Raw genomic sequence first — 115,343 nt, 5'->3', positions numbered from 1 at the left:
ATTGTCAGACAATATGGCATTCCGCAATCGCCCGCCACCGCCAGGCCCGCGAAACCTTCATGGCAAAGCGCGCGCCGGCCGGTCGTGCCGGCGCCGATCATCAGGAAAGACAGGGACGAAACGACATGACCAGCACCGCTGCCCGCGAAAACATCGGCTTCATCGGTCTAGGCCTGATGGGGCACGGCATCGCCAAGAACATCGTCGACAAGGGCTATCCCCTCACCTTCCTTGGCCGCAAGAACCGCAAGCCGGCGGAGGACCTGCTCGGCCGCGGCGCCAAGGAGGTATCAACGTCTCGCGAGGTGGCGGCTGCATCGGACATCGTCTTCATCTGTGTCACCGGCTCGCGCGAGGTGGAGGCGATCATCCGCRRCCCCGCYGGGCTGAAGGAAGGCTTGAGACAAGGCTCCGTGGTCGTCGATTGCTCAACATCCGATCCGACGTCGACGGTGGCGCTCGCCGCCGAACTCAATGCGCTCGGCGTCGACTATGTCGACGCACCGCTCAGCCGCACGCCGAAAGAGGCCTGGGAAGGCACGCTCGATGCCATGGTCGGCGCGCCCGACAGGGTTTTCGCCAGGCTGCAGCCCGTGATCGAGACCTGGGCCGGCCGCATCGTCCATATCGGCGACACCGGCGACGGCCATCGCATGAAGCTGCTCAACAACTTCATTTCGCTGGGCTATGCGGCGATCTATTCGGAGGCGCTGGCGTTGGCTGAGAAGGTCGGCATTTCGCCRCCGCGTTTCGACAGCGTGATCCRCAACGGCCGCATGGATTGCGGCTTCTACCAGACCTTCATGCGCTGGACGCTGGAGGGAGACCGCGACGCACACAAATTCTCAATCGCCAATGCCTTCAAGGATTTGACCTATCTGGAATCGATGGCGGGTGCCGCGGGCATTGCGAACCCATTGGGCAACGCCACCAAGAATTCCTTTGCCACCGCTTTCGCCGCCGGCCCCGCCGACCAGTATGTACCGATGCTGGCGACCCATATCGGCAAGCTCAACGGCGTCGACCTGATGCCGTCGAAGGATGGAAAAAAGCAGAAGATTTGAGGACTGCTTTGCTATCTAAGTTGGCGCTGCCCCTCACCCTTACCCTCTCCCCGTGAAGAACGGGGAGAGGGGGTCGCCAGCGTTGCGGCCAGCCCTCTTCTCCTCGTCACTATACGGGGAGAAGGTGCCGGCAGGCGTATGAGGGGCGGCGCCGGCCTTGACTTACAGATCACCTGATTATCGCCGCGACCGTTCGATCACCTCGTCGGTGTTGGCGAGCAGCTTGTGCACGGCGTTTCTCGCGGCGGCCGGACGCTGCAGGCGGATGTTCCGCTCGATCGCCTCGTGCAGCGACTGGGCCCGCCGCTGGTCGCTATGCTCGCGCGTGACGAAGACGAAGAGATGGTCGAGCGCAGACTCGATCAGCACGCCGAGCGGCACCAGCAATTCGTTGCCGGAGGCGCGCAGGATAGCCAGATGAAACCGCGTATCGGCGCGCGTGCGCTCCTGGATGTGGGTCGCCTCGCCCATCTCGCGGCAGGCCCGGCTGATCTCGACCATCTGCTCGTCGGAGCGCCGCGTCGCTGCGAAGGCGGCCGCCTCGGGTTCTATGATGTGGCGGAACTCCTGCACCGTCCTCAGGAACACCTCGCGGTCGGGCGAGGTCGCGTACCAGGCCAGCACATCGCGGTCGAGCAGGTTCCAGCGCTCCTTTGGCTCGACCCAGCTACCGATCTTCGGACGCGACGAAAGAAGGCTTTTGGCCATCAGCATCTTGATGGCTTCGCGCACCGCCGAGCGGCTGACGTTGAAGGTTTCCGACCATCTGGCTTCGTTGGGCAGGATCGTTCCCGGCGGATAGTCGCCGCGCACGATCCTCAGCCCGATCTCGCCGGCGAGCGAAGCATGCACGCTGAGGCCGGCAATCCGCGTCGCCTCGGGCCGGCGTAAGGTGGCGGCCGGCGGGGATGCGCCGGCGGCGCGCTTCCTCGATCTATCGTCTGGCATCCGCGTTCCGGTGCCTCCCGTCGCGGGTAAGAAACGCCCGCAAGACTCTGCCGGACAAGGAAAATTCGGGCGCACAAAACCCTGGCCTGCCGCCTCTGGCAAAGCCGCATCCATTGCCCGGCGAAAGGGGTGAAGGGGCGCTCTTGAGGAGCGCCCCGGTATCGAACCTACTTCTGGATGCAGGTGTCGACCGTATCCTTGGTGCATTCGTCGAGACCGGTGAAGACCGGATCGTCGACCTTCTTGCCGCCGATCAGGTCGAGCATCACCGAAGGCGCCTTGTAGCCCATTTCGAACGGCCGCTGGCCGACCAGCGCGGTCACCAGCCCGTCCTTGGCGATCGCCACCTCGTCGCCGATCGTGTCGGCGGCGCCGATGACGAATTCGTTCTTGGCGATCTTTTCTGCCATCGGCTTGAACAGGTCGCGATAGGGCTGGGGAGCGCCGAACAGCGGCCAGCCGCCCATGATGCCGAAGGCGTCGAGCTTCGGGTTGGCGGCGAGGATGTCGGTCATCGCCTGCACGCCCTTGGCGCCRTCGTCATTGGTGAACACCGGGCAACCCGAGACTTCGGTCCAGCCGCCCTCGCCCTTCAGCGCCGACAGGCCCTCCTTGCCTGACAGCGCATCGCGCATGCCCTGCGCGCGGCGCAGGATGTTGTCGGCGGCCGCATTGCCTTCGATGGTGCAGATCGTGCCGCCGTTCGGCTTGGCTTTCTTGATGTATTCGCCGATGCGCTTGCCCATCAGGTAGTTGTCGGTTCCGAGATAGGTTTTGCGGAGCGCTGCATCTTCCTTGGTGAGGTCAGCGTCGACGGTCATGATGGGGATCGACGGATTGGCGCTCTTGATCGTCTGCGCGATCAGCGGCGCATTGGACGGCGAGATCGCCATCGCCGCCGTATCCGGCTTGCTCAGCATATCCTGCACGATCTGGGCTTCGCCGGCCTCGTCCGAGGTCGATGCAGGGCCGGTGTAGAAGCATTGATATTCGGAGCTGRCATTCTCCTTGTTCCATTTCTCGCAGCCCTGGTGGATGGCTTCGAAGAACGGATTGTCGAGACCCTTCACGACGATGACGAGCTGTTTCTTGGCCAAAGCCGGCCCGGCGCCCAACGCCATGGCCGCGACGGCGGCGAGCAAAAGTGACTTCCTCATATCATCTCCTCCCTTGAAAACAGACGGACACGGCGTGTCCGCCACACCGATCGATCCGGATGCAGGAGACACGGGATCGCCTCGAACGCTCGTGTCTTAACCGGGTCGATAAGTATTTGCCGATCCGTTCCAGCTCAAATGAACGCTGGCATTGCCGGATCCTGTCCAGATCCCTGCCAACCGCCTCCATCGGACGGCGGTTTTGCGAGGGCAAATTCTTCCTCCGACCCTAGCTAATATCGGCTCGCCGCCAACGTCAATTCCTATTTGTCCTACAAAACGGATTTTTCGACGAGCTCCGAAATTAATCGTCCGACATTTGATTGACGCCCGTGCGGGCTTTTGCCTAAATGCGTCGATCGCACCCGCTCGGGAGGAGTTGGACGTGCGAGTTCCATGCCGCGCCTGCATCGATGGCGGCGCCCGTGGAGCGAAAACGGGAGGCTTAAGGCTGGTGTCGGTTCTCGAACTCGCCAACATCTCGAAGCATTTCGGCGCCATCCAGGCGGTGAACGATGTCTCGTTCACGCTGCAGGCCGGTGAGGTCGTCGGCCTGATGGGTGACAACGGCGCCGGCAAGTCGACGCTGGTCAAGATGATCGCCGGCAACTTCCGCCCGAGCCATGGCACCATGCGCATGGACGACAAGGATCTGATCCTGCACAAGCCTGCCGAGGCCCGCCAGCACGRCATCGAGATCGTCCATCAGGACCTGGCGCTCTGCAACAATCTGACGGCCGCCGCCAATGTCTATCTCGGCCGCGAACTGCGCCGCGRCATCGGCCCGTTCCGCATTCTCGACTATGCGGCGATGTACAAGCGCGCCGGCCAGCTCTTTGCCGAACTGAAATCCGAGACGCGTCCGCGCGACCTCGTCAAGCAGATGTCGGGCGGCCAGCGCCAGGCGGTGGCGATCGCCCGCACCATGCTCTCGCAGGCCAAGATCGTGCTGATGGACGAGCCGACGGCTGCAATCTCGGTCCGGCAGGTCGCCGAGGTGCTGAACCTGATCCGCCACCTGCGCGACCAGGGCATCGCGGTGGTGCTGATCAGCCACCGCATGCCCGACGTCTTCGACGTCGCCGACCGCGTCATCGTCATGCGGCGCGGCAGGAAAGTCGCCGACAAGAAAATCGCCTCGAGCTCGCCCGAGGAGGTCACCGGACTGATCACCGGGGCCATCGAACAGGTAGCATGACAGCGCCCGTGCGCGTCACCTTCGGCAGGAAAGGTCGGTAATGGCAGCCACGCTTGACCAGACGATCGCGCAGAAGCAGCACACCTTCCTGTCGCGCATGCTGTCCAGCCAGACCTTCTGGGTGGTGATCGCGGTCATCCTCGCCTGTCTGTTCCTGTCCTTCGCCACCGATTCCTTCGCCACGTCGAAGAACATCTTCAACATTACGCGCAACGTCACCTTCGTTGCCATCGTCGCGCTCGGCATGACCTTCGTCATCATCACCGGCGGCATCGACCTGTCGGTCGGCTCGGTGCTGTGCCTGTGCTCGATGGTGCTCGCCGTTACCATGCATGCCGGCTACGGCATCGGCACCRGCATTGCCGTCTCGATTGCCACCGCACTCATTATCGGTGCGTTCAACGGCGTGCTCATCGCCTATCTCGACTTCCCGCCTTTCGTGGTGACGCTGGGCATGCTTTCGGTCGCGCGCAGCCTTGCAATGGTCGCCTCCAACAACACCGTCGTCTTCCAGTTCGGCCCGGACCACGACAAGCTTTTGGCGCTGGGCGGCGGCGCCTGGGTGTTCGGCATCGCCAATCCGGTGCTCTACATGATCCTGCTTGCGTTGATCACCGGCTTCACCCTGCGCTGGACCAAATTCGGCCGGCACATCTTCGCCATTGGCGGCAATGAGCATGCAGCGACGCTGACCGGCGTTCCGGTGCGCCAGATCAAGGTCGCGGTCTACATGATCTCCGCGCTCTCGGCGGGTCTCGCCGGCATCATCCAGACCGGATGGCTCGGCGCCGTCACCACCAATATCGGCACCGGCATGGAGCTTCAGGTGATCGCCGCCACCGTCATCGGCGGCGCCAACCTCGCCGGCGGCGTCGGCACCGCCTTCGGCGCCATCGTCGGTGCAGCGCTGATCGAGGTGATCCGCAACAGCCTCGGGCTGCTTGGAATCAACGCCTTCTGGCAAGGCACCTTCATCGGCGGCGCCATCCTGCTGGCGGTGCTGTTCGACCGCATCCGCAACTTCCGGCGCAGCGAATGAGAGCGGATGCCGCCGGCGCTATGCTGAGCACAAGGACGGATCGGCTACAATGACCGACCGAAAATTTGAACCAGATGCCGTTTGGTGCCGATGCTGACCGGCCCCGCCAGTCGCAGTGGCTCGAATCCCTGTCGCTGCCAAAAGCGAAGAGCGTGCTCATTCTCCGTCAGCACGCCGAGTTCCACGCGTTCGACCTCCTGGGATTTCAGCCAGGTGAAAAAGTCGTCGCAAAATGCTCGCGCCAGCCCTCGCCCGCGAAGGGCTTTGTTGATCAAGAGCAACGCGATCCACCAGCAGCCTTCGCGCGGATAGTTGCGGTCGCAGGCCAGCAATCCGACAACTTCGCCATCGACTCCCTTGAGCCCGAATACGAACTTGTCGGCCGCCGTTCGGTTCGGTGGGAAGGTCTCGAATTCCTCTTTTACGGTGGCGGCATCGGGCGGCTGGCCGCGTTCCAGCACGACATAGTCCGAGCAGGCCTGGTACAGCGGCACCAGGCGAGGAGCATCAATTCCGACCAGCCCTTCGATCTCATACCCGGAGAGCGAGATTGGAAATGTGGTGGCCTTGTCCATGAGGATTGTGGCCCCGGGGAGCCTTCACTTCTTACTTCACCTCGAGCTGCGGATCGAGCGGGATCTGCATGGCCGCGACCAGATGGTTCGTCTGGACGCCAATTCGCCGTGCCGGGCATCGGCATCCCCTTGGCGCTTCGGCGACCATCACCGCCTTGAGCTGTTCCCACACCCACTTCAGCGGTGCACCAAACACTGCTCGTTTAGACTTTTTCGTCCACCTTCTTCATGAACTGGGCGAGCTCGTTCGCATCCATATGCACGACATGCCTGTCTTCCGGATAGGCGCCGCTGTTGACGTCGGCGATGTATTCCGAGAACGCCGCTACCCGCTCCGCCTGCAGTCGGTCGTACTCGGCGGCGAAGTTGCGGTAGACTTTCGAATGGYGAGGCATGTGCCCGCGATTGGTGCCGAGAATATCTTCGGCAAACAGGTATTGGGCGTCGCAGCCCGTGCCAGCTCCCATCGACAGCATGATCAGCGAGGTGCGCTCGGAGATCGCCTTGGCCACCTCGACCGGCACCACCTCGATCTCGGCGCCGATCGCGCCGGCCGCCTCCAGCTGTTTCACCGCCTCGAACACCTGCATCGCCGTATCGGCAGTCTTGCCGACCGCCTTGAAGCCGCCGGTCCAGGTCGCGCGGGAAGGAATGAGACCGACATGGCCGATCACCGGAATCGCATCGTCGGCCATGCGCTTGATCGTGGYATAGCCGGCGCTGCAATAGACGGCGTCGGCGCTTGCCTTGTAGAGGCGGAACGCCCAGCGCACGAAATCGTCCGCGGTGCCGATCTCAAAGAAATTTTCGCCRGGCATAGTGAAGAGGCTGGGCGCGGCATCGCGGTATTGCGGATTGAGCACCAGTTCCGGCGGCACCGAGACGATGTCAATGCCGGCGCGCTCGGCGGCCTCGGCCTCCTCCAGTGTCAGCACGCGCAGCATCGTCAGCTGGCGCTTGCCCTTCATGGCACGCAGGTCGGCAACGGTCGGTCTCTTTCGGCTCATCGGTGTATTCCTGTTTTGGCTGTCTGGCGGCTCTCAGCCGATATCGATCATCACCTTGCCGGCCTCGACTTTGACCGGATAGGTCTTGAGGTTGATGCAAACCGGCGCGCCCTTGGCCTGGCCGGTCTTGTAGTTGAAGCGGCCATTGTGCTTGGGGCACTCGATGATGTCGTCCATCACCAGCCCGTCGGCGAGATGCGCCTTTTCGTGCGTGCAGAATCCGTCGGTGGCGAAGAATTCGTCGTCCGGCGAGCGGTAGATCGCAAAGGTGCGACCGCCATGGTCGAAGCGGATCACATCCTCCTCGTCCACGTCGTCCACCGCGCATGCTTCAACCCACTCCGCCATCATCTCTTCTCCTGAGTGGCTCACCCCGCCTATTCGGCGGCCGCCACCGTCATGTCGACCTCGTGGAATTCGCCGCGATAAGGTTTGGCCGTCGGCGGCAATTCCCGCTTGAGGTAATAATCCTCATATTTCAGTTGCCTGAGCARCACCGGCCAGACCTCGCGATAGGCGTGCCATATCGAGGGGTTCGGATCCGGCAAATCGTCCTTGATCAGCTCATGCAGCTTCGGCAGCGCGTGGTAGGGCACCATCGGGAACATGTGGTGCTCCACATGGTAGTTCATGTTCCAGTAGATGAACCGGCTGATCGGGTTCATGTAGACGGTGCGCGTGTTGAGCCGGTGGTCGGTGACGTTGTCGGCCAGCCCGATATGCTGCAGCAGGCCGGTCATCACCATGTGCCAGGTGCCGTAGAGGCGCGGCACGCCGATCAGCACCAGCGGTATCCATGATCTAAGCGCGATCGCGACAGCGATCGTCGCGGCATACACGACCATGTGCCAGCGCGCCGCGATCACTGCCTTATGCTGCTCCATCTCCGGGATGTAGCTCTTCTCGTCGTCCGACAGCTTGCCGAAGGCCTGGCGCACCAGCGTCGGCAGCGAATAGCGGAAATCGAGAATACCGGTAAAGGCGAGCGCCGCCTTGATGAGGTCCGGCGGCCGCATCACGGCGATTTCGGCATCGCGGCCGACGATGATGGTGTCGGTGTGGTGGCGGGCATGGCTCCAGCGCCACTGCACCGGATTGCGCATCAGCATGAAGGACGCGATGTGGTAGACGATGTCGTTCATCCAGCGCGTGCGGAAGGCCGTGCCGTGGCCGCATTCGTGCCAGCGCGAGTCGCTCGACGAGCCGTAGAGCACGCCATAGACGAACAGGAACGGCACGACCCACCACGTGCCCCAGAACCAGACGATGCCCGCGGCCGAGCCAAGGATGGCGGCGATCCAGATGACGGTGTCGCGGATCGCCGACCCGTCGGAGCGCTGCATCAATTCCTTCATCACCTTGCGCGGCACATCGGTGTGATACCACTCGGCTGACGCCAGCCCGGTCTCAATCGCAAGCCGGGTGCTTTCACCGACAAGGCTGTAGTCGCGCTTCTTCGCCATCGTCGTCACATCGACCTCCAATCTTCGCGCATCGCTGGCGATCCGGTCCGCCGGCCGGAGGGCTCGCTTTGGATCTCGTTCATGCCCTGCCCGCCAGTCTTGGAAAATTGCCGGAAGGCTGAGGATAATCCTGCTCGGGCTGGCGGGCGATGGCCGCGATTCTGGCTTCGGCATCGGCAATCGCCGCGCTGCCATCGAGGACGCGAAACCGCGCGTCGTAGGCGCGGGATTCGCCATGTTCCAGCCAGATCATCTCGCCGCGCTCGCGCGCGGCAAGGTTGCCGAGCACATGATGGGTCGAGGGCTCGATGCCAAGCGCATACTGGCCGGCCTGGAAATTCTGCCATTGATAGCAGCAGGGCAGCTGGTCCTTGCGGGTGACGACCTCGAAGCCGAGCCCGAGACGGTCGTTGACGACGGCGACCGGCGCCTCGCCATCGCCATCGGCACCGAGCTCGTGCTGCCAGACCTGCTCGCTGAATCCGAGCTGTGGCGCCGGCACGCTGCGATAGCCGACCTTCTGCGCCTCGTAGCGCTCGCCGGCATGCGCGGCCCAGACCACGTCGCGGATCGGCGCCAGGTAGCGCGAGCCCTCGTCGAGCAGTGGATGGCCGACGTTGACGTGATAGAAAAACATATGCGGCGTGCGGTGGAAGCCGTGATTGACAACGCGGTCCGAAAGCCGGATCTCGCTGCCGCCCACATCGGCCTCGATCCGGCGGATGAGATGCAAGTCCTCGCCGAACACGCTTGCCTGCTGGACGACGCCTTCCGCCCACAGCACGCAGCGGTCGCCGTCCCAGTACTCGCCATAGCCGGTCAGCCGCGCCGGAATGGTGCCGATGCGCCCATGCAGCGAATGCACCACTCTCTTGCGGCTCGGATAGTTGTAGTTCTCGGCCGGCACCTCGTTGCGGCCGAGTATATGGTCGAGGCCGCAAGTGACGAGCAGGCCGGAGAAGGACCGCCCCCAGGCAAAGCCGTCCTCGCCTTCGTAGTCGTGCAGACCGGGGTGACGGAAGCCGCTCGGCGAATGCCAGCCGATCGCCTGGCCCTTGTACTCGCAATCGGCGATGTCGAGCGCGCGGTCGACAAGCGCGGTGAAGCGCAGGCCCGAGCCGGTGCGGAACTCGAGCATGCGGATGCCGCGCTCCACCCCGTCGCCGAGCGTCATCAGTCGCACCCCGGCGAACTGCGACAGCATGCCGGATCGCTCGGCAACCTGCCGGCGCGAAAGCGTCTGGCCGTAGAGCTTCACCATGCCGTCACTGYGCCCTTTTCATCAGCGCCGACATGTCGGCCCCGGTTATCAAGCTTTCCACGGTGAGGAGGTCGGTGTCGGCAACGGTCTGTTCGGCGACGATCTCGCCGCGGCGCATGACGACGATGCGGTCGGCGACCTCAAACACATGGTGGATGTTGTGGGTGATGAGCAGCACCGAGTGCCCTGCCTCTCGCATTTCCTTGACGAAGCGCAGCACGCCATGCGTCTCCTCGACGCCGAGATTGTTGGTCGGCTCGTCGAGGATGATCACCTTGGCGGCGAACTGCATGGCGCGCGAGATCGCGATCGACTGCCGCTCGCCGCCGGAAAGCGTCGAGACCAGCGCATCGGCGTCGAGCTTTTTCGAGATACCGACGCGCTTCAGCAGCGCCGAGGCGGCATCGCGCAGCTTGGCGAGGTCGAGCGGCGCGAACACGCCCAGCAATTTGAGACTGACCGGCTCGCGGCCGAGGAACAGATTGCGCGCGATGCTGAGATCCGGCGCCAGCGAGGTGTCCTGATGGATGGTCTCGATGCCGAGATCCATCGCCTCGCGCGTCGAGCGGATCGAGACCCTCTCGCCGCGCACATAGATGTCGCCGCGGTCGACCGGGAAGACGCCGGAGATCGCCTTGATCAGCGTCGACTTGCCGGCGCCGTTGTCGCCGAGCAGCGCCACCACTTCGCCTTCCTTGAGCGTCAGCGAGGCGCTCTTCAGCGCGCGCACGCTGCCGAAGGATTTTTGCAGATTCTGCAACCGGAGCACTTCCTGCATCTTCAGCCCCTTGCGGCGTTTTTCTGCAGCAGAGCGTGCAGGATGAGCATGGCGAGGATAATGACCCCGACGAAGATGTTGTAGGCGAGACCCGGCACGCCGACGAGCACAATGCCGTTGCGGATCGTGCGCAGCATCAGCGCGCCGACGATGGTGCCGAGGATCGTGCCGCGGCCACCAGTCAGCGCGGTGCCGCCCACCACCACCATGGCGATCACTTCGAGTTCATAGCCGGTCCCCGCCACGGGCGACGCGGCCGAGATGCGGAAGGCGCTGATCATGCCGGCGAGCCCCGCCAGCACCGAGGTTAGGATGAACAACCAGATCTTGACGGCATCCGCCGGCACGCCCCTCGCCACCGCCGCGTTGCGGTTCGAGCCGATGGCGCTGATCCAGTTGCCGAGCTTGGCGTAGCGCAGCACGTAGACGGCGAGCAGCGACAGGGCGATGAACCACCAGAGCGAGGTGTAGAAGCGCAAGGCGCCGATGTTGAAGCTGCCGGCGAGCAGGGTGACGAAGAAGCCCGGCTCGTTCCAGGACTTCAGCGGAAAGCCTTGCGTGATGTAGAGCGCAGCGCCGCGCACGATGAGCAGCATCGACAGCGTCACCAGGAAGGACGAGATGCCGATCTTGGTGACGATCACGCCGTTGATCGCGCCGATCGCGATGCACAGCAGTAGCCCGGCAAGCAACGCCACACCGATGTCGGCCCCGGCGTTCTGCACAAGGAGCATGACCACCACCGGCGCCAACGCGAACACCGCGCCCACCGACAGGTCGAACTCGCCGGCGGTCAAGAGCAGCGTCATGCCGAGCGCGATGATGCCGAGCTCGGGCAGGAACGCCATCATGTTGGAGATATTGACGGGCGACAGGAAATTGCCGTCGGCGACGGCAAAGGCGACCAGAAGGACGACGAGGATCACGAAGGAGGAGAACTGCGGCGAGCGCATCAGGCTCGCTCTGCGCTTCGCGCTTCGCGCGCCGTCTTCCGACGTGATTGCCCCGACTTGCTGAACCATGACTTGCTGGACCATGCTTGCTGCGACGCGCCCGTCGCTTGCGCGGCGGACGCCGATTTCCTTACTTCTTGTCGTAGAGCTTCAGGATCGGCTCGACGCTGGAGGCGTCGTAGAGGCCGAAAGTGTGGATGTCGTAGCCGATCGGCTCGCCAGAAGCCGCAAGACCGAGCAGAGCAACCGGCATGAAGCCTTGCGCCGATGGATACTGCCAGGCGGCGGCATTGACGAAGCCGTCCTTGACCGCTTGTGCCGTCTCTTTCGAATTGCCCCAGCCGACGACCGGGATCTTGCCGGCCGGGATGCCGGCGCCATCGAAGACGCGCTTGACGCTGGCCGCCACGGAATCGCCCAGCGCGATGATCGCCGGCGGATTGTTGGCGACCATATAGTCGGTCATCTTGGCGATGATGCCGGCCGGATCGGTGCCGCAGTCGACCACGTCATATTTGATGCCGAGCGGATCGAAGACGCCGGCGATGCCCTCGGTCTCGAGTTGCTGGTAGCTGGCGCCGGGCACCTCGACCGGCAGGAACACCTTGTCGCCCTGCTTCACCATCTTGTGGTCGACGAGGTACTTCGCCCAGATGGCACCGGCTTCCCTGAGGTCGGCGCCGACATAGGCCTGGCGTCCGGTCGCCGGGTCGTCCGTGTTAAAGAATACGATCGGGATGCCGGCCGCCTTTGCCGCCTTGACCTCCTCGGTCCAGAGACCCGGCTGTGCCGAGGTCGTGGCGATGCCATCGGGCTTGGCGGCGAGCGCCGAATTGAAAGCTTCCTTCTGCGCCGCCATGTCGCCGCCGCTGAAGGAGATCTTGCAGGTCACCTTGAGCTGGTCGCAGGCCCTGGTGGCGCCGGCGTTCCAGTCGATCCAGAACGCGTCGGACGGGCCGCCATGCGACAGGAGGTAGAACGTCTTCTGCCCGTCCGCGGCCTGCGCGGCTGAGCCGAGGGCTACGCCGGCAAGCACAGTAGCCGCGGCTGCCAGCTTCAATCCGAATTTCAACATCTCGTTTCCTCCACTTTGTCTCGTGCAAGTTGCAAGCGCCGCCCGAAAGACGGCGCCTGCACACGTCTCAGAGGCCGTTCTCGCGGAACTTTCCGTCAAGGAACTTCTTGGCGCGCGGCACATCGTCTTCCGAAAGATGCTCGATGATGACCGGGATGTTCGGGTGCTTCTCGGCGAGACGCTTGAGGTAGAGGTCGTAATTCAGCGAGCCGAGGCCGGGGGCCGGCAGCTCGATCTCGCCCACCCCGCGGAAGGTATGGCTTTCCATCGCGTCGGCGTCGCCGATATCGRCATGCTTCTCCGACTTGTCGTCGCCCGAGCGCTTCACGTCCTTGGCATGCGCTATTCTGATCTTGTCGGTAAGCGTGTCGAAGACCTGGTTGAGGATCTGGTCCATCCGGTCGATGTTGTGCGTCTCGAAATAGTTGGTCGGATCCATCAGCAGGCCGAGCCCTGGATGGTCGACCTGAGCGAACATCTTCACYGTCTCCTCGACCGAGCCGACGACGTTGTTGACATAGGTTTCGAGCAGGAAGACCGCGCCGTGGTCGTAGGCCGTCTGGGCGAGGTCGGCGATCACCTTGCGGCATTCCTCGAAGCCTTCCTCGGTCTTGTTCTTGGGGTGGTGCACCCAGTCGGACTCGGTGTTGAAGGTGCCGGTCTCCGAGATCACGTAAGGGCTGCCGAAATGGCGGGCGTTGCGGATGATCTCCTTGAGATAGCTGACGCGCTTCTCGCGCTCCGCCTTGTCGGGGTGGATGATGTTCGTGTAGCCCGACACGCAGCAGACCGGCAGGTTATGGTCGCGGAACACATCCCGCACCCGCTTCGCCTTATCCTTGGTGATCTGGCCGGCCGAAAGATCGATGTCCTTGAAATGCAGGTCGAGCTGCACCGTGTTGAAACCGAGGCCGCGGATCTTCTTCGCGGTCTCTCCGAGGCCGTACGGAAAATAGCCCGTGAAAATACCTGCCTGCATCATGGTGTGAATTCCTCCTTGTAAGCGATTCAGTTGATTCAGTTTGTCGGGATTTCGGAGAGCTTGACCGTCCGGCCCGACGCGATGGAGCGGTAGCCCGCCTCTACCAGTGCCATGGTCTTGACATTGTCGGCGACGGAGAGCGCCGGCTGCGTGCCGGTCTTCACCGCGTGCTGCAGCTGCTCCATCACGCCGATGAAGGCATGCGGGAACCACATGGTGCTCCAGCTCGGGCTCACCCATTCGCCGCCCGTCGCCTCGGTGGAAGCATAGGTCAGTGTCGAGGCAGCACCGGTCGGCCAGCCGATCGTGCCCTTGGCGACGCCCTTGGTGCCGTCGACGCGCCAGTTGATGTGCTGGTCGTCCTTGTAGCCGTCCTGGCGCGGACCGGACCACACATCCTCCAGCGATACCGCGAGCACGCCGGACGGGAAGCGCAGCGTCGACACCGTGATGCCGTCGGAATGGTCAAAGCGCGTGCGCGGGTCCTTACGCGTCAGCGTCGTGATCTCGTCCGGATCGCCGAACAGGAAGCGCAGCACGTCGAGGTGATGCACGCTCATATTGGCGAGCGTCAGCCGGTCGTAATCCTCGAGGAAGGTCTGCCAGTGCGGGATCGCGTGCATGTCGATCTGCGCGAAGACGATGTCGCCGAGCTCGCCATTGTCGATGATTTGCTTCAAGACGCGCATCGACTGGTCGTAGCGCATGTTTTGGTTGACCGAGAGGATCTTGCCGGCCTTTGCCGCCTCGTCGCGCAGCTTGACCGCTTCCTCGACCGTCAGCGCCAGCGGCTTCTGCGCCAGGATCGCTTTGATATGCTTCTGCTTCAGCGCGTGGCGGATCAGCGCCGGCTGCTGGTCGGGCGGGAAGGCAAGGTCGATGATCTCGACGTTCAGGTCCTCGATCAGCCGTTCCGGCGTGTCGTGTACTGTCGGGAGGCCCCAGCGGGTGGCGACCTTCTCGGCATTCGCCTTGGTGCGCGAAGCGATCGCCACAACTGGAAAGCCGGCCTCGTGATACGCTGCCAGATGGCACTCGGCCATGATCATGCCGGCGCCGACGCAGCCGATCCGGTATTCCTTGGTGCGGACTTTAACGTCCGGCTCGAAGCCTTTGCTTGCCATCTCTTCCTCCCGAAATTCTGTCCTTGCGGCCGCAGTCACAACGCGCCTCCGTCCTGGCCGAAATAATGCACTTTGGCCGGCTCGCAGGATATCGCCACCATTGCGTCGGGCCTGATGTCAGGTTGGCCGCGCAGCAGTGCCCTGAGCCGCGCCTGCCCGGCAGCGAGCGTCACCACGGTGTAGCCGCCGAGCGGCTCGACCTCGAACACCCGCGCCGGGCGGCCCGCGCCCCCTTCCGCCGTCTCGTTGTCAGCCCAGGGTTGGACCTTGATGTCCTCCGGCCGAAGCCCGATCTCGATCGCCTCGGCCGGCGCCGTGGCGTCGGCGATGCGGATTGCGCCCTCGGCCGCCCTGACCCCGCTCGCGTCGCGAACCGACGGCAGGATGTTCATCATCGGCGAACCCAGCATGCGCGCCACATAGGAGCTTGCCGGACGGTCGTAGATCTCGGCCGGCGCGCCGATCTGCCTGATCCGGCCGTTCTCCAGGATGGCCATGCGGTCGGCGACCGACATGGCCTCTTCCTGATCGTGCGTGACGTAGATCAGCGTCTTGCCGAGCTCGCGCTGAATGCGCTTCAGCTCGACGCGCGTCTCCTCGCGCAGCCGCGCATCGAGCGCCGAGATCGGATCGTCCATCAGATAGGCGGCAGGGTCTCGTACCAGGGCGCGTGCGATCGCCACGCGCTGCCGCTCGCCGCCGGAAAGCTGCGCCGGCGGCTTGTGCAGGATGTGGCCGATGTGAAGTTTTTGCGAGACGTCGGCCAGCCGCTTCTCGATCTCGGCCTCCGCCACCTTGCGCTCGACCAGTGGGAAGCAGACATTGTCGCGTGCGCTCATATGCGGGAACAGCGCCAGGTTCTGGAACACCATGGCGACGTTGCGCTCCGCCGGCGACACGCTGTTGACCGGCTTGCCGCCGATCAGGATCTCGCCGTCGTCCGGCTGCTCCAATCCAAGCACCATGCGCAGGATCGTCGACTTGCCCGACAGCGGCGGGCCGAAGAAGCAGAAGAACTCGTTGTCGTTGACGGTGAACGAGGCATCGTCGACGGCAAGCGTCCCGCCATAGCGCTTCGTGACATTGCGGAAAACGATATCGGCCATAGCTAGCGCGCTCCGCAGGTTGCGATCAGCCTGCCGGCCCTGGCGCTGCCCCTCATCCCCCTGCCGGCACCTTCTCCCCGTAGAGTGACGGGGAGAAGGGAGATGGCCGCGACGGTGGCGACCCCCTCTCCGCGTTCTCTACGGGGAGAGGAGGGTGAGGGGCGGCGCAGACCTGGGGATACTTGCGTGAGCATCTCAACCCCCGACCTTGATGGCGCGACCTGTGCCCGCGTCGAAGACACRCACCGACGATGCCGGCGGCGCGACGACGGCCGTCTGCCCGATCGAGAGCCCGACATCGTTCTCGAACACCGCTTTCACCGCAACCCCGCCCTCGCCTAAATGGACGATGGTGCGCGCGCCGATCCGCTCGACGAAGCTCACCGGCATCGAGAGCCCGCGCGCGGCAAGCATCAACTGTTCCGGCCGGAAGCCGTAGAGCACCTCGCCGCGCGCCGCCCGCACCGCCGGAGCGAGCTCCGCCGGCAAGGGCGGCGTGACGCCGAGCGGCCCGAGATCGACGACCAGCCCGCGATCACTTTCGGCGGGCCTACCCTTGAGCAGGTTCATGCCCGGCGCGCCGATGAAGCGGGCGACGAAGACATTTGCCGGATTATTGTAGACCTCGAGCGGCGTGCCGACCTGCTGCAGCACGCCGTGATCCATCACCGCGATGCGGTCGGCCATGGTCATCGCCTCGAGCTGGTCATGCGTGACATAGACCATGGTCTGCCTGAACTGGCGCTGCAGCTGCTTGAGCTCGGTGCGCATCACCGCGCGGAAGGCGGCATCGACATTGGACAGCGGTTCGTCGAGCAGGAAGATCGCCGGCTCCATGATTGCGGAGCGGCCGATCGCCACGCGCTGCAGGATGTTGACCGATAGCCGGTCCGCCTTGCGGTCGAGCAGCGGCGAAAGCTGCAGCATCTCGGCAATGGCGTCGACGCGACGGTCGATCTCGGCCTTGGCGGCGCCGCGCATCCTCGGCCCATAGGCGAGGTTCTGCCGCACCGTCATATGGGTGAAGATGGCGTAGTTCTGGAAGACGAAACCGACGCCGCGCCGTCCCATCGACACGCCGGCCATGTCGCGCTCGCCGAACAGGATCTTTCCGCTGGTCGGCTCCTCCATGCCGGCGATCATGTTCATCGTCGTCGACTTGCCGCAGCCCGAAGGCCCGAGCAGCGCCATGAACTCGCCGTCGGCGATCTCGAGATCCATCGTCTTCAGCGCGGTGAAATCRCCGAATTTCTTGACCAGGTTCTGGAGGTGGATGGCGCTCATGCCGGCACCTCCCGGGTCTTCGCCATGCGCTTCATGGCGTAGACCGCAACGATCGAGAGCACGATCAGGATGGCGAGAGCGATGGCCGCGACATAGCCCCAGATCAGGTCCTGCGTGGTGACCTTGTAGATGTAGACGGAGATCGTCTCGGTGGCGACGCCGGGACCGCCGCCGGTCATGATGTAGAGCGTGTCGAAGATCTTGAAGTTCTCGATCACCCGGATCGCCAGCGCGATGACGATGATCGTCTTCATCTTCGGCAGCACGATGGTGGTGAAGCGCTGCCACGCATTGGCGCCGAGCAGCGTCGCCGCCTTCATCTGGTCCTCCGGCACGCCGACCAGGCCGGCGAGCAGGATGAGGAACATCAGCGGCGTCCACTGCCAGATGTCGGCGATCATGACGGCGATCAGCGCCAGGTTCGGGTCGGAAAGCCAGGCGATGGTGACGGGCGTGCCGACGACCCTCGACAGGATGTCGTTCACCGGCCCGCCCGACTGGAACAGCATGAAAAACATGTAGCCGGCGACCGCAGGCACGACCATCATCGGYATCAACAGGATCGAATAGAAGATGCGCTTGCCGGGGAAATCGTCCGCGAACAGTGTTGCCAGCGCCAGACCGAGCAGGAACTCCGCCGGCACGCACACGAGCATGACGATCGCAGTGCGCTGCAGGGCGCTCCAGAACCGGGTGTCGGCGGCAAGGTCCGTGTAGTTGGCGAAACTGTTCCACATCTCCCAGGCGTTCCACCAGCCGACGCCCGAAAGCGGCGACCAGTCGGTGATGCTGATGTAGAGCTGCATCAGGAGCGGGRAGGCCGAGATGAACAGCACCAGGATCTGCGCCGGCAGGGTCAGCCGGAARCCGAGCCGCGAAGCCTCGTCCCGCAGGGCCTGCTTGGCGCGCGCGGTGCCCATTTCGTCCTCCGAAATCGTCGCAGTCATCGCGCTCATTGCTTGAGCGCTCCGAAGGTCAGCCCGCGCACCAGATGGCGCTGGATGGCGATGCCCATGATCACCGGCGGCACCGCCGCGATCAGGCCGAGCGCGGCCTTGGCGCCGTAGAGCTGCCCGGTCATCGAGGACGAAAGAGAGGCCATATAGACCGGGATCGTCACCCATTCGCGCGTCGTAAGCAGCAGCGCGATCAGATAGTCCGACCAGTTGAGGATGAAGACGAAGAGCGCAGCGCTCGCCAGCGGCGCGCGCATCATCGGGAGCGTGATGCGGGTGAAGACGCGCAGCCGCGAGCAGCCTTCGACAAGCGCGGCCTCCTCGATCTCGCGCGGCATGTCGTCGAAGAAGGTCTTCATCAGCCAGAAGGCGAAGGGCAGTGTGACGATGCCGTAGATCAGCGCCAGGCCCCACCACGTGTCGTTGAAGTTCAGGAATGCCCACATGATCATCACCGGGATCATGACCGCCATCGGCGGAAAGAGCCTCAGCTGGATCAGCGCCAGCGGCAGGTTCTGACCGGAGCCGAAGCGCGACAGGCCGTAGGCCGCGGCGGTGCCGGCCGACATGGCGATCGCGGTCCCGAACACCGCCGACAGCAGCGACGACAGGATCGGCTTCACCGCCGTGTGGTCGAGAGCGACGATCAGGTCGTTGGTGGAGTGGCCGAACACGAAYTGGAAATTGGCAAGCGTCGGATGCTTCGGCCACCAGGTCAGATCGGCGCCGGTCGCCGACCATTCGCCGATCGGTTTGAAAGCCATCGACACCATCCACAGAATCGGCACCAGCGTCACCGCCATCGCTGCGAAGATCGYGGCGTAGCGGAATATCTCGAATGGAATGGAGCGCTTCATCTGGCTGCTTTGCTGGTGGCGTTGCTTGCGAGGGGGAGGAGCGACTGAGCCCCTCCCCTTTTTCTGATCCAGGGAGAAGGATCAGCTGATCGGATCGAGAACCGTGGGCCAGGCCTCCTTGTTGGTCTTGATGGCTTCGAGGAGCTTGTCCTCGCCGATGCGCCGCGCAATCTTCTTCCACTCCCGTTCGGTGTCGGCCATCGCCTGCTCGGGTGTCTTGGCCTTGGTCAGCGAGGCCACGAGGTTCTCGTCGAGCGCGTTGTGGAAGGCGGTGGCGCCCGGATAGTTGATGGTCGGCACGGTGCGCGCCACCGTCTCGCGCACCACATCCATGTGGTAGGCGTGGTAGGTCTGGCGGACCAGCGGATCGGAGAAATCCGAGAGCCGGAACGGATCGAGATAGCCGCCGGGATTGGCGCTCATCCAGGCATAGATGCGGGCCGAACCGAGCCACTGCAGCAGCAGATAGGCGGCCTCCGGATTCTTCGACTGCGACGAGACCATGCCGGTCAGCGAGAACCACAACACCGAACGGCTGATCAGCTTGCCGTCGATCTCGCGGCCGGGCGGCAGCATCGAGCCGATCTTGCCGGTGACGGCGGAATCCTTGTTGCCGGCATTGTCGAGGAATTTCGGCAGATTGGAGAAGGCGCAGGTCATCGCCGCGCCGCCCTTCGCGAAGTTGCCATACTGCTCCGGCCAGCCCCACGAGATCGCGTCCGGCGAATGATGCGCAAGCGATTCGACGTATTCCTTCGTCGCCGCGACGCCCTGCTCCGAATTGATCAGCGGCTTGCCGCTGTCGTCGAACAGGAACTGGTTGGGCGAGGCCATGGAGACGTAGCGCTGGTACCAGTTGGTGTAGCCCCAGCCCTGGTTGCGCAGGTCGGTCGAGCCGAACAGTCCCTTGTCCGGCCGATGGAAGAAGGCCGCGACCTCGCTGTGCTGCTTCCAGGTCTTCGGCGGCGCGAGATCATAGCCGTATTTGTCCTTGAAGGCCTTCTTCTCGGCCTCATCGCCGAACAGGTCGCTGCGGTAGACCCAGGTCTGGAAGTCGCCGTCGAGCGACACGCCATAGGTCGAGCCGCGATACTGGTTGAGCAGYGACACGCCCTTGGCGCCGTTGACATAGCCCTGCTTCGGATCGTCCCACTCCGGCTTGTGCTGCGCGACGAAGTCGTCGAGCTTGGCTATGCCGCCGGTTTCGGCGAGGTCGCCGAGCCGGTTCCATTCGGTCGAATAGATGTCGTAGGCCCCAACCTTGGTGGAGATATCCTGCATCGTCTTGGTGAATTCCTGGCCGTTCGGAAGGCCGACGATTTCGATCGGGATGCCGGTTTCCTTTTCCCAGAGCTCCTTGATCGACGGCGCGCCGGCCGGGAAAGGCTTCGTCAACTGGCCGATCGAGCCGTCCGACAGGCCAAGAACGATCTTGGCCGGCGCCTTGCCGGCCGCCTTCAGCGCCTTGGCCGCCTCGACGGCGCGCCCTTCCGGCGTGTCGGGGCCATACTGGTAGCGTTCGGCGCCGTCGAAGCCGGTCGGCCCGCCGATCATGCCGGGCGCCAGGGCGTCTGCGGCGAAGGCGCGGCCGGGACGAATGAACTGCGGTGCAATACCGGTCGCGGCGACAAACACCGCCGCCTTTCCTCCGGACGCCAGCAGGCGGCGCCGCGACATGCGGATCAAATCAGACATTGAGACTCCTCCCTCAAGGGCCTGTTCCTCCATGGCCCTTATGAGGGATATTGACGGAACCACATCGAGCCTGTCAACATCATAAATACTCAAATTGCATCATAAGATCGCAAATGAGGGAGAGAATGCAGTCTGTCGAGCTTGTCACGTCACACCCATTGCTYGGATTTGAGGGACTTTTGCGCCGATCCGGCCGACTTTGCCGGACCTTCGCTGCCTTGTGTAACGCGTCGGCTTGCGTGCGGGCCAAAGCCGGTTACATCATTTCACATCAGAATCGCGGCGGCGGCTGAGCGGTTTCTCGGAACGGATTGGCAGCTGCGTGATTTTGATGCTTGCGATGAGGTGCTCGACGTGCGGTCAACCCTGACAGACATAGCCCGGGAAGCCGGCGTTTCTCCTGCCACGGTCGACCGTGTGCTCAATAACCGCCCGGGGGTGCGGGCACGCACGCGCGAGATCGTCATAGAGATGGCGCAGCGCCTGGGCTACATCGCCGAAACGCCGAACGGAACCCATCAGCGCTCCGTGCCGGGGCAGACGATCAGGCTCGATTTCGCGCTGCCGGCCGGCACCAACTCCTTCATCAAGCTGCTGCACCGCCACATCGAGGCGCAAGCGCAGACGCGGCCCGACCTCGATGTGCGGGTTACAACCATCGAGGGCTTCAATCCCGACCGCCTCGCCCGCCTGCTGCAGGACCTGCACGGCCAGACGCAGGGCGTCGGCGTCATCGCGCTCGACCATCCGACGGTGCGCGAGGCGATCCGCTCGCTGTCGGCCAGCGACATCAAGGTCGTCACCATCGCCTCCGACATCCTGCATGTGCCGCGGGTCGCCTATATCGGCATCGACAACCGTGCCGCCGGCCGCCTTGCCGGCTATCTGCTCAACCGCTTCATGGGCGCCGGCCGTCCAGGCAAGGTCGCGCTGTTTGCCGGCTCCCTCGCCTACCGCGGCCATGAGGAGCGCGAGATGGGGTTCCGCCACATCCTTGCGGAGGAGTCTCCCAACCTCGAAATCGTCGAGATGCGCGAAATGCTGGACGACCGCGAGAAGGCCTATTCGGAGGCGTCCGCCCTGCTCGAGCGCCATCCCGACCTCGCCGCCATCTACAATGTCGGTGCCGGCAACACCGGCATTGCCCGCGCGCTGAAGGAGCGCGGGCGCGCGAAAGAGATCCTCTTCCTCGGCCATGAGGTGACGGACGGCACCAAGGAACTGCTGCTCGACGGCACGCTCGATGCCGTGATCGACCAGAACCCCCGCGTCGAGGCGCGCGAGGCGCTCAACATCCTTTCCCACTCCGTCAGGGGACAGCCTTATGAACTGCACCAGCCGCGACTGCAGGTGATCTTTCGCGAGAGCATTCCGGAGATTTGAGCGATCTCGAGAGCAACAGCTCAGGCGGCGATCAGCACCGTGCTCTCTGGTGACCAGCTGAGCACCACCGGCTGACCTTCGGCGAGGCGTTCGGCACCGGAGTTCTGGACGATCACCTTCAGCGTCTGACCGTCGCGATCGACGAAGTATGTGCTGTTGTTGCCGGCGAAAATGCGCTTTGAGACCTGCCCCTTGAGCATGTTGGCGTTGCTGCTGCCGGCAGCCGCTGCGCCGGTCGAAATCCGGATGCGTTCCGGCCGGACCGCGCAGCTCGCCTTGGCGCCGGCCAACACCGACGCGCCTGTCGAAGCCTCGATCGTTGTGCCGTCCGGCAGCCTGATCCCGGAGCCGGTCRCATCGCCACGAAAAATGTTGGCATCGCCGAGAAAGGTCGCGGCGAACTCGCTTTGCGGCCTGTCGTAGATCTCCTCCGGCGGCCCTTCCTGCACCAGCCTGCCGTCGCGCAATATGCCGATGCGATCGCTCATCGTCAGCGCCTCTTCCTGGTCATGCGTGACGAAGATGGTGGTGATGCCGATCTCGCGCTGGATGCGCTTCAATTCGATCTGCATGTCGACGCGCAGCGCCTTGTCGAGCGCGCCGAGCGGCTCGTCGAGCAGAAGCACGCGCGGCTTGGTGACGATGGCGCGCGCCAGCGCCACGCGCTGACGCTGGCCGCCCGAGAGCTGATGCGGCCGGCGAGTGCCAAGCTTGCCGAGTTGCACGAGGTCGAGCGCGCGCTGCACTTCCGTAGCGATCGTCGCCTTGGGTTCGCCGCRCACCGACAGCCCGAAGGCGACGTTGTCGGCAACGCTCATATTGGGAAACAGCGCATAGTTCTGGAACACCATGCCGATGCGCCGCTTTTCGACCGGAACGCGCTCGACGCTTTCGCCACCGATGGCGATGCGGCCCGAGTCCGGAAAATCGAAGCCGGCGATCTGCCTGAGCAGCGTGGTCTTGCCGCTGCCTGACGGTCCGAGCAGCGCGTAGAAGCCGCCGTCCGGAAAGTCGATCGACACGTTGTCCAGCGCCTTGTGCGCGCCGAAGCTGCGGGAGATGTTCGCTATCTGGACGCCTGCCATTATTTCTCTCCGCCGAATTTGAAGAAGCGCGCTGTAAGCAACATCAGCGCCATCGATACCACGATGATGATCGTCGAGACTGCGTTGATCTCGGGTGTGAAACCCTTGCGGATCGCGGCGTAGATCTCGACCGGCAGCGTCGTCTGGCCGGGCGTCGACAAGAAGTACGACACCACGAACTGGTCGAACGAAACAGCGAAGGCGAACAGCCCGCCTGCAATGACGCCAGGCATGATCCACGGCAAGGTGATGCGCACGGTCACCTGCCACTGGTTGGCGCCAAGCGAGCGCGCCGCCTCCTCCAGCTCCGGCGCAAAAGTCTGCAGTCGCGCGGACACGACCACGATCACATAAGGCAGCGCAAGTGCGACATGGCCGAGCAGGATGGCGAGGAGCCCACGTCCGATGCCGATGCCAAAGAAGAAGATCAGCATCGCCGTGCCGGTGATCAGCCATGGAATGGCGATCGGCGGGAAGAGCAGCGCCTGCAGGAATTTCTTGCCGCGGAACTCGTAGCGGTAGAGTGCCAGCGACGCCATTGAGCCCAGCATCGTTGAGATGATCGTCGTGATGATCGCGATCTCGATACTGTTCCAGGTCGCCGCGATCAGCTGGTCGTTCTGCCAAAGCGAGGCATACCAGCCCGTCGTCCACTCGAACGGCAACTGGTAGAAGGGCGAGGCGTTGAAGGACATCAGCGCCATGATGATGATCGGCAGATAGAGGAAGCCAAGCAGCAGGACGACGTAGAAGCGCCCGAGCCATTCCAGGATGCGCGTCGTCGCCATCAGCTTGCCCTCCGTAGGACCGGTGCTGCGAGTGCCAGTATGACCAGCACGACGGCGAGCAGGATGAAGGACAGCGCCGCACCCAACGGCCAGTTGAAGACGGCGACGAACTGGTCCTCGATCACGGTGCCGTAGAAGGTGCCGGTGCGGCCGCCGAGGATGCGCGGCTCCATGAACGAGCCGACTACCGGCACGAAGATCAGCGCCGCGCCTGCGATCAGGCCCGGCATCGACAGCGGGACGATCACCCGCTTGAGYATCTGAAGCCGCGAGGCGCCGAGCGAGCGCCCGGCCTCGATCAGCGAGTCGTCGATGGCCTGCAGCGTCAGATAACAGGTCAGCACCATATAGGGCACATAGGAATGCACCAGGCCGATGATGACGGCCGGATAGGAATACATCAGGTCGATGTTGATCTTGAACGGCAGCACCGCGTTGAGCGCCGTGTCGAGGATACCGCCCTCGCGCAGCACCATCGCCCAGGAAAAGATGCGGACCAGCCCGTTCGACCAGAAGGGCAGGATGACGAGCAGGAAGATCGCTTCGCGGCTGCGGCCTTTGAGGACCTTGGCGAGCACATAGGCCGCCGGGTAGCCGATGACGACGCACCACAACGTGACCTCGAGCCCGAGCCGCAATGAGGCAAACAGGAGTGTCGAGTAGATACGTTGCGAAAAGAAAGCCGTGTAGTTGCCGAGCGTGAACGCCCATTCCCTCCCCGCCAGCGGCAGGTCGGTCATGAAGGAGAAGAACACCATGGCCGACAGCGGCAGGAAGATCGCCACCGTCAGCCATAGATAGGCAGGAAGGAGGAGCGGCAGGGCAGGCTTAATCCCGCGGCGCGAAGCAGTCGCGAGCTGGCCAGCCATCATGCCTCTCCTCCCCGAACGACGCCGATTACTTCACGTTGACCTTCAATTCCTGCCACAGCGCCAGATACTTCTCGCGCTGCTCGTCGGTGATCGGCGCCTGGAACTGGATGCGCTTGGCGACGTCCGGGCTGCCCATGACCTTGCGGTTGAAGGCATCCTCCGGCAGCGCCTCGACCGCCTTGGTGTTGGCCGAGACCGGCGCACCGACCTTGGTGACCCATTCGACGTAGAACTTCGGATCGATCATATAGTTGATGAAGGCTTCGGCGCCGGCGACGTTCTTCGAGCCCGCCGGGATCGAGAAGGCGTCGAGCCAGGCGACGGCGCCCTCCTGCGGGATGACCAGCGAGACCGGCAACTTGAAATGCGTCTTGGCGCGGTCGGCCGAGCCGCTCCAATAGGTGCCGATGTCGATCTGGTTGGAGGCGACCATCTGGTTCCAGTCGTTCTCCGAGCTCCAGAAAGTCTTGATCTGCGGCATCAGCGAGGTGAGCTTCGCCTTGACCGCATCCATATCCTTGATGTCGTTGATGTTCTGGCCGGTGGCGATCGCTCCGAACTGAACCGCCTCGACGGCGTCGTCGCGAATGACGACGCGACCCTTATGCGCTGGATCCCACATCTCGGCGATGCTCGTCGGCGGCTTGTCGAAGGACTTTTCGTTAATGGCCAAAGCGGTCAGGCCCCAGACCCACGGCACGCCGTAGACCTTGCCGTCATGGTTGAGCATCGGCGAGCCGGCTTTGTCTTTGGCAATGTCGGCATAGTTGGAGAGCTTCGAGACATCGATCGGCTGGATCAACTTGCCTGCCATCGCCTGATCGTTGAAGGCGGCGTTGATCATGACGACATCGTATAGGCCCGGGTTGGTCCTGAGCTTGGTCAGCATCTCCTGCTCGGAGTTGAAGAAGTCGTTGACGACCTTGAAGCCCGTCGCCTTCTCGAAGTTGGCAACCGCCCACGGCTCGTCGGCGCCGTAGCCCTTCCAGTTGAGCACATGCACTTCTTCGGCGGCCTGGGCGGAGAGCGTGAATGCTGAAACGAAGACGGCGGTCGCCGTCAGAAAAGCGGTCAGTCTGGGCATGCGCATGTTTCTTTCCTCTCATTGTTCGCCCGGTTTGCGGGCTTGTTAAGTTGTGGCCTCTTGCTTCCGGCCATGCGCGGTCGTCGCTTGATCGCGATGGGCAAGGAATTCCTGGATTTCGTTGTCGGTCGGCGCCGACGAGCCGCCGTGGCGCGTGACGGAAAGCGCCGCCGCCGCGTTGGCATAGCGGGCCGCTTCCCAGGGCGACAGCCGGCGCGACAGCGCGCTGACGAAGGCGCCGATATGCGTGTCGCCGGCGCCATTGGTGTCGACGGCGGTGACCGCAAAACCGGGGATCGCCCGCGTGCCGCCGTCGGCCAACCGCACCAGGCAGCCATGCGCGCCGGCGCGGATGATCACTCCTTCAGCCTTGGGGCAGTGCTGGGAAAGCAACCGGACGGCGACGGTCTGGGCATCGCCGGCGCCGGCGATTTTGGCGGCTTCATCGGTGTTGCAGCTCAGCCATGTCGTGCGCGCCAGCACCCGGTCCAGGATCGGGCGCGGAATCTCCGCGATCACTGGCGTCGGATCGAATACGAAAGGAATTTCCGGCGGCAGCGCCGCGATCCAATCGGCAAGCGTATCGCGGCTACCGGGATAGCTCAGCGTGTAGCCCGAGGTGAAAACCCAATCCCCCGGCGAGACCTTGACGGGCGTCATCATGTCGGGCGTGAGCACGCTCTCCGCGCCCGGCCAGGACACGAAAGTCCGCTCGGCGTCGCCGCTGATCAAGGCGACGCAATTACCGCTGTCCATCGAGGGCGACGGCGGCATCAGCGTCTCGATGCCCTGCGACGCGAAAGCGGCGCGCAGGAAATCGCCATCGGGACCTGTTCCCAACCGGCCACCGAACACTACCTTCATGCCGGTGCGGTTCGCCGCGACCATCATGTTGAAGCCGCCGCCGGCGACACGCGCGTAGTTCGACGCGGTCTTTTCGTTACCGGGCGCCGGCAAGGCATCGATGCGGTAGACATAATCGACGACCGCGCTGCCGACCTGGACGAGCCGTCCGCTCATGCCGCAGCCTCCTTGCCGGAACCGCGCGAGGCCCGCGCCGCGACGAGATCCTCGGCCAGCGCGCTGACCTCAGCGAGATCGATGCCTTTCAGCCGTGCGATGCGATCCTGCGGCAGGCGAGACAGCCCGGCACAGGCGCCCGCCATGCCGGCAGCAATGGCGCCGATCGTGTCGGTGTCGCCACCGAGGTTGGCGCTGACGACGGCCGCCCGCCAGGCATCGCCTTGCGCAACCTCCAGCACCGCGAACGCCGCCGGAACCGATTCCTGGCTGGCAACGCCTGTGCCGATCAGGTCCACGATCAGCCCGATCGCTTCTTTCTCCATCTTGCCGCGCACCAGCTTCTGCGCCCAGGCGATCCGCGCGCCGATATCGCCGCCGGTCACCCAATGCCCGAGCGTTGCTCCGAGCGCTGCCGCCGCCACCGCGCGCTCTGAAGCCGCGCGCCAGTCGCTCCCGGCAAGGCCGCTGCTGACGGCCGCCGCTACTGCGGCAGCCGATGCAATGGCGATCGACGTGTTGTGCGTTGCCCGGCAGGTTTCGGCCACCTTCGCAACTAGCGCTTCAAGAGGCTCTGGCGGCATCATGATGCCGACCGGCGCGATGCGCATTGCCGCGCCATTGGTGTCGCCGCCACGCCCGGCCTCTTCCGCCGGCACGCCGTCATTGATGGCGTCGATGGCGCGCTTGGTCGAGGGTCCGAGCAGGTCATAGCTGCCCCGCGCCTTCACATCGCGCTCCCAGTCGAGCAGCGCGTTGACCCAGCGCGCATGATCGAAGCGATCGGCGGATTTGACAAGGATGCGGCCAAGGAGCAGCGCCTGCTCCGTGTCGTCGGTGATGGCGCCGGCGGGCAGCCCTTTCGAAACCGGATGGTCGGCCGTGGGCGCGACGAAATCCTCGACATGGCCGTAGAGCGCGGCGATGCGGGCCGGCGACAGGAGCTGCGTAGGCATGCCCAGAGCGTCGCCGAGCGCGCCGCCGATAAGTGCCCCCATCGCCCGGTCGATTATCTCGGCCGTGTCCGCCATGCTAGAACTCCAGATGCAGGGCGAAATGCGCCGGGTTGAGCAGGCTGGTGACGAATTCGATGGCGCGTCCGTCCGCGGCGCGCGTCAGGCGCCGCGTGCGCAGGAATGGCGTGCCCGGCGCGCAGTCGAGGATCGCGGCATCGGCGGCGCTCAGCATCTCGATGTCGGCCCATTCCTCGCCGTGGTCGGGAACGAGCCCCGCCCCGCGCAGCGTCTGGTGCAGCGAGCCTTCGCGCAGTCCGCGCAGCGGCACCTCTTCCAGCTCCGGCGATAAAGGCAAGCGGCTGCGTTCGATCGAAATGGCGTGGCCGTCATCGGCATTGGTGCGCACGCGGTCGACGGCGATGAAGGACGGATTGTCCACGCCGAGCCTTGCCGCAAGCTCCGCGTCCTCGATGACCTCCAGCCGCAGCGTCCGGGTCTCAGCGTTGGCGCCTGCATTGGCAAGCGCGCGCGACCAACCGATGGCATCATCGACCGGCATGCCGTCGAAAGTGACGAACGATCCGATGCCGACCTTGGTGGTGATCAGTCCGCGGTTGGWCAGCTCTTCAAGCCCTTTGCGAACAGTGTTGCGGCTGACGGAGAAGCGCTGGACGAGCTCGTTCTCGCTCTGCAGGCGGTCGCCGAAGCCGAGGCGGCCGGAGCGGATTTCATGTTCCAGAACCGTGGCGATCTGCTCGGGCTTGCCAGTGCCGGGAGTGAGTTGCATCGCGCGACGGGCCATATCACTACCTGTTCAATGAACCTGTATAATCCTGTTCAATATTGGATTTGAAGGGCGATGTCAATCGCGAAGAATCCGCGGGGAACGACAACCTTGGATCCTGAACCCGGCAGACGCTTCAGCGCTCTTCCGGCGGCTTCAGCTCCCGGAACTGCATCAGCAACAGCAAATCGTAGGCGATCTTCAGCGCCCCGCAGATAAGCAGCGGCCACGCCCGGAACGATGCAGCGAAGAGAGCGCCCGCCAAGGCAGGGCTGGCCGAGGCGGCCAGGCTGCGCGGCACCGACGTGAAGCTCGCGGCAGCTGCCCTCTCCGCCTCGGTGACGACGGCCATGACGTAGGACGAGCGGGTCGGCACATCCATCTGCGAGAGAGCGGCCCGGATCGACAGGAGGACAAGCGCCAAGGGAAGCGTCGGCGCCAGCGCCGCCAACATCAGGGCGATGCTGGACGGAATGTGCGTGAACACCATCGTGTTGACCAGGCCGATGCGTCGCGAGAGYAGGGCGGCCACAGGAAACGAAAGCGCCGACAACATGCCCGCCCAGAAGAAGAAGACACCTGCCTGCGAAAGCGAGAGATTGAATTGCTGGAAAAGCCAAAGGGCAAGCAGCGATTGGACGACGAAGCCTCCCGCAAAGGCATCGAGACTGAAAAGCGCGGCAAGCTTGAAGACAATGTTTCGCGAGGGGCCGAGCGCGGCGGCTGTTCCGGTCGCCGATGCCGGACGGCGCGGGATGCACGCATAGAGCAAGCCGCCGAGCAGACCGAGAAGCGCGTAAAGGACGAACATGGCTTTGATGCCGGCAAATCGGTCGAGGCCAACCGGCGCCAGAAGGTCGGGCAACCCCGCAGCGAGTCCGCCTGCGGCGCCTGCGAACGCGCCCACGAGACTGTAGCGCGCGAACATTCGCGTACGCTCGGTCTCCGTGACCTCGCGCGTCAGCACGGCGTGCTCCAGCGGCACGAACACGCTGACGCTGCCGGCCGAGGGATTGATGGTGCCGGCGAGCGCGACGACCAGCAGCAATGCGTAGTCATGGACGATGGTAAAGGCCACGCCCGTGGCGATCATCAAACCGGCGCCGGCCAGCAGAAGTTGACGATGATCGCGTCTGGCGCCGAGGAAACCGACACCGATGGTCAGCAGCGCGGAGCCAAGCAGCGATGCCGTGGCGATGACACCGACCTGTAGAGGGGTAAATCCGAGGGCGAGCAGGTAGACGGGCAGCAGCACGGCCACGAAACCGTCGCCGAAATCCCGCAGCGCGCGGGCGGCAAAGAGAAAAGTCGCTGGATGTATCCGCAGCACAGGTCGTCTCTCGACGGTTTGCTTCCGGCATCAGCGTAATTGCTTTCGCAGCCAGGCACATCGCCGGAACTAAAGATCTCGTTCTGGAGGAGAATCAAACCTGCCAGCCGGCGGTGTTGGCCGCCGTCAAACGATGAAACTCCTCCACGCGCTGCTTTGCCTTGAGCACCACCGGCAGGATCTCGCATTCCATCGCTTCGACCGAGAGCCGGCAAACGCGTCGAGATATTGATGGCGGCGACGGTAGGGCCGGCGCGGTCGCGGATCGGCACGGCGATTGAGCGCAAGTTTCAGCTCCGCGTCGACGATGGCGAAGCCGTCCGCCTGCGCATATAAAACTTTGTTGGCAATGCGAACTTGTTGAAAATCGCCGGAGCTCATGGATGGTCAAATTCCTGCCGCTGCAAGAGGCTGTCGCGGAGAATCTGCAGAACGGCGATACCGTCGCCTTCGAGGGCTTCACCCACCTGATCCCGACCGCTGCGGCGCATGAGGYCATCCGCCAGGGCTTTCGCGACCTGACGCTGATCCGCATGACGCCCGACCTGATCTATGACCAGATGATCGGCATGGGCATGGCGAGGAAGATCGTCTTCTCCTATGTCGGCAATCCGGGCGTCGGCCTGCTCAGGCGCGCTCGCGACGCCATCGAGAACGGCTTTCCGCGACCGATCGAGGTCGAGGAGCACAGCCATGCCGGCATGGCCAACGCCTATGAAGCGGGCGCGGCCGGCTTGCCCTGYGCGGTGTTCCGCGGCTATCGCGGTGCCGGCCTCGCATCGGTCAATCCGAACATCCGCTGGGTCACCTGCCCGTTCACCGGCGAGGTGCTTGCTGCCGTGCCGGCGCTCCGRCCCGACGTTACTTTCATCCACGCACAGAAGGCCGACCGCAGAGGCAACGTGCTGGTCGAAGGCATCATCGGCATCCAGAAGGAAGCGGTGCTCGCCGCTAAACGCGCGGTYGTGACGGTCGAGGAAGTGGTCGATAATTTCGACGACCTCCATCCCAATCTTACGGTGCTGCCGGGCTGGACGATCGCGGCAATCTCGGTCGTGCCGGGCGGCTCCCATCCTTCCTATGCCCATGGCTACTATATGCGCGACAACGCCGCCTATCTCGAATGGGACGAGATCGCTGCCGACCGCCAGCGCTTCCAGGCTTGGATGCAAAAGAACGTCATCGAAAGCAGCGCGGACGACTTTGCCGCCCGCGTCGAGCATCTGAGGAAAGTCGCATGAGCGACGTGAGGGATCCGGGCTTCACCCCCAACGAGATGATGACGATCGCCGCCAGCCGCGCGCTGAAGAACGAGGACGTCTGCTTCGTCGGTATCGGCGCGCCGTCGGCCGCCTGCAACGTCGCCCGGCTGACGCATGCCCCCGACATYACGCTGATCTATGAAAGCGGCACCATCGGCACCGCGCCCGACGTTCTGCCGCTTTCGATCGGCGACGGCGAATTGTGCGAGACGGCCGTCACTACGGTCGCCGTGCCGGAGATGTTCCGCTACTGGCTGCAGGGCGGCCGCATCTCGATCGGCTTCCTGGGCGCCGCGCAGCTCGACAAGTTCGGCAACATCAACACCACCGTCATTGGCGACTATGCGCATCCCAAGACCCGCCTGCCCGGCGGGGGCGGCGCGCCGGAGATCGCTACGTCGTCAAGGCAGGTGTACATCACCATGGCGCAGTCGAAGCGCGGCATGGTGGAAAAAATCGACTTCTTCACCTCCTTCGGCCATGGCGAAGGCGGCGACCACCGCAAGCGCCTCGGCATCGACACTGCCGGTCCGACGCTCTTAATCACCGACCTAGTCATCTGGAAGCCTGACCCGGTCACCAAGGAATTCACCGTCGTGTCGCTGCATCCGGGCGTCAGTCGCGAAGAGGTGCAAGCGACCTGTGGCTGGACGGTCAAGTTCGCCGAGGCCCTTGACGAGACGTCGGCGCCGACGGAACTCGAGCTCAAGACATTGCGCGACCTGCAGACCCGCACCAAGGCCGCGCATCAAGGGACCGGCAAAGGGAAAGCTGCATAAATGACAGACGCCTTCATCTGCGATTACATCCGCACGCCGATCGGCCGCTTCGGCGGCTCGCTGTCCTCGGTGCGGACCGACCATCTCGCCGCCGTCCCGCTGAAGGCTCTCATCGAACGCAACGCTGGTGTCGACTGGGCGGCGGTCGACGACGTCGTCTATGGCTGCGCCAACCAGGCCGGCGAGGACAACCGCAACGTGGCGCGCATGGCGCTGCTGCTTGCCGGCCTGCCCCAGGACATACCGGGCTCGACCGTCAACCGGCTCTGCGGTTCGGGCATGGATGCCGTCACCATCGCCGCGCGCGCCATCAAGGCGGGCGAGGCCGAACTGATGGTTGCCGCCGGCGTGGAATCGATGAGCCGTGCACCCTTTGTCATGCCGAAAGCCGACACCGCTTTCTCGCGCAACGCCGAGATCTATGACACCACCATCGGCTGGCGCTTCATCAATCCGCTGATGAAGAAGCAGTACGGCGTCGATTCCATGCCGGAGACCGGCGAGAACGTCGCCGAGGATTTTTCCGTCGGCAGAGCCGACCAGGACGCCTTCGCCGTGCGCAGCCAGGACAAGGCGGTGGCCGCGCAAGCGAGTGGCCGGCTGGCGAAGGAGATCACGCCGGTGACCATCCCGCAGAAGAAGGGCGATCCAGTCGTCGTCTCGAAGGACGAGCATCCGCGCGCCGGCACGACCATCGAGGCGCTGGCCAAATTGCCGACGCCGTTCCGGCAGGGCGGCACGGTGACGGCCGGAAATGCCTCCGGTGTCAATGACGGCGCCGCCGCCCTCATCGTCGCTTCGGAAGCGGCGGCGAAGAAACATGGCCTGACGCCGATCGCGCGCATTCTCGGCGGTGCTGTCGCCGGTGTCGCGCCACGCATCATGGGCATCGGCCCTGCGCCGGCCACGAAGAAACTCTGCGCCCGGCTCAGCCTGACGCCGGGCGAGTTTGACGTCGTCGAATTGAATGAGGCCTTCGCCTCGCAGGGCATCGCCGTGCTGCGCGAGCTTGGCATCGCCGAGGATGCGCCGCACGTCAATCCGAATGGCGGCGCGATTGCGCTCGGCCATCCGCTCGGCATGTCGGGCGCCCGCATCACCGGCACGGCGGCGCTCGAGCTTCGTGAACGCGGCGGCCGCCTGGCGCTCGCCACCATGTGCATCGGCGTTGGCCAGGGCATCGCGATTGCGCTGGAGCGGGTCTGACACCGCATACGATCGTTTCGACGAGCGGAGTTCAACGCCTGCCAAGCGAGGCGACGAAGTCGCGGATCAGGCTGGCAAGCGCGTCGGGCTGCTCGATGCAGGTAATATGTGCCGCATTGCGGATCACCTCGAAGCGCGCACCGGGGATCAATTCCGCCAGCGAGCGGACAAGTTCCGGCGGCGTCGAGCCGTCCTGGTCGCCGACGATGCAGAGCGTCGGCACCCTGATGCGTCGGGCGGCCTCCGTGAAATCCGCATCTCGGACCGCCATGCAGGTGCCGAGATAGCCGGGCAAAGCCTGCCTGGTCAGCATGTTGCGGCATCCGGCCAGTTCGGCCGCGCGGGCAGAGTGGAAATCCGGCGTGAACCACGTCTTGAGCACGCCGTCGGCGATCGCCTCAATGCCGTCGCGCTCGATGGTTGCGATACGCGTGTTCCAGCTCTCGGCAGTGCCGATCTTGTGCGCGGTGTCGCTGAGGATCAGCGCTTCGACGAGCTCGGGCCGTCGCGCGTAGAGACCCTGGGCGACCATGCCCCCGACCGACAGGCCAAAGACCACCACCTTGTCGAAGCCGAAGTGATCAATGAGCGTAACCAGATCGTCGACATGGTCGTCGATCGAGCGCACGCCGGCGCCGAGATCCGAAAGCCCATGGCCGCGCTTGTCGTAGAGCAGCAGGGGCATTTCCCCCCCAAGCCGCGCGACGATTTCGTCCCAAATCCGGAAGTCGGTACCCAGCGAATTGATGAAGATGATCGGAGGCGAAGTGCCCGTCGCTTCGATGGTGCGATGGTGCAGCGTGACGCCGCCGATGTTGACGAATGGCACGATTTCGATCCTCCGAAGCTATATTGCAGGAGGTATCTGGTTCGGCAAATCGAGCCGTCCAGGATTCGAGCGCTCCTCACACGGAACGTCACCACCTATCCGAGCGTCAGCCCCGCCTTTCTCGCTTCCTCGCGCAGGAAGGGCAGGCCGACCTCGATAACGTCGCGCGGGTCCTCCGCCACCGGGCGCCACACCGCGAGTCCGCCGGCGATGTCGACGTCGACATGGTTCATGCTTTCGAGCGTGATTGGGCCCTCATAGCCGATGTCGGCGATCGCCTTCATGCAGGCCGCCCAGTTGAGCATGYCGCGCCCCGGCACGCCGCGATTGGCCTCCGACACATGCACATAGCCGAGGAAGGGAGCCGCCGCCTCGAAGCCCGCGGCAAAGCTCTCCTCCTCGATATGCATGTGGTAGGTGTCGAGATGGATGAAGATGTTGTCGGCGCCGATCCGCTCGATGATCTTGGCTGCGTCGATGCCGCGATTGATGAGGTGCGTCTCGTAACGGTTGCAGGGCTCGATACCGAGCTTAAGGCTGCGCGACTTCGCCGATTTCGCCGCCCGCTCGAGGAAGCGGCACATCCCGTCGATCTCCCTTTGTGTCGGCGCGCGCCCGGTGGTCTTGCCGATCGTGCCATAAGTGACGCCGCCAAGCGCCTCGCTGCCAATTTCGTTGCAGACCTTGAAGGCGGGCTGCAGGAAATCGAGCGCTTCCTCGGGTCGCTCAACCACGTCGAGCGCGCGCGGCAGGCCGAGCGACGGGATGAGCTGGACGCCATAATGGTTGGCGAAGCCGCGCGTGCGCTTGGTGTCGATCTCCTCGGGCCGCAACAGCGGGATCTCCATCAGGCCGATGCCGAGTTCCTTCAGCCGATCCATCTGCGGCTCGATGCGGGCGGGGTCCCACACCGCGGCGATGGCGAAAGTGTGCAGTCCGAAAACGTTCATGTCAGCCTCGTTGTTCGTGCGCCGCCGCAACGGCGGTATCGCCGCCGCCGACGATGCGGCTGACGACTTCGTTCATGTTGGTCTTGGCGGTGACGAGATCGGCGTCCGCCCTGCCGTGGCGCAAAACAACGATGCGGTCGGTTACCGACAGCACGTCGTTCAGCCGGTGCGAGATCAGGATAACGGCGATGCCTTCCGACTTCAGTCGCCGGATGAGATCGAGAACGCTCTGCACCTCGCGCACGGCGAGCGCTGCCGTCGGCTCGTCCATGATGACGAGCTTCGGATTGAAGGTGAGCGCGCGGGCAATTGCCACCGTCTGYTGCTGGCCGCCCGAGAAGGAGCCGACCGAGCGGCTGATCGACGGCAGATGCGCCCCCAACCGATCGATCATCCGCGCCGCCTGGCGATCCATCTCGGCCTTGTCGACGAAGCCGGGGAAGAGGCCAAGCACCTTTTTTGTCGGCTCGCGCCCGAGGAAGATGTTCGAGGCAACGTCCTGCTGCTTGGCCAGCGATAGATCCTGGTAGATCATCTCGATGCCGAGGCGGCGTCGCTGGCCGGGATCGAGGGCGAGGATGTCCTTGCCGTCGAATTCGATCGAGCCGGTGTCGGCACGGTAGATGCCGGTGATGGTCTTCATCAGCGTCGACTTTCCGGCGCCATTGTCGCCGACCAGCCCGACCACCTCGCCGGCCGCGACCGACAGGTCGACGCCGTGCAGTACATCGACCGCGCCAAAACTCTTGCGGATACCGTGGAGCGAGAGAAGGGTCATACGCGCGACTCCTTCCTGACCTGGTACTGGTCGATGAAGACGGCGAGGATCAGCACCGCGCCGATCGCCATCTGCTGGTAGTAGGACTGCACCGCAAGCAGCGTCAGCCCGTTCTGCAGCACGCCCATGATTAGCGCGCCGATCATCGTGCCGAGGATCGAGGCACGGCCGCCGAACAGGTTGGTGCCGCCGATGATCGCCGCCGTGATCGCGGTGAGCTCGTAGTTGATGCCCGCGGTCGGATCGCCGGCATTGAYGCGGGCGGTGAAGAGCAGGCCGGCGAGGCCGGYGAGCGCGCCCGAAAGCGTGTAGATGATGCGGCGATGCTGCTCGACCCGGATGCCGGCGGCGCGTGCAGCACCCTCGCTGTCGCCGAGCGCCAGCGTGTGGCGGCCGAAGCGCGTATAGGCGAGCACCGCGTGCGCGACGATCGCCGTCAGCACGAAGATGATGACCGGCATCGGAATGCCGAGCGGCCTCCCTTGCCCGATATAGACGATCTCGAGTGGTAGGCCGTAGATCGCCCTGCCCTTCGAAATGACGAGCGCCAGCCCGCGCGCGAGGCCGAGCATGCCGAGTGTAACGATGAAGGCCGGCACAAAGGCGCGGGTGACCAATTGCCCGTTGATATAGCCGGCGATCGCTCCAGCAAGGATGCAACCAATCACCGCAAGGACCGACGGCCAGCCGAGATTGACCGCGACGAAGGCGCCGACAACGCCAGCGAGGCCCATGACCGATCCGAGCGACAGATCAAGCCCGCCCGAGCCGATGACGAAGGTGGCGGCGATCGCCAGCACGCCGATCGTCGACGTTGCRAGCAGGATGTTGAGGAAATTACTGAGCGACAGGAAGAAGGGCGACAAAAGCGCCATCGCCRCACTCAGCAACACAAGCACCAGCAGCGACTCCAGCCTGATATGGAGCCGCTCGACGGATGCGCGCTGCACCCGAGCCCAGACACCGGGCTGCGCCGTTTCGGAAGACATTTTTTCACCCTTCGGGTAGGGAGTAGGCAGTAGGGATTAGGCAGTAGGGCAGTAGGTGAGCACGTGATGCGGCCTGAGGGAAGGTGCTTCGTTCCCCTACTGCCCACGGCCTATTCCCTTACTTCACATATTGCAGCATCGGCTCCTTGCCCGCGTCGAGCACGTCCTTGGTCAGCACCAGGGTGGGCACGGCGATGCTGTCCTCGACCTTTTCGCCCGCCAGCGCCTTCTTGACGTTCTCGACCGCTTGCTTGCCGACCAGATAGGGAAGCTGCGCGACGGATGCGTTGAGGCGGCCTTCCTTGATCGATTTCACCGCATCGACATTGCCGTCGACGCCGATCATGGTCACCTGCTGGCCCTTGCCGGCCGCGTAGACCGATTCCACGGCACCCAGCGCCATGCCGTCATTGGCGCAGAAGATGGCGACGAGGTCTGGATGCGCCGTCAGCGTGTCGGTGGCGATCGAGGCTGCCTTGCCGCGRTCCCAGTCGCCGGGCAGCGAAGCTACGATCTGCAGGCCGGGCGCCAGTTCCTTCAGCTTGTCGGCGAAGCCCTTGGCGCGCTTCTCGCCGGTGATGTTGCCGGAGAGACCCTCGATCACCAGCACCGGACCCTTGGCGTCCTTGCCGAGCTTGGAGACGAGATATTCCGCCCCTTGCGCGCCGGCCGCGACATTGTCGGAACCGATATGGAAGGTGACCTTGACGCCTTCCTTGTCGAGCACCGCCTGATCGAGATTGTTGTCAAGGTCGACAATCTTCATGCCTGCGGCCTGCGCCGACTTCAGGCAAGGCAGGAGGTTGGTCGAGTTGATGGCCGCGGTGATCATCGCCACCGGCTTGCGTTCAAGCATGGTGTTGCAGAGGTTGAGCTGCGGCTCGGCTGCCTGGTCGCTTTCCGCCGCCTGCTGGAAGTACTTCACGCCCGCTTCCTTGGCGCCGTCCGCGACGCCCTGGGCCATCGCGCCCCAGAACGGATTGGCCAGCGTTTTCATCAGCACGCCATATTCGCCGTCCTCTGCCCTGGCGGCGCCCACGGCCGACATTACCAACGCGGCGCCCAAAGCTATGGTAAATCGATTTATTTTCAGGATAAGCGATGCCATTCCATCCTCCGTTTGTTGTCTGCGCCGGATGCCTCGGCCAKGGCCAGCGCTATTCTTCCGTTGTCGACAATGGGGGCTATTGTCGGTCTCCTCCCCCGGAATGCGGGACGTTGCCTGGCGAGCCAACGGATTCCCGCATCAATACCTTGCAAGGTTCGAGYCGCGCCCGGGGCGGGCCGCCCTCACCTTCGATCCTGCGAAACAAAACCTCCATTGCATTGCCGGCGATCTCGCGCACCGRCTGCACCACTGCAGCAATCGCCGGCCACGTCACCTGCATCCATTCGGCGTCGTCGAAGCCGACCAGCGAGATGTCGTCCGGGCAGTGCCAGCCGCGCCGCCGGAATTCGGAAAGCGCCACCAGCGTGCCTTTGAGGAACAACGAATAGACTGCCGTCGGCCGGTCGCCACTGTCGGCACACTTGGAGAAATAGTCGTGAAGCAGCGCCCGCAAAGGTCCGACATCGCTTTCGCAGAGCAAGACGTCGATGCGGATGTCGGGCGCAAGATCCAGCGCGGTGCTGCGGAACCCTTCGAGACGGGCACGCACCGTCGCCGCCTGCTGGCCGAGGCCGATCACGAGGACATGGCGATGACCCATGTCGACCAGTGCGCGCGCCACTTCGGCGCTTGCCGCGGCGCTGTCGGCCGAAACCGTGTCGAAGGCATCGTCAGCAAGCACGCGGTCGATCAGCACGCCGGTCATGCCGTTCGCCTTCATGAAAGCAGCGGCCGGCCCGTGCTCGTTGCGCACAGGCGCCAGCACGACGCCGGCGACGCGCCAGTCATGCATGCGGGCAAGGACCTCCTTCTCGCGCGTTTCCGATTCATGGCTGGAGGCGGCGACCAGTGTATAGCCGCGCTGCTCGGCGAGGCCTTCGAGCTCGCTCACCATCTGGCCGAAGAACTCGCTTTCGAACTCGGGCATGATGGCACCGATGATGCGGCGCTTGGCTCGCCGCATGTCCGAGGCAAGCGGATCGACGCGGTAACCGAGCTGTTCGACCGCATCGAGGACGCGCTGCGCGTTTTCCGGCTTCACCGTGGTGACGCCGGCCAGAACCTTGGAGACGGTGGCCGCGGACACGCCAGCATGGCTTGCCACGTCGTGGATCGACGGGCGCCGCTGCCGGGCTTGCTTCTGCGCCATTGAGCTCCTCCCGAGGCGGACAGCCATTTTGCTGCCCTGCTAAACTAACCGATAAATCGATTTTTTTCTGTTGTAAATCGTTTCACCGCGAGTAAAACACGGATGTGATTGACGCGATCCAATCGCACTGGGAGGATGAACCATGTCCGTCGAATCCTTGCCGCTGGTCATCAGCGCGCCCGAACCGCGCACGCTCGACCTGATCTTCACGCCCACGCAACTGGCGCATTTTCGCAGAAAATATCGCATCGTCGAGACCACGCCGAAAGATGTCTCGAAATTGCCGACGGACATACTGGCCGAAGCCCGCTACATCGTCGGTCAGCCGCCGATCGCTCCGGAGACGCTGGAGAAATTGAAGGCGCTGCGCTGCATCTTCAACGTTGAGACCAACCTCCTCAACAACATGCCCTATGAGACGCTRTTCGCCCGCGGCATCCATGTCGTCACCACCGGCCTTGTCTTCGCTGAGCCGGTCGCAGAACTCGGCCTTGCCATGGCGCTCAACCTGGCGCGCAACATCGTCGATGCCGACCTGGCCTTTCGGCAGGGCAAGGAGCTGTGGGGCGGCGACGGCAACAAGACCGCGCGGCTGCTCTCAGGTGCAGATGTGGGCATCATCGGCTTCGGCGACCTCGGCCGCGCGCTCAATCGTCTGCTGACGGGCTTCCGCACCCGCACCAAGGTCTACGATCCATGGCTGCCGCCTTCCGTTCTGATCGAGCACGGCGTCGAGCCGGCCTCGCTCGACAAGGTGCTGTCGGAAAGCGATTTCGTCTTCGTCGTCGCTTCGGTGACCAGCGAGAACCAGGGTTTTCTGGGTGCCGAGGCCTTCGCGAAGATGCGAAAAGGGGCCGCCTTCATCCTGCTCAGCCGCGCTGGCGTCGTCGATTTCCCGGCCTTGATGGAAGCAGTGAGAAGCGGCCATATCGTTGCCGCCAGCGACGTCTTCCCGGAAGAACCGCTGGCAAAGGACCATCCGGTGCGCGCCCTGCCCGGCTTCCTGCGCTCGGCCCACCGCGCCGGAGCGCTCGACGTCGCCTTCAAGCGCATGGGCGACATGGTGCTGGAGGACATGGACCTCATCGACCGCGGCCTGCCGCCGATGCGCTCCAAACGCGCCGAGCGCGAAACCGTGTCGCGGATGCGCTCCAAGCCGGTCGACAGGAACTAAAGCAAGTCTTCCGAAAGTGGGAACCGGTTTCGGGACAAAGACGCGTTAAAATCAAAATCTAAAGCGCATGGAGCGAATCTGAAAGATCGCGATGCGCTTTAGGACAGTGCTCGGGAAACTGGCGATGGCGCTACGCCGAGACGCGGCGGCTGAATTCTGCGTCGACCGCGCCGAAATTGGCTTCAAGCCAGGCGATCGCGCTGGCGACATCTGCGATCGCGAAACGCGCCGCGGTCTCGCCCTGCGGTTTCACGCGGATTGAGATTCCGCCCGCCGCATTGACGGTGTCGAAGCCGTTTTCGTCCGACGTGTCGTCGCCGAGGAACACCGGGCGCCGGCCGGTGAACGGATCGATCTGCATGAAGCGCCGGATCGCTGCGCCCTTGGCGGCCTCGAGCGGCATCAGTTCGACGCCGGCATTGCCGGCAATCACCCGATACCCTTCCGGCAGGCGGGCAAGTGCCGCCTCGACCAGCTCTGTCGCGCGCGCCAGCAGATGCGGCGCCGCCCGCGTATGAATGGCGAGCACCGGCCCCTTGCGCTCGACATAGACAGCCTTGCTCGCCAGCTCCAGCTCGATTTCGTCGGCGAGCGCCGCCATATCGGCCGGTTCGTCGGCGGCCTCGACCTGCCCATCGGGCGTGAGCCGGTGCTCCAGCCCGTAGAGGCCGGCGATGCGCAGTTTCAAGGGATCGAACAGCCGGTCGACAGCGTCGATCGAGCGGCCGGTGATGAAGGCGAGCGCGCCGTCGAGCCGCCGCTCGATCGTTTCCAGGAGGAGGCGCAGCTCTTTGCTGACCGACACGTTGTCCGGATGGGCCGCGTGTTCCAGCAAGGTGCCGTCAATGTCAAGGAAGAGCGCCCATCGACCTTCGGAGAGTCGTGGCGTCAAATCTGTCTGTGTGTTCATCGATAACCGACTGCCTGTCTGCGTTCGAACATGGAGACGACGTTGTCGCCATTCGCCGACCGGTCGGCTAAAGCCGTGACCCGGTCGAGCTCGTCGCGCTTCCTCAGTCGCGCCGCGTCGAGCAGCATGCTGCCGGCCCATCGATAGACATTGTTGTCCCGGACGATCTCGCGCATGCGCCGCATGCRCCCACGCTGCTCTTCCAGTCCCATTGTGAGCGCGTGCAGCATGGTCTCGCTCATCATCGCCGCATCGTACGGATTGACGATCAGCGCCTCCAGCAGCTCGCGCGAGGCACCCGCGAAGGTGCTGAGCAGGAGCACGCCCTCGTCGTCGTCGCGCGCCGAGACGAACTCCTTGGCGACGAGGTTCATGCCGTCGTGCAGGCTGGTGACGAGGCAGATGTCGGCCGCCCTGTAGATTTCGTAGACGTCCTTCTGGGAGTGATGCTCGGCGACCAGGACGACGGGACGATAGGTCTCGTTGCCATAGCGCTCGTTGAGCTCCCCGGCAAAGCGAAGACATTCGTCATGCAACTGCTTGTAGGCAGGCAACGAGCCTCGGCTGGGCGCCGCGATCTGCAGGAACACCACCTTGCCTATCATTTCCGGATGGCGGATGAACAGTTCCTCCAGTGCGTGGAAGCGGTCGAGGATGCCCTTGGTATAGTCGAGGCGCTCGACGCCGACGCAGAGCTTGGCATCGGCCGGAATGCCGAACCGCTCGCGGATGTGTTGCCGCGATTCCTCGACCGATGGCAGGGCCTTCAACATTTCGGCAGGCCACTCGATCGRAATCGGATAGGCATGCACCAGCGTCGTCTGGCCGCCATAGGACACGGCGGCGTCCGCGCGTTCGATCCGGCTCTCCATGAAGCGGTCGACGCTTTCGGTGAAGTTGTTGGCGTGGAACTGCGTGTGGAAGCCGATGATCGAGCTGCCGAGCAGTCCGTCGAGGATGCGTTCGCGCCACGGGCAGATGCTGAACACCTCCGAGTTCGGCCACGGAATGTGCCAGAAGGTGATGACGATCGCATCCGGCAGGCGCTCGCGGATCATGCGCGGCAGCAGCGCGAAATGGTAATCCTGGACAAGCACGATCGGGCGCTCGTTGCGGGCCTCCGCGACCACCGTATCTGCGAACTTGCGGTTGACGGCCTCGTAAGCCTCCCAGTCGGAATCGCGGAAGATCGGACGGGTGAAGGCGATATGGCAAAGCGGCCACAAGCCTTCATTGGCGAAGCCGAGATAGTAGCCCTGATATTGCTCGTCCGTCAGCCAGACCCGGCGCAGCGTGTAGGAGGGATTGCCGGGCGGTACCTGTACACGGTCGTTGTTGTCGACCACCACGCGGTCGGCACTGCCGCCGCCATAAGCGATCCATGTGCCGGCACAGGCGCGCGTGATCGGTTCGAGCGCCGCGACCAGCCCGCTCGCCGGCACAACCAGTTCAACCTCGCCGTTCCTTTCGTTGTGGATGTAAGGCTCGCGGTTGGAGACGACGATGACCTGTGCGTCCGGCAAATCCTCGGTAAGTATCTTGCGCAGCGTCTCCGGCGACCAGGTGACCAGGGCAGCGTCGACCGACTGCCCGTTCTTCTCGAATTCGCGCATCACCTGGCGGGCTGCTTCCGAGGCGACATCTTCACCCGAGGCAGGCATGTTCRCTGCCCTCGCATGCTGACGGCGGTACCGAGATATCGAAAGGAAAATCGCGAGGGCGGAAAGTCCGAGACTTGCGAGGATGAGAACCCACAAAAAATCGACGCCATATTGTATCATTGAAACGCCAGGTTGCCTCCGACTRCCCGCTATTTTGTTTTCGTTCTTGCCGGCTGCGGAGCGCTGAGCCGGCACCAATTTTGCAAACGCATGAACCGGTCCTGGGTTCCGACATTTTTCGATTATCGGACGCGCGCTTGGGAATTCGGCACTGGGGCAATTCCAGGGACGAGCGTGTCGGTTTCCGTCCGGAATTGCGCAAAACGACCAGTCTATGGCGCGTTGCGATCATTCAGATTCGCTCCACGCGCTTTGGGTTTTGAAATTAAACTAAGTCGTTGTCCCGAAACCGATTCCCACTTCGGGAGACATGCCTTAGGTCCGCACGATAAGAGGCACCTGCCCCTCGAATCGGTCGGCGAGGAAGGCCACGACACGGTCCCCGACTCGCTGGAAGGTCAGATCGATGGATCTGTCACCGACGGTTAGATGCCGCAACGTCAGCGTGTCGATGCCGATGGGCAATTTCGGGCGCGTGACGCGCAATTCGCCTTCCCAGCCATCGACCTCCAGGCCGAGACAGGCCTGCATCAGCATGAAGGTGGAGCCTGCCGACCAGGCCTGCGGCAAGCAGGCGACGGGATAGGCGATCGGCGCCTCGCCCGGCGCCCGGGTGAAACCGCAGAACAATTCCGGAAGCCGCATGTTGAAGTGCACGGCCGCCTCGAAAGTGCCGCTCATCAGCCGCACCACGCTGTCGCGCTCGCCATAGCGCGCCAGGCCGACGCCGCACAGCGCCGTATCGTGCGGCCAGATCGACCCGTTGTGGTAGGACATCGGGTTAAAGAAGATCGCGTCGTCGGCGAGCGTCCTCAGCCCCCAGCCGGAATGGAAGGAGGCTCCCAGTAATTGGTCGGCGACGATCTTGGCGCGCTCCGGCTGCGGCAGCCCGACATAGAGCAGATGCCCGGCATTGGTGGTCCGGACCTTGCAGGGTTCGCCCGCGCCATCGATCGCCAGGGCATAGAAGTTGAGATCATCCATCCAGAAATCGCGCTCGACAGCCAGGCGCATTTCTTCGGCACGGTTTTCCCAATGCTCGGCATCGGCGAACTCGCCGCGGCGGCGCGCAAGCGCGGCAAGGCCCCGGTAGGCGGCAAAGACATAGCCCTGAACCTCGACCAGCGCGATCGGCCCTTTGGGCATGCGTCCGTCGGCATGGAAGACCGAGTCAATGCTGTCTTTCCAGCCTTGGTTGGCGAGGCCGGACTCGGCAGCGCGCTGGTAGGTGACGAAACCCGTCGCCCGGCTTGCCTCCTCCGTCCATTCGGCAGCCRCCTTGAGCGACGGCCACAATGTGTCGATGAAGGCCATGTCGCCGGTGCGGTCTGCGTAGGCACAGGCGAGATGAATGTAGAGCGGAGTCGTGTCGACACCGCCATAGTAKCGGCCGAAGGGGAGCTCGCGTAACGCCGCCATCTCGCCCTTGCGCGTCTCGTGCATGATCTTGCCTGGCTGGGAATCGATGAAGGGCGAGGTCTCCGTCGCCTGATGCTTGGCAAGAAATGCCAGCACGCCGCGCGCCAGACCGGGATTGAGCCATAGCATCTGCAAGCCCGAGATCACCCCGTCGCGGCCGAAAGCCGTCGAGAACCATGGGATGCCTGCATAAGGATAAGGCCCGGTCGGGAGCTCGGTGGTGAGCAACGCGACATCGGCGCGAGCTCGCTCGACCCAGTCGTTGAAGACGCGGCCTGAGCTCCACACCGTGGAGCCATGCCGGCGCTTGGCGCGCATGCCGAAACGAGCCCTGGCCGCTGCGGCGCGGAAACGCTCGCGTCCGGGTGCATCGGAGGCGACCTCTGGACCGACTTCGACATAAAGCACCTTGCTGCTGCGCTTGGTGACAGCGATCAGGAAGTCGGCGCGATTGTCGCTCAACTTRTCGGGGGCCTGCGAAAAGGAAATCGCTGACATGCGCGGCAATCCGTCGAGACCGTCATAGCCGAGCAGYACGGACGCCTTGTCGGTTTTGGCGACATGGACCGTTCCGCGCCGGGGCCGTGTCGAGCCGCGCACCTCGAACATGTCGCGGAAGTCGGCGGAGAAATGCAACGAGACGACTATCGTCGAATGCTCGCGGCTGTAGTTGGACAGCGTGATGCGATCGAAAAGCCGATCCTGCCAGATCAGCCTGACGCGCTCGATGTGGATCGCGCCTTGCGGAATATCGCGGCCTGCGGCGCTCTGGATCGGTAGATTCGTGAGATTGCTGGTGAACAGCACATTGTCCTGGCTGAGCGAGGCGCCAAGCAGCGACATCTGCCGGCCGCCGACAGTCAGGCGGAACTCGGACAGGACGCGAGTATCGTCGCGAAAGAAACCGTCGCCGGCGCCCCTGATGTCGCCATAGGCGTCCGTGACGGCAAAGCAGTCGCCCTGCTTGAGGGCAAACAGCCGGTGCGGTTCCCGTGGCGCCGTTTCGTCCAGCGAGGCAAGGGCCACGGCGGGATCGAGCTTGCGCTCGTCGAGTTCCATCATTTACGACCTCTTCGTTGCTGCACCCCCCAAGGCAATAGCGTTCAGGAAGCCTTCACTTCATGGGTACCGATCAGGCGCATATAGGCGGCAAGATAGTCGCGCGCCATTCTCGTCGCTGAAAACCGCTTTTCGAAGACCGCCCWGACCTGCCGCCTGTCGAGTTTGACAAGAGCGGGCACCGCTGCGGCCGCATCCTCGACACTGTCCACGACGAAGCCTGTTACCCCCTGATCTATGATCTCCGGCAAGGCGCCRCAATTCCAGGCAATCACCGGCGTGCCGCATGCCATAGCCTCGATCGGAGCGAGACCGAACGGCTCGGGCCAGTCGATGGGAAACAGGAGGCCCGCCGCATTGCCGAGAAACTTCGCCTTCTCCTTTTCCGCGATCTCGCCGACATAGTCGACCCGGTCGCCGTCGATGAGCGGCTCGACCGTCTCCTGAAAATAGGCGCGGTCGTCATCGCCGATCTTGGCCGCCAGCTTCAGCTTCAATCCCGAACGACGTGCGATCTCGATCGCGCGATCCGGCCGCTTGTCGCGCGAAAGACGTCCGAGAAACGCCAGATAAGGTTCTCCGGCGGACATCTCATAAGCAGGCGGGTAGGCATCGACCGGTATGCCGTGATGAATCGTGGCGATCCAGTTGGCATCGGGAAGTCCGCGCTTTTGGCTGTGCGAGATCGAGATCATCGGAAAGCGAGGGAAGCGTTTGTAGGCCGGCGCCAGGTCGACATAGTCGAGCCTGCCATGCGGCGTCGTCACCGTTCGTCCCGACATATGCTCGAAGAACGGAAAATGYACCAAATGGCTCAGATGGAAGTGGATGACGTCGAACTCGTCCGCCCGCTTGCGCACATCGTACAGCATAGCCAGATGCGCCGCGATCTCCGATTTCTTCGGCCGCGGGTCGAGACGGATCGCCTGGTCGCGCGCGGGCACCAGTCGCGCCGAGGTCTCGCTGTCGCCGCTTGCGAACAGCGTCACATCGTGCCCGAGCTCCACCAGCGCTTCGGTAAGATAGGAGACTATGCGCTCGGTGCCGCCATAAAATCTTGGAGGGACGGATTCATAGAGCGGCGCGACATGAGCAATGCGCATTGCTTCCCTCAAGCTGTTGACGGGAACCAAAATGCGTCAGCCGCGAGATCGTTCCTCTCAAGCACCGGCAAGTGGTGGAATGGAAGGCATCGGGCGATTTACCGCCGGCCGCCCGCAAGCTTGAGCGCTGCCGGGTTGGCCCGCAGCGCCAGCATGGCGGCCGCCCCGATTGCCGGGCCCGGCACCAGCAACAGGAACGCCCAGCGCCAGCCGCCGATGGCATCCCCGAACAGCGGCACCGTCCAGATGGCGGCGATGGTAATGGCAAAGCCGATGCCCATCTGGAAGGCCAGCGCCGATCCGACGAGATGCGGCTCGGCCAGCTCCGTCACGGCGGCGGAGAATTGCGCGGAGTCGGCGATGACCGAGACACCCCAGACCAGGGCTGTCGCAACGAAGAGCCAGGACGGACCGTCGAAGAAGACGCCTATCAGGAGCGCGCATGCGCCGGATAGCACCATCGAAAGCGCCGTGGTGTTGCAGCGACCGAGGCGGTCGGCCATCAGGCCGCCGCCGGCAGCGCCAAGCGCGCCCACCGCGATCACCGCAAAGGTGAGCAGGGAAACATTTCCGAAAAAGACCGGATTGCCGGCTCCAACCGCAGCACCCGCATAGGCCAGGAACCAGCCCCACATGGCGTAGAGCTCCCACATGTGGCCAAAATAGCCGAGATTGGCGAGCATGACTGGGCGGTCGCGGATGATTGCCCCGATCTGGCGCGGATCGACGACCGAGCGCGCGAACGGGAACGGCCCCTCATGCAGCGCGCCTGCGAAGATCGCCGCAGAGACGAATGCGCAGATCGAGCTGGCGCTGACGACGACGCGCCAGTCGATCCCCGCGCCGATGGCCCGCACGAGATGCGGCAGCGCTGAGCCGAGCGTCAGCGCCGCAATCAGCAGGCCGAGGGCCAGGCCACGCTCCCGGCGGAACCAGGTTGCCATCAGTTTGATCGCCGGAGGGTAGACGCCCGCCAGCGCGATGCCGGTGACGAACCGGGCAAGGATCGCAACGACAGCGTCGGGCTCGCTCAGCAGGACCAGGTTCGCTGCACCGGCCAGGGCCGCCGCGCCTGCCATCATGCGGTTGAGGCGCCAGCGGTCGGCCAGGCCGAGGATCGACGAAGTCRGCGCGCCGAAGACGAACCCGGCCTGCACGCCGTTGGTCAGCCAGGCCGCCGCGCCGGCACCAAGCTGCCAGCGCGCCTTGAGTTCCGGGATCACCGCCGTTGCCGAAAACCAGGTGGTGAGCGAGAGGACCACGGCCAGGCAGGCCAGCGCGAGGAACGACCAGCGCCTCTCCTCGCCCGACATGCTCACTACCCCTGAAGCGATATCGTGTAGGTGGCCGCCCCGGTCAGGCATACTTTGCCCTGGCTGTCGCGGGCTTCGGTCAGCAGTCTGGAAATCGACTTGTCGGTGCGCACCCCGGCTCCCCACGCGGCCCGTGATCGTCTTATCGACGCCGACCGCCTTCGCGAACATCCACTCTACACCAAGAGAGATCGTTCCGGGCAGAGCGATTGAGATCGCGGCAAGGCTGCCATCAGCCCGCGCCGCTGGCTGCTCAGCTCATCCAGTTGCCCCCGTCGACATTGAGCATCTGCGCCACGACGTAATCGGAGTCGCTCGAGGCCAGGAAGACGGCCGCGCCGCGATAGTCGTCGGGGTCGCCCATGCGGCCGGCAGGTACTGCCAGCCCGACCTGCCGCTTCTTCTCGCCGATCGGCAAGTGCTCATAGCGCGCGAACAGTGCGTCGACCTGGTCCCACATCGGCGTATCGACCACGCCCGGCGCAATGCCGTTGACGTTGATGCCGTGCTTGATAAGCGCGAGGCCTGCCGATTGCGTAATGCTGATCACGGCGGCCTTGGTCGCGCAGTAGACCGCGACCAGCGCCTCGCCGCGCCGGCCCGCCTGTGAAGCCATGTTGATGATCTTGCCGCGGCGGCCTTGCGCGACCATGCCTTTGGCCACCGCCTGCAGCGTGAACAACAGGCCTTTCACATTGACCGAGAATTGTAGATCGAAGCTTTTTTCCGAAATCTCCAGAAGCGGCCCCATGTCGAAGACCGCGGCATTGTTGACCAGGATGTCGACGCCGCCATGCGTCCTCGTCACCGAATCGACCATCGCCTCGATCGAGGCGAGATCGCGTACGTCGAGCCGCAAGGCGGAAGCCTTGTCGCCCAGTTCTTGCGCTAGCGCTTCCGCCTTGTCTACGCCCACATCGGCGATGACGACTTGGGCGCCCTCGGCGGCGAAGCCGCGCACTATGGCCGCTCCGATGCCTTGCGCGCCGCCGGTCACGACGGCGACCTTGTCCTTCAGTTTCATATCGCTTCTCCTGTCTCAGCGGGTAGTATAGCCACCATCGATGACCAGCACTTCGCCGGTCACATAGCTCGAAGCAGGAGAGCACAGGAAAAGCGCCGCCGCCGCAACCTCCTCGGGCTGGCCGACGCGGCCCATCGGCGTCATGCCGCGCCAGATCGGGAACCATTCGGGATTTTCGATGCCGCCGCGCGACATGTCCGTCTCGACATAACCRGGCGCGACGGCGTTGACGCGGATATTCTCGGCCGCGACCTCGCTGGCGAGGCTCTTGGTCATCATATGCACCGCGGCCTTGGAGCTGTTGTAGGCGACCTGGTTCTGCGGAATGTTGGAGACGATGCCGGAAATCGAGCCGACATTGAGGATCGCGCCGCCGCCCTGGCGGCGCATCGGCGCCAGCGCCGCACGGCAGCAGCGGAACACGGCATCGACATTGATCGCCATCGTCTGCCGCCAGATGTCCTCCGGATAGTCGCCGCTGTCGCCATGCACGGCGATGCCGGCGCTGTTGACGAGGATGTCGAGCCGGCCGGCCCTGGCGAGCGTATCGGCGACCAGCCTGTCCGGCGCCTTTTCGTCCAGCATTTCCGCGGCGAGGAAATCGAAGGCGATGCCGGCGAGTTCCTGCCGTGCATCGTCCCTCATCGTCCGCCCCGCGACGACGACGCGCGCGCCGGCTTCGCCGAGCGCCTTGGCGATGGCGAGGCCGATGCCGCGGGTGCCGCCGGTCACCAGCGCGACCTTGTCGTCCAGCCGGAAGCGGTCGAGGATCATGGCTATGGCTCCATTGTCGTGGAGTGTAGCGGCTGCCTTCAGATGTCCACGCTCTGCGGCAGGATGACGAGATCGCGGATGGTGACGTTGCGCGGCCGTGTCAGCATGAAGAGCACGGCGTCGGCCACTTCCTTGGCTTCCATCAGGCTGCCGGCGGCAAGCGCCTCCTCCATCTTGGCCTTCGGCCAGTCGCTGAGCAACGCTGTCACCACCGGACCGGGAGCGACCGCGCCGACGCGGATGCCGTGCTTCAGAACCTGGCGGCGAACCGTATGGACGAAAGCCTGCACGGCGAATTTCGACGCGGTGTAGATCGGCTCCCAGACCACGGGAACGAAGCCAGCCACCGAACTGGTGACGATGATGTCGCCGCCCTTTTTCTCGATCATATGCGGCAGCACGGCGTGCACCGTGCGAAACACCGCATTGATGTTGAGGTTGAGCATCTTGTCCCACTGGTCGGGATCGCCCGTCGCCACCTCGCCGCCGACATAGGCCCCGGCATTGGCGTGGAAGATGTCCAGGCGACCCGCCTTTTCGAGGATCTCGGGCATCATGCGATTGACGCTCGCCGGATCGAGCAGGTCGGTGACCACGGCGTAAGCGTTGTCGCCCAGCTCGGCGGCAAGCGCATTCAGCCGGTCTTCGGCCCGGTCCACCAGCACGACCTTTGCACCGGCGGCGAGCATGGTGCGGGCGCATTCCAGTCCTATACCGGAGGCAGCACCAGTGATTGCGGCAACCTTGCCGGAGAGACTTTCAGACATTGCGATCCTCTTCGATGAGCCGTCAGGCGCGGCCGTGTGAAACACGCGAGCGGCGGGCGAGAGAATCGACGATGACCGCGATCGCCAGGACGCAGCCGGTGATCATGTACCGGAGCGAGGATGACAGATCGAGCAGCGTCAGGCCGCTTGCGATGGATTGGATGACGATGATGCCGAGCAGCGCCGAATAGGCGCTGCCGCGGCCGCCGAACAGGCTGGTGCCGCCGATGACGGCCGCCGCGATGGCGTTGAGGTTGACGTCGCCGGTGCCGGCCTGCTGGCTGGAGCTGGYGAGCCGCGCGGCCGAGAGCAGGCCGCCGGTCGCGGCAAATGTGGCGCAGAGAGCGAAGGCGCTGGCGTAGATCAGCCGCACATTGATGYCGGCGCGTCGCGCCGCCTCCCGGTTGCCGCCGACGGCGGTCATCGAGCGGCCCCATTGGGTCCGCTTCAGCGCGTAATTCATCGCCACGACCAGGCCGACGAACAGCGCGAACATCCAGGGCACGCCGCGCGAGAGGTTGAGGTAGTAAGTCACCAATTCGAGCACGAGGGTGATCATCACAGCCTGGAACAGAAGCCCGCCGAACGAACGCGACGAAAGCCCGGCGGCCTGGCGGCGCTGCGCCTTGCGATAGCCGAGAGCCAGGGCAAGCACGCCAGGCACCACGGCCAGAGTGTGCGACACCCAGTGCGGCATCACCAGGAGCTGGCCGAAATTCACCAACGGCGAATCATAGGGTAGATTGATCGAGCCGGTCGGGCCGAGGATGTAGAGCTGCATCCCGAGGAAGGCGAGCAGGCCCGACAGCGTTGAAACGAAGCTCGGCATGYCGAGCCGATTGAGCAGCAGCGCATAGACGCAGCCGATCACGAAGCCGACCGCCATGGCGGTGATGATGGCAAGCGCGACCGGCCAGYCCCACTGGACCCACAGCACGCCGAGCAGCGCCGAGGACAGGCCGCTGACGGACCCGACCGACAGGTCGATCTCGCCGACCATCAGGACGCAGACGATACCGAGCGAGATGATGCCGACCGTCGAGCAGTCGAACAATAGGTTGACCAGGTTGTTCGGCGACAGGAAGACCGGGTTGAGCGTCTGGAAGATCGTGCAGATCAGGACCAGCCCGACAACCACGGGCAGCGAGCCGAGATCGCCCGRCCGGATGCGGTCGAGGAAACCTCTGATGGCGCCCCTGGCGCCGCTGCGGTCCTTCAGCCTTTCGTCGCTGCGATCGAGCAGCGCCCCGGGGTTGCGGTCGGAAGCCGTTGTCATGGCTGTTCTCCTCCCTGCGCCTTCTCGGCCGTGCGCCTGCCGCGCCGCGAGACGGCGTTGTCGTCGGCACCGGTTATCGCTGTCACCAGTTCCTGGTTGGATGCCCCGGGCAGGAAGACGCCGTTGTTGCGGCCGAGCCTCAGCACCACGATGCGGTCGGCCACGGCGCGCACGTCCTCCATGTTGTGGCTGATCATGACGACGCCCAATCCGCGATCCCTCACGCGCTCGATGAGGTTGAGCACCTCGGCGGTCTGCGCGACGCCAAGCGCCGCGGTTGGCTCGTCGAGGAGGATCACGCGCGGCTCCATCAACAGCGAGCGGGCAATCGCCACCGTCTGGCGCTGCCCGCCCGAGAGCGACGCCACCGGTTCGCGCACGCTGGGAATTCGCGCGGAGAGCTCGTTGAGCAGCGTCCAGGCGCGGACCTCCATCGAGACTTCGTCGAGGCGAAGCGGGTGGAGTTCGCGGCCGAGGAAGATGTTGGCCACGACATCGAGATTCTCGCAAAGCGCGAGATCCTGGAAGACGGTGGCGATGCCAAGCTTCAGTGCCGCGGCGGGATTGGCAATCGTCACCGGCTGGCCGTCGAAAGTGATCGAGCCGGAGCTCGGCGGATGCGCACCGGCTAGGATCTTCACCAGCGTCGACTTGCCGGCGCCGTTGTCGCCGACCAGGGCGACGATCTCCCCGGCATTGATGTCGAGGTCGACATCAGTGAGCGCCGACACCGCCCCGAAATTCTTCGAGATGCCGCGCAGGCTGAGTACCGGCGGGCGGCTTGTCGTGGGCGGTGCGTCGGGTATTGCCATGGCCTGTCTCTCTTCCCGCGTTTTGGTCGATATGTCCGGCCGCCGGGAGGATGCGGCCGGACACGCCCGGCCGTCGGCCCCTTGGGGCTGCCGAGCGCAGGCGACGCGGTCTGGGCCGCGTCGCTTCTGGGAGACGATGCGGCTTCAGCCGCATCGCTCCTTATTCAATGCCGAGCTTCTTGCAGCCTTCGGCGTAGCGGTCGGTGCAGAGCTGGGCTGCTGTCTGGATCTTCTTGTCGATGATCTCGGCCTTGAGATTCTCCTGAGTCACCACCGCCGGCACGAAGAGCTGCGAGGGCGTATCGTAGAGTGTCGTCTCGGCTTTCGGAGTCTCGCCCTTGAGAAGCTGCACCGCGACGTTTGCTGCCGCGGCGGCGACGATTTCGCTCGGCTTCGAAATAGTGTTGTACTGGTCGCCGGCAATGATGAGCTGCAAGGCGGCGATCGTGGCGTCGTTGCCCGTCACCGTCGGCACCGGATCGACGCCGGCTGCCTTGAACGCGGCGATGGCGCCGCCGCCGGTGCCGTCATTGGCGGCGACCACGCCGACGATCTTGTTACCGAAGCGCGCGATCTGGCCCGCTGCCCATTGCTGGGCATTCGACGGCGCCCAGTTCGGCGTGTCGAACTCGGCGAGCGTCTTGTAGCTGCCGGTCTTGAGGCCCTCATGGATGCCGTCCTTGATAAGGCCCGCCGCGGCGTCGGTCGGAGAGCCGTTGATCTGCAGCACGCCGACATCGCCGTCGCTCGACACGCCCTTGGCCTTGAGGTGCTCGACCAGCGAGGCGGCGATCGCCTTGCCGATGGCCTTGTTGTCGAACGACACGTAGAAGTCGGCCTTGGCCGTGGGGATCGGCCGATCATAGGCGATAACCTTGACGCCCTGGGCCTGCGCGTTGTGCACCAGCGACGCCGCCGCCGCGGAATCGACCGGATCGAGCACGACGACCTTGGCGCCCTGGGTGATGACCGAATTGAATTGCTGCTGCTGCTTGGTGACGTCGGCGTCGGCATTGAGGTAGAGCACCTTGCAGCTGTCGCAGAGCTTCTTCATTTCGGCCACGAAGCCCGGATGGTCATGCTCCTCGTAACGCGTCGAGCCCTGGTCGGGCATCAGGAACGCGATCGTGGAACCGGCGATATCCTGCGCGTTGGCAAACGTCGCGCCGAAGGCGAGGCTCGAGACGGCCATCGCGGCCGCTGTCAATCTGGACATGTATCTGGACATAAGGTCTTCYCCATTCCCGTTGTTTGATGTAATAGACATCGACATCAGGCCGCGAATGTCAGATCGCACTGCCCTATCGGAAGTCTAGTGAAACTCGTGCACCAGCATCACGGCTTCCTCCCGCTGGAATTGCACGAGGCAATACTTACCTGTCGCTGGTTCGCTTGCGCGAGCCATCGCTTCGTCTATGATCTCATCTAGGCCTGTTTTTCCTCCCAAACTCCTTTCTATGCGGCGCGCGCGTCTATGCGGCGCGCGCGGCCGCGAAATTATCCGCAACCAATCGTCTGAACTGCGACGGCGGCATGCCCTTCTCGGCCAGGAACTGGCGGTTGAAGTTCGACAGATTGTTGAACCCGACCTCGAAGCAGATGTCCGATATCTGTGCCTGCTCGTCGCTCATCAGGATCTGGCATGCGAGGTTGATGCGCAGGCGCTTGATGTATTGAAGCAGCGACATCCCGGTATGCTTACGAAACGAGCGCGAGAAGGCGCTCGGAGTCTGCCCGGCGATCGCCGCCAGGTCGCCTTCATCGAATTGCTGGGTGAGGTTCTCGCGGATATAGGCCAGCGCCTGGTTCATCCCCGCCGACATATATCCCGACGGGTCAGGCAGATAGCTTTCGCTGGCGAGCACGCGCGGCGCGCTCTCGCGGCTCAGCGCTTCCATGATCGACATGAACAGGCTGATCCGGTGCACGCCATAGGCATGCGTGATCTCCGCCAGCAGCGGCATAACCTCCCTGCTCACGCTCCTGCTGAACAGGACGCCGCGCCGCGACAGGTCGAGCAGCGGAGAAACGGCGCCAAGCTCGGGAAAGGTGGCGATCGCCCCGCCGATGAATTCCTCGCTGAACTGGATCAGCCTGCAGCGCAGGGGAACGGACTGGCCATCGGGAACCTCGCTGATCCAGTTGTGCGGCAGGTTCGGACCGGTGAGCACGAGATTGCCGATCYCGAACTCGCCGATGAAGTCGCCGACGAAATAGCGGCCCTTGGTCGCGACGATCTGGTGYAGTTCGTATTCCGGATGAAAATGCCAGCGCACGGTATGGTACGGATAACCATGCCACCTCACCGCGAATGACTCGCCAGGCCTTATCTGTATGACTTCCAGATCGGGTCCCATTGTTTCCTCCCGGAGGCTGTCAGGGGCTTTCAGCCTTCGAACCGCGGCCGTTTTTTTCCGGCTCATCTAGGTCAGGATAACGGCGGTCAGGAATGTCCGCCACCTCGCCACGCCGCGCCGACTGATACGTTTTTGGCCGTTTTGGGCCAGCGAAGGCCCTGTCTTCGGAAATCCGGCAGTTTGAACATCGGGATGCGAAGATCGACTAAGCGCCACAGAGTTGCTTTCAGGTCACACTACCGCATTGCACAATTTCTGGCCGACTGCACAATAGGCGCATGCTGGCCGGTTCGTTGACCATCCTTGTTATCGATGAGAACCRCATCCGCGCGTCGATCATCGAGGCCGGATTGCGGGACGCCGGCCATTTGCATGTCACCGTGGTCCATGACGTGGCCGGCATCGCCAAGCGCATCGCCGATATCGAGCCGGACGTCATTGTCATCGATCTCGAAAATCCCAACCGCGACATGCTGGAGAACATGTTCCAGCTTTCGCGCGCGGTGAAACGGCCGATCGCGATGTTTGTCGACCGCTCCGACCGGGCCTCGATCGAGGCGGCGGTCGATGCCGGCGTGTCCGCCTATGTGGTCGACGGGCTGAAGAAGGAGCGCATCAAGCCGATCCTCGACATGGCGATCAGCCGCTTCAATGCCTTCTCGCGCATGGCGCGCGAATTGGAGGAAGCACGCAGCGAGCTCGAGAACCGCAAAGTGGTCGACCGGGCCAAGGGCATATTGATGAAGTCGCGCGGCTTGAGCGAGGAGGCTGCCTACGCGCTTCTGCGCAAAACCGCCATGAACCAGAACCGCAAGATCGCCGAGATCGCCCACAGCCTGGTGACGGCGGCAGGGCTGCTGGGACCGCTGGAGGGCGAATGAGCATGGCCGCTGCACATGAGATCACCGCCGGCTTCATGCCGCTCTTCGACAGCGCGGTTCTGGTGGCGGCCAGCGAGATGGGCTTTGCCGCCCGCGAGGGCATCGAGCTCAAGCTGCATCGCGAGACCTCCTGGGCCAACATCCGCGACCGCATCGCCATCGGCCATTTCGACGTCGCCCATATGCTGGGACCGATGCCGCTCGCCTGCAGCCTTGGCCTCACGCCGCTTGCCTCCGAGACCATAGTCCCCTTCTCGCTCGGGCTCGGCGGCAACTGCGTCACCGTCTCCAGTGCGCTGTGGGAAGGCATGTCGGCGCACGGCGCCGCGCCCGACCTCGATCCGGCGCGTGCCGGGGCGGCGCTGGGCGCGCTGATCCGCGAGCGGGCGGCTGCCGGCCGCGAGCCTCTGCGTTTCGCCGTCGTGCACCCGCATTCGGGACATAATTACGAGCTGCGCTATTGGCTCGCCGCCTGCGGCATCGATCCCGACCGCGATATCGAGATCGTCATCGTGCCGCCGCCCTTCATGGCCGATGCGCTCTCCGCCGGCCGCATCGACGGCTATTGCGTCGGCGAGCCCTGGAATAGCGCCGCAGTTACCGCCGGCACCGGCCGCATCGTCACCGTCAAGGCGCTGCTATGGCGCAACAGCCCGGAAAAGGTAATCGGCGTGCGGAGGGCCTGGGCCGAGGAGAATCCGGATGCGCTGGCTGCGCTACTGAGAGCGCTGCATCATTCCGCCCGCTGGTGCCAGAACCCGGCAAATCGCGACGAACTGGCCACGCTGATGGCGAGGTCCGCCTTCCTCRATCAGCCGGAGGCGATCCAGATGCCGGCGCTCACCGGGCACCTTCAGCTCGGAGGAGGCGTGGAGCGGCATGTAGAGGATTTCTTCCTGCCCTTCGACAAGGCTGCGAACTTTCCCTGGAAGAGCCACGCGCTTTRGTTCTACACGCAAATGGTGCGCTGGGGGCAGTTGCCGCATACGCCGCAAAACCTGGCCGTCGCGCGCGACTGCTATCGGCCCGACCTCTACCGCTCGGCGCTCAAGCCGCTCGGCGTGGCGCTCCCCGGCGCCAATGCCAAAGTCGAAGGGGCGCTGAAGGCGGCGACGCCGGTCGGCTCGGCGGGAGCGAGCCTTGTGCTTGGGCCCGACGGATTTTTCGATGGCCAGATCTTCGATCCGGACCGGATCGACGCCTACATCGCCGGCCAAAAGCGCACCTGATCATTTGCGCGCCATTCTTGTGCATTGCACAAAATTTATGCGCGCTGCCTGCCCCGTTGATCAATGTTTGACCGGGTTGCCGTCTGGTCGTATCAGCTCCTGATGCGCTTATCAGTTTGATTTTCCATCAAATTCGCCTTCGACGCAAAACTGGCACGCTTCGTGCTTTGAAATAGTCGAGCCCCTCGCGGGGCAATAGAACAGGCGTCCAATGGCGGGCGCCACAGGCAAAGCTGCCGCTCAGGTCAACGCGCGATCCCGGATGTACGGACGCGAGAGGCCTGGACGGCAGCTTTTTTGTTTTGGACCCGAGCACGCAATCGACGGCGCCGATCCCAGGCGGCGCCAACCGGAGACGACGATGACGAAACGGATCGGAACGGGCGCTTCACTGAAAGACTTCACCCGCCGCGATTTCCTGGCGAGCAGCGCCTTGACGGCGGCGCTGTTCATCGCCGCGCTCCTGCTGTTCCCCGCCAGCCACGAAACTGAGGGCAATGGCCCTCAAGTGACCGCGCAAGTCCCGGTCCCGCCGCGCTGACCGATGCCGCGCTTCTGACCCTCCCACGCCGCAAACCGGAGCCGACCATGACCGCAAACCTCCCAGACGCGCAAAGCCAGGACAGCAGTTCCCGGCAGGCGCTCGTCATGTCCACCATCGCCTTTACCGTGTGCTTTGCGGTATGGACGATCTTTTCGATCATCGGCGTTCGCATAAAGCAGGAGCTCGGCCTGAACGAGACCGAATTCGGCCTGCTGGTCGGCACGCCGATCCTCACCGGTTCGCTCGTGCGCATGGTGCTTGGCGTCTGGACCGACCGCTACGGCGGCCGCCTTGTCTACACCATGACCATGCTTGCGGCCGCGGTCGCCACCTTCCTGCTCGCTTTTGCGCATACCTATGAGCAGATGCTGGTCGCCGCGCTCGGAGTCGGGCTCGCAGGCGGCTCCTTCGCCGTCGGCGTCGCCTATGTGTCGCGCTTCTTCCCGGCAGGCAGGCAAGGCACCGCGCTCGGCATCTTCGGCGTCGGCAATGTCGGCGCCGCGGTGACGAAATTCGCCGCGCCTTTCGTGCTGATTGCCTGGGGTTGGCAGTCGGTCGCACTGATCTGGGCTGCGGCGCTGGTCGCCATGGCCGTGGTGTTCTGGTTCACGACCGACGACGATCCGGTCATCCGCGAACGCCGCGCCGGCGAGGCCGCGCCGGCAAGAAGCTTCTGGCAGGAATTCGCGCCGCTGAAGAACCTGCAGGTCTGGCGCTTCGCCTTCTACTACTTCTTTTCCTTCGGTGCGTTCGTGGCGCTGTCGCTCTGGCTGCCGCGCTATCTCATCGGCGTCTACGGCTTCGGCATCGCCACCGCCGGCATGTTCGGCGCCGCCTATTCGATCCCCGCAAGCATCTTCCGCGCCTATGGCGGCGTGCTTTCCGACCGCATCGGTGCCCGCACCGTGCTCTACTGGACCTTCAGCGTCTGTGCCGTCGCGACCCTCGTTCTGTCTCTCCCCTCGGCAGACTATGTCGTGCGCGGCATCAGCGGGCCGATCCCCTTCCACTTCGAGATCGGCCCGCTCGCTTTCATCGCCGTGGCCTTCGTGCTCGGCTTCTTCATGAGCCTCGGCAAGGCCGCCGTCTACAAGCACATCCCCGCCTACTATCCGCAAAGCGTCGGCGCGGTTGGCGGCGTGGTCGGCATGATCGGCGGCCTCGGCGGTTTCGTTCTGCCGATCGCCTTCGGCGCGCTGAACGACCTCACCGGCGTCTGGTCGAGCTGCTTCATGCTGCTCTTCCTGATCGTGGTCTCGTGCCTCGTCTGGATGCACGTCGCCATCCGCCGGATGGAGCGCGCCCCCGTCAAGCCCGCGTCCCTTTCCTACGCCGCCGAATAGATCGGGTGAGAACGGACATGAGCGAAAAACTCGTCATCATCGGCAACGGCATGGCGCCAGGCAGGATGCTGGAGCACCTGCTGGAAGCCGCGCCCGACCGCTACAGCGTCACCATCTTCAACGCCGAGYCGCGCGTGAACTACGACCGCATCATGCTGTCGCCGGTGCTTTCGGGCGAGAAGGAATTCGAGGAAATCGTCATCCACGGCGACGGCTGGTACATCAAGCACGGCATCACGCTCTACAAGGGTCACAGGATCGTCGCCATCGACAGGGACGCGAAGACCGTCACCTCGGACCATGGCGTGACCGAAAGCTACGACAGGCTCGTCATCGCCACCGGCTCGGTGCCCTTCATCATCCCGGTGCCCGGCAAGGACTTGCCCGGCGTGCTCACCTATCGCGACCTCGACGACGTCAACGCCATGCTGCTTGCCGCGCAGTCGCGCGCCAAGGCCATCGTCATCGGCGGCGGCCTGCTCGGTCTCGAAGCCGCGGCCGGACTCAAGGAGCGCGGCATGGACGTCACCGTCCTCCACGTCATGCCGACGCTGATGGAGCGCCAGCTCGATCCGGCTGCCGGCTACCTGCTGCAGAAGGCCGTCGAGGCGCGCGGCATCAAGGTGATGACCAAGGCCAACACCAAGGCCATTTTCGGCAACGGCAAGGTCGAGGGCGTCGAGCTCATGGACGGCACGATCATCCCCGCAACGCTCGTGGTGATGGCGGTCGGCATCCGTCCGAACAGCTCCCTGGCCAAGGAAGCCGGACTGGAGGTCAATCGCGGCATCGTCGTCGACGACCGCATGCAGACGTCCGATCCCGCGATCATGGCGCTCGGCGAATGCGCGGAGGTCGGCGRCCACGTCTACGGGCTGGTCGCCCCTCTCTACGAGATGGCCCGCGTTGCGGCTGCCAGGCTRGCGGACGGCGAGGACAAGCGCTTCGTCCACTCAGACACGCCCACCAAGCTCAAGGTCACCGGCATCGACCTTTATTCGCTGGGCGACTTCGCCGACGGCGACGATCGCGAGGAGATCATCCTGCGCGACGCATCGGCCGGCGTCTACAAGCGTGTCGTGTTGCAGGACAACCGCATCATCGGCACGGTGCTGTTCGGCGAGACCGCCGACGGTGCCTGGTTCAACGACCTCAAGAAGAAGGCGACCGATATCTCCGAGATGCGCGACACGCTGATCTTCGGTCAGGCGTTCCAGGGAGGCGCTTCCTCGGACCCTTTGGCGGCCGTTGCGGCACTGGCGGATGATGCGGAAATCTGCGGCTGCAACGGCGTCTGCAAGGGCAAGATCACCGGCGCGATCACGAGCAAAGGCTTGACCGGCCTCGATGACGTGCGCGCCCACACCAAGGCCTCGGCCTCCTGCGGCTCGTGCACGGGTCTCGTCGAGCAGCTCCTGAAGCTCACGCTGGGCGATGCCTACAATCCGGCGGCCGTGCAGCCGATGTGTGCCTGCACAACGCTCGGCCACGACGACGTGCGCTGCCTGATCAAGACGAAGGGCCTGAAGACGATACCCGCCGTCATGCAGGAGCTCGAATGGAAGACCTCCTGCGGCTGCGCCAAATGCCGGCCGGCGCTCAACTACTATCTCGTCTGCGATTGGCCGGACCAATATGCCGACGACTACCAGTCGCGCTTCATCAACGAACGCGTGCATGCGAACATCCAGAAGGACGGCACCTATTCGGTCGTGCCGCGCATGTGGGGCGGGGTGACCAGCGCCAGCGAATTGCGCRCCATTGCCGACGTGGTCGACAAGTTCCGCATCCCGACGGTGAAGGTGACCGGCGGCCAGCGCATCGACATGCTGGGCATCCGCAAGGAGGACCTGCCGGCGGTATGGGCCGATCTCGGCAAGGCTGGCTTCGTCTCCGGCCATGCCTATGCCAAGGGCCTGCGCACGGTGAAGACTTGCGTCGGCTCCGACTGGTGCCGCTTCGGCACGCAGGATTCGACGGGGCTGGGCATCCGCATCGAGAAGTTCATGTGGGGCTCCTGGACGCCGGCCAAGGTGAAGATGGCGGTGTCGGGATGCCCCCGCAACTGCGCGGAGGCGACCTGCAAGGATGTCGGCGTGGTCTGCGTCGACTCTGGTTACGAGATCCACTTCGCCGGAGCCGCCGGCCTCGACATCAAGGGCACCGAAGTGCTCGGCCTGGTGAAGACCGAGGACGAGGCGCTGGAGGTGATCGTGGCGCTCGTCCAGATGTATCGCGAGCAGGCCCGCTATCTGGAGCGCATCTACAAATGGGCCAAGCGCATCGGCACCGCCGAGATCAAAAAGCAGATCCTGGACGACGTCGAGAAGCGCCGCGCCTATTTCGAGCGCTTCGTCTTTTCCCAGAAATTCGCGCAGGTCGACCCGTGGTCGGAGCGCGTCTCCGGCAAGGACAAGCACGAGTTCCGGCCAATGGCTTTGGTCGGGTTTGCGGAGGCGGCGGGGTGATGGAGAGGTTGGCGCGAGACACCGCAGCAATGTCCGGTCGTTCGGTTGACCTCTGGCCGGCGTCGAGCTTGAACACCCCCCTCTGGCCTGCCGGCCATCTCCCCCGCAAGGGGGGAGATCGGATGTCATCCCGGCTTTCGCCAAACTCCAAGGTTGCAGAATTGGGCGGGGCGCCCAAGCTGCCAATCTCCCCCCTTGCGGGGGAGATGGCCGGCAGGCCAGAGGGGGGTGCCTGGGCGCTTTCCTTTCCGTCCAAGACGAGGAAGGTTGCATGAACTGGATCGCCATCGGCTCCCTCTCGGACATCCCTCGCCGCGGCGCGCGCTGCGTGGCCACCCCGCAAGGCAAGATCGCCGTCTTCCGCACTGCGGAGGATCAGGTCTATGCCATAGACGACCATTGCCCGCACAAGGGTGGGCCGCTGAGCCAAGGCATCGTCCATGGCGCGGCGGTGACCTGCCCGTTGCACAACTGGGTGATCTCGCTGGAGACCGGCAAGGCGCTCGGCGCCGACGAAGGCTTGGTCAGGACAATCCCGGTCAGGATCGAGGGCGAGCGGCTCTTCATCGCGCTTGAAGCGCTGGCCTCGAAAGCGGCCTGAGGCATGGAAGACGCACGCGAGGTGAGGACCACCTGCCCCTATTGCGGGGTGGGATGTGGCGTGCTGGCCGGGATCGCCGCAGACGGCAAGGCTGCCGTCCGCGGCGATCCCGAGCACCCGGCCAATTTCGGCCGGCTCTGCTCGAAGGGTGCCGCCCTTGCCGAGACGCTTGGCCTTGAAAGCCGTCTGCTCCAGCCGGAGATCGGCGGCAGGCAGGCAAGCTGGGACGAAGCGCTCGACCTCGTGGCCGCGAAATTCTCGCAGGCGATTGCCGAGCACGGGCCGGACTCGGTTGCCTTCTACGTCTCCGGCCAGTTGCTCACCGAAGACTATTACGTCGCCAACAAGCTGATGAAGGGCTTCATCGGCTCAGGCAACATCGACACCAATTCGCGGCTCTGCATGGCTTCCTCGGTCGCCGGCCACCGCCGCGCTTTCGGCGAGGATATCGTCCCCGGCGTCTATGAGGATTTCGAGAGCGCCGATCTCATCGTGCTCACCGGCTCCAATACGGCATGGTGCCATCCCGTCCTCTACCAGCGCATGCTCGCGGCGCGAAAGGAACGCGGAACAAGGATCGTCGTCATCGACCCGCGCCGCACCGCCACGGCCGACGAGTGCGACCTGCATCTGGCGCTTGATCCCGGCACGGATGTGCTTCTGTTCAACGGCCTGCTCGCGCATCTCACCCGCGCCGAAARGATCGATACCGGCTTCATTCGCGACCATACGTCTGGCTTCGATGCCGCAGCCGGGCTGGCCGGCGCCGACGCGCCGTCGATCGCGCGTGTCGCCAAAGGCTGCGGTCTCGCTGCGGCCGATGTCCAGGCCTTCTACGATCTCTTCGCCGAGACCGAGCGGACGGTCACCGTCTACAGCCAGGGCGTCAATCAGTCGGCGCATGGAACCGACAAGGTCAACGCCATCATCAACTGCCACCTCGCCACCGGCCGCATCGGCAAACCCGGYATGGGACCGTTCTCTGTCACGGGACAGCCGAACGCCATGGGCGGCCGCGAGGTGGGAGGTCTGGCCAACCAGCTTGCCGCGCATATGGACTTCGCCGACGAGGCGAACATCGACCGGGTCTCCCGCTTCTGGAAGGCGCCCGACATCGCACGGCGCGCCGGCCTCAAGGCCGTGGACATGTTCCAAGCGGTTGCCGACGGCCGCATCAAGGCCCTTTGGGTCATGGGCACCAATCCGGCCGTCAGCATGCCGGACGCTTCGCGTGTGCGCGCCGCGCTCGCCAAATGCGATTTCGTCGCGGTTTCGGATGTGACGCGCACGGACACCACGCGCTATGCCGACGTGCTGCTGCCGGCCGCCGCCTGGGGCGAGAAGGACGGCACGGTCACCAATTCGGAACGGCGCCTCTCGCGCCAGCGACCCTTCCTGCCGCCGCCGGGCGAAGCGAAGGCCGACTGGCGCATCATTTGCGAGGTCGCCGCGCGCATGGGCTTCGGCGATGCCTTCGCCTACCGGATGCCGGCCGAGATCTTCCGCGAGCATGCTGCGCTATCTGCCTTCGAGAACCATGGCGAGCGCCTGCTCGACCTCGGCGGCCTGGCAGACCTCGACGACGCGCAATACTCCGCCTTCGCGCCGCGCCACTGGCCGGCTCCGGACCGGAGCAAGCAGCGGACAAGATTGTTCGCCGACGGCCGCTTTCCGACACCCGACGGCCCGGCGCGCTTTGTGCCGGTGCGRCAGGAGTCGACGGCTTTCACGGTCGATGCCGACTATCCGCTTGTCCTGAACACCGGCCGGCTGCGCGACCAATGGCACACCATGACGCGTACCGGGAATGTGCCGCGCCTGGTGGCGAACGCGCCGGAGCCCGCCGTCGACCTCAATCCGGCGGATGCGGCCGCGCACCATCTCAACGACGGCGACCTCGCCCATCTTTCGACGCGCTTCGGTTTCGTTCGCGCCAGGGTGCGGGTGACGGATGCTCAGCGCCGCGGCCATGCCTTCATGCCCATGCACTGGAGCGGCCAGTTCGCGGCCAAAGCCGCGGCCGGCCTGCTGTCCTCGCCCGTCACCGATCCGCATTCCGGCCAGCCGGAGCTCAAGCATGTCCCGGCGAGGATCGTGCGGGAAAACACCGGCTGGGCCGGCGTGCTGATCACGCAGCGCGATCTCAGGCCGACAGGTTTCGTCCACTGGAGCCGCCGCGCGGTCGAGGGCGGCTGGGTCTACGAGCTGACGGGAACCGAACCGCCGGACCAGGGCATTCTCCTGGCGCGCAAGCTGCTAAGCGTGCAACGGCAGGATCAGCTCCTGGAATACACCGATCGCCGCGGGCTCGCCTATCGCGCCGCAGCCATCGACGAAAGCGGCGCCATGGCCGAAGCCCTGCTGGTCGCCGCTCCCGACCAGTTGCCGATGCGGGACTGGCTGGTGTCGCTCTTGGCCACCCGCCAGCCGCTGTCGGCAACCGACCGCCACGCGCTGTTGTCCGGACGCTCGCCCGTGCCCATGCCCGCCATCGGCCGGGTCGTCTGCTCGTGCTTCCATGTCGGCGTCAACCAGCTCGTGTCGGCGGTCGCAGCCGGATGCGACAGTCTGGAGGCGATCGGCTCGACGCTGCGCGCCGGCACCAACTGCGGTTCGTGCCGTTCGGAGATCAGAGCGATCATCGAGGCCGGCCACGTTCAGGCGGCCGAGTAAAATCGCCGGAACCGATCAAGGGATCACCGCCTCTTCGAGAAACTGCGAACCGCACACGAGCTGCTAACCCTGCCCGAAACCGCAAAACCGTCTCGTCTCGAGCGAACTTTTCTTTCCGTCGCGCATCTTGGATGATGGTAGGGTCGAAATCCGGAGGCGCGTATGGAGCAAATGGGCCTTGCGCAGCGGAAAGGGACCAGCGATGCGACGCTCGTCCTCGAGGCCAGGAATGGCCAAGTACACAGCCTCGGTCTGCTATTCGAGCGCCACCGGCCGCAGCTCTATGCGGCGGCCGTCTCGCTGCTCGGTTACACGAGCAATGCCGAGGATGCCGTCCACGACACTTTCCTGACCGCGCTCGCCCGGCTCGACCAGTTGCGCGAGCCCGCGGCTGTCGGCGGATGGCTTCACGCCATCCTCAGGAACTGCTGCCTGATCGAGCGGCGGCGCCGCCGGCCCCAGATCGGCGGCGCGGAGGCGGAGCAGCATTTTCGCGAAATCCCGGACGACGAGCGGATCGAGACCGGCATCGAAAGCCGCGAACTGCGCGACTGGGTGTGGGCGGCATTGCGGAAGCTGCCGGAAGAGCACCGCGCCACGGTGATGCTGCGCTATTTCAGCTTCTACAATTCCTACGAGGAGGTTTCGTCCATCCTCGGCGTGCCGGTCGGCACCGTGCGGAGCCGGCTGTTCGATGCCAAGATCAGACTGTCCGATCTGCTCCTGTCTGCCGCGGGCCGCGACGAGGCGCACGAGAAACTCCAGACGGAACGCCAGTCGTTTTACGAAGACGCCTTCCGCACACTTTATCGCGGCCAGCGGGACAGGTTCCTCTCGCACTTCGCCGACGACCTGCATCTGATCTGGTCAACCACCGGAAACCGCTTCCGCGGCCGGGCGCATTTCGACGCGGAGATGGATTCAGATCTGCAAACGGGCGTGCGCGTTCAGCCGAAACGGATCATGGCGAGCGACAACATCACCGTGCTTGAAGCGGCGATCGCCAACCCGCCGGAAACGCCCAATCTCTGCCCGCCCGGCGTCGTGATGGTCATGACGGAGGGCGCAGCGCAGGTGGAGCGCCTCCACCTCCATATGGCTGCGCGTCCTCCGTTTCCCATGGGCTGATCTTGCCGCGAAAGCTCGCTCTCGCCGAGCGAACTTTCCCGGCGGCGAATGCATCTCTTTCCTGTAGGGACCGCAGTGCGTCCCCGGACCAGGAAGGAGTTCCATCATGACCGCTTTGCTTTCAACCTTCGCGCGGATGCTGGCAGCCGGCGGCGCCGCGGCCTTTCTCACCTATGTCCCGATGCCCGCTTACGCCGGCGATGCATCCAATGCCCTCGCCACAACCCATAAGGACATCGAGCAGACCTTCGGCAAAGTGCCGGATTTCCTCAAGGCGTTCCCCGAAAGCGGGTTGCCCGGGGCCTGGGCGGAAACCAAGGCTCTTGAGTTCAGCGACGGCGCCCTGACGGTGAAGACCAAGGCCCTGATCTCGCTCGCCGTGTCGGCGCAGATCCCTTGCAATTACTGCATCTGGTCCGACACGGTCTCGGCCAGGCAGGCGGGCGCCACCGACGCCGAAATCAAGGAAGCCGTGGCGATGGCGGCCATCACACGGCACTGGAGCACGATCTTCAACGGCATGCAGGTGGACTTCGAGYAGTTCAAGAAGGACTTGGGCGGCGACGCCGCGGCCAGCAAGTAGCCGGCTGCGGCGTCAGCCTTCGGCGAGCGGCGGCAACAGCTTCCGCTTCGCCGGGGGCCTCGGCGCTGCCTTCGCCATCTGTACGAAACCAGCCCCATTTCCGGAGAGTCACATGACCGCGTATAATGTCGTTCGCTTTCGCACCAAGCCCGACAAGGCCTGGGCGTTCATCGAGGCGCATGAAAGAGCCGTCATCGGCGTGCCGGGTTTCCTCAGGGGCGCTCTCGTCGAGACCGGCGACCGCACGTTCTGCTTCGTCGGCGAGTGGGACGGCATGGAAAGCCTCGCCGCGGCGCGGCCCGCCATGGTCGCCATTCTCGATTCATTCCGCGACCTGCTCGAAGATCTGGGCGGCGGTCTTGGCGTGACCGATCCGGTTTCCGGCATGGTCGTCGCCGAAGTGAAGGCGTGACCGATAGCCCGGGTCCGGCTCTGATCACCGCTTCCTCGAGGAGCGGCTCGTTGTGCGGTATGCGCTCGTTACAGAACGGTGACAGCGTCACACATCGGGCCGCCTCAATTCAACTTTAATGAGAGGCGCGGGCGGGTTCTTTGGGGCTTCCGTCCCTCGCCATGATATTCGGCGCGCTCAACAATGCGCTTGCGACACCCATGGTCGCCGACCATAGTCCGCATAGGTGAAATCAGATTCCATTTGTTGCGGCGCAATCCATGAGCGTTCCATCCCCGGTTGTCATTGAGAGCCGTCCCGTCGAGAATGTCGGGCTGGTTGAAATCAATCGTCCCGAAGTGCGCAATGCCCTCAATCTTGAGGTACGCGAGAGATTGGCCGCGGCGGTGGCCGGCTTTTCGGAGGATCCGGAAATCCGGGCGATTGTGATTACCGGGCGTGGCGGCAATTTTGTCGCTGGCGCCGATATCAAGGGGTTCGAGAAGCTCGGCTCGGCCGACATGCTTCTGCAGCGCACCCACCGTTATTGGGACGTGATCGCCAAATGTCCGAAGCCGGTGATTGCCGCGGTCGAAGGCTTCGCGCTCGGCGGCGGCTGCGAGCTTGCCATGCATGCCGACATCATCGTTGCGGCGCGCACGGYGACCTTCGGACAGCCTGAAGTCAAGCTCGGCTTGATGCCGGGCGCCGGGGGTACCCAACGGCTGCTCCGGGCGATCGGCAAATACAAGACGCTGATGCTGGTCCTCACCGGCGACACGTTTTCAGCCGAAGACGCCGAGCGCGCCGGCTTGGTGAGCACCCTCACGGATGAGGGCCAAGCCCTGCAGCAGGCACTGCAGATTGCGCAGAAGATCAGCCGCCTTCCGCCGCTGGCCGTGGAGCAAATCAAGGAGGCCGTCGTCAATGGCGAGGACGCACCATTGGAGACCGCTCTGAGACTGGAGCGGAAGGCGTTCCAACTGCTTTTCGATACCGCCGACAAGCGGGAAGGCGTTGCCGCCTTTCTCGAGAAGCGCAAGCCCACTTTCAAGGGGTGCTGACTTGGCGGGCGCGGGAGGATTGTCCGCCAGCCGGATCAAGAAAGTCGGGGTCGTGGGTGCCGGAGTGATGGGCTCCGGCATCGCGGAAGTTCTCGCCGCGGCGGATATCGAAGCATTGCTTGTCGATGAGGCTCCGGGAAAGGCGGATGCTGCGGTCGACCAGATCGCGTCGCGGCAACGCGCCAGGGCGGCCGCAGGCAAAATCAGCGCTGACGCGGTCGAAAGGCTGCTCGCCMGCATGAAGCCGGTCGACAAGCTCCAGCGCCTCGCCGATTGCGATCTCGTCGTGGAGGCCATTGTCGAGCGCCTGGAGCCCAAACGTCAGCTCATCGAGGCGCTGGAAAAGATCGTCGGGCCGGATGCGATCATCGCGACCAACACATCCTCCTTGTCGGTGGCAGCGATCGCCGCGGCGGCGAAGCGACCTGAGCGTGTCGCCGGCTATCACTTCTTCAATCCCGTCCCGGTCATGAAGCTGGTCGAGGTCATCCCCGGCGCGCATACGGCGCCGCAGGTCGAGCGCGCGCTGGTCGACCTTGCGACCCGCTTCGRCCACCGCGCCGTTGTCGCCAGCGACACGCCCGGCTTCATCGTCAACCATGCCGGCCGCGCCTTCGGCACGGAGGCGCTGGCGATGTTGCGCGAGGGTGTGGCCTCGATCGGAGAGATCGACGCGATCCTGCGCGAGGCCGCCGGCTTCAGGATGGGCCCCTTCGAATTGATGGACCTGACCGGGCTCGACGTCTCCCATCCGGTGATGGAGAGCGTCTACAACCAGTTCTACCAGGACCCTCGCTACCGCCCTTCCGTCATCACCGCCCAGCGCATGGTGGCGGGCCTGCTCGGGCGCAAGACGGGTCGCGGGTTCTACGCCTACGACGCCGACAGGCAAGTCGTTCCGCCGGAACCGACGCAGCCGGCCGAGGCCGCCGGCATTCCCGATCGCGTCACCGTCCTCGGCGACAACGACGCCGGCGACATGCAAAAACTGGTCGCGTCGACCGGCGCCGCCGTTTCCGGGCCCCCGGATCGCGCCCTGGAGCGGGACGGGCTCATTCTCGTGGGCCTCGAGGGGAGCGACGTTGCGGGCGCGGTGACCCGTCTCGGCCTGCCGCCTTCGCTATGCGTCGGGTTCGATCCCTACTTCGGCCTCGACCGTCACGTGACGCTCGTCGCTTCGGCGGCGACATCGGACATGGCCAAGAGCGCTGCCCTCGCGCTCGTCAAAAGCACCGGCCGCAATGCGACCTTGGTGAATGACAGTTGCGGCGCGGTCTGCCAGCGCGTCGTTGCGATGATCGTCAATATCGGCAGCGAAATCGTCGAGCAGAAGATCGCATCGGCGGCGGATGTGGACGCCGCCGTGCGGCTCGGCCTCGGCTACCCGCATGGACCACTGGAGTGGGGCAACAAACTCGGCCCTGCCCGCATTCTGCGCATCCTCGATACGATCCACGACCGCACCCGGGATCCCCGCTACAGGGCAAGTCTATGGCTGCGACGGCGCGCCGATTTGGGATTAGCGCTGGGAGAATAGGCGCAGCGCATGAACGGTGCGGCGTCTCAGCCGAGTGTTGCCGCGCAGCCGCCGTGTCGGTCCGTATGATCTCGCCGCAGCAATTCTCTCGCGAACGTCAGTTGCCCCAGCGAAGAATTCGCTCGAAGAAGCAATCCAGGGAAACCACGCCGGCACCGCGCGTCAGCACGAGCAGCAGCAACGATGCCCACAGCAGGTGCTCTGCCCAGTTTTCCGGATAAACGAAGATCTGGATGACGGACACGACACCGAGCAGCATCAGTGCCGCAACGCGCGAAAACAGCCCGAAGAAAATCAGAACCGAGCCGGTCAGCTCGACGGCCGTTGCCATTGGCGCGGCGATCGACGGATCGATGAACGGCAGGTTGTATTCGTTGGCGAACAGCTGCAGCGTCACGGGCCAGGACGCCARCTTGCTCTGTGCGGACTGCCAGAAGACATGCGCCACGGCGACGCGAGCGGCGAGCTGAACCAGTGAAAACGGAATATCTTCGGGCAGCTTGATGGCGCGCCTGCAGAAACCGACAAGGCCGGCCGGGTTGGACGAGGAGCGTTCTGAAATTGCGGTCATGATTGTCTCCATCAGTTTCGGTGGGGTTGCGCGGCGACCCGCACATTGGTGACGAGCCCGTCGCCGAACAGGTGCACGAGCGCGGACACAAGATCGAATGTCCGATCGAGCGCGAGGGCGCGGCTTGTGGCGTGTTCCAGGCCGAGGCCGTGCTTCAGGGAATGCCAGAAAGCGAAATTCGCGCGATCGAGCCGGACAAGGCGGACGCTTGTCCCCGCTCGCCACAACGCCACGCGCTCGGGGCGCCTCGTCCAGGCGCAATTCTGTTCGACAACCGCGTCCTGTCGATGGGCTGTCCATACGGACAGGATCGACCAGTGCGAAACGATCAGTCTCAGGGACGGTTGCAGCAGGATATCGGGCGCAGGCCCGAGATCAGTGTCGTCGTATTCCGCAAGGTTGCGGGGAGGCAGCGAAGGTGCATCGAGCGCCTCAGCGATGGCCCATTCGAGCCGCGCCGTCTCCGCGACGACAGGCAGGTCGGAAAGCGTGTCGATCGTCTTCAGGAAGCGTGGGAAGTCGGCTCCGTAACGCGCCAGCCGCGACTCCACCGGCGGGTGCCGGCGGATGAACTCGCTCGCCGCAAACCGGAAGAAGCGCTMGTCGACGAGGCGAACGGTCACGGGAAAGACCGCCATCAGCACCGCGGTCAACGAACTGCGCGTGTTGTTCTGATAGATGCGCAGCCGGGCCAGCGGATCCGCATTGCCTGCGGTCAGCCTGTCCGCGGCGATCATCGGCTGGACGGCGAGCACCGACCGCGCCATGGTGGTCTGCAACTGCTCAAGCGGCAGCATGATATCCCTCCTCTATCGGCTGCAGCACCGCGGGCACGGTCGGCCTGGYTGCTCTGGCAGCGGCGAAGGCGGCGAGCACCGGCATGCTGGTCTTCGTCTCGCGTTCCGAAGAACTATGGACGGGCATGGGCCGCGCTTCGGGCGCCGCGCTCCGCTTGCGATTGAACATGATCGAGGCGGTCAGCATGTCGGCCCACATCGCTTCGCCAAGCAGCACGTCGAGAACCGGAACGTCGGTATCCCATTCGATCAGTGTGGGGCGCGGTCCGAGCCGGCTTATGGCGTGCTCGTAGAGGGCCCAGACAACCGCCGGCACACGCGAGCCATGGTCGTCGATGAGAACCGTGTCGCCTCCGACCTGGTTGGTGGCATGGCCGGCGAGATGGATTTCRCCGATCGCGCCCGCCGGCAGCGCATCGATGAAGGCTTTTGCGTCATATTGCAGATTGTGCGCCGAGACCTGGACATTGTTGGCGTCCAGAAGCAGCCCGCAGCCGGTCCGCGTCACCAACTCGGCCAGGAATTCGGCCTCGCTCATCGAGGAATCCGCAAAGGCGAGATAGGCCGAGAGGTTCTCGATCAGAACCCTCCGCTTCAGCGTGTCCTGCACGGTCTCGACATTGCGGGCAACGATCTCCAGCGCCTCTTCGTCATAACGCAGCGGCAGCAGATCGTTGAGATAGGCGCCGTCGGCGACGCTCCATGCGAGATGCTCGGAGACCAGATCGGGCTCAAAGCGCTCGCAGACCTTTCGCAGCCTTTCCAGATGGTCGCGGTCCACACCGCGCGCGCTGCCCAGCGACAGGCCGACGCCATGCACCGACAGCGGGTAGATTTCGCGCAGTCTTTCCAGAGCCTCGACGCCGACGCCCTCCCCCATGTAGTTCTCGGCATGCACTTCGAGCCAACCTGCGGAGGGTCGCCTGGTCAGCATTTCGCCGATGTGGGGCGAGCGAAGACCGATGCCCGCTGACGCGGGAATTGCGAGGGACGGAAACACAGCGGACATAGGTCTGCTCCGTACGGTTGGTTGGCTTGAGGTGGAGATCGCCTGAATTAGGCTTTCGGCTTGTCGCTGCCGCCGGCAATCTTGGCGCAGCTGCCGGCCGGCACGTAGAGCCAGGAATCCGGCTGGTTGTCGGCGGTGGCGGTGCCGGCGCAGGAATGCGTCGCGGTCTGGCAATCGTTCTGGCCAGCCTTGACGACGCCGTAGCACTTCTCGAAGGCATAGTTGGGCTTTGCGGCCGGGCCGCTATAGGCGGCCGAGGCGGCGAGCGTGGTGGCGGCTRCAAGAGCCGATCCGATGAGGGTCCTGGTGTTGATCACAGGCGTGTCTCCTGGTTGGCGTTTCGAGAGAAAGACCGGCCTCGAGGCCCGTCTGAAACCAGTCTCTCCGATCGCGATGGCGAGCTGAAATGCTGTCTCGGCATGGAATTGATACGCAGCTACTATGTCCCCGAGGCCGATACGAAAAAGCCCTCCGGCGGGGGACCGGAGGGCTTGGCGCCTGCACTCGGGAGCGGGCGAAGCAGGCGCGGCTAGGCGGGAGGAAAGCGCCTAGAAGTATTGGTTTTGGCAGTGGATGGCCGGGGCTTCGTCAATGCCGAGAAGATCGGCCGCAAGCCACTCTTCCGCACGCCGCCGTCCCCTATCCCGTATGTCGGTCAGTTCGCCCCAGTCGATCCAGGGCCTCAGCAAAAGCGTTGCTCCGGTTCGGTGCTGATTGTCGAAGATGGTGTGAACCGGAGCGCACTTGATCGCGCAGCGCTCAGCGGTGCCATTGCCATTCGGACACGGCGCCATGAACAGCAACGGCTTGCCGGCGATGACCAGACGATGTCGAGTTTCGGCTGACGGGGCAACCGGCAATTCCGCAACATCGCCATCGCCCCAATAGAGATCGCCGTCGATCTCCACGGGCGCAGAGAGGAACGGGACGGTGGCCGCTGCCACGATCGCCTCGATCGACAATTGGTCGCTCGTGAAAATCTTCACGGCATCCGTGAGGGCATTGGCAGCAAGGACACTGAGTTTCACCGCGGAACTCCTGTCGCGGATCTGCTCGATGTCGATCGACTGTTCGAGTATCGATCGAAGCAGATTGCCCCTGTCGATGTCTGACATTGAGGCGTGGCTGACGCGTCGCCAGAAATTGGTGAGCGCCATTCGTGCGCCGCGCCGTCCGCCCAAGGCCAGGCCATAGGCAAGGACCGCTGCTTCCACCGCTCCGAATCCGGAGGCGGTAATGGCGCTCAAAGTGAAACTCGGCTCGTCCAGCATGCGGTCGAGCACGCCCCAGATGAAGGCGCCGTGCGCATCGCTTGCAAGGACGATGTCGACAGGGCGGCGGTGTTCGGCTCGAGAATTGGCCTCGGCGAAGATAGCCTGCTGAGTTCTGGTTCCGGACTGGACGTGCATCTTCCTGGTCTCCATCCCAAATCGTCGCCGGGGCGACTGATGGAGAGACTGCCGCAACTTTTTCTTCCGGCGAAATRCCAAGCTGGCATGAAGTCCATAGGCAGATTGCATTGGCTGCCCTCGCCCGTGCGCCGCATGTTTTCCCCGTCATACCAAGCGATGCGCGGCGCGGGTGAGCCGGTCACGCCGGCGGCGGCCTGGAACCGGCAACGAGAACAGAGAGTGCCGCCATCACCCAACGGAATGCAGAACCGGCATAAACTCCATACGCAGATGGCATTGGTCAGTTGACCTTGGACTGCAGCACAGTCCAGCCAGCAATGAGGAACACGATAATTCTGAATTGCTGCCGATCATCGACACGGTTGTCGATAGGACGACTGCCTAACCAGAGAAGGACTTTACATGAATATCAAAGCTATCTGCCTCGGCGCTTTTGCACTTTCCGTTCTTGGCGGCGTCGCCTTCGCCGGCGCGCTCGACGAGCCGTCCAACATGCAGCCCTTCTTCACCGATGCCGGCATGCAGACGATGAAGTCGAGCGCCGATTTCGAGGTCGCGTGGAAAGYCACGCCGAAGACCACGCAGGACGCGATGATGAAGGAATGYAACGACGCTGCCATGAGCAAGCCGCACGCTCAGTTCTGCGCCCAGCTCTTCGCCCTCGGCCACCACAGCTGATACTCCCGGACGGCGACCAACTACCGGACACTTCGATGGCGGGTCTCTTGGCCCGCCATCTATCATGACGAAACGCTATCGACTTTATAGCCCCCCTGCATTGGCCTGATGGAATGCTTTGCGGCAGGGTTCGAACCTGAGCTTGCATCTCTGCAGTGGAGGGACGACCCGCATGGACATTCATCACATCCGCTATTTCCTGGCCGTCTGCGAGACACGCAATTTCACGCGCGCGGGCGAGAAGTGCAACGTCACCCAGCCTGCGCTGTCTCGGGCGATCCAGCAGTTGGAGGATGAGGTCGGCGGCTTGCTGTTCCGCCGGGAACGGAACCTGACCCACCTCACGGATCTGGGTGCTTTGCTCCGGCCGCGGTTTCAGCAGATCCTCGATGAGGTGACCGGCGTCCGGCAGGAGGCATCGAGGTTCCTGTGCCTGGAAAACGCCAATCTCAAGGTCGGGGTTATGTGCACCATTGGTCCGCGCCGGTTCACCGGCCTGTTGGCGGACTTCAACAGGCGCCAGCAGGGCATCCAGTTGCAACTGGTGGAAGGCGTGCCCGCCTCTCTTTCGCAATTGCTGGAAGCCGGTGAAATCGACGTTGCCATCATGGCATCCAGCGACAGTTTCCCCGAGCGGTTCGATGTCACGCCGCTTTATCGCGAGCGCTTCGTCCTCGCCTTTCCGAATGGCCATCGCCTGGCCCGCAATGACAACGTCGCCATATCCGAACTCGACGGCGAGAATTATCTCAGGCGGCTGAATTGCGAGTATCGCGATTACCTTGCCGGCCTCTGCAGCGAACGTGGCGTTAAGCTCAGGATTTCCTACGCCAGCGAACGCGAGGACTGGATCCAGAACATGGTTTCCGGCGGCCTCGGGATTTGCTTCATTCCGGAATTCAGCGCCGTTATCCCGGGCCTGCAGATCAGGCCCGTGATCGATCCTGAAGTTTGGCGCGAAGTCTCGCTGGTCGTCGTCGCGGGGCGCCGGTTCTCGCCGGCGACTTCGACGTTTGTGAACAGCGTCAGGGCACATAGCTGGCCGGAAAGCGGCATCGACCTGTCGGTCAGGAAAACCGCCGCATAGAAATTCGAAGAAATAGTCCGGACCGCTATATCTTTCGCGGCACGTATGCTTACGCTCGTGAGGTGATCGACGATAGTTTTCAGGTATCGATTCAAGAGCCAGTCAGCATTTCTCTTTCTTCGAGGCTCCCGCCACTCTTCCTGTCATGCCCCGCCTCCCGCGATTGGGCACCGACAAAGGAGAAATACGAGATGGCTACCAAGAAACTCAACCTTGCCTTTGCGCTTGGGTTGCTTTCCGCGACCGCCGCGTTTTCCGCGGCCCCGGCTTTTGCCGGCGATTGCCCCGCCGGCCAGGCCGCCACCACGGACATCCAGGAGCATCCGAGCAAGCCGGTCGGCGTGACCGACACGGTCCTCTCGGCAATCGATCTCAGCAGCAAGGGCGAAGCCTGGAAAGGCAATATGCTGCGCCTGCGCAAGCTTGTCGTTCAGCCCGGCGGCGTCGTGCCGTGGCATGAGCACAATGTTCGTCCCGCCAACATCATCGTCGTCGAAGGCTCGATCACCGAATATGCCAGCACCTGCAAGGTCGGCATCGAGCATCCGGCCGGCGACGTGACCGCCGAGTTCGGTCATCTCGCCCATTGGTGGAAGAACAACGGCAAGGTTCCGGCCGTGCTCTATTCCGCCGACATCCTGCCGCCTGCGATGCACAACGATCACATGATGTGATCCTCGCCTTGGGCGAACTCTTCCCGACTGCAATCGAAAGCGCGTCCTCGGGCGATCGCCTGGGGACGTGGCGCAACGGAGTGCTGCCATGACGACGACCGAACACACCGAAGCGACAAGGCTGCGCATGGCAGCCGCAGAYGGCTGGCGCTTCGGCATCATTGCGGTGATCGCATTTCTAACGCTTGTCGACCTCTTCACCACCCAGGCCATTCTGCCTTCGCTGGTGACAAGGTTCGGCGTCAGCCGTGCGACCATGGGATTTGCCGTCAACGCCAGCACGTTCGGCATGGCGCTGGCCGGAGTGGCTGTCGCGCTTTTCGGGCAAGGGCTCGATCGCCGCAACGGCATCTGGATGAGCCTCGTGGCGCTCGCTGTCCCGACGACGCTGTTGTCGCAGACAGACAGCATTGTCGTCTTCGCCCTGCTGCGCGTGGCGCAAGGCCTGTGCATGTCGACCGCCTTCACGCTGACCATGGCCTATCTCGCCGAGCATTTCTCGTCACGGCAAGCAACAGGCGCGCTTGCCGCCTACGTCACGGGCAATGTCGCGAGCAACTTCTTCGGCCGGCTTATGTCGGCCGCGGTCGCCGACACGTTCGGCATCTCCACGAATTTCCTGACTTTCGCTGCCCTCAACCTGATCGGCGCAGCGCTTGTCTGGGCGACGCTGCAAAAGACCTCAGGAATGATGCGCGCCAGCGCCGACGGCARCCATCCTCGCAGCGCCTGGAAAGGCCCTTTGCTGAATTCCGAACTGCGCGCCTGCTTCGGCATCGGCTTCCTAATCCTGTTCGTCTTCATCGGCACCTTCACCTATGTGAACTTCCAGCTGGTTGCGGCGCCTCTGTCGCTRACGCCGATGGCCTTGGGCGCGGTCTATTTCGTCTTCCTGCCGTCGATGCTGACCACTCCGCTTGCCGGGCGCGTCGCGGCGGGTCTCGGCCCGAAGGCAGGGATCGGTGCGACGCTCGGGCTGGCGATCGTCGGTCTGCTTCTGCTGCTCACGTCCAGCCTTCCCATCGTTCTCGCCGGAATGACGCTGGTCGCGATCGGTACCTTCCTGGCGCAGGCGATCGCCACCGGGCATGTAAGCCGGACGGCATCGCGCGACCGCGCCGCGGCAAGCGGGATCTATCTCGCGTCCTACTATGCGGGCGGRCTCGCCGGCAGCTTCGTCATCGGACAGATCTACGATCGGATCGGCTGGACGGCATGCGTGGCCGCGCTCGCCGTGGTTCTCGTGGCCGCGATCGTGGCAGCGCGAGCGCTGAAGACCCCGACCGCATGACGATCGAAGGACGAGCGACCGCTGGATGATCCGCTCCGGCGAGATCCGCAGCAATCTCAAAGCACTAACCAAACCCAGCAACCCACGGAGACTGAGATGACCATCTACCTGAAAACCATGATTGCCGGTGCCGCCATGCTGATGGCGATCGTTCTACCCACAGCAGCCTCGGACGGCGTCGTCACAGTGAAGAGCGACTACTCCGTCGCCGAGACTGTCGCCCGCATCAAGAAGGACGTGCTGAAGAAGGGCATCAAGTTCTTCGGCGTGATCGACCAGGCCAAGCTCGGCAAGAACGCCGGCAACGACGTCCGGCCGTCGCGCCTGGTGATGTTCGGCAATCCGGCGCTCGGCACGACCTTCATCACCTCAAATCCCGAGGCCGGCCTGGACTGGCCGGTGCGCGTGCTGGTCTACCAGGCTGGAGACGGCGCGGTTTACGCTGCCTACACCGATTTCGACTGGATTGCGAAGCGGCACGGCATCACCGATCGCGGCGCGCAATTCAAGATGGYGACCGAGGTCATCCAGTCCGTAACGTCGTCGATCAAGAAAAACTGATCAGCGCCATGTGCCTGAAATCATTCGGGCGCTGTGAGAGTGCTGATCTCGCGCAGCGACGTCACTCGGCGGCGGACAGCGCCTTTGCCCGCTCGCCGAACCACTTCTTCTGCGTGRCTTCGCGCACCAGTGCGCCGACCGCCGGCGAATGCCTGCGGCCGCGCACCGTGACGAGATTGACGTCACGCCAGAATTCCGGGTCTGTGATCGGCAGGGCCACAACGCCTGGGTGCTTGGCGGTGTGCTCGGGCATGAAGCCGAAACCAAGCCCGGCAGCGATCATGGCGAGTGTCCAGTCGTCCCGGTCGCTCCAGTAGACGGGGCTGACGGTAACGCCCTGTTCGGCGAGGATGGCATCCGCATAGCCCGCAAATTCGCAGTTGTTGCGGTGAATGTAGCTTTCATTGCTCATGTCCTTCACCCGCACGACCCGCTGATTGGCAAGCCGATGAGCGAGGTTGACCGCCATCACCATCTGCTCGCGAAACAACGGCAGGGAATGCACCTCCTCGTCGGGAACGTCGGACGGCAACGCATAGATGGCGGCCTCGAGATCGCCTTCCAGCAGCCTTCGCCTGAGGCTTGACGCGTCTGAATCGCAAAGGTGAAGTTCCACGCCGGGGTGATGTGCTCGGACAGCCGCGATCAGCTCGATGATTTCGTCCGGAGCGATCGTGCTCATGATGCCGAGCCTGAGCGGCATCCTTTTCAAATTCACATATTGCTCGGCAATCTGCTTTGCCTGCCGGGAGTTCTCGAAAACACCCTCGAGATATGTCTCGACCATGCGGCCGAGTTCGGTRAGATGGGTGAAGCGGCGCTCACGGTGGAAGAGCGCCCCGCCGAACTCATCCTCCAGCAGCTTGATTGCGCGCGAAAGTGCCGGCTGCGTGACGTTGCACTGCTCGGCCGCTCTGGTGAAATTCAGCTCCTTGGCAACGGCCAAGAAATATCTGACCTGGCTGATCTCCACTGCATGCTTCCCCGGGAACATGCGCGGCGCACAACCCGCGTTTGTTGGGCGATCTTACTAGCTGCCCCAAGGTCAAACAACCCAGCCTGCTCAGCCGTCGTGGCCAGATCTGTCAGACCGCCAGCTATCGAATCCATGTCTCAACGGCATTTCCGCGGCTTCGAGAGGCTAGCCATACTGATCGCGAGAACTGCGAACGGCTGGCGTGCTGCCCGTCGTCCRCAACCGGCGGCGGGGTCACTAGGCCCCAGCTTCGACAGAAGGAAACGATGATGCTCACAGGAAAAACGGCTCTCATCACAGGTTCGACCAGCGGTATCGGGCAAGGCATCGCCGAAGCTTTCGCCGCCAAAGGCTGCAACGTCGTTCTTAACGGTTTCGGCGATGCCGCCGAGATCGAGCTGCTTCGATCGAGACTCGCCGCCGAGCACGGTGTGACGGTCCGCTACGACAATGCCGACATGAGCAAGGGCGAGGCGATCACCGCCATGATGGACAAGGCCATCGCCGAATTCGGCGCGGTCGACATCCTCGTGAACAACGCCGGCATCCAGCACGTGGCGCCGATCGACGACTTCCCGATCGAAAAGTGGGAAGCGATCGTGGCGATCGACCTCGTTTCCTCGTTCTACACGATCCGGCGTGCTCTGCAGACAATGAAGGCGCGCAAATGGGGYCGCATCATCAATGTCGCGTCCGCCCACGCACTTGTCGCCTCGCCGTACAAATCCGCCTATGTYGCCGCCAAGCATGGCATGGCCGGCCTGACCAAGACCGTCGCGCTCGAAGTCGCCGAACAGGGCATAACGGTCAACGCCGTTTGTCCCGGCTACGTTCTCACTCCGCTGGTCGAGAAGCAGATACCCGACACGGCCAGGGCCCGCGGGATCAGCGAAGAGCAGGTGATCAAGGATGTGCTCCTGGCCGCCCAGCCGACCAAGCAGTTCGTGACCGTGGAGCAGGTTGCCGCGCTTTGCCTTTTCCTGGCGTCGGACGACGCGGCCTCGATCACCGGCGCCATCATGCCGATCGAAGGCGGCTGGACTGCTCACTAGAAGCCGGCAACGAGGAACGACCACGCCATGAACAATGTCATTCGAAATCCCTCGAAGTCTGCGCCCGTGACGGATGCCGGGCCAGCGGCCGCTGCTTCTTCCCAGCGCCAGACCGTCCTGGTTCTGCAGGGCGGAGGAGCCCTTGGAGCCTATCAGGCAGGCGTCTATCAGGCGCTTGTCGAAGGCGGGATCGACCCGGACTGGGTCATTGGTACCTCGATCGGCGCCATCAACGCCGCGCTGATTGCCGGAAACGAACCGCAGGACCGCCTGCCCAGACTGCGGCAGTTCTGGGATGGCGTCAGCCGGAGCAGTCCGGTTGACGAGTTCTTTCGCATGATGGTCCCAAGCAACATCTTCGCCAACGCAACCACGCTGATGCGAGGCATACCGGGATTCTTCGAGCCCAATCCGAGCGCTCTGTTCGGGATCAACCGCGAAGTGGGCGTCGAAAACGCTTCCTACTATTCCACCGATCCGTTGAAGAGGACCCTCGGCGACCTGATCGACTTCGACTATCTCAACCGGCGCCATACGCGACTGACGGTCGGCGCGGTCAACGTCAACACCAGTGAACTCAAATATTTCGACAGCGCCCAGATGCCGCTGTCGGCGGCGCACATCATGGCGTCGGGCGCATTGCCGCCCGCCTTCCCGGCGATTTGCATCGACGGGGAGCCCTACTGGGACGGCGGTATCTATTCCAACACCCCGACTGAGGTCGTGCTCGACGCGCGGCCACGCCGCGATGCGCTGATCTTCGCGGTCAACATGTGGCAGCCCCGCGGCATTGAGCCGAAATCGATCTGGCAGGTCATGGGGCGGCAGAAGGATCTTCAGTATGCCAGCCGCGGCAAAAGCCACGTTGCCCGCCAGGAGCAACTGCATCGGCTTCGCCATGTCGTGCGCGAAATGGGAAAACTGGTCCCGGAGGAACGGCGYGACGATCCGATGTTCAAGGAACTTGCCTCCTACGGCTGCCCCTCGGTCATGCACCTTGTCCGGCTGCTGTCGCCGCGCCTGGACGGCGAGGATCACACCAAGGACATCGACTTCACCAGCGCCGGTATCCGCACCCGCTGGCGGGCGGGCTACGAACATGGGCAGCGCGTTCTCGCGGACAAGCCGTGGGAGTGCGAAGTCGACATGCTGCAAGGCATCGTCATCCACGAATCCCAAGAGTGAACGCCGCGCGGGAAGGAACGGAGAAGTCCGATGCAGATCATGACTCCAGGCATGCGGCTCATTCCGGAAGCAGTGCTTGCCGACGACGCAGCACTTTTCCGCACCATCCCCGAGACACCCTCGCACCGGGACAGATCGCTGCACCGCGTGGTCATTGTCGGCGGCGGCGCGGGAGGACTGGAGCTTGCGACGCGCCTCGGCCGCAAGTTCGGCAAAGGGCGGCTTTCCGTCACCCTGGTCGACCGCAATCGCACCCACATCTGGAAGCCGCTGCTGCATGAGGTGGCATCCGGCGCGCTGAGCACGTCGCATGACGCAGTGGAATACATTGCCCATGCCAGCCGACACCATTACCGATACCGCATCGGCGAGGTCGTCGGCATCGACCGTGCAAAACGCCAGATCYTTGTCGCGCCCAGCTTCGATGACGACGGCAGGCAGATCATTCCGCCGCGTGTGCTGGGCTACGACACGCTTGTCATGGCCGTGGGCAGCGTCAGCAACGATTTCGGCACGCCCGGCGCGGCTCGTCACGCCATCTCGCTCGATACGGCGGAACAGGCCGCCCGCTTCAACAAGCGCATGATCGACGCCTGCCTGCGCGCCAACGCGCAATACGAACAGCTCTCGCCCGGGCAGCTCCATTGCGTCATCGTCGGCGCCGGAGCCACCGGTGTCGAGCTTGCCGCCGAACTGCACAAATCGATGCGGGAAATTGCCTCGCACAATCTCGACAACGTCGATTTCGAGAGATTGATCCGCATCACCATCGTCGAGGCCGGACCGCGTATCCTGCCGGCTCTTCCCGAGCATATGGCGCACGCTTCGGCACGCTTGCTGATCAAGCTCGGTGTGCAGATTCGATGCGGCATCAGCGTCACCGAAGTGACGGAAGATGGCATCAGGCTCGGCGAAAACCTGTTCGTGCCGGCCGAGCTCGTGGTCTGGGCCGCCGGGATCAAGGCGCCGGATTTCCTGAAAAACTTCGATGGCCTCGCCACCGACCGCATCAACCGCCTGATCGTCGACGAGACCTTGCGCGCCGTCGGGGACGAGAATGTGTTCGCGATCGGAGACTGCGCGAGCTGCGTCTTGCCAGGCGAGGACAACGCCTTGCCGCCGCGCGCCCAGACAGCTCATCAACAGGCCGACCACCTGGTGAAGGTGGTTGCGGCGCGCCTCGCGGGTCGGGCCGCGCCGGCATTCCGCTACCGCGACTACGGCTCCCTCGTCTCGCTCGCCGACTACGGTGCGTTCGGCAGCCTGATTGGCGGGCTGAAGATTGAGGGCCTGCTTGCAAGGCTTGCCTACCGTTCGCTGTACAAGTTGCACCTCAAAGCAGTGCACGGCGTCGCCAGGACGGCGCTGGCCTCGATCGGCGAGTTGGTAGGCAGGCGTGCCAGACCCCGGATCAAGCTTCACTAATGCATGTCGCGCAAAGCTGTGCAGCGGTTTTGGGAAAACGACATGCATCAAAAACAAAGACTTAAAGCACGTCGATCGAATCCGATCGACGCGACGCGCTTGGCGCGGAGGCGCTGCGATGGAAAAGTATGATGTCGTGATCCTTGGCGGCGGCAATGCCGGGATGGGGGTTACCGTCGCGACGCGCGCGGCCGGCCTTTCCGTTGCCATGATAGAGGCCCGCGATCTCGGCGGCACCTGTCCCAATCGCGGCTGCACCCCGAAGAAGGTCCTGGTCGCGGCGGCTCATGCGCTCGATGAGATCGAAAGAGCCGGCAGGCATGCGATCAGGGTCGACAGACCGARGCTCGATTGGGGGGCACTGATCGAGCGGGAAAAGGAATTGATCAGCGACATTCCGTCCCGGCTGTCCGCATTGATGGCAACGCGAGGCGTCGAAGTCATTTCCGGCGAAGCCGCATTCGTCGGCAGCAATGYAGTTCGCGTTGGACGCCGGGAACTGGTAGCCAAGAATATCGTCATTGCGACCGGCTCGAAGCCGCGTTCGCTGCCGTTCCCGGGAGCCGAGCATCTCACGACATCCGACGATGTTCTGAACGATTCTGAACTGCCGCGCGCCGTGGTCTTCATCGGCGGCGGCGTCATCGCCTTCGAGTTGGGGCATGTCTATGCGCGTGCCGGCGTCGACGTCACGATCCTCGAGGCGCTGCCGCAGTTGCTTGGAGGCTTCGATGAGGATGCCGTTGCTCAGCTTCGTGGCGAGAGCGAGCGGCTAGGCATCAGCATCCATACCACAGCTTGGGTCAAGAGGATCGACAAGGCCGACGGACGACTGCGGGTGAATTTTGCGAAGGACGGCGTCGAATCCGTGGTGGACGCGGATCGGGTCGTCAACTGCGCCGGTCGCGTCGCCAATGTCGAAGGCCTCGATCTGGGTGCCGGTGTCGTCGTGCATCGCGAAGGCCGAATCGAAATCGACGATCACCTGCGCTCGCGTTCCAATCCCGATGTCTATGTCTGCGGCGATGCGGTGTGGAACTCGCCGCAGCTGTCGCCTGTGGCGACCTATGAGGGCGGGATCGTCGGCCGCAACATCGTCGACGGACCGAAGCATCGGCCCGACTACAGTCATATCCCGGCGTGTCTCTACAGCATTCCGGCTATGGCAAGCGTCGGGCTGACCGAAGCCAGGGCGAGAGAACTGGGTGTTCGCGCCAAGGTCCACGTGAACGACATGCAAGGCTGGCTATCCGCCAGGACCTATGCCGAGGCGATCGCATGGGCGAAGATCATTGTCGAGGAGCCGACGGATCGGATCGTCGGAGCGCACTTGGTGGGGCATGGCGGCGAGGAGCTGATCCACATCTTCGCGCTTGCCATGAAACACGGCATTCCGGCGCGAGGGCTGTCCGAGATGGTCTACGGGTTCCCGACTTTTTCTGYGGACATCAGGAACATGATGTAACGCGTGGATCCGAGGCGGCGAATAGAACATGAACCTGGCATGCCTCGATGCATGTAGGGCATCGAAACCATGCAGGAAAAACATGGTAATGGCCGAGGGGCTTCAGTGGTAGGCTGTGGGCGACATGTGAAAGTTGAGAAATGGCCGCCGACGACCAGGCAATGACATTGGAACAATCCGTCCAGGCCGCCATCGAACTAGATGCGCCTCTCAACGAACGGCTGGCGGTGATTGCCGCAGCGGTCCGACGTCTGAACGCCGAATTCGCCGACGCCGTAGACCGACTGGTGGATCGCCTGGAGAGCCAGGGGGCCGGAGCCATGGCACCCGTTCCAGGCGACGCCCTGCCGGGCTTCCTGCTGCCTGATGACGAGGGCAAGCTGGTCAGCCTGGCCGAGATCCTTGCGCGGGGGCCCGCCGCTATCACCTTTCAGCGCGGGCATTGGTGCCCCTATTGCCGCATGAATGCGGTTGGCCTCGTCGAGGCCCAGCAGGAAATTGCGACGTTCGGTGGTCAGGTTGTCGTGATCATGCCGGAGCGGCGCAAATTCGCGAAAGCCATGAAGGCCGCGGTCGGCGCGAGGTTTCCATTCCTGATCGACATGGATAACGGCTATGCCCTGTCCCTCAATCTTGCGATCTGGGTTGGCGYCGAGATGGAACGGCTGATGGGCCTCGGGCTCGACCTCCCTAGCTACCAGGGCAATGCCAGCTGGTTCCTGCCTATTCCCGCGACTTTCATCGTCGGAACGGATGGGATCATCACGGAGCGCTTCRTCGATCCGGACTATCGGCGGCGAATGGAAATTGACGACCTGGTCGCGGCGCTCAGGCGGGCTCGCTGACGCCGAAGGACGACCAGTCGGTCGACCTCAACAGGTTGAGCAGCGTCGTGGCGACGGGTGAACGCTGCCTGCCGGCAACCGCGTAGATGGAAACGGTCCGCGAGACGTCGAGATCACGAAGCTTGAGCCGGCGGGTGTTCGGGGATCGCGGCGCCGTAATCGAGACAAAGCCGATCCCTGCGTTGGCTTCCAGCAATGCCAGCAGATCCTGGTCGRTCTCGACTTCGTGCGCGGTTCGAGGTGAATAGCCCTTTGCGGAAAGACAGCGCGACAGGWCTTCGCTCGTCTCCCAATCGATCCGGCTGAGCACTGGTTCCGAGGCAAGCTGGGCCAACGCGACATCGGCCTCGTTGCGGCGGGCCAGCGGATGATCGGAATTCACGGCGAGTTCGATCCCTTCCTGGAAGAGCGGCCACATGTCGAGGCGATCCCAAGCCTGCCCCAACGGGCCGGCGACGGCCAATTCGACGTCGCCATTCTTGAGCGCGTCCAGCACGGCGGCAGGCGACCCGCGATTGATCTTGAGATGCACGCCGGGATAGGCGCGGAACAGCTCCGTAAACGGCGAAACCAGCAGTGCGATATTGATGCTGTTGGAAATGGTGATGTTGAGCGGCGCGACGTCGCTGCTTTGCACCGCCTTGGCGAGCGACTTGGCGGATATGGCCGCGTCGTAGCACTGCTGCAGCAGAGGCAGCATGCGCCGCCCGAGTTCGGTGAGGTGCGAGTGCTGGCGCTCGCGTCGAAGGAGCTCCCCGCCGAGTTCCTCTTCAAGCGTCTTGATGGCCCGGGTCAGCGCGGGCTGGGTCACGTTGCATTCCTCCGCCGCGCGGGTGAAGTTCAACGTGTTGGACAGGGCCAGGAAATAGCGGACCTGCTGCATCTCCATGAAATTTTCGCCCCCTCAGCGAAATGGCCTATCAGCGACTGCGCATGTTTGCAGGCTAGCGCAATGCAGCGATTTCGGCAAAGCGGGGTAGCGTCAAATGACCGAATGCGTTGCGGCTAGAAGGCAAACGCCAAACGCATCAGCCAAGCATGTCGCCGTCGCATGGCCCGATCAATGTCCGGTTTGCACCCATTCGCTCGAAACGTCCGCAACAAGTTTCATGAAGGCCCGATCGGGCGCAGCCCCTGACGCACCTTCAGGCACGTTGCGAAGGATTCGGCAAATGGTTTGTGGTCTGCGATAGACAATGGAAATCTCTTGGCAGCTCCAGCACTTTACATCGGCAGCCGGGCACCTAGTTTTAGGGTATCGCGCCGCGMATTTTCGTGCGTGGATGATCGAGAACGGGACCGTGAGCTCTAGGCCGGTCCCACAAAACCCCCAAAAGGATGGCTGCTATGACACAGGCCAAGAATGGCGACACAGTACGCATCAACTATACGGGACGTCTGGCCGACGGCACTCAATTCGATTCTTCCGGCAACGAGCCGCTGCAATTTACACTGGGTGAAGGACAGGTAATCCCCGGTCTCGAAAGCCAAGTCGAGGGCATGGAGGTCGGCACGAAAAGCACCGTCACCGTCCCCGCCGACGCAGCCTATGGCCCGCATCGCCCCGAAGCGGTGGTGACCATCGACCGCGCCAGTGTGCCGGAAAACGTCAATGTCGAGATCGGCACCCAATTGCAGGCTCGCACCCCCGAAGGGCGTGCCGTGCAAGTAACAGTCGTGGCCGCAGACGACGCCAGCGTCAAGCTAGACGGCAATCATCCGTTGGCCGGGAAGGACCTGGAGTTCGACGTTGAACTGGTCGAGATTGTTCAGGCGGCGTAGTTAGATCTGGCAGCGACCGCGCCCGGATACAGACCCACTCCGGTTATCTCTCTGGAAGGGTTCCCGCGCGGACCTCCGGAAAACGCGCAAGGATCGCGTGTCAAGGCGCGCGATCGGTCAGCGCGTTGGCCCCTTCCTGCTCGGCGCAATGCGCGCAGCAATAGATGACGTCGCCCTGCTCGACCCCGTGCCCCACGATCCGTACCCTGCAATGAGGACACGTCGGAGCAAGCTTCTGGATCGCACACTCGAAGCTGTCAAACGTGTAGGTTTGCCCGCCAAGGCTCACTTGGAATGCCTTGTCGTAGTCATTGCCGCACTGGTCGCACTTAGCCATGGCCGTTTCTCCTTCTGAGTGCGAAAAACCTGCCGGTCAGCGATAGGTTCCGCCCAAAGCCCTTAAGGGGACTCCCGCCTATCGTCCCGAGCGCCAACGGTGCCTACCGCCCCTTCCGAAATCCGCTCGGATCAAAGTTCTTTGACGCTCATTCCTCGATCGTCACGGCAGGTCGGCCGCGGTCGACACATCCGATCACTCTCGCCGACGGATAGCCGTTTGCGACGATTGTCTCGGCCAGTGCGCCGGCGTGGCCGCGCTCGCAGGCAATAAGCAGGCCGCCGGAAGTCTGCGGGTCGGTGAGAAGATGGCGCCGCCACTCGGGCATGCCTTCATGCAGTCGCACCGCATCGCCGTAGCTCGCCCAGTTGCGACGCGATGCGCCGGTGACGTAGCCTTGTTCCGCAAGCGATGCGGCCTCTGCAAAGACCGGCACGTCATGGTCGCGGATCACGAGTCCGCAGGCGGAGCCGCGCGCCATCTCAAGGGCGTGTCCGAGCAGGCCAAAGCCGGTTACGTCGGTGACCGAGTGCACATTTGGGTCCCTGGAGAGCTCCGACCCGATCCGGTTGAGAAGGGTCGTTGACGCAATCATCTCTTGATAGCCGCCAGGCGACAGCGCCTGCCTTTTGATGGCCGCGGAATAGATCCCGACACCAAGCCCCTTGGTCAGGATCAAGGCATCGCCCGGCCTGGCTCCAGAATTGCGCCGGATGTCCTCCGGCCGGCAGGTGCCGATCACTGCAAGCCCGTAGATCGGTTCCGGCGAGTCGATCGAATGGCCCCCCGCGACCGGTATTCCGGCCGCGGCACAGATGTCGTGGCCGCCCTTCAGGATTTCCCGCACAATGGGCGTCGGCAGCTTCTCGATGGGYATTCCAAGGATGGCCAGGGCCATGATCGGACGCCCGCCCATTGCGTAGACGTCGGAGAGTGCGTTGGCCGCGGCGATCCGGCCGAAATCGTACGGATCATCCACCATCGGCATGAAGAAATCGGTCGTCGCAATCACGCAGGTTGTGTCGTCGATCTGCCAGACGGCAGCATCATCGCCAGTTTCGGTGCCGACAAGGAGTTGCCGGAAGAGGCTGGGGCCTGTTTCCTCGGCAAGAAGCTGCTGCAGGACGGAGGGCGCCAGCTTGCAACCGCAACCTCCGCCATGAGCAAGGCTGGTCAGGCGCGGAGATGCTTCGRTGATATCGCCCCGCGACGCGGGAGCCGTTTCCAACACCACGTCATACTGTAGTGTCACCTTCGGAAAAGCGTCAATCGTATTTTCCTACGCGAAACATTTGCCGACTCTGATCCGCGCCCTAAATCTGCATCAGCCTGACATAGCGCCAATTCGGCTCAAAACGGCGTCTGTATCTCGTGGTTCTGGACGCCTCTATGGGCAAGGAATTCGGGAGGAGATCCAGATGAATGTTGAGCTCTCACGGCGCGCGTTCCTGCAGACGGCAGGCGCGGGTCTCGCCGGCACGACGTTGGGGGCTTTCGGCTTCGCCGACATCGAGGCCGCGCATGCGKCGGCGATACGGTCCTTCAAGCTCGCCAACACGACCGAAACGCGCAACACCTGCCCATACTGTTCGRTAGCCTGCGGCATAATCCTGTACTCGAAAGGCGACCTTAGGAAGGGCGAGCAGGCCGACATCACCCATATCGAGGGCGATACCGACCATCCGACCAATCGCGGCACCTTGTGTCCCAAAGGATCGGCTCTRCTCGGCTTCGTGAAATCTCCGACCCGCCTGCGACATCCGATGGTCCGCAAGCCCGGGTCCGACAAGTTCGAGCCGATAGGCTGGGAAGACGCGCTCGACCGCATCGCCCGCCTGATGAAGGATGATCGCGACAAGAACTTCGTGGCGAGGAACAATGACGGCGTGACGGTCAACCGGTGGATCTCCACCGGATTCCTTGCCGCCTCGGCTTCGACCAATGAAACCGCGTTCGCGACCTACAAGGTGGTGCGCAGCACGGGAATGCTGGTGTTCGACAACCAGGCGCGTGTCTGACACGGCCCGACGGTGGYGAGTCTCGCCCCAACATTCGGCCGCGGCGCAATGACCAACTCCTGGACCGACATCAGGAATACCGATCTCGTTGTGATCATGGGCGGCAATGCCGCCGAAGCRCATCCGTGCGGTTTCAAATGGGTCACGGAAGCGAAGCACAATCGCGGCGCCAAGCTCATCGTCATCGACCCGCGCTTTACGCGCTCGGCTTCGGTGTCGGATCTTTACGCACCGATCCGCCAGGGAACGGACATCGCCTTCCTGCTCGGCCTGATCAACTACTGCATCCAGAACAACAAGGTGCAATGGGACTACGTGAAGGCCTTCACCAACGCGGCCTATGTGGTCAAGGAGGGCTTCACATATCAGGACGGCCTCTTCTCCGGCTATAACGAGGCAAAGCGGGACTATGACAAGTCCAGTTGGGACTATGACATGGGTCCGGACGGCTTCGCCGTTGTCGACGAGACATTGGCGAATTCCCGCTGCGTCTGGAATCTGCTGAAGAAGCACGTGGAGATCTACACGCCTCAGATGGTCGAGCGCATCTGCGGCACGCCCAGGGACCGGTTCCTGAAGGTGGCGGCGATGGTCGCGGAGACCTCTTCGCCGACCAAGGCGATGACCTCGATGTATGCGCTCGGCTGGACCCAGCATTCGAAGGGCTCGCAGAACATCCGCGCCATGGCGATGCTGCAGCTTGTTCTCGGCAATATTGGCATACGCGGAGGCGGCATGAACGCGCTTCGCGGCCACTCCAACATCCAGGGGCTGACCGACCTCGGGCTGATGTCGAACCTGCTGCCCGGCTATCTCACGCTGCCGACGCAGAAGGAGCCGGATTTGGCGGCTTACATGTCGACCCGCGGCTTCAAGCCGTTGCGGCCGAACCAGATGAGCTACTGGCAGAACTACAAGAAGTTCTTTGTCAGCTTCCAGAAGTCGATGTGGGGCAACGCGGCAACGCCTGAAAACGACTTCGCCTACGACTATCTGCCGAAGCTCGACGTGCCCGGCTACGATCTGCTGCGCGCTTTCGAGCTGATGCACCAGGGCAAGATGAACGGCTATTTCTGCCAGGGCTTCAACCCGCTGCAGGCGGCCCCGAACAAGAAGAAGCTGATCGAGTCCCTCTCGAAGCTCAAATTCCTCGTCATCATGGATCCGCTGGACACGGAGACGGCGCGGTTCTGGGAGAACCACGGGCCGTACAACGATGTCGATCCAACGAAGATCCAGACCGAGGTCTACCAGCTGCCCTCGACCTGCTTCGCCGAGGATGACGGCTCGCTGGTCAATTCCGGGCGCTGGCTGCAGTGGCATTGGGCGGGCGGCACGCCTCCGGGCGAAGCCAAGCGCGATACGTGGATCATGGCGCAGCTCTATCTGCGCCTGAAGGAGCTCTACACCAAGGAAGGCGGCGCCTTCCCCGATCCGATCGTCAAGCTCAGCTGGCCATATGCCGATCCCGGCGATCCGAAGGCCGAGGAGCTTGCCCAGGAGATCAACGGCAGGGCGCTCGCCAGGGTGACCGACCCGGCCGACCCGACCAAGGTGCTGGCCGAGCCCGGCAAGCTGCTGCCGGCGTTTGCCGCGCTGCGTGATGACGGCTCCACCGCCTGCGGCTGCTGGATCTATTCCGGCTGCTTCAACGAGAACGGCAACAACATGGCCCGGCGCGATACGACCGATCCGGACGACGCCGGCTTCTATTCGAAATGGGCGTTCTCATGGCCCGCCAACCGGCGCATCCTCTATAACAGAGCTTCCGCCGACCTCACCGGAAAGCCGTGGGACCCGAGCCGCAAAGTGATCGCTTGGGACGGCCAAAAATGGTCGGGTTACGACGTACCTGATATTACGCCGACCGCGAAGCCCGATCAGGTCGGCCCGTTCATCATGAACCCGGAAGGCGTCTCGCGTTTCTTTGCCCGGGGCATGATGCGCGACGGCCCGTTCCCGACGCACTACGAGCCCTTCGAGTCGCCGATCGTCAATCCGGTCGCGCCCAAAGTCCGCGGCAATCCGGCCGCCCGTGTATTCGACGGCGACATGGCCCAGTTTGCCGAAGCCGCTTCCAAGGAGTTTCCCTATGCGGCGACCTCGTACCGCCTGACCGAGCACTTCCATTTCTGGACCAAGCACGTCCTCGTCAATGCGGTGATCCAGCCGGAATTCTTCGTCGAGATTTCGGAACAGCTTGCGGCCGAAAAGGGCATAACCAGGGGCGGCTGGGTGCGCGTCTGGTCGAAGCGCGGTTCGGTCGTGGCGAAGGCCATGGTGACCAAGCGGATCAAGCCGCTCACCTGCGACGGCAAGACCATTCACATCGTCGGCATTCCGCTGCACTGGGGCTTCACCGGAGCGGCGAAGAAAGGCTTCGGCCCGAACATGCTCACGCCCTTTGTCGGCGACGCCAATATCGAGACGCCCGAATACAAGGCGTTCCTGGTCAATATCGAGCCCGCACCAGGGCCGGTGGCATAGGAGGAGCAAGCGATGTTTCCTCCCCTTCCCAATCCTTCGACGACGGAGACGGCCCCGCGTCTCTCCGAGAAGGACCTCATCCGCCGCTCGGCGTCGAACGTCCCTGCCCCCAAGCAGCGACTGACGGAAGTCGCCAAGCTGATCGATGTCTCGAAATGCATCGGCTGCAAGGCATGCCAGACGGCCTGCATCGAATGGAACGACACGCATCCGGAAGTCGGCGTCTTCGCGGRCGCCTTCGAGAATCCTCCCGACCTGACGCCGGATATGTTCACGCTGATGCGCTACAGCGAATGGGACAATCCTGAGACCAACGAACTCGAATGGCTGATCCGCAAGGATGGCTGCATGCACTGCGCCGATCCGGGCTGCCTCAAGGCCTGCCCGGCGCCGGGCGCGATCGTGCAGTATTCGAACGGCATCGTCGATTTCGTCCATGAGAACTGCATCGGCTGCGGCTACTGCATCAAGGGCTGTCCGTTCAACATCCCGCGCATCTCCAAGGTCGACCACACGGCCTACAAATGCACGCTCTGCTCAGACCGCGTCGCGGTCGGCCAGGGCCCGGCCTGCGCCAAGGCCTGCCCAACTCAGGCGATCGTCTTCGGCACCAAGGACGAGATGAAGGGCTGGGCCGCCAAGCGTGTAGAGGACTTGAAGTCGCGCGGCTTCGTCAATGCCGGCCTTTACGATCCGCCGGGCGTCGGCGGGACGCATGTGATGTATGTGCTCCATCATGCCGACCGGCCGGAAATCTACTCGGGCCTGCCGAAGGACCCGAAGATCAGTCCACTGGTGGAGGCGTGGAAAGGCGTGACCAAATATGCCGGCCTCACGGTCTTGGGCGTGGCGGCCGGCGTCGGCCTGCTCCACCACCTGATCATGGGACCGAACCGGGTAACCGAGGCGGATGAGGAGCACGCCGAAGAGTTGACGGAAGGCGATAGCCATGGYCGCCGGTAACGTTAAGTCGAACGAACAGATACACCCCGGCAAACCGGTTACCGTGGACCGCTACACGGTGGGCGCGCGGATCAACCACTGGATCACGGCAGCCAGCCTGATCCTGYTCGCCCTGTCCGGCCTTGCGATGTTTCACCCGAGCCTGTTCTTCTTGTCTCGCCTTTTCGGCGGAGGGCAGTTCACGYGCTTCATCCATCCATGGAWCGGTGTCGTGCTCTTCTTCAGCTTCCTTGGGCTTTTCCTTCGGTTCTGGAAGGCCAACCTGTGGAGGCGCGAGGACGGAACCTGGCTCGCGCGTTTCCGTGACGTGTTAGCCAATCACGAGGACAATGTCCCTGAGGTGGGCAAGTATAATGCCGGCCAGAAGCTCGTCTTCTGGTCAATGTCGGTGTTGATCGTGATCCTCATCTCCAGCGGATTGGTGGCGTGGGATCAATATTTCTCTGAGTATACGACGATCGACCAGAAACGCGTGGCCATACTTGTCCACTCCATCGCTGCGGTGGTGATCATCGGCGTCTGGATCGTCCATTTCTACTCGGCCATCTGGGTGCGCGGCACCATTCCCGCCATGATCCGCGGACGGGTGACGGGCGGCTGGGCCTGGCGGCACCACCGCAAATGGCTGCGGGAACTCGTCACCAAATCGCGCAAGGGAACAGGACCGTCGGGATCGAAGCCCGCCGAATAGAGCGGGCGCTGGCGGGATGACTGTTCCGCCCTAGTTTTTGTGTTTGCGCATGATTTTGTGCGCCGGTCAGGCAACCACGTGGCCCGTGCGGTTCGTGAGGTTCGAATGCCAAGACAGATCAATCCGGCCGGATCCGACCCCACCGCCATTGGCGAAGTCTCCGCTCCTCCTTTTGCCCGCCTTCCCGAGCCCGCGCTGCTGTTCTCACGCCGCGCTGAGCGGTGGAACGCGCTGGCGACAGGCCATGACCTTAGTCCCTATCTTCGCTTTCTTGCAGCTCTCGCCGATGCGCAGCGCCGCATTCAGGAAGACTTGGCCGAGCCGGAGATGCCCGATGCCGCGGCGCGCGAGCGTGCGCGCGGCTTCGCAATGCCGCCGCTCGACCGCAACAACCTCGCGCCCGACGCGGCCGCCGAGACACTCGACCGCCTGGTCGTCGCCGCGTCGGAGATCAAGAAGACGGCCGCCGCGGCCGATGCGCTGGACCGTTTGAAGCAGGCCGCTCCGGCGAAGCGCTTTGGCATGGTGCGCAATGTGCTTGCCGACGCGATTCCGATGGCGGCACTCGCCGAGCACGTCTATGTCGCGGCCGCACTGCAGGTTCACTTCGCGCGTCTCGCCGCCCGCCTCGACGCCCGGGCACTGGTACCGGTGGGGGACGGTGCATGCCCTGCCTGCGGCAGCCCGCCGACATCCTCGATCGTCGTCGGCTGGCAGGGCGCTCATGGGTCGCGGTTCTGCGCATGCTCTCTGTGCGGCACACTGTGGAACTACGTGCGCATCAAATGCACGCTCTGCGGCTCGACCAAGGGCATCGGCTACCAGGAGATCGACGGCGGGCCGGGCACGGTAAAGGCCGAGACCTGCGATTCCTGCGGGTGCTATGTGAAGATCCTTCATCAGCATCAGGATCCCGGTCTCGACCCGGTTGCCGACGACGTGGCGACGCTGGGGCTCGACATCCTTGTCCGCGAAGGCGGCTATCGCCGCGGATCCGTCAACCCGTTCCTGATCGGCTATTGAGGGTGCTATGACCGGTCTGCCTGCAAGCCGCCTGCGCGAGCTCCCATCAGTCGATCGGGTGCTCAAGTCTCCGCTGGCAGCCGCGGCGGTCGAGCGCTTCGGGCAGCAATCCACGACGCGCGCCATCCGGGAGGCGCTCGAAGAAGCACGGGCGGCTTGCTGTGGCGGGGCTGAAGTGCCTGAGCCGAGCGACCTCGCCGCCGACGCGCTGCTCCGCCTCAAGGCCGCGGAGCGCCCGTCGCTGCGCCCGGTTTTCAACCTGACCGGCACAGTGCTGCACACCAACCTTGGCCGTGCGCTCATCGCGGGCGAAGCTTTGGAGGCGATGCGTGCTGCCGCGAGCGAAGCAATGGCGCTCGAATTCGACATCGGATCGGGCAGACGCGGAGAACGTGACGATCATCTGCGGGCACTCATATGCGAATTCACCGGGGCCGAGGACGCAACCGTCGTCAACAACAACGCGGCGGCGGTGCTTCTCGTCCTGAACACCCTCTCGCTTGGCCGCGAGGCCGTTGTGTCGCGCGGCGAACTGATCGAGATCGGCGGCTCATTCCGCATGCCGGACATCATGACCCGCGCGGGCGCGAAACTCGTTGAGGTCGGCACCACCAACCGCACGCATCCCAGCGATTATCTGTCGGCCATCTCTCCGGCGACCGGGCTTCTCTTCAAGGTGCACACGTCCAACTACCGGATCGATGGGTTCACGGCAGAGGTTCCGGCGCGTGAACTTTCGGCGATCGCCAGGGAGCGCGATGTGCCTCTCGTCYATGATCTCGGCTCAGGCACGCTCATCGATCTCGCCCAATAYGGACTCGCGCGCGAGCCTACTGTGCGCGAAGCGGTCGCGGACGGCGCCGATCTCGTCACCTTCTCGGGCGACAAGCTGCTCGGCGGGCCGCAGGCAGGTTTCATCGTCGGCCGGAAGGATCTTCTTGCCAAGGTCAACCGGAACCCGATCAAGAGGGCACTTCGCCTCGACAAGCTCCGGCTGGCCGCTTTGGAGGCGACGCTGAAGCTCTATCGCAACCCGGATCGCCTGGTGGAACGTTTGCCGACGCTGAGGCTGCTCGCGCGCCCCGCTATCGATATTGCCGCGCAGGCGCAACGCCTCGCTCCCGTCCTTTCCAATGTTCTGGGCGATGAATTTGCCGTGGACGTGGTGGATTGCTGCAGCCAGGTCGGATCGGGCGCCTTGCCGCTCGACACCGTGCCGAGCGCCGGGATTGCCATCGGCCACCGGTCAGGAAGCGGTCAGGCCCTGGAAGCACTCGCGGCAGCATTGCGGGCGCTGGCCGTTCCGGTGATCGGGCGTATCGAAAAGCAGGCGCTGGTGCTCGATCTGCGCTGCCTCGAAGACGAGGCCGGCTTGGTAGCCAATCTAGCGAGCTTCTCTTCGGGAGGCGGCGGTGCGGTGGCTTGATCGTCTCGCGCGCAAGCCGGCCCGGACATCCGTGGCTGGCCAGTTGGCCGTCGCCATCGACGCTGCCAGACGCGGCGACTACGCCACGGCGCTCGGCATCTGGGAGCCGCTGGCGCGGTCCGGATCGGCTCGCGCCCAAAACAATATCGGCGCCTGCTTCGCCGAGGGGCTCGGCGTCGAGCGCGACGGCGATCTCGCCTTCCGCTGGCTGGCTCTCGCCGCCGAAGCCGGCGATCCGGTCGGACTGCGGAACCTCGCCTCGCTCTGTTTCCGCGGCGAAGGCGTCGAACAGAATTACCGCCGCGCGGCCGAACTCTATCGCGCCGCGGCCGAACGAGGCGACGGACCGGCGCAGGACATGTTGAGCTGGATGTTGCTCGAGGGCGAGGTGATCGAGCCGGATGTCGCCGAAGCGCGGCGCTGGGCGCTGGCCGCCGCCAAGCAAGGGATCGCGTCGGCGATGACACGTATCGGCATGCTCCATCACAATGCACTCGGCGTGTCGCGCGATCCTGCCGAAGCGGTCAGCTGGTGGCGCAAGGCGGCGAAGCTCGGCGATACGGACGGTCAGGCCATGCTCGGCGCCGCCTGCCATCTCGGAGCCGGCACCCCTGCCGATGCTGTCGAAGCCTATGCCTGGCTCCTGCGCGCGCAGGCAGGGGGCAGTGCTCTCGCTGGCCGCTACATCGACGCGGCGCGCGCTGCGCTCACCGCGGACGAAATCGCCGAGGCCGAGCGCCGCGCCGCGTCGCCGCTCAAGGAGCCTGCGCCATGATCGTCGGAACGGCGGGACATGTCGACCACGGTAAGACCGCACTGGTGCAAGCGCTGACCGGCGTCGATACGGACCGGCTGCAGGTAGAGAAGCTGCGAGGCATGACCATCGAGCTTGGCTTCGCCTATCTTCCGACACCGAGCGGAGACGTCGTCGGCTTCATCGACGTTCCCGGCCATGAGCGCTTCGTGCACACCATGGTCGCCGGCGCCAGCGGCATCGATTTCGTCCTACTGGTCGTGGCCGCCGACGACGGCGTCATGCCGCAGACGCGCGAACATCTGGCGATCATCGATCTTCTTGGCGTCAGGCGCGGGCTGGTCGTGCTCTCGAAGTGCGATCTGGCCGACCCGGCACGACGCGCCGCTGCTGCAGCGGAGATCAGTGGCGCCCTCGCCGGCACCGCCCTGGAAGACGCCGGGGTCGTCCCAGTCTCAGCCGTCACCGGCGAGGGCATGGATGACCTCCGGTGCCTGCTGTTCGAGGAGGCGTTGCGCTTTGCCGGACGCTCGGCCTCGAGCCGCTTCCGATTGGCGGTCGACCGCTGCTTTACCCTGCACGGCATTGGTACGGTCGTGACCGGCACCGTCCTGTCAGGTTGCATTGCTGTTGGCGACAGCGTGGTGGTGAGCCCGTCGGGACTTGCCGCGCGCATTCGCTCGATCCACGCACAGAACCGCGTGGCAGAACGCGGCCGCGCGGGGGACCGTTGCGCCCTCTGTCTGACCGGCGACGGCGTCAGCAAGGAAGCAATCCGCCGCGGCGATGTGATCCTCGATCCGGCGCTTCACGCGCCGGCGGATAGAATAGACGCCGAGTTGCGTGTGCTGCCCGGCGAGCGAAAGCCTATCGGGCAGTGGTTCCCGGTGCGGCTCCATCACGCCGCGGCCGAGGTCGGGGCCAGGATCGTTCTCCTCGGCGATGAGCCTATAGCGCCGGGCGGCTCGGCCAAGGTCCAGATCGTTCTGGAGAGCCCGATCGCTGCTACGGCGGGCGACGCCTACGTGATGCGCGACACCTCTGCGCAGCGAACCATAGGCGGCGGGCGCTTCATCGACCTTCGGGCTCCGAGCCGCAAACGCCGCTCACCGGAAAGGTTGGCTAGACTCGAAGCGCAAGCCATCCGGGCTCCGGAAAAGGCTGTCGCTGCGCTTCTCGACACACCGCCTCGCTACCTGGACCTGCAAGCCTTCGCCCGCGACCGTGCGCTGGGCGCCGATGAGGTCGCAAGCCTGATCGATCGTCTCGCCCTTGCCACTATTTGCGTCGGTGAGACTGAGTTCGTGGTCTCGCCGATGCGCTGGGCACGATTCAAGCGCAACCTGAGCATGACATTGGAGGCCTTTCATGCCGACAACCCGGATTTGCCGGGCATCGGAATGGAAAAACTGCGCCTTCAGCTCGATCCGTGTCTTCCCGCACCGGCCTTCGCGGCTGCAATGCGAAGTCTCRCCCGCCTCGGCCAGATCGAGCTTGACGGCGCCTGGATACGGCTTCCGGGGCATGAGGTTCGTCTCGCGGCAAGGGAGGAAGCTCTGTGGCGGGAGATCGAGCCGCGGATAGCCGGCTCGGTGAGATTCCACCCGCCAAGGGTGCGCGACATCGCGGGCGAGCTTGGCAGGCCGGAAGCGGAGATCCGCAAGCTTCTGAAGCTTACCGGCCGCATCGGCATGGTGCATGAGGTTGCACATGATCACTTCTTCCTTCGCTCGGCCCTGGCTGAGATCGTCGACATCGTCTGCAGTCTGGCTGCCGAGCATGACGGGCAGTTCAGCGCCGCGCAGTTTCGCGACAGCGCGGGCAGCGGGCRCAAGGTCGCTGTCCACATCCTCGAATTTCTCGACCGGCACGGCGTCACCTTGCGGCGCGGTGACCTGAGGCGCATCAACAAGCATCGGCTGGACCTGTTTCGACGGGAGGACGACAATCGGGCGCCGATGGCCAAGGGAGGAGCATCGTCCCCGGTGGGGCGTCCGGACTTCAAATCCGGGAGGGGCCGCGAGCCGGTCCTTGGTGGGTTCGACTCCCACTCTCTTCCGCCAACTTCATAGAGCCGGGCCCTGAAAATGTTTCGGACCATTGCGAGGAAATGACGCGATGCCAACATCCTTTCTGCTTGAGCTGAAGACTTCGGCGGAGGCGGCCAAGGCTGCGGAGGGGAGTTTCCGGCGCGAGGCGGCAAGGCAGATTGCAGCGCTGGAGCAGGAACGGGCATTCGCCTTCAGGCGACTCAACCTCATGCAGATGATAGCCGATGCGGTAAGCCCGGCGGAAAGTGAGGATATCGCCGTGGCCAACGCCTTCGCAGCCTTGCGCACTCGCCTCGGCTGGAATGCAGACAGCGAGGCGCGCCTGGAGGTGATCTCGCATTTTGGCTCGGTCGCGCTGGCAATATTCCGGGCTTCAGGCGGAGAGCAATCCGCCGACATCCACGCCGCGCTTGCGGATTTCGAGCATTGGTACTCTGAAACGCGGGGCTCCAGCTTCTGGATCCTGTTTGAGCAGGAGATGCCGGACACGCCTGTCGTCGATTTTTGAGGCCAGTCCGGTCCCGATTTAATGGAACAATACCGCCCCATGATTTGTTGCCACTGCGGCGGCGGGGCCTTGCAACCAGCGGGAGATTCCCATGAAGGTCGGCAACTGTATGACAAAGGACGTCATGCTCGCGAATCCCGAACAGTCAATTCGCGAGATAGCGCAGATGATGAGCAAGCTCGACGCAGGAGCATTGCCCGTGGGCGACAATGACCGCCTGGTCGGTATGATAACCGACCGCGATATCGTCATCCGCGGGATAGCCTTGGGTAAGGGACCTGATGCCAAGGTGCGTGATGTCATGAGCCCGGAGGTGAAATACTGCTTCGAGGACGAGGAGGTCGAGCATGTTCTGGAGAACATGAGCGACCTGCAGGTGCGTCGACTTCCGGTTCTCAATCGAGACAAGYGACTCATCGGCATCGTCTCCCTTGGCGATCTCGCCAGGAATGGCGAGACAACAGAGGCTGGAGCGGCTTTGAGCGGCATCTCGATGCCCGGCGGCATGCATTCGCAAACGTCCCATTGATTGGCGATCGCCCATTGATTGATGGGCGCCAAGTGGGAATACGACATCAGCCTTGTTTGCGGAGCATTCCAGTCTCGGCTGCAGATACCGCCTGCACCAAAGTCCGCCCCGGAGTCGGGGCGGACCGGCCGCCTCCTGATCGGCCGGCGACTTTCGCAGCTTCTGCGCGGTGTTCGGGAATCTAGGCGGCGACCAAGGCACCCTTYCCTGGGGAGGGGCGCCTATACACCGATGCTGTCTGGCCACAGCGTCTGAATGTCCCTCGGAAGGGCATCACGTACCTTCGCCGACTGGCCGAGATCGACATGATGAGCAAGCGCGCCGAACACTGTCCTTGTGGCATCTCGCGGGTCCACTGGCCGCCCAGCTTTCAGCCCCTCCGCAATGGGATTGAGGAATTCGTCGACCGAGCGATCCCGCCTCGGCACGTTGGACGGCTGGTATTGGTCGTAATATGCACCGCGGATCAGCAGCGGCAGTTCAGCACCTAGATTGGCTCCCAGTTCCGCAGGCAACCTGTCGCGCAAAGCACGCAGAACCACGCCAAGCGCATGCCATGCAAGCTGCCGATCCGGGCCGAGGTCGTCCATAATCTCGTTCAGCCAGATATTGGTGACCTGCACAGTTTTGTCGAAAACGTCTAGGCCGTTAGCGCTCATCATCGCCTCCTGAATGGAAGCCCTCCGCACGCCCCATTACAGACAGAACACCCGACGCAAGCTATTGTTTCGTCGATCCGGCCTTTTGTTCCGGCGCGTTAAACTACAGGCCAAACGGGAAGGTGTCGGGAACCCGACCGCCCTCGCCTTCGAACGGCAACGGCGTCACTGCCTTCGTCTCATCAAACCAGACAAATGCATCAAACTGCCGCGACAGCGAGGCCTCCGCATAGTGGCTCAGCAGTTCGGTCTCGGGCCGGTATATGACACCGATGAACCGCTCGAGCCGCGGAGCCGCAAGGGCGTCTGTCACCTGGTTATTCTGTTGAAAATCGACCAACGCGCGGCGTTTTCCAGCCAGGTTGAAGCATCGCTCCACGCTTTCTTCGTGAGAGGGTCGGACTTCCTTCACCTCCATMGGGCCGTCCCAGTCGCTTGCGGCTGCCACGGTTCCGGCATGGGTGCCAAAACCGACCAACGCAACCTCGCTGCCGAATCTTTCCCGACAGAGCTGACCGATGTTGAGTTCCCGACGGACCTTCCCCATCTCGGTTTCGCGAGCATCGCCGACATGCGAATTGTGTGCCCAAACGACGGCTTTGGCGTCCGAGCCCCGTGCCTCGAGCAGATGCTCAAGCGTTTCGAACATGTGCCGATCGCGCAAATTCCATGTTTCGGCGCCGCCGTAATACATGACGCGATAGTACCGCTCCGCCGACGCTATCAGCCTGGCGTTCTGCGCAGCATCGAGGAACTCGTCACCGCCCTCGCTCGCATAGCGAAGCTCATTTTCGAGAAGCTCCCGGCATTGCCTTGCCACAGCCTCCTCGCAGGTACGATATCCGGTAGTGAGCACGGCGCGCCCGTAGGTGGAGGGTTCGTTTTGCCACGGCGTCAGGCATCCGTATCGCTCGCGTGCCACCGATGCGGCCTCGGGGTCGATCTCGTCGAGGTAAGCCAAAACGGCGGCGATCGAACCGCTCATGTTGTAAATGTCGAGACCGTAGATGCCGGCTTGTCGGCCGGGATCGGCGGCTTCATTGCGCGTGCGAAGATCGCGCAGGAAGGCATCGAACTCCCGATTGCGCCACATCCAGCTCGGAAAGCGCCTGAAAGGCTTGGGCTCGCTTTCGCGCGCCGGAAATCCGCGAACGAAGCGGTTCACGGCTGACGCGTCAGGCCAATCGGCTTCCAGCGCGATGATCGTGAAACCGTGATGCTGAACCAGCCGCCGCGTAATCGCTGCGCGGGCTCGGTAAAATTCCGACGTACCGTGGCTCGACTCTCCCAGCAAAATGATCCGTCGATCTGCAAACCTGTCGAAGAATTCACCGAACGCCTGATCCTCCGGTTCCGGCAGGTCTTCCGCGGCGTGGCAAATCAGTTCGGGCAGGCTCTTCTTCGAAAAACTGGGAGGGCGTTCGGCCGTTTCGGGCCATCCATGGTTCCCGATGAGCGGCACAAACATCACGCCGCCTAGGTCTTCCTCCTCGAACTTGTTCGCCCCGACGCGGGTCACGCGGACGAGGCGCTGCTCTATCTCGTTGGTTCCCACCGGAATGATCAGCCGACCGCCAATGTCGAGCTGGTCCTTGAGGGCATCGGGCACGGCCGGTCCGCCAGCCGCCACGATTATGGCACCGAATGGAGCTTCCTCTGGCCAGCCCTTGCTTCCATCGCCGATGCGCAGCTCGACGTTGTCGATATCCAGCCGCTCCAGCCGACTGYGCGCCTTCTCGCCAAGGGCGCTGTGCCGTTCAACCRTGAACACGCGATCGGYAACCTTGGCAATGATCGCCGCGGCATAGCCAGATCCGGTGCCGACCTCGAGCACGCGGTCCGTCGCCTCGACCTCCGCCGCCTCGATCATATAGGCGACGATAAACGGCTGCGAAATCGTCTGGCCGTGACCGATCGGCAGCGGCGAATCCTCGTATGCAAACTCCTCAAAACCCTCTTCGACAAATACCTCGCGTGGAACCTGGYGCATCGCTGCAAGCACTCTGGCATCGCGAATACCGCGTCGCGCGAGTTGGGTGGCCACCATGTGATGCCGGGCATGTTCGAAATCGAGCATCGGTTCCTCCCCTGTTATCGAACTTGCCAGAACCAAAACTGTTCCGATCGATCGGGGGAGGTGAACGGACGCAACTGATTGCATCAGGCAGGGCTGCATCCGCCGCATCTGGAAGGTCTCAGCGAATGCGAGACGGGGAATTGGCGAACCGGCCCGCAACGTCAAAAACCGGGCCTATCCGATAACACTGATTCAAATATTAAAGAATTGGACGCAACCTTCTGATATTTAATAATTTCACTGCGCCCGGAAGCCAACCTTATTGAGAATCAAAAGCCAGGAGCAGTGATGTTGGACAGCGCTTGCATTCTCTCTGCGCTGGGAAGACGACTGCCCGCCTCTCCGCCTCTGCGCCAGCGATGAGTCAGTCCGGCCAAATGCCCGGTGACGTCGGCGCCCCGTCGTCATATTTCGACAGCCATTCCACGATCTTCGGTCGATTGCTGATGAAGCCCTTGTAGGTCGCCAGTTCTGTCGGCAGATCGCGGATAACGCGGTGGAAGCGCCGGGCCCATTTCGGCACCGTTACCAGTTCGTCGAGCTTGATGAGGTAGCAGCGGATCGGAAAGACCAGCGCATTCGAGCGAGGGAGGCGGAAGAAGGTCTGCAATTCGACGCGCAGATGCATCATCTGCCCMATATTCTCCAGCGTCAGGTCGCGCTTCATCGCGCCCCATTTGTGATAGTTCTCCGGGCTGGTGTCGAGCAGGGGATTGACTGTCATGGTCCAGTTGRGACGGCGCGCCGGCGAGCCCTGCTGAACGTTCAGGAGGAATTTCAACGCCCGCTGGAAGATGCCCATTTCGTGCGCCTTAGGCACTGGGGCGTGCCACTCGAAGAAGTTCATGCCGATATCGAAATCGAGGCTCCAGTCGGCCTGAGTGGTGACCATGCCGGCGTCCATCCACAGGTTCTCGTCGCGCTGGTCGAGCAGCGCAAAGTCGCCCTGTGTCTGCCGCGTAATGTATTCCATCGGGCCGTAGGGCAATGTGGTCTCATCGAGGAAGGTGAACTTCTGTTCGATCCCCAGCGGGCGATTGATCCAGTGCCATTTGGCGCCGTCGCGACGGAGTTCGAAAAGCTCGGGATACTCCTCCGCCTTGGAGGTCATGATCAGTTCCAGCAGGTCCCAGCCGGCAAGCGTCATGTGCGGCAATGACTGGCAGCGCAACGGGTCTTCGGCCAGGACGCGGGCTCGGTCGCGCATCTCCGAAACATAGTGTTCGTCCACGTCGAAGGTCCGCTCGTAGACGCTGCCCGGACGGTATGACTTATGCGGCTCCAGGTTCACCGAGTACATGTAGCTGTCCTCGGGGAACGGGAAAGGGAAGCGCTTGATCGCCTCGGGCGAGTTGCGGAAGGTGAAGTCGTCGTGAAAGGTTTCTTCCTTGAAGACAATCGTCATCGCAACCTCCTCCCTATCGATCCAACACCAGCGAATTGCCTTCGAAGCGTGATACGCAAGGCATGATCTTGGTGCCGCTGGCACATTGCGACGGCGTCAGCCAATGATCCTTGTGCAGGAACGCTCCTTCATATTCGAGGACGTCCGTCTCRCACTGACCGCAGGCACCGCCGCGGCAGAGATAGGGCGCCTCGACTCCCGCCGCTTCGATCGCTTCGAGCAGGCTTTGATGCTCGCCGACCAGGATCAGCTTGTTCGAGCGCGCCAGCATGACCTCGAAGGGCTTGCCTGAGGCGGGTGCGAGGAATTCCTCGTGATGCACCGCCTCGCGTGGCCACCCCAGCGCTGTCGCGGTCTTGCGCACCCAGGCGATCATACCCTTGGGCCCGCAGACATAGACATGGGTGCCGAGCGGCTGCCCCTCGAGCAGTGCCGGCAGGTCGATCCGCTCGCCACGGTCGTCATGGTAGAGATGCACGCGCGGGCGATGGTTGGCCACTAGCTCGTCCGCGTAGGAAGCGAGGGACGCTGTCCGCACGGAGTAGTGTAACTCGAAGTTTCCGTTCATGGCGGCGAGTTGCTTGATCTGCGCCAGGAACGGCGTGATGCCGATGCCTCCGGCGAGCAACAGGTGCTTTCGCGCCCGCAAATCCAGCGCGAAGAGATTAACCGGGTTGGAGATGACCATCTCCATTCCCGGCCTTACCTGCCGGTGCATGAACAGCGAGCCGCCCCTCCCCGTGTCGTCGCGGCGGATCGATATCGAATAGCCCTGCCGGTCGGCAGGATCGCTCATGAGCGAATACGGATTGCGGCGCACGCGCTCCCCGTCATTCATCTCCACGACAGTATGCGCGCCGCCCGAGAAAGTAGGCATCGGGCCACCGTCGCGGCGCACAAACCTGAAACGGGTGACAAGCTCGTTGACCGGCGTTACCTCGGCCACTTTCACGGGTATTTTTGCCGCTCCTGCACTCATCTGAACCGCTCCACCGATTCCGGAATGTTGCCGGGGTCTTCGGCATCGACGCGCACCCCCTGGAATGCCGCTATGCGGCGCGAATAGTGATCGCGCACGAACAGATGCAGCCCACAATGCGCGCATTGGAAAGGATCGTGCGTCACGTCTTCGGTAATGCCTTTGCAATGCACGCACTGCACGCGACGCGCGGTAGAGCCGCGGTGCTCCGTCTGGATCGCGGAATGTGGGATGCCGGCCTCAGTGGCCTCCAACATTGCCTGGCCCATCAGCCCCTCGGTTCCCGCCAGATAGACCTGCAGGCCCATATGCGCCCCAGCAAGGACCCGCCTTAGCCGTGGCAGTGCGGCATCGTAGCTCGGGCCGACATAAAGTTGGGCAGGGGCAAGTTGCTCCAGCCTGGCAACGAACCTGTCCRCAGTCTTTTTGGGAATGTAGATGATGTGGGCCTTGGCGAAGAAATCGGGGGCCGCGGAGGCGGCCAAATCGAGAATTGCCTCCGCACCTTCGGCGTCGGCGACCATCAGATGCAACCGCCCCGGCCGCATCTCCAGCACGCCATAGACGGGACGGCTGGGAATCGAGCATTCCAACACTGGCTTTAACCCTCGGCTCCGTTTTGGTTGGCTTGCGGGCTTGAACCCCGTTTGCGACGTCTCACCACGGCCTATCCCTTGGCGGTGCGACGCTTCTTCTCCGGATCAAAGAATGGCATCGAATGGGCGACGCAAGGGATTTCACCGGTCGAATTCCGAACGGTCATCCTTACCCCGTCGACCGCGCAATCGACTGGCATGCGGGCAATGCCGATGTTGTGCTTGTTGAGGCTGGAGTACATGCCGATCGTTACCACGCCGACCTTTTTGCCGTCCTTGAGCAGCGGCGCGCCCTCCTCGGCCGGCGTCGTGCCTTCGAGCTTGACGCCGTAGATCTTGAAGCGCTCCTTGCCCTTCAGCCGATAGTGCTCCTCGGCGCCGCGGAAGCCCACCTTACCGGGCGAGACCGTGAAGTCGAGCCCAAGTTCCCACAGCGTGTCGCCGGGGCCTTCGTTCTCGAAAGGATATTTTTCCGAATTGTCGTAGGGGAAGAACAACAGATAGCTTTCGGCCCTCAGCAGATCGAGCGTCGTGAACCGGCAGGGGATGATGCCCATGTCCGCGCCCTCCTCCAGGATCCGGTCCCAGATCGCCGGAGCATCCTGGCCGCGGCAGAAAATCTCGTAGCCGCGCTCGCCCGTGTAGCCGGTGCGCGAGATCGTCACCRGCAGACCGAAAAGCGACGTGTGCATATGGCTGAAGTAATTCAGCTTTCGGATGTCCTCTACGTGCTTCTGCAGGTAGTCGACGGCAAGCGGTCCCTGCAGCGACAGGTCGTGGAGATTGTCATCGAAGCGGATGGCAACGTCGCGCCCGGTAGCCGCCATCGTGAGCTGTTCATGGGCGCCGCCCGAGCCATGCACGACCATCCAGCTGTTTGGCCCCATACGGTAGATCACGCAGTCGTCGATGAACTTGCCGGCGTCGTTCAGCATGGTCGCATACACCGAACGGCCGGGCATGATTTTTTCGGCGTTGCGCGTCGTGGCGCGGTCGATGATGTGGGTGGCCGCAGGGCCGTTCAAGTGCACCTTCTTCAAGCCGGAAACGTCCATCAGGCCGGCCTTGGTGCGGATCGCCAGATATTCGCGTTCCGGGTCGCCCGAATACTGCCAGGCGGTGCCCATGCCGCTCCAGTCTTCGAGCTTCGAACCAAGTGCACGATGGCGATCGGCAAGCGTGGAAAATCTCCAGGAATTGGTCATTGCATTCCCCTTTTTTATACCAATTATTGAACCAGTTTGTGTGAACTGGTTCGGGAAATCAATACTCCTGTTAAAATTTTTTACCTGAGAGCAAAAATGACTGATCGGACATCCCGGCAAGGAAGAGCCGAAGGCCAACCGAAATGGACGTCGAGACACGCACGCGAAACAGACCGCGAAATGCCAGATTGGCTATCGGGATCAGCTGAACGCCCAAAGGGCGCGGGCGTCGGTGCCGGCTTGCGCGGCCAACCGGAACCATCGCAAATAGATGCGAACTTTCGGATGTCGAAAGGATCGTCGTTGATGTCATCGAACCATGAGGCCGCCTCGGCACTCATCGCGGATCATTCAATCACTGCCACGGTTCGTGTCGTGGTGGACACGCTGCTGGCGCGAATAAGATCTCAGCAATACGCCGCCGACGAACGGCTGCCTTCGGAACGAACACTGGCCGGTGAACTTGGTGTCGCACGGAACACGGTTCGCGAGGCGCTGGACATACTGGAGACTCATGGCTTCATCCGCCGGCGTGCCGGCAGCGGCAGCTTCGTGAAGGGTCAGGCAGCATCCGAGGACGCGACCGGCGGGGTCGCCGCCGAGACGAGCCCGCTCGACCTTTTGGTGATGCGCGGAATAATCGAACCCGACATGATGAGACTCGCCATCATCAACATGTCGCCCCGTGCCATCGAAGGACTGAGCGAGATCTTGTCCGCCATGGAAGGGGTTCAAACCGACGCGGCGGAGTTCGCCCGGCTCGAGGACGAATTCCATCGTCAAGTAGCCCGCGGCGCCGGAAATCCGCTGCTGACGTCATGCTATGATCTGTTGCTGCAGGCTCGCCGCCAGGGCTTCCGCGCCGCCCTCAACCGGCGACATCTCACACCCAGGCGAATACAGGACTACCAGCGCCGCTACAACACGCTGCTCAATGCGATCATCGCCCGGGATATCGAGAGTGCGGTCGAATTCACCAAGCTGCTCCTGATTGAGGAACAAAAGCTGCTTCTGCAGGAAGATTGAGTCTCGGTCAGTCGGATCCGGCGGCGATGCGCAGCTCTCCGGAGACACTGGAATGACGTTGATCCCACATCAGCCCAAGCACGCGCATTTCTTTGCGCAGCCGGGCGCCGTGTCTTTCCAGCCAGGCCGCGACCGACCCAAAGGCCACGATGCGCGCTTGGCCATTCGTAATGCGTACGACGGGCCAGTCGCCGATCAGGGCGTTGTCATTTCCGAACAGGTCCGAGCCCGCCCATTTCGCTATCCCGAACGCATGTTCGCCGAGCCCGCCGTGCTTCATCGCCGCAAGGACGGAGACCGGCGCTGCCGTTCCGGCTTTCTCGACCGCCGCATGCCAAAGGTCGAGCGTGGCAACGTACTCCCAGGAAACCGCGCTCCAGCTGTCCGGGAAACGCTGGTTGTACTCCGCGAAGAACTCGGCCGGGCGATTGAAGAAGAATGCCTTGTCGCGCAGCTCCGGATCGTCGAAATCCGGGAACTGGAACAGAAAGCCCTCCATGAAATCGACCGATGTCCGCTCGATCAGCCGCCGATAATAGTCGGCGGTACAGGAAATGATCTGGCCCCGAAATCCTGAGCGGAAAGCAGCCTCGGTCAGCGCGTGAACCATCGGCTCATAGCTCGTGCACCAACACAAAATGTCGGGATTGCCGGCCAGCATTGCGCCAACGATCTCGTCGGCGTTCGTCGCCTCTGGCGCATAACGGATCTCGCCCACCGACGCGATCCCCTCAGCCGCGAAGGCAGCCCGATAGGTAGCCAGCGAAGGCAGGCCCAGCGCATCCGTCTGGCTGCACATCGCCACGCGGCGCAGGTCGGGGCGGTTGCGTGCAAGCCATTCGACCGCCGTGACGTTGTAGAGGGGATGGATCTCGCTCGGTGCGATCAGGTACGGTGTATCGGGCGAAAGATCGCTCGGCAGCAGCGTCGAGGTCAGGATCTTGCGCGACATGAGATAGTCCTGGATCGGACGGAACGTGTCGCCTCCGTGCATCATCAGCAGTCCCACCCCGTGATCCTGAACGAGACGCCGAGCCCCCTCTGCGGCCCGCTCAGGTTCATACCTGCAGTCCTCGGCCAGGAGTTGGACGTTGTGCCGCGTCCCGCCGATGAGCATTCCGCCCGTTCGATTGATCCAATCCACCCAAATGCGGCAGCCGTTCAATCCCGGCAGCCCCCAAGAGCGAACAGGCCCRCTGAGCGGCCCGAGAAAGCCCACTTTGACCACTCGTTGCGCGCCGACGCCCAGCCGTTTGACCTGGGCGTTCACTGCAAGTCGTTGCACTAGGCTGGCGGCGTTCATGGCGCACTCCTTCCCCGCTGCTCATAGACCGAGGCTAATCCTGGCGCAAATTGATTTTCCTTCCATGAATATTAGTTGACAAATCTGCCGTTTCGATCATAACTGGTTTGAACCAAAAGAACCAAACGCCACAAACTGGTTCAGACCAAATGGGAGAATCATCATGAAGAAACGGATTGCCGTCATCGGTGCCGGCCCGTCCGGCTTGGCTCAGCTGCGCGCCTTTGCCTCGGCGGCGCCGAAAGCGGAGATCCCCGAGATTGTCTGCTTCGAAAAGCAGAGGAATTGGGGAGGGCTGTGGAACTATACGTGGCGCACAGGCCTGGACGAATTTGGCGAGCCGGTGCATGGCTCGATGTATCGTTATCTCTGGTCCAACGGCCCGAAGGAAGGTCTGGAGTTCGCGGACTACACCTTCGAGGAGCACTTCGGCAAACAGATTGCTTCCTATCCGCCCCGGGCCGTGTTGTTCGACTACATCGAAGGACGCGTGAAGAAGGCGGGCGTGCGTCCGTGGATACGCTTCTCCAGCGTCGTCAGGTATGTGACCTGGAGCCCTGAGACCCGCAGGTTCACGGTGCTCGTGCAGGATCTTCCCAATGACCGATCCTACTCGGAAGAGTTCGATCACGTGATCGTCGCGTCAGGCCATTTTTCAACGCCAAACGTGCCGGAATTCCCCGGGTTCGACACGTTCAACGGCCRCATCCTGCATGCGCACGACTTCCGCGACGCGCGGGAATTTGTCGGTCAGGACATACTGATCGTCGGAACCAGCTACTCAGCCGAGGATATCGGTTCCCAGTGCTGGAAGTACGGCTGCAAGTCGGTCACGGTCAGCCACCGCACCCAGGCCATGGGCTTCAAGTGGCCTGCCAACTGGAAGGAAGTGCCTCTGCTGACCAAGGTCGAAGGCAACACCGCGACCTTCAGGGATGGCTCGACGGCGACGRTCAACGCGATCATCCTTTGCACCGGCTACAAGCACCATTTCCCGTTCATGTCCGACGACTTGCGCCTGCGCACCGCGAACAGGCTGGCCACGGCGGATCTCTACAAGGGCGTGGTCTACGTCCATAACCCGGCGCTGTTTTATCTCGGCATGCAGGACCAATGGTACACCTTCAATATGTTCGATGCGCAGGCATGGTGGGTGCGCGACGTTATCCTGGGCAGGATCAAGCTGCCCGCCTCCAAGAACGAGCTTATCGCCGACGTCGAGAAGCGGGTCGCTGACGAGGATGCGGGGAAGGACAGCTATGACGCGATCCGCTACCAGGGCAACTATATCAAGGAGTTGATCGCCGAGACCGACTATCCAAGTTTCGACGTCGACGGCGCCGACGAGGCTTTCTTCCAGTGGAAGAAGCACAAGGTCGAGGACATCATGGCGTTCCGCGACAACAGCTACCGGTCGGTCATGACCGGTACCATGGCGCCGAAACATCACACGCCCTGGAAAGACGCGCTGGACGATACGATGCAGAGCTATCTGCGCAACTGAACTTGGCTGCGCAGCAATTTGTCCCGGAGCTATGCCGACCGTTACTCCCGTGACGGRCTTAGTATAGTTCCGGTCAGAGGAGAAGAACCACTCCATACTTCGCCAAGAGGTAATGGCAAATGAAGAGGAGGAGCCGGGATGCCAACTGCACCGACCRCACAAAGGTCGTTTAGTTTCTACCTTTTGCCCGGCTTCTCGCTCCAAGCCTTCTCTTGCGCGGTAGAGGTGCTGCGGTTAGCCAATGAGGCAATCGGCAGGAACGTCTACAGCTGGCAAGTCATATCTGAAAACGGGCAACCCGTAATGTCGAGTTGCCGCCTGGCTGTCAGCGTCGACTCCACGTTGAGAGACGAGCGCGAGAGAACCCAAAATTCAAACTCGATGTTCGCCGCCGCGGTCATATGYGGCGGCAGCRCAATCCCGCATCCGGACAGGCAGCTCGATGCATGGCTAAGGGAATGCCGCATACGTCGCATTCCCCTCATCTGCCTCGGCAGCGGTACCATCGTCGTTGCACGGGCTGGACTGGCAGATGGGCGTCGTTGCGCGGTTCACTGGGAACAGCTTCCGCTATTTTGCGAGCAGTTTCCCGGGATAGAGTCCACGCAGACGGCCTTTGAACATGATGGAGACCTGCATACCTGCTCGGGCGGGGATGCGTCTTTCGACATGTTTCTGCACCTGGTTGAACGTGACCATGGTTCAACCGTCGTCAGTCRCATTTGCGAAAAAGCTATCGCATACCGAATGCGTTCGCCCGGAGAGCGACAGCGTCTGCCTCTCCATTCTCGTGTCAGGCTCAACCACCAGGCAGTGATGAAAGTCATCGGCCTGATGGAGGCAAGCATAGATGATCCTATGCCGGTCGATAATCTTGTAGCGCTGAGTGGAATATCTCGCCGGCAGATTGAAAGGCTTTTCGAGAGAGAGTTGGGGCGCTCACCGAACCGATACTACCTGGAACTCCGTCTGGAGCGGGCCCACTTGCTTCTCGTCAGCACAAACCTGGCGGTCGTGGAAGTTGCGGTGGCCTGCGGTTTTGTCTCGCCTTCGCACTTTTCCAAAGTCTATCGCGACGCCTACGGATGCGCTCCGCATCAAACACGGTTGGCTGCCCGCGAAACTGAAAGCAAACGTCCGATCCGCACGACGCTGGGATCGGACAGCATCGAGGCTTCCGAACAGAGGCTCCTTATGACCGCGTAGAGGTACGCATCGGGTTGGTTCTTAGGCGAACCCTGAAGCCGCTGCTCGATCGTGCCTTTGCCATGGGAGGTGGTAATGACGCTCGCAAACTATCCTGCCGTCACGAACGGTCCACCGAAACCCAGCCAGGTCTTGCAGCCTGGGCTGCTGGTGCCGGGCACGGAGCGGTATCATGTGCCAGGTGCGGGCGCTGCGATCATCGAGATCGAGCCCGGCGACCGCGTCACCATCCGCAATCTCGAAGGAGGGCAGGCCTGCGAACTCCTGGCCTTCGATCCACAAGGACGGATCGACTGCGGCATAGTCGGCGCTCGCGCCAACAGCGACGCCTCGGGGCTCAAGTCGCTGATCGCCGATGGCGATGACAGCCTGCAGAAGATCCGGTTGGGTCTCGCCCGCCGCAACGTAGACCTCGGCCGGGCCGAGGCGGTGCGCTTCTTCGATGCGAACACCCCTGCCGGAACAGAAGAGAGCTTCATCGTTGCCCGCACTGGCATGCTGGCTGTGGCTGCTCCCGGGGGACCGATGAGCATAGACAGCCAGGACACGGCAACCCCGCTTGTGGTCATTGTCAAGCGGGCGACTGTCCGCGCCGCCGGCAAGTCCGACCTCCCCGATCCACTCGCCGACCTGGTGCTCGACCTCCGGGTCAAGTCGCGCACGGCCGAAGCCTATTTCGTCAAGGCCGGCGACTACATCCAGATCATTGACGTCGATGGCCRCCAATGCACCGACTTCCAGTGTTTCTCGGCGCGCAAACTCGACAAGGGGCGCGACCTTGCCCTCGACGTCACGGCCACCCGCTCACTGATGGGCCACGCCTATCCGATGCCGGGCCTGCATTCGAAATATTTCGATCAGGATTTCGAGCCGCTGGTGGAAGTCGTTCAGGACACCTGTGGCCGGCACGATGCCTTCGCGCTGGCCTGCCACGCCAAATATTACGACGATATCGGTTACCCGGGTCACATCAACTGCTCGGAGAATTTCAACGGTGCGCTCACCCCGCATGGCGTCACGCCCCGGGCCGGCTGGATGGCGGTGAACTTCTTTTTCAATACCGGCATCGATGCACATGGCGTCATGTATTTCGACGAGCCATGGTCGCGACCGGGCGACTACGTGCTCCTGCGGGCGCTGACCGACATCGTCTGYGTGTCTTCCGCCTGTCCGGACGACACCTCCCCGGCCAATGGCTGGAACCTCACCGATATCCACGTCCGGACTTATGCCGGGCAGAACAAATTCCAGCGAGCGATCGTCAGACGCACGACCCCGGAGGCCGAACCCAAGATGACCCGCGAGACCGCCTTCCATTCGAGCTTCRCCAAGCACACCCGCAATTTCGTTGAGTACAAGGGCTACTGGCTGCCGCAGGAATTCTCCAAGGAAGGTGCGATCGAGGAATATTGGGCCTGTCGCGAGAAGGCGGTGGTGATGGACCTCTCGGCGCTACGCAAGTTTGAGGTCACGGGCCCGGATTCCGAAGCGCTGATGCAGTACGCGCTGACGCGCGACATCAAGAAGCTTGGAGTCGGCCAGGTGGTCTACACTGCCATGTGCTACGAGCACGGCGGCATGGTCGACGACGGCACGCTGCTGCGTCTCGGCAAAGACAATTTCCGCTGGGTCTGCGGTGACGACTATTCCGGCGTCTGGCTACGCGAGCAGGCGGAGAAGCTCGGTCTGAAAGTGTTGGTTCGCTCCTCGACCGACCAGATGCACAATATCGCCGTACAGGGACCGCGGAGCCGCGACATCCTCAAGGAAATCATCTGGACGCCGCCTCACCAGCCGGCGCTGGCTGAACTCGAATGGTTCCGCTTTACCATCGGCCGCGTCGGCGAGGCCACCGGCGTGCCGATCATGGTGTCGCGCACCGGCTATACCGGCGAGCTCGGCTACGAGCTTTGGTGCCATCCGCGCGATGCTGAAAAGGTCTTCGACGCGGTTTGGGAAGCGGGCCAGCCGCATGGGCTGAAGCCGATGGGCCTTGCGGCACTCGACATGGTGCGCATTGAGGCAGGCCTTATCTTCGCCAATTACGAGTTCTCCGACCAGACCGATCCGTTTGAGGCCGGCATCGGCTTCACCGTGCCGCTCAAGACCAAGACCGACGACTTCATAGGGCGTGAGGCCCTGATCCGGCGCAAGGAGCATCCAATTCACAAGCTGGTCGGTCTCGACATCGATTCGAACGTCGCTGTCGGCCATGGCGACTGCGTCCATATTGGCCGCGCCCAGATCGGCGTCGTCACCTCGTCGATGCGCTCGCCTGTGCTCAAGAAGAACATCGCCCTCGCCCGTATCGACGCCACCCATGCGGAAGTCGGCACCGAGGTCGAGATCGGCAAGCTCGATGGCCAGCAAAAGCGCCTGCCGGCGCGCGTCGTGCCCTTCGCCCACTACGATCCAAAGAAGGAAAGACCAAGGTCGTAGGAAAAGTACTTGGAGGAAAAGCCGACAAAACGCTTGACGGCATAAGTGATTAGAGGGATCTGTTTTAATATAAGGAAAAAAACAAGCCTGACAAGAAACACGTATTCGACCCCCTAAAGGGARGGGGGCCGAAACGGCTGGGAACACTCGAACCTCAAACAATGGGATGTAGGTCATGACTGTTTTAGCGAATACCTACGCGGAGGCATCCGCGGGGCAGTTACACAGAACCATCGATTGGCGCGGTGCGTTTTGGGTGRCAAGCGGCGTTCCCGCCCTTGTCCTGTTCTCGATCGGCGGCATTRCCGGAACGACCGGCACGCTGGCCTTCCTGATCTGGACGTTGTCCATGATCATGGGCTTTCTGCAGTCCTTCACCTACGCGGAAATTGCTGGCCTGTTCCCGAACAAGTCCGGCGGCGCCTCGGTCTACGGCGCGACCGCCTGGCTGCGATACTCGAAATTCATCGCGCCGCTGTCAGTCTGGTGCAACTGGTTCGCCTGGTCGCCGGTGCTGTCGCTGGGCTGCTCGATCGCAGCCGCCTATATCCTCAACGCGCTGGCGCCGGCGCCGGTCTTCACTGAGACCTCTCCGGAGGTGGTGGCCTACATCGCAGCGCATGCCGGCACAAGCGCCGCCGACGCTGTTGCCGCGGTGACGGCCGCCGCAACGCCCGCGATACGCAATTGGACGCTGTTCAGCCACACCCTGGGCCCGGTCTCCTTCTCGCTCAACGCCACCTTCTTCATCGGCGCAGTCTTGATGCTCATCATCTTCGCGATCCAGCACCGCGGCATTCTGGGCACGGCCAATGTGCAGAAATATATCGGCCTGCTTGTCATCATCCCGATGCTGATCGTCGGCGTCGTGCCGATCTTCACCGGCCAGATCAACTACGCAAACTTCTCGCCGCTGGTGCCGCTCGCCGCCGCCTACGCGCCCGATCCGGGCTCTTGGAACACGGCCGGCTGGACGCTGGCGCTTGGCGGCATGTTCATCGCCGCATGGTCGACCTACGGCTTCGAAACCGCGGTCTGCTACACGTCGGAATTCAAGAACCCGGGCGCCGACACCTTCAAAGCCATCTTCTATTCCGGCCTGCTGTGCATGCTGCTGTTCATCCTCGTGCCCTTCACCTTCCAGGGCGTTCTGGGCTTGAACGGCATGCTGGCGACGCCGATCGTCGACGGCTCAGGCGTGGCGGACGCGCTGGCCGGCATGGTTGGCGGCGGCAAGCTCGTCCACAGCTTGCTGGTGATGCTGATGATCCTGGCGCTTGTCCTCTGCATTATGACGGCCATGGCCGGCTCATCGCGCACGCTCTACCAAGGCTCGGTCGACGGCTGGCTGCCGCGCTATCTCAGCCACGTAAACGGACACGGCGCGCCGACGCGGGCGATGTGGACCGATCTCTGCTTCAACCTGATCGTACTTGCCATCGCCTCTGCCGACGCCACGAGCTTCTTCTTCATTCTCGCGGTGTCGAACTGCGGCTACATCATCTTCAACTTCCTCAACCTCAACTCCGGGTGGATCCACCGCATCGACAACGGCCACATCGACCGGCCGTGGAAGGCGCCGACCTGGCTCTTGGGGATCGGGGCGATCTTTGCCTATGTCAACGCAGCCTTCATGGGCGCCGGAGCCAAGGTCTGGAACCCGGTGGCGCTGTGGGCCGGCCTGTTCACGGCGGCGCTGATCATCCCGGTATTCTGCTTCCGTCACTACATCCAGGACGGCGGCAAGTTCCCCGACCACATGCTTGACGATCTCGGCATGCAGTCCACCGACCTCGCGACCAGGAAGGCAGGAATCTTGCCCTATCTGACCCTCGTGGCCGGCCTGATCGTGGTTCTGGTCGCCAATCGGATCTTTGTGCTTTGAGCGACGGACCAGGCATGGAACCCCTCCCCGGCCCGGCTCGGCGCTGAGCCGAGGCGGCTTGGCCACCGCCTGCTCGCGCGGGCGGTGGCTCCTTTCGCCCGTCGATGGATGTCGCGGTCGCACAGGCGGCGAAGGTTGCCGGCGCCACCACGCCAGTGCCCCAGCGGGACCGATAACCACGGCGCTTTGGTGGCCAACACGCTGGCCTCGGCGTAGCTCGCAGCCAATTTGGCAAAGCCACAGGCTTAAATGGTTCCGCAGTATTCCCAACAACCCCCATCTTTGAGGCAAATACAATGGCCGAAGTGAAGTCCGACATCGAGATCGCGCGCGCCGCCCGGAAGAAACCGATCCAGGAGATCGGCGCCAAGATCGG

General features: G+C 63.5%; 104 protein-coding genes, 1 tRNA gene and 1 pseudogene. 46 read left to right on the top strand and 60 right to left on the bottom strand.

Annotated features, from left to right (window positions below):
• Positions 1 to 125: 125 nt before the first annotated feature.
• Positions 126 to 1,064 carry an NAD(P)-dependent oxidoreductase gene (locus ORS3428_RS00525; RefSeq protein ID WP_071094038.1) on the top strand — a complete coding sequence of 313 codons (939 nt, stop codon included), beginning with the start codon at positions 126 to 128 and terminating at the stop codon, positions 1,062 to 1,064.
• A 177-nt stretch (positions 1,065 to 1,241) separates the two neighbouring features.
• Here the strand turns inward: ORS3428_RS00525 and ORS3428_RS00520 are convergent, their stop codons facing one another.
• A complete protein-coding gene (locus ORS3428_RS00520) occupies positions 1,242 to 2,012 on the bottom strand; it encodes a FadR/GntR family transcriptional regulator (RefSeq protein ID WP_071093848.1) in 771 nt (256 codons plus the stop codon).
• A gap of 167 nt (positions 2,013 to 2,179) precedes the next feature.
• The gene (locus ORS3428_RS00515) at positions 2,180 to 3,169 is read right to left on the bottom strand and encodes a sugar-binding protein (protein WP_071093847.1); all 990 of its coding nucleotides are present in this window, start codon (positions 3,167 to 3,169) and stop codon (positions 2,180 to 2,182) included.
• 454 nt (positions 3,170 to 3,623) lie between these two features.
• Here ORS3428_RS00515 and ORS3428_RS00510 point away from each other — a divergent pair, with 454 nt between their 5' ends.
• The gene (locus ORS3428_RS00510; protein WP_071093846.1) at positions 3,624 to 4,367 is read left to right on the top strand and encodes an ATP-binding cassette domain-containing protein; all 744 of its coding nucleotides are present in this window, start codon (positions 3,624 to 3,626) and stop codon (positions 4,365 to 4,367) included.
• Between the two features lie 40 nt (positions 4,368 to 4,407).
• The gene (locus ORS3428_RS00505; RefSeq protein ID WP_071093845.1) at positions 4,408 to 5,406 is read left to right on the top strand and encodes an ABC transporter permease; all 999 of its coding nucleotides are present in this window, start codon (positions 4,408 to 4,410) and stop codon (positions 5,404 to 5,406) included.
• A gap of 44 nt (positions 5,407 to 5,450) precedes the next feature.
• Here ORS3428_RS00505 and ORS3428_RS00500 read toward each other — a convergent pair whose 3' ends face one another.
• The 16 genes from ORS3428_RS00500 to ORS3428_RS00430 all read right to left on the bottom strand — a co-directional run bounded on the left by ORS3428_RS00500 (position 5,451) and on the right by ORS3428_RS00430 (position 20,522).
• Entirely contained in the window at positions 5,451 to 5,981 is a 531-nt protein-coding gene (locus tag ORS3428_RS00500; protein WP_071093844.1) for a GNAT family N-acetyltransferase, read from the bottom strand.
• Between the two features lie 31 nt (positions 5,982 to 6,012).
• Entirely contained in the window at positions 6,013 to 6,177 is a 165-nt protein-coding gene (locus ORS3428_RS33160; RefSeq protein WP_157895908.1) for a hypothetical protein, read from the bottom strand.
• A 7-nt stretch (positions 6,178 to 6,184) separates the two neighbouring features.
• Entirely contained in the window at positions 6,185 to 6,988 is an 804-nt protein-coding gene (locus ORS3428_RS00495) for a 3-methyl-2-oxobutanoate hydroxymethyltransferase (RefSeq protein ID WP_071093843.1), read from the bottom strand.
• Positions 6,989 to 7,021: 33 nt separating this feature from the next.
• Entirely contained in the window at positions 7,022 to 7,336 is a 315-nt protein-coding gene (locus ORS3428_RS00490) for a MocE family 2Fe-2S type ferredoxin (RefSeq protein ID WP_071094037.1), read from the bottom strand.
• A gap of 29 nt (positions 7,337 to 7,365) precedes the next feature.
• Positions 7,366 to 8,451, bottom strand: coding sequence for a fatty acid desaturase family protein (locus ORS3428_RS00485; RefSeq protein WP_071094036.1), 1,086 nt, complete (start codon positions 8,449 to 8,451; stop codon positions 7,366 to 7,368).
• A 79-nt stretch (positions 8,452 to 8,530) separates the two neighbouring features.
• On the bottom strand, positions 8,531 to 9,712 hold the full coding sequence (locus tag ORS3428_RS00480) for an aldose 1-epimerase family protein (protein WP_071093842.1): 1,182 nt from the start codon (positions 9,710 to 9,712) through the stop codon (positions 8,531 to 8,533).
• 4 nt (positions 9,713 to 9,716) lie between these two features.
• Positions 9,717 to 10,490, bottom strand: coding sequence for an ATP-binding cassette domain-containing protein (locus tag ORS3428_RS00475; protein WP_071093841.1), 774 nt, complete (start codon positions 10,488 to 10,490; stop codon positions 9,717 to 9,719).
• Positions 10,491 to 10,492: 2 nt separating this feature from the next.
• Positions 10,493 to 11,443 (bottom strand): ABC transporter permease, encoded by a 951-nt coding sequence (locus tag ORS3428_RS00470; RefSeq protein WP_071094035.1) that lies wholly within the window; start codon positions 11,441 to 11,443, stop codon positions 10,493 to 10,495.
• 130 nt (positions 11,444 to 11,573) lie between these two features.
• Positions 11,574 to 12,518 carry a sugar ABC transporter substrate-binding protein gene (locus ORS3428_RS00465; RefSeq protein WP_071093840.1) on the bottom strand — a complete coding sequence of 315 codons (945 nt, stop codon included), beginning with the start codon at positions 12,516 to 12,518 and terminating at the stop codon, positions 11,574 to 11,576.
• A gap of 67 nt (positions 12,519 to 12,585) precedes the next feature.
• The gene (locus ORS3428_RS00460) at positions 12,586 to 13,500 is read right to left on the bottom strand and encodes a sugar phosphate isomerase/epimerase family protein (protein ID WP_071093839.1); all 915 of its coding nucleotides are present in this window, start codon (positions 13,498 to 13,500) and stop codon (positions 12,586 to 12,588) included.
• Positions 13,501 to 13,535: 35 nt separating this feature from the next.
• A complete protein-coding gene (locus tag ORS3428_RS00455; protein ID WP_071093838.1) occupies positions 13,536 to 14,624 on the bottom strand; it encodes a Gfo/Idh/MocA family protein in 1,089 nt (362 codons plus the stop codon).
• A gap of 35 nt (positions 14,625 to 14,659) precedes the next feature.
• Positions 14,660 to 15,730 (bottom strand): ABC transporter ATP-binding protein, encoded by a 1,071-nt coding sequence (locus ORS3428_RS00450; protein ID WP_071093837.1) that lies wholly within the window; start codon positions 15,728 to 15,730, stop codon positions 14,660 to 14,662.
• Positions 15,731 to 15,925: 195 nt separating this feature from the next.
• The gene (locus ORS3428_RS00445; protein WP_071093836.1) at positions 15,926 to 17,014 is read right to left on the bottom strand and encodes an ABC transporter ATP-binding protein; all 1,089 of its coding nucleotides are present in this window, start codon (positions 17,012 to 17,014) and stop codon (positions 15,926 to 15,928) included.
• On the bottom strand, positions 17,011 to 17,970 hold the full coding sequence (locus ORS3428_RS00440; RefSeq protein ID WP_071093835.1) for a carbohydrate ABC transporter permease: 960 nt from the start codon (positions 17,968 to 17,970) through the stop codon (positions 17,011 to 17,013). Before ORS3428_RS00440 ends, ORS3428_RS00445 begins: the two co-directional genes overlap by 4 nt.
• Positions 17,967 to 18,827 (bottom strand): carbohydrate ABC transporter permease, encoded by an 861-nt coding sequence (locus ORS3428_RS00435; protein ID WP_071093834.1) that lies wholly within the window; start codon positions 18,825 to 18,827, stop codon positions 17,967 to 17,969. Before ORS3428_RS00435 ends, ORS3428_RS00440 begins: the two co-directional genes overlap by 4 nt.
• A gap of 81 nt (positions 18,828 to 18,908) precedes the next feature.
• Entirely contained in the window at positions 18,909 to 20,522 is a 1,614-nt protein-coding gene (locus tag ORS3428_RS00430) for an extracellular solute-binding protein (protein ID WP_071093833.1), read from the bottom strand.
• A 354-nt stretch (positions 20,523 to 20,876) separates the two neighbouring features.
• On the opposite strand from ORS3428_RS00430, the gene ORS3428_RS00425 reads away from it, so the two are divergent.
• Complete coding sequence (locus ORS3428_RS00425; protein ID WP_071094034.1) at positions 20,877 to 21,905, top strand: LacI family DNA-binding transcriptional regulator; 1,029 nt, start codon at positions 20,877 to 20,879, stop codon at positions 21,903 to 21,905.
• Positions 21,906 to 21,925: 20 nt separating this feature from the next.
• Here ORS3428_RS00425 and ORS3428_RS00420 read toward each other — a convergent pair whose 3' ends face one another.
• From ORS3428_RS00420 to ORS3428_RS00385, 8 genes are all read right to left on the bottom strand, one after another.
• Entirely contained in the window at positions 21,926 to 22,990 is a 1,065-nt protein-coding gene (locus ORS3428_RS00420; RefSeq protein ID WP_071093832.1) for an ABC transporter ATP-binding protein, read from the bottom strand.
• Complete coding sequence (locus tag ORS3428_RS00415) at positions 22,990 to 23,778, bottom strand: ABC transporter permease (protein ID WP_071093831.1); 789 nt, start codon at positions 23,776 to 23,778, stop codon at positions 22,990 to 22,992. Before ORS3428_RS00415 ends, ORS3428_RS00420 begins: the two co-directional genes overlap by 1 nt.
• The gene (locus ORS3428_RS00410; protein ID WP_071094033.1) at positions 23,778 to 24,647 is read right to left on the bottom strand and encodes an ABC transporter permease; all 870 of its coding nucleotides are present in this window, start codon (positions 24,645 to 24,647) and stop codon (positions 23,778 to 23,780) included. Before ORS3428_RS00410 ends, ORS3428_RS00415 begins: the two co-directional genes overlap by 1 nt.
• Before the next feature lie 28 nt (positions 24,648 to 24,675).
• Positions 24,676 to 25,740: an ABC transporter substrate-binding protein gene (locus ORS3428_RS00405; RefSeq protein ID WP_071093830.1), complete on the bottom strand. Its 1,065-nt coding sequence runs from the start codon at positions 25,738 to 25,740 to the stop codon at positions 24,676 to 24,678.
• A 39-nt stretch (positions 25,741 to 25,779) separates the two neighbouring features.
• On the bottom strand, positions 25,780 to 26,754 hold the full coding sequence (locus ORS3428_RS00400; protein WP_071093829.1) for a PfkB family carbohydrate kinase: 975 nt from the start codon (positions 26,752 to 26,754) through the stop codon (positions 25,780 to 25,782).
• Positions 26,751 to 27,785, bottom strand: a complete 1,035-nt coding sequence (locus ORS3428_RS00395) for an ADP-ribosylglycohydrolase family protein (RefSeq protein ID WP_071093828.1) — start codon at positions 27,783 to 27,785, stop codon at positions 26,751 to 26,753. Before ORS3428_RS00395 ends, ORS3428_RS00400 begins: the two co-directional genes overlap by 4 nt.
• Position 27,786: 1 nt before the next feature.
• Positions 27,787 to 28,512: a GntR family transcriptional regulator gene (locus ORS3428_RS00390; RefSeq protein WP_071093827.1), complete on the bottom strand. Its 726-nt coding sequence runs from the start codon at positions 28,510 to 28,512 to the stop codon at positions 27,787 to 27,789.
• Between the two features lie 118 nt (positions 28,513 to 28,630).
• Positions 28,631 to 29,824: an MFS transporter gene (locus ORS3428_RS00385; protein WP_071093826.1), complete on the bottom strand. Its 1,194-nt coding sequence runs from the start codon at positions 29,822 to 29,824 to the stop codon at positions 28,631 to 28,633.
• 383 nt (positions 29,825 to 30,207) lie between these two features.
• Between ORS3428_RS00385 and ORS3428_RS00380 the strand changes: the two genes are divergently transcribed.
• Genes ORS3428_RS00380 through pcaF form a run of 3 tightly spaced genes read left to right on the top strand, consistent with a single transcriptional unit; the run spans position 30,208 to position 33,071 of the window.
• A complete protein-coding gene (locus tag ORS3428_RS00380; protein ID WP_071093825.1) occupies positions 30,208 to 31,065 on the top strand; it encodes a CoA transferase subunit A in 858 nt (285 codons plus the stop codon).
• Positions 31,062 to 31,865, top strand: a complete 804-nt coding sequence (locus tag ORS3428_RS00375; protein ID WP_108722932.1) for a CoA-transferase subunit beta — start codon at positions 31,062 to 31,064, stop codon at positions 31,863 to 31,865. The genes ORS3428_RS00380 and ORS3428_RS00375 overlap by 4 nt, the downstream gene beginning before the upstream one ends.
• Positions 31,866 to 33,071, top strand: coding sequence for a 3-oxoadipyl-CoA thiolase (gene pcaF / locus ORS3428_RS00370; RefSeq protein WP_071093824.1), 1,206 nt, complete (start codon positions 31,866 to 31,868; stop codon positions 33,069 to 33,071).
• A gap of 31 nt (positions 33,072 to 33,102) precedes the next feature.
• On the opposite strand, the gene pcaD is transcribed toward pcaF, so the two are convergent.
• The 6 genes from pcaD to ORS3428_RS00340 all read right to left on the bottom strand — a co-directional run bounded on the left by pcaD (position 33,103) and on the right by ORS3428_RS00340 (position 38,875).
• Positions 33,103 to 33,900, bottom strand: a complete 798-nt coding sequence (gene pcaD / locus ORS3428_RS00365) for a 3-oxoadipate enol-lactonase (RefSeq protein ID WP_071093823.1) — start codon at positions 33,898 to 33,900, stop codon at positions 33,103 to 33,105.
• 95 nt (positions 33,901 to 33,995) lie between these two features.
• Entirely contained in the window at positions 33,996 to 34,850 is an 855-nt protein-coding gene (locus ORS3428_RS00360; RefSeq protein ID WP_071093822.1) for a sugar phosphate isomerase/epimerase family protein, read from the bottom strand.
• 1 nt (position 34,851) lies between these two features.
• Complete coding sequence (locus tag ORS3428_RS00355; protein WP_071093821.1) at positions 34,852 to 35,628, bottom strand: ATP-binding cassette domain-containing protein; 777 nt, start codon at positions 35,626 to 35,628, stop codon at positions 34,852 to 34,854.
• Entirely contained in the window at positions 35,625 to 36,617 is a 993-nt protein-coding gene (locus ORS3428_RS00350) for an ABC transporter permease (RefSeq protein WP_071093820.1), read from the bottom strand. Before ORS3428_RS00350 ends, ORS3428_RS00355 begins: the two co-directional genes overlap by 4 nt.
• Positions 36,618 to 36,735: 118 nt before the next feature.
• Positions 36,736 to 37,725, bottom strand: a complete 990-nt coding sequence (locus ORS3428_RS00345) for a sugar ABC transporter substrate-binding protein (RefSeq protein ID WP_071093819.1) — start codon at positions 37,723 to 37,725, stop codon at positions 36,736 to 36,738.
• A 76-nt stretch (positions 37,726 to 37,801) separates the two neighbouring features.
• Complete coding sequence (locus tag ORS3428_RS00340; RefSeq protein WP_071093818.1) at positions 37,802 to 38,875, bottom strand: LacI family DNA-binding transcriptional regulator; 1,074 nt, start codon at positions 38,873 to 38,875, stop codon at positions 37,802 to 37,804.
• 142 nt (positions 38,876 to 39,017) lie between these two features.
• On the opposite strand from ORS3428_RS00340, the gene ORS3428_RS00335 reads away from it, so the two are divergent.
• Entirely contained in the window at positions 39,018 to 40,049 is a 1,032-nt protein-coding gene (locus ORS3428_RS00335; protein ID WP_071093817.1) for a hydroxyacid dehydrogenase, read from the top strand.
• 130 nt (positions 40,050 to 40,179) lie between these two features.
• Here the strand turns inward: ORS3428_RS00335 and otsB are convergent, their stop codons facing one another.
• From otsB to ORS3428_RS00275, 12 genes are all read right to left on the bottom strand, one after another.
• On the bottom strand, positions 40,180 to 40,959 hold the full coding sequence (otsB, locus tag ORS3428_RS00330; protein WP_071093816.1) for a trehalose-phosphatase: 780 nt from the start codon (positions 40,957 to 40,959) through the stop codon (positions 40,180 to 40,182).
• Entirely contained in the window at positions 40,956 to 42,740 is a 1,785-nt protein-coding gene (locus ORS3428_RS00325; protein ID WP_071093815.1) for an alpha,alpha-trehalose-phosphate synthase (UDP-forming), read from the bottom strand. The genes otsB and ORS3428_RS00325 overlap by 4 nt, the downstream gene beginning before the upstream one ends.
• A 315-nt stretch (positions 42,741 to 43,055) precedes the next feature.
• Positions 43,056 to 45,221, bottom strand: coding sequence for an amylo-alpha-1,6-glucosidase (locus ORS3428_RS00320; RefSeq protein ID WP_071093814.1), 2,166 nt, complete (start codon positions 45,219 to 45,221; stop codon positions 43,056 to 43,058).
• 41 nt (positions 45,222 to 45,262) lie between these two features.
• Positions 45,263 to 46,321, bottom strand: coding sequence for a glycosyltransferase family 4 protein (locus ORS3428_RS00315; RefSeq protein WP_071093813.1), 1,059 nt, complete (start codon positions 46,319 to 46,321; stop codon positions 45,263 to 45,265).
• Positions 46,322 to 46,419: 98 nt separating this feature from the next.
• Positions 46,420 to 47,634 (bottom strand): MFS transporter, encoded by a 1,215-nt coding sequence (locus ORS3428_RS00310; RefSeq protein ID WP_071093812.1) that lies wholly within the window; start codon positions 47,632 to 47,634, stop codon positions 46,420 to 46,422.
• A gap of 253 nt (positions 47,635 to 47,887) precedes the next feature.
• Positions 47,888 to 48,658, bottom strand: coding sequence for an L-iditol 2-dehydrogenase (locus ORS3428_RS00305; protein ID WP_071093811.1), 771 nt, complete (start codon positions 48,656 to 48,658; stop codon positions 47,888 to 47,890).
• A gap of 15 nt (positions 48,659 to 48,673) precedes the next feature.
• On the bottom strand, positions 48,674 to 49,432 hold the full coding sequence (locus ORS3428_RS00300; RefSeq protein ID WP_071093810.1) for an SDR family NAD(P)-dependent oxidoreductase: 759 nt from the start codon (positions 49,430 to 49,432) through the stop codon (positions 48,674 to 48,676).
• Positions 49,433 to 49,470: 38 nt separating this feature from the next.
• Positions 49,471 to 50,199: an SDR family oxidoreductase gene (locus ORS3428_RS00295; protein ID WP_071093809.1), complete on the bottom strand. Its 729-nt coding sequence runs from the start codon at positions 50,197 to 50,199 to the stop codon at positions 49,471 to 49,473.
• Between the two features lie 22 nt (positions 50,200 to 50,221).
• Positions 50,222 to 51,475, bottom strand: coding sequence for a sugar ABC transporter permease (locus ORS3428_RS00290; RefSeq protein WP_071093808.1), 1,254 nt, complete (start codon positions 51,473 to 51,475; stop codon positions 50,222 to 50,224).
• Entirely contained in the window at positions 51,472 to 52,287 is an 816-nt protein-coding gene (locus ORS3428_RS00285; RefSeq protein ID WP_071093807.1) for an ATP-binding cassette domain-containing protein, read from the bottom strand. Before ORS3428_RS00285 ends, ORS3428_RS00290 begins: the two co-directional genes overlap by 4 nt.
• 160 nt (positions 52,288 to 52,447) lie before the next feature.
• Positions 52,448 to 53,515: an ABC transporter substrate-binding protein gene (locus ORS3428_RS00280; protein WP_071093806.1), complete on the bottom strand. Its 1,068-nt coding sequence runs from the start codon at positions 53,513 to 53,515 to the stop codon at positions 52,448 to 52,450.
• A 244-nt stretch (positions 53,516 to 53,759) separates the two neighbouring features.
• Positions 53,760 to 54,644, bottom strand: a complete 885-nt coding sequence (locus tag ORS3428_RS00275; RefSeq protein ID WP_071093805.1) for an AraC family transcriptional regulator — start codon at positions 54,642 to 54,644, stop codon at positions 53,760 to 53,762.
• A gap of 278 nt (positions 54,645 to 54,922) precedes the next feature.
• Between ORS3428_RS00275 and ORS3428_RS00270 the strand changes: the two genes are divergently transcribed.
• The 12 genes from ORS3428_RS00270 to ORS3428_RS00215 all read left to right on the top strand — a co-directional run bounded on the left by ORS3428_RS00270 (position 54,923) and on the right by ORS3428_RS00215 (position 69,086).
• Positions 54,923 to 55,525, top strand: a complete 603-nt coding sequence (locus ORS3428_RS00270) for an ANTAR domain-containing response regulator (RefSeq protein ID WP_071093804.1) — start codon at positions 54,923 to 54,925, stop codon at positions 55,523 to 55,525.
• A 2-nt stretch (positions 55,526 to 55,527) separates the two neighbouring features.
• Positions 55,528 to 56,754: a CmpA/NrtA family ABC transporter substrate-binding protein gene (locus ORS3428_RS00265; RefSeq protein WP_071093803.1), complete on the top strand. Its 1,227-nt coding sequence runs from the start codon at positions 55,528 to 55,530 to the stop codon at positions 56,752 to 56,754.
• A gap of 361 nt (positions 56,755 to 57,115) precedes the next feature.
• Positions 57,116 to 57,295, top strand: coding sequence for a twin-arginine translocation signal domain-containing protein (locus ORS3428_RS00260; protein WP_071094031.1), 180 nt, complete (start codon positions 57,116 to 57,118; stop codon positions 57,293 to 57,295).
• Between the two features lie 47 nt (positions 57,296 to 57,342).
• Positions 57,343 to 58,641 (top strand): MFS transporter, encoded by a 1,299-nt coding sequence (locus tag ORS3428_RS00255; protein ID WP_071093802.1) that lies wholly within the window; start codon positions 57,343 to 57,345, stop codon positions 58,639 to 58,641.
• Positions 58,642 to 58,658: 17 nt separating this feature from the next.
• On the top strand, positions 58,659 to 61,109 hold the full coding sequence (gene nirB / locus ORS3428_RS00250; RefSeq protein ID WP_071093801.1) for a nitrite reductase large subunit NirB: 2,451 nt from the start codon (positions 58,659 to 58,661) through the stop codon (positions 61,107 to 61,109).
• Between the two features lie 271 nt (positions 61,110 to 61,380).
• Positions 61,381 to 61,710: a nitrite reductase small subunit NirD gene (gene nirD / locus ORS3428_RS00245; RefSeq protein WP_071093800.1), complete on the top strand. Its 330-nt coding sequence runs from the start codon at positions 61,381 to 61,383 to the stop codon at positions 61,708 to 61,710.
• A gap of 3 nt (positions 61,711 to 61,713) precedes the next feature.
• A complete protein-coding gene (locus tag ORS3428_RS00240) occupies positions 61,714 to 64,383 on the top strand; it encodes a nitrate reductase (protein ID WP_071093799.1) in 2,670 nt (889 codons plus the stop codon).
• Between the two features lie 162 nt (positions 64,384 to 64,545).
• On the top strand, positions 64,546 to 65,511 hold the full coding sequence (locus tag ORS3428_RS00235; protein ID WP_071093798.1) for an RNA polymerase sigma factor: 966 nt from the start codon (positions 64,546 to 64,548) through the stop codon (positions 65,509 to 65,511).
• 106 nt (positions 65,512 to 65,617) lie between these two features.
• Complete coding sequence (locus tag ORS3428_RS00230; protein ID WP_071093797.1) at positions 65,618 to 66,094, top strand: carboxymuconolactone decarboxylase family protein; 477 nt, start codon at positions 65,618 to 65,620, stop codon at positions 66,092 to 66,094.
• Positions 66,095 to 66,206: 112 nt separating this feature from the next.
• Positions 66,207 to 66,506, top strand: a complete 300-nt coding sequence (locus ORS3428_RS00225; RefSeq protein ID WP_071093796.1) for an antibiotic biosynthesis monooxygenase — start codon at positions 66,207 to 66,209, stop codon at positions 66,504 to 66,506.
• 260 nt (positions 66,507 to 66,766) lie between these two features.
• Positions 66,767 to 67,549: an enoyl-CoA hydratase-related protein gene (locus ORS3428_RS00220; RefSeq protein WP_071093795.1), complete on the top strand. Its 783-nt coding sequence runs from the start codon at positions 66,767 to 66,769 to the stop codon at positions 67,547 to 67,549.
• A gap of 19 nt (positions 67,550 to 67,568) precedes the next feature.
• The gene (locus tag ORS3428_RS00215) at positions 67,569 to 69,086 is read left to right on the top strand and encodes a 3-hydroxyacyl-CoA dehydrogenase (RefSeq protein WP_071093794.1); all 1,518 of its coding nucleotides are present in this window, start codon (positions 67,569 to 67,571) and stop codon (positions 69,084 to 69,086) included.
• Between the two features lie 97 nt (positions 69,087 to 69,183).
• On the opposite strand, the gene ORS3428_RS00210 is transcribed toward ORS3428_RS00215, so the two are convergent.
• The 5 genes from ORS3428_RS00210 to ORS3428_RS00190 form a co-directional block, all read right to left on the bottom strand.
• Positions 69,184 to 69,657: a DoxX family protein gene (locus ORS3428_RS00210; RefSeq protein ID WP_071094030.1), complete on the bottom strand. Its 474-nt coding sequence runs from the start codon at positions 69,655 to 69,657 to the stop codon at positions 69,184 to 69,186.
• An 11-nt stretch (positions 69,658 to 69,668) separates the two neighbouring features.
• Complete coding sequence (locus tag ORS3428_RS00205; RefSeq protein ID WP_071093793.1) at positions 69,669 to 70,454, bottom strand: HvfC/BufC N-terminal domain-containing protein; 786 nt, start codon at positions 70,452 to 70,454, stop codon at positions 69,669 to 69,671.
• A complete protein-coding gene (gene bufB / locus ORS3428_RS00200) occupies positions 70,441 to 71,463 on the bottom strand; it encodes an MNIO family bufferin maturase (protein WP_071093792.1) in 1,023 nt (340 codons plus the stop codon). The genes ORS3428_RS00205 and bufB overlap by 14 nt, the downstream gene beginning before the upstream one ends.
• A 47-nt stretch (positions 71,464 to 71,510) precedes the next feature.
• Positions 71,511 to 71,780: a BufA1 family periplasmic bufferin-type metallophore gene (locus ORS3428_RS00195; RefSeq protein WP_071093791.1), complete on the bottom strand. Its 270-nt coding sequence runs from the start codon at positions 71,778 to 71,780 to the stop codon at positions 71,511 to 71,513.
• A 231-nt stretch (positions 71,781 to 72,011) separates the two neighbouring features.
• A complete protein-coding gene (locus ORS3428_RS00190) occupies positions 72,012 to 72,872 on the bottom strand; it encodes a patatin-like phospholipase family protein (protein WP_131802829.1) in 861 nt (286 codons plus the stop codon).
• 405 nt (positions 72,873 to 73,277) lie between these two features.
• On the opposite strand from ORS3428_RS00190, the gene ORS3428_RS00185 reads away from it, so the two are divergent.
• From ORS3428_RS00185 to ORS3428_RS00165, 5 genes are all read left to right on the top strand, one after another.
• On the top strand, positions 73,278 to 73,553 hold the full coding sequence (locus ORS3428_RS00185; protein WP_071093789.1) for a hypothetical protein: 276 nt from the start codon (positions 73,278 to 73,280) through the stop codon (positions 73,551 to 73,553).
• 172 nt (positions 73,554 to 73,725) lie between these two features.
• On the top strand, positions 73,726 to 74,640 hold the full coding sequence (locus ORS3428_RS00180; protein ID WP_071093788.1) for a LysR family transcriptional regulator: 915 nt from the start codon (positions 73,726 to 73,728) through the stop codon (positions 74,638 to 74,640).
• 191 nt (positions 74,641 to 74,831) lie between these two features.
• Positions 74,832 to 75,314, top strand: a complete 483-nt coding sequence (locus tag ORS3428_RS00175) for a cupin domain-containing protein (RefSeq protein ID WP_071093787.1) — start codon at positions 74,832 to 74,834, stop codon at positions 75,312 to 75,314.
• Between the two features lie 88 nt (positions 75,315 to 75,402).
• Complete coding sequence (locus tag ORS3428_RS00170; protein ID WP_071093786.1) at positions 75,403 to 76,605, top strand: MFS transporter; 1,203 nt, start codon at positions 75,403 to 75,405, stop codon at positions 76,603 to 76,605.
• 96 nt (positions 76,606 to 76,701) lie between these two features.
• Positions 76,702 to 77,166, top strand: a complete 465-nt coding sequence (locus ORS3428_RS00165; protein ID WP_071093785.1) for a DUF302 domain-containing protein — start codon at positions 76,702 to 76,704, stop codon at positions 77,164 to 77,166.
• 61 nt (positions 77,167 to 77,227) lie between these two features.
• On the opposite strand, the gene ORS3428_RS00160 is transcribed toward ORS3428_RS00165, so the two are convergent.
• Complete coding sequence (locus tag ORS3428_RS00160) at positions 77,228 to 78,139, bottom strand: LysR family transcriptional regulator (protein ID WP_071094029.1); 912 nt, start codon at positions 78,137 to 78,139, stop codon at positions 77,228 to 77,230.
• Positions 78,140 to 78,411: 272 nt separating this feature from the next.
• Here ORS3428_RS00160 and ORS3428_RS00155 point away from each other — a divergent pair, with 272 nt between their 5' ends.
• The 5 genes from ORS3428_RS00155 (at position 78,412) to ORS3428_RS00135 (ending at position 84,114) form a co-directional block, all read left to right on the top strand.
• Positions 78,412 to 79,194 carry a 3-hydroxybutyrate dehydrogenase gene (locus ORS3428_RS00155; RefSeq protein ID WP_083354952.1) on the top strand — a complete coding sequence of 261 codons (783 nt, stop codon included), beginning with the start codon at positions 78,412 to 78,414 and terminating at the stop codon, positions 79,192 to 79,194.
• Between the two features lie 27 nt (positions 79,195 to 79,221).
• Positions 79,222 to 80,379, top strand: a complete 1,158-nt coding sequence (locus ORS3428_RS00150; RefSeq protein WP_083354944.1) for a patatin-like phospholipase family protein — start codon at positions 79,222 to 79,224, stop codon at positions 80,377 to 80,379.
• 30 nt (positions 80,380 to 80,409) lie between these two features.
• On the top strand, positions 80,410 to 81,804 hold the full coding sequence (locus ORS3428_RS00145; protein WP_244507823.1) for an NAD(P)/FAD-dependent oxidoreductase: 1,395 nt from the start codon (positions 80,410 to 80,412) through the stop codon (positions 81,802 to 81,804).
• A gap of 118 nt (positions 81,805 to 81,922) precedes the next feature.
• Positions 81,923 to 83,269, top strand: coding sequence for a dihydrolipoyl dehydrogenase family protein (locus tag ORS3428_RS00140; RefSeq protein WP_071093782.1), 1,347 nt, complete (start codon positions 81,923 to 81,925; stop codon positions 83,267 to 83,269).
• A gap of 140 nt (positions 83,270 to 83,409) precedes the next feature.
• Positions 83,410 to 84,114 carry a peroxiredoxin-like family protein gene (locus ORS3428_RS00135; protein ID WP_071093781.1) on the top strand — a complete coding sequence of 235 codons (705 nt, stop codon included), beginning with the start codon at positions 83,410 to 83,412 and terminating at the stop codon, positions 84,112 to 84,114.
• Here the strand turns inward: ORS3428_RS00135 and ORS3428_RS00130 are convergent.
• The gene (locus ORS3428_RS00130) at positions 84,098 to 85,003 is read right to left on the bottom strand and encodes a LysR family transcriptional regulator (RefSeq protein WP_071093780.1); all 906 of its coding nucleotides are present in this window, start codon (positions 85,001 to 85,003) and stop codon (positions 84,098 to 84,100) included. The two genes, ORS3428_RS00135 and ORS3428_RS00130, sit on opposite strands and share 17 nt — an antisense overlap.
• 458 nt (positions 85,004 to 85,461) lie before the next feature.
• Here ORS3428_RS00130 and ORS3428_RS00125 point away from each other — a divergent pair, with 458 nt between their 5' ends.
• On the top strand, positions 85,462 to 85,896 hold the full coding sequence (locus ORS3428_RS00125; protein ID WP_071093779.1) for an FKBP-type peptidyl-prolyl cis-trans isomerase: 435 nt from the start codon (positions 85,462 to 85,464) through the stop codon (positions 85,894 to 85,896).
• A gap of 100 nt (positions 85,897 to 85,996) precedes the next feature.
• Here ORS3428_RS00125 and ORS3428_RS00120 read toward each other — a convergent pair whose 3' ends face one another.
• Both ORS3428_RS00120 and selD read right to left on the bottom strand, forming a co-directional pair.
• Positions 85,997 to 86,233 carry a hypothetical protein gene (locus ORS3428_RS00120; protein ID WP_071093778.1) on the bottom strand — a complete coding sequence of 79 codons (237 nt, stop codon included), beginning with the start codon at positions 86,231 to 86,233 and terminating at the stop codon, positions 85,997 to 85,999.
• A 148-nt stretch (positions 86,234 to 86,381) separates the two neighbouring features.
• On the bottom strand, positions 86,382 to 87,431 hold the full coding sequence (gene selD, locus ORS3428_RS00115; RefSeq protein WP_071094027.1) for a selenide, water dikinase SelD: 1,050 nt from the start codon (positions 87,429 to 87,431) through the stop codon (positions 86,382 to 86,384).
• A gap of 220 nt (positions 87,432 to 87,651) precedes the next feature.
• Here selD and fdnG point away from each other — a divergent pair, with 220 nt between their 5' ends.
• The 10 genes and pseudogenes from fdnG (at position 87,652) to ORS3428_RS00065 (ending at position 98,683) form a co-directional block, all read left to right on the top strand.
• Entirely contained in the window at positions 87,652 to 90,738 is a 3,087-nt protein-coding gene (fdnG, locus tag ORS3428_RS00105; RefSeq protein ID WP_083354943.1) for a formate dehydrogenase-N subunit alpha, read from the top strand.
• A 12-nt stretch (positions 90,739 to 90,750) separates the two neighbouring features.
• Entirely contained in the window at positions 90,751 to 91,701 is a 951-nt protein-coding gene (fdxH, locus tag ORS3428_RS00100) for a formate dehydrogenase subunit beta (protein WP_071093775.1), read from the top strand.
• The gene (locus ORS3428_RS00095; protein ID WP_071093774.1) at positions 91,688 to 92,392 is read left to right on the top strand and encodes a formate dehydrogenase subunit gamma; all 705 of its coding nucleotides are present in this window, start codon (positions 91,688 to 91,690) and stop codon (positions 92,390 to 92,392) included. Before fdxH ends, ORS3428_RS00095 begins: the two co-directional genes overlap by 14 nt.
• Positions 92,393 to 92,497: 105 nt before the next feature.
• Positions 92,498 to 93,415, top strand: coding sequence for a formate dehydrogenase accessory protein FdhE (fdhE, locus tag ORS3428_RS00090; protein WP_071093773.1), 918 nt, complete (start codon positions 92,498 to 92,500; stop codon positions 93,413 to 93,415).
• Positions 93,416 to 93,422: 7 nt separating this feature from the next.
• Positions 93,423 to 94,841, top strand: a complete 1,419-nt coding sequence (gene selA / locus ORS3428_RS00085; RefSeq protein WP_071093772.1) for an L-seryl-tRNA(Sec) selenium transferase — start codon at positions 93,423 to 93,425, stop codon at positions 94,839 to 94,841.
• Positions 94,828 to 95,616, top strand: a complete 789-nt coding sequence (locus ORS3428_RS00080; RefSeq protein ID WP_071093771.1) for a tetratricopeptide repeat protein — start codon at positions 94,828 to 94,830, stop codon at positions 95,614 to 95,616. Before selA ends, ORS3428_RS00080 begins: the two co-directional genes overlap by 14 nt.
• Positions 95,613 to 97,439, top strand: a pseudogene (gene selB, locus ORS3428_RS00075) (selenocysteine-specific translation elongation factor); the annotation flags it as partial. The gene ORS3428_RS00080 and the pseudogene selB, both read left to right, overlap by 4 nt.
• Before the next feature lie 123 nt (positions 97,440 to 97,562).
• Positions 97,563 to 97,658 (top strand) — tRNA-Sec (locus tag ORS3428_RS33155).
• Positions 97,659 to 97,713: 55 nt separating this feature from the next.
• Entirely contained in the window at positions 97,714 to 98,154 is a 441-nt protein-coding gene (locus ORS3428_RS00070) for a hypothetical protein (protein WP_071093769.1), read from the top strand.
• A gap of 91 nt (positions 98,155 to 98,245) precedes the next feature.
• Positions 98,246 to 98,683, top strand: a complete 438-nt coding sequence (locus tag ORS3428_RS00065; protein WP_071093768.1) for a CBS domain-containing protein — start codon at positions 98,246 to 98,248, stop codon at positions 98,681 to 98,683.
• 221 nt (positions 98,684 to 98,904) lie between these two features.
• Here ORS3428_RS00065 and ORS3428_RS00060 read toward each other — a convergent pair whose 3' ends face one another.
• The 6 genes from ORS3428_RS00060 to ORS3428_RS00035 all read right to left on the bottom strand — a co-directional run bounded on the left by ORS3428_RS00060 (position 98,905) and on the right by ORS3428_RS00035 (position 105,604).
• Positions 98,905 to 99,342, bottom strand: a complete 438-nt coding sequence (locus ORS3428_RS00060) for a DUF2267 domain-containing protein (RefSeq protein ID WP_071094026.1) — start codon at positions 99,340 to 99,342, stop codon at positions 98,905 to 98,907.
• Positions 99,343 to 99,445: 103 nt separating this feature from the next.
• The gene (locus tag ORS3428_RS00055) at positions 99,446 to 101,419 is read right to left on the bottom strand and encodes a protein-L-isoaspartate(D-aspartate) O-methyltransferase (RefSeq protein ID WP_071093767.1); all 1,974 of its coding nucleotides are present in this window, start codon (positions 101,417 to 101,419) and stop codon (positions 99,446 to 99,448) included.
• 364 nt (positions 101,420 to 101,783) lie between these two features.
• Positions 101,784 to 102,824: a heme-dependent oxidative N-demethylase family protein gene (locus ORS3428_RS00050; RefSeq protein WP_071093766.1), complete on the bottom strand. Its 1,041-nt coding sequence runs from the start codon at positions 102,822 to 102,824 to the stop codon at positions 101,784 to 101,786.
• Positions 102,825 to 102,837: 13 nt separating this feature from the next.
• Entirely contained in the window at positions 102,838 to 103,803 is a 966-nt protein-coding gene (locus ORS3428_RS00045; protein ID WP_071093765.1) for a PDR/VanB family oxidoreductase, read from the bottom strand.
• Positions 103,800 to 104,399: a dimethylamine monooxygenase subunit DmmA family protein gene (locus ORS3428_RS00040; protein ID WP_131802828.1), complete on the bottom strand. Its 600-nt coding sequence runs from the start codon at positions 104,397 to 104,399 to the stop codon at positions 103,800 to 103,802. The genes ORS3428_RS00045 and ORS3428_RS00040 overlap by 4 nt, the downstream gene beginning before the upstream one ends.
• Positions 104,400 to 104,470: 71 nt before the next feature.
• Entirely contained in the window at positions 104,471 to 105,604 is a 1,134-nt protein-coding gene (locus ORS3428_RS00035; protein ID WP_071093764.1) for an aminomethyltransferase family protein, read from the bottom strand.
• A gap of 285 nt (positions 105,605 to 105,889) precedes the next feature.
• Between ORS3428_RS00035 and ORS3428_RS00030 the strand changes: the two genes are divergently transcribed.
• Complete coding sequence (locus ORS3428_RS00030) at positions 105,890 to 106,630, top strand: FadR/GntR family transcriptional regulator (RefSeq protein ID WP_201788286.1); 741 nt, start codon at positions 105,890 to 105,892, stop codon at positions 106,628 to 106,630.
• A gap of 7 nt (positions 106,631 to 106,637) precedes the next feature.
• Here ORS3428_RS00030 and ORS3428_RS00025 read toward each other — a convergent pair whose 3' ends face one another.
• Positions 106,638 to 107,933, bottom strand: coding sequence for an ABC transporter substrate-binding protein (locus ORS3428_RS00025; RefSeq protein ID WP_071093762.1), 1,296 nt, complete (start codon positions 107,931 to 107,933; stop codon positions 106,638 to 106,640).
• A 163-nt stretch (positions 107,934 to 108,096) separates the two neighbouring features.
• Here ORS3428_RS00025 and ORS3428_RS00020 point away from each other — a divergent pair, with 163 nt between their 5' ends.
• The 4 genes from ORS3428_RS00020 to ORS3428_RS00005 all read left to right on the top strand — a co-directional run bounded on the left by ORS3428_RS00020 (position 108,097) and on the right by ORS3428_RS00005 (position 114,967).
• The gene (locus ORS3428_RS00020; protein WP_172833632.1) at positions 108,097 to 109,437 is read left to right on the top strand and encodes an NAD(P)-binding domain-containing protein; all 1,341 of its coding nucleotides are present in this window, start codon (positions 108,097 to 108,099) and stop codon (positions 109,435 to 109,437) included.
• A 138-nt stretch (positions 109,438 to 109,575) separates the two neighbouring features.
• On the top strand, positions 109,576 to 110,643 hold the full coding sequence (locus ORS3428_RS00015) for a GlxA family transcriptional regulator (protein ID WP_071093760.1): 1,068 nt from the start codon (positions 109,576 to 109,578) through the stop codon (positions 110,641 to 110,643).
• 75 nt (positions 110,644 to 110,718) lie between these two features.
• The gene (locus tag ORS3428_RS00010) at positions 110,719 to 113,082 is read left to right on the top strand and encodes a DUF1989 domain-containing protein (protein ID WP_071093759.1); all 2,364 of its coding nucleotides are present in this window, start codon (positions 110,719 to 110,721) and stop codon (positions 113,080 to 113,082) included.
• A gap of 175 nt (positions 113,083 to 113,257) precedes the next feature.
• A complete protein-coding gene (locus ORS3428_RS00005) occupies positions 113,258 to 114,967 on the top strand; it encodes an APC family permease (RefSeq protein ID WP_071093758.1) in 1,710 nt (569 codons plus the stop codon).
• Positions 114,968 to 115,343: the final 376 nt, after the last annotated feature.

The sequence above is a fragment of the Mesorhizobium sp. ORS 3428 genome (genome assembly GCF_001854785.1).
Taxonomy (GTDB): domain Bacteria; phylum Pseudomonadota; class Alphaproteobacteria; order Rhizobiales; family Rhizobiaceae; genus Mesorhizobium.
This window is presented reverse-complemented; position numbering and strand designations above follow the sequence as displayed.

What these genes read in the sequence shown, in the direction of transcription:
- ORS3428_RS00260 (WP_071094031.1), top strand. Translation starts at nt 57,116, where the DNA reads ATGACGAAACGGATCGGAACGGGCGCTTCACTGAAAGACTTCACCCGC.
- ORS3428_RS00125 (WP_071093779.1), top strand. Translation starts at nt 85,462, where the DNA reads ATGACACAGGCCAAGAATGGCGACACAGTACGCATCAACTATACGGGA.
- ORS3428_RS00450 (WP_071093837.1), bottom strand. Translation starts at nt 15,730, where the DNA reads ATGGCCGATATCGTTTTCCGCAATGTCACGAAGCGCTATGGCGGGACG.
- nirD (WP_071093800.1), top strand. Translation starts at nt 61,381, where the DNA reads ATGAACTGGATCGCCATCGGCTCCCTCTCGGACATCCCTCGCCGCGGC.
- ORS3428_RS00030 (WP_201788286.1), top strand. Translation starts at nt 105,890, where the DNA reads ATGTCGAAAGGATCGTCGTTGATGTCATCGAACCATGAGGCCGCCTCG.
- ORS3428_RS00175 (WP_071093787.1), top strand. Translation starts at nt 74,832, where the DNA reads ATGGCTACCAAGAAACTCAACCTTGCCTTTGCGCTTGGGTTGCTTTCC.
- ORS3428_RS00120 (WP_071093778.1), bottom strand. Translation starts at nt 86,233, where the DNA reads ATGGCTAAGTGCGACCAGTGCGGCAATGACTACGACAAGGCATTCCAA.
- ORS3428_RS00235 (WP_071093798.1), top strand. Translation starts at nt 64,546, where the DNA reads ATGGAGCAAATGGGCCTTGCGCAGCGGAAAGGGACCAGCGATGCGACG.
- ORS3428_RS00285 (WP_071093807.1), bottom strand. Translation starts at nt 52,287, where the DNA reads ATGGCAATACCCGACGCACCGCCCACGACAAGCCGCCCGCCGGTACTC.
- ORS3428_RS00465 (WP_071093840.1), bottom strand. Translation starts at nt 12,518, where the DNA reads ATGTTGAAATTCGGATTGAAGCTGGCAGCCGCGGCTACTGTGCTTGCC.
- ORS3428_RS00280 (WP_071093806.1), bottom strand. Translation starts at nt 53,515, where the DNA reads ATGTCCAGATACATGTCCAGATTGACAGCGGCCGCGATGGCCGTCTCG.
- ORS3428_RS00060 (WP_071094026.1), bottom strand. Translation starts at nt 99,342, where the DNA reads ATGAGCGCTAACGGCCTAGACGTTTTCGACAAAACTGTGCAGGTCACC.
- ORS3428_RS00470 (WP_071094035.1), bottom strand. Translation starts at nt 11,443, where the DNA reads ATGCGCTCGCCGCAGTTCTCCTCCTTCGTGATCCTCGTCGTCCTTCTG.
- ORS3428_RS00070 (WP_071093769.1), top strand. Translation starts at nt 97,714, where the DNA reads ATGCCAACATCCTTTCTGCTTGAGCTGAAGACTTCGGCGGAGGCGGCC.
- ORS3428_RS00305 (WP_071093811.1), bottom strand. Translation starts at nt 48,658, where the DNA reads ATGAAACTGAAGGACAAGGTCGCCGTCGTGACCGGCGGCGCGCAAGGC.
- ORS3428_RS00180 (WP_071093788.1), top strand. Translation starts at nt 73,726, where the DNA reads ATGGACATTCATCACATCCGCTATTTCCTGGCCGTCTGCGAGACACGC.
- ORS3428_RS00480 (WP_071093842.1), bottom strand. Translation starts at nt 9,712, where the DNA reads ATGGTGAAGCTCTACGGCCAGACGCTTTCGCGCCGGCAGGTTGCCGAG.
- ORS3428_RS00490 (WP_071094037.1), bottom strand. Translation starts at nt 7,336, where the DNA reads ATGGCGGAGTGGGTTGAAGCATGCGCGGTGGACGACGTGGACGAGGAG.
- ORS3428_RS00255 (WP_071093802.1), top strand. Translation starts at nt 57,343, where the DNA reads ATGACCGCAAACCTCCCAGACGCGCAAAGCCAGGACAGCAGTTCCCGG.
- ORS3428_RS00190 (WP_131802829.1), bottom strand. Translation starts at nt 72,872, where the DNA reads ATGCACGTCCAGTCCGGAACCAGAACTCAGCAGGCTATCTTCGCCGAG.
- pcaF (WP_071093824.1), top strand. Translation starts at nt 31,866, where the DNA reads ATGACAGACGCCTTCATCTGCGATTACATCCGCACGCCGATCGGCCGC.
- ORS3428_RS00415 (WP_071093831.1), bottom strand. Translation starts at nt 23,778, where the DNA reads ATGGCGACGACGCGCATCCTGGAATGGCTCGGGCGCTTCTACGTCGTC.
- ORS3428_RS00395 (WP_071093828.1), bottom strand. Translation starts at nt 27,785, where the DNA reads ATGGCGGACACGGCCGAGATAATCGACCGGGCGATGGGGGCACTTATC.
- ORS3428_RS00405 (WP_071093830.1), bottom strand. Translation starts at nt 25,740, where the DNA reads ATGCGCATGCCCAGACTGACCGCTTTTCTGACGGCGACCGCCGTCTTC.
- ORS3428_RS00500 (WP_071093844.1), bottom strand. Translation starts at nt 5,981, where the DNA reads ATGGACAAGGCCACCACATTTCCAATCTCGCTCTCCGGGTATGAGATC.
- ORS3428_RS00400 (WP_071093829.1), bottom strand. Translation starts at nt 26,754, where the DNA reads ATGAGCGGACGGCTCGTCCAGGTCGGCAGCGCGGTCGTCGATTATGTC.
- ORS3428_RS00455 (WP_071093838.1), bottom strand. Translation starts at nt 14,624, where the DNA reads ATGGCAAGCAAAGGCTTCGAGCCGGACGTTAAAGTCCGCACCAAGGAA.
- ORS3428_RS00295 (WP_071093809.1), bottom strand. Translation starts at nt 50,199, where the DNA reads ATGTCTGAAAGTCTCTCCGGCAAGGTTGCCGCAATCACTGGTGCTGCC.
- ORS3428_RS00520 (WP_071093848.1), bottom strand. Translation starts at nt 2,012, where the DNA reads ATGCCAGACGATAGATCGAGGAAGCGCGCCGCCGGCGCATCCCCGCCG.
- fdhE (WP_071093773.1), top strand. Translation starts at nt 92,498, where the DNA reads ATGCCAAGACAGATCAATCCGGCCGGATCCGACCCCACCGCCATTGGC.
- otsB (WP_071093816.1), bottom strand. Translation starts at nt 40,959, where the DNA reads ATGAACACACAGACAGATTTGACGCCACGACTCTCCGAAGGTCGATGG.
- ORS3428_RS00225 (WP_071093796.1), top strand. Translation starts at nt 66,207, where the DNA reads ATGACCGCGTATAATGTCGTTCGCTTTCGCACCAAGCCCGACAAGGCC.